Source organism: Pseudomonas sichuanensis, from assembly GCF_024749065.1.
Classification (GTDB): domain Bacteria; phylum Pseudomonadota; class Gammaproteobacteria; order Pseudomonadales; family Pseudomonadaceae; genus Aquipseudomonas; species Aquipseudomonas sichuanensis.
In genome coordinates, this window is sequence record NZ_CP087185.1 from 3,645,767 (window position 1) to 3,757,383 (window position 111,617).

General features: G+C 65.3%; 102 protein-coding genes, 2 tRNA genes and 3 pseudogenes (2 of these 107 running past the window's edge). 39 read left to right on the top strand and 68 right to left on the bottom strand.

What is annotated here, in order from left to right; translation table 11 throughout:
* From LOY51_RS16405 to LOY51_RS16525, 25 genes and pseudogenes are all read right to left on the bottom strand, one after another.
* Positions 1-419, bottom strand: the 5' portion of a protein-coding gene (locus LOY51_RS16405; protein WP_258642122.1) for a type II secretion system protein. It extends 103 nt beyond the left edge of the window; 419 of the gene's 522 nt are visible here — the first part of the coding sequence; the start codon lies at positions 417-419; the stop codon falls past the left edge of the window.
* Complete coding sequence (locus tag LOY51_RS16410) at positions 394-768, bottom strand: type II secretion system protein (RefSeq protein ID WP_258642125.1); 375 nt, start codon at positions 766-768, stop codon at positions 394-396. The genes LOY51_RS16405 and LOY51_RS16410 overlap by 26 nt, the downstream gene beginning before the upstream one ends.
* A 5-nt stretch (positions 769-773) precedes the next feature.
* Positions 774-1,247 carry a type II secretion system protein gene (locus LOY51_RS16415; protein WP_125464447.1) on the bottom strand — a complete coding sequence of 158 codons (474 nt, stop codon included), beginning with the start codon at positions 1,245-1,247 and terminating at the stop codon, positions 774-776.
* Complete coding sequence (locus LOY51_RS16420; RefSeq protein WP_125464448.1) at positions 1,244-3,106, bottom strand: secretin GspD/PilQ domain-containing protein; 1,863 nt, start codon at positions 3,104-3,106, stop codon at positions 1,244-1,246. The genes LOY51_RS16415 and LOY51_RS16420 overlap by 4 nt, the downstream gene beginning before the upstream one ends.
* Complete coding sequence (locus tag LOY51_RS16425; protein WP_125858990.1) at positions 3,103-3,609, bottom strand: hypothetical protein; 507 nt, start codon at positions 3,607-3,609, stop codon at positions 3,103-3,105. Before LOY51_RS16425 ends, LOY51_RS16420 begins: the two co-directional genes overlap by 4 nt.
* Entirely contained in the window at positions 3,609-4,160 is a 552-nt protein-coding gene (locus LOY51_RS16430; protein ID WP_125858991.1) for a GspMb/PilO family protein, read from the bottom strand. Before LOY51_RS16430 ends, LOY51_RS16425 begins: the two co-directional genes overlap by 1 nt.
* Complete coding sequence (locus LOY51_RS16435; RefSeq protein WP_125858992.1) at positions 4,147-4,689, bottom strand: PilN domain-containing protein; 543 nt, start codon at positions 4,687-4,689, stop codon at positions 4,147-4,149. The genes LOY51_RS16430 and LOY51_RS16435 overlap by 14 nt, the downstream gene beginning before the upstream one ends.
* Position 4,690: 1 nt before the next feature.
* The gene (locus LOY51_RS16440) at positions 4,691-5,473 is read right to left on the bottom strand and encodes a hypothetical protein (protein WP_125858993.1); all 783 of its coding nucleotides are present in this window, start codon (positions 5,471-5,473) and stop codon (positions 4,691-4,693) included.
* On the bottom strand, positions 5,454-7,130 hold the full coding sequence (locus LOY51_RS16445; protein ID WP_190305990.1) for a GspE/PulE family protein: 1,677 nt from the start codon (positions 7,128-7,130) through the stop codon (positions 5,454-5,456). The genes LOY51_RS16440 and LOY51_RS16445 overlap by 20 nt, the downstream gene beginning before the upstream one ends.
* 159 nt (positions 7,131-7,289) lie before the next feature.
* Positions 7,290-7,823: a response regulator gene (locus tag LOY51_RS16450; RefSeq protein WP_190305991.1), complete on the bottom strand. Its 534-nt coding sequence runs from the start codon at positions 7,821-7,823 to the stop codon at positions 7,290-7,292.
* 238 nt (positions 7,824-8,061) lie between these two features.
* A complete protein-coding gene (locus LOY51_RS16455; RefSeq protein WP_125858996.1) occupies positions 8,062-8,703 on the bottom strand; it encodes a SurA N-terminal domain-containing protein in 642 nt (213 codons plus the stop codon).
* 12 nt (positions 8,704-8,715) lie between these two features.
* Entirely contained in the window at positions 8,716-10,197 is a 1,482-nt protein-coding gene (locus LOY51_RS16460) for an ABC transporter substrate-binding protein (RefSeq protein ID WP_258646666.1), read from the bottom strand.
* A 170-nt stretch (positions 10,198-10,367) separates the two neighbouring features.
* Positions 10,368-11,030, bottom strand: a complete 663-nt coding sequence (locus tag LOY51_RS16465; RefSeq protein ID WP_125858997.1) for an SCO family protein — start codon at positions 11,028-11,030, stop codon at positions 10,368-10,370.
* Positions 11,027-11,680 (bottom strand): SCO family protein, encoded by a 654-nt coding sequence (locus LOY51_RS16470; protein ID WP_258642132.1) that lies wholly within the window; start codon positions 11,678-11,680, stop codon positions 11,027-11,029. Before LOY51_RS16470 ends, LOY51_RS16465 begins: the two co-directional genes overlap by 4 nt.
* Complete coding sequence (locus LOY51_RS16475) at positions 11,677-13,656, bottom strand: cytochrome D1 domain-containing protein (protein ID WP_258642134.1); 1,980 nt, start codon at positions 13,654-13,656, stop codon at positions 11,677-11,679. The genes LOY51_RS16470 and LOY51_RS16475 overlap by 4 nt, the downstream gene beginning before the upstream one ends.
* Positions 13,657-14,114: 458 nt before the next feature.
* The gene (mnxG, locus tag LOY51_RS16480; RefSeq protein WP_258642136.1) at positions 14,115-19,964 is read right to left on the bottom strand and encodes a manganese-oxidizing multicopper oxidase MnxG; all 5,850 of its coding nucleotides are present in this window, start codon (positions 19,962-19,964) and stop codon (positions 14,115-14,117) included.
* A gap of 146 nt (positions 19,965-20,110) precedes the next feature.
* Entirely contained in the window at positions 20,111-21,193 is a 1,083-nt protein-coding gene (locus tag LOY51_RS16485; RefSeq protein ID WP_258642138.1) for a DUF1615 domain-containing protein, read from the bottom strand.
* A 226-nt stretch (positions 21,194-21,419) separates the two neighbouring features.
* On the bottom strand, positions 21,420-21,911 hold the full coding sequence (locus LOY51_RS16490) for a DUF6714 family protein (RefSeq protein ID WP_258642141.1): 492 nt from the start codon (positions 21,909-21,911) through the stop codon (positions 21,420-21,422).
* 166 nt (positions 21,912-22,077) lie between these two features.
* Positions 22,078-22,401 (bottom strand): annotated as a pseudogene (locus tag LOY51_RS16495) (DUF6714 family protein); the annotation flags it as partial.
* Positions 22,402-22,756: 355 nt separating this feature from the next.
* Positions 22,757-23,272: a DUF6714 family protein gene (locus tag LOY51_RS16500; protein WP_125859004.1), complete on the bottom strand. Its 516-nt coding sequence runs from the start codon at positions 23,270-23,272 to the stop codon at positions 22,757-22,759.
* On the bottom strand, positions 23,251-28,011 hold the full coding sequence (locus tag LOY51_RS16505; protein WP_258642144.1) for an RHS repeat-associated core domain-containing protein: 4,761 nt from the start codon (positions 28,009-28,011) through the stop codon (positions 23,251-23,253). The genes LOY51_RS16500 and LOY51_RS16505 overlap by 22 nt, the downstream gene beginning before the upstream one ends.
* Positions 28,012-28,360: 349 nt before the next feature.
* Positions 28,361-28,912, bottom strand: a complete 552-nt coding sequence (locus tag LOY51_RS16510; RefSeq protein ID WP_125859006.1) for a hydrolase — start codon at positions 28,910-28,912, stop codon at positions 28,361-28,363.
* A 79-nt stretch (positions 28,913-28,991) separates the two neighbouring features.
* Positions 28,992-29,711, bottom strand: coding sequence for a thioesterase II family protein (locus tag LOY51_RS16515; protein WP_258642147.1), 720 nt, complete (start codon positions 29,709-29,711; stop codon positions 28,992-28,994).
* Entirely contained in the window at positions 29,708-29,929 is a 222-nt protein-coding gene (locus tag LOY51_RS16520) for an MbtH family protein (RefSeq protein WP_110994763.1), read from the bottom strand. Before LOY51_RS16520 ends, LOY51_RS16515 begins: the two co-directional genes overlap by 4 nt.
* Before the next feature lie 81 nt (positions 29,930-30,010).
* On the bottom strand, positions 30,011-30,259 hold the full coding sequence (locus LOY51_RS16525) for a helix-hairpin-helix domain-containing protein (protein ID WP_125464469.1): 249 nt from the start codon (positions 30,257-30,259) through the stop codon (positions 30,011-30,013).
* Between the two features lie 95 nt (positions 30,260-30,354).
* Between LOY51_RS16525 and LOY51_RS16530 the strand changes: the two genes are divergently transcribed.
* On the top strand, positions 30,355-30,972 hold the full coding sequence (locus LOY51_RS16530) for a LysE family transporter (protein ID WP_110994761.1): 618 nt from the start codon (positions 30,355-30,357) through the stop codon (positions 30,970-30,972).
* Here LOY51_RS16530 and LOY51_RS16535 read toward each other — a convergent pair.
* The 3 genes from LOY51_RS16535 to LOY51_RS16545 all read right to left on the bottom strand — a co-directional run bounded on the left by LOY51_RS16535 (position 30,969) and on the right by LOY51_RS16545 (position 32,443).
* Entirely contained in the window at positions 30,969-31,370 is a 402-nt protein-coding gene (locus LOY51_RS16535) for a hypothetical protein (protein WP_125859008.1), read from the bottom strand. The two genes, LOY51_RS16530 and LOY51_RS16535, sit on opposite strands and share 4 nt — an antisense overlap.
* A gap of 200 nt (positions 31,371-31,570) precedes the next feature.
* A complete protein-coding gene (locus LOY51_RS16540) occupies positions 31,571-32,017 on the bottom strand; it encodes a bleomycin resistance protein (protein ID WP_258642151.1) in 447 nt (148 codons plus the stop codon).
* A 36-nt stretch (positions 32,018-32,053) separates the two neighbouring features.
* Positions 32,054-32,443 (bottom strand): GFA family protein, encoded by a 390-nt coding sequence (locus LOY51_RS16545; RefSeq protein WP_258642153.1) that lies wholly within the window; start codon positions 32,441-32,443, stop codon positions 32,054-32,056.
* A 157-nt stretch (positions 32,444-32,600) separates the two neighbouring features.
* On the opposite strand from LOY51_RS16545, the gene LOY51_RS16550 reads away from it, so the two are divergent.
* Positions 32,601-32,756, top strand: a complete 156-nt coding sequence (locus LOY51_RS16550) for a hypothetical protein (protein WP_153788526.1) — start codon at positions 32,601-32,603, stop codon at positions 32,754-32,756.
* Positions 32,757-32,767: 11 nt separating this feature from the next.
* The gene (locus tag LOY51_RS16555; RefSeq protein ID WP_223811833.1) at positions 32,768-33,406 is read left to right on the top strand and encodes a cupin domain-containing protein; all 639 of its coding nucleotides are present in this window, start codon (positions 32,768-32,770) and stop codon (positions 33,404-33,406) included.
* On the opposite strand, the gene LOY51_RS16560 is transcribed toward LOY51_RS16555, so the two are convergent.
* Together LOY51_RS16560 and LOY51_RS16565 are read right to left on the bottom strand one after the other, a co-directional pair.
* Positions 33,403-34,605 (bottom strand): sugar transporter, encoded by a 1,203-nt coding sequence (locus LOY51_RS16560; protein WP_110994757.1) that lies wholly within the window; start codon positions 34,603-34,605, stop codon positions 33,403-33,405. The two genes, LOY51_RS16555 and LOY51_RS16560, sit on opposite strands and share 4 nt — an antisense overlap.
* Positions 34,606-35,092: 487 nt before the next feature.
* Positions 35,093-36,145, bottom strand: coding sequence for an NAD(P)-dependent alcohol dehydrogenase (locus LOY51_RS16565; RefSeq protein ID WP_125464475.1), 1,053 nt, complete (start codon positions 36,143-36,145; stop codon positions 35,093-35,095).
* A gap of 178 nt (positions 36,146-36,323) precedes the next feature.
* Between LOY51_RS16565 and LOY51_RS16570 the strand changes: the two genes are divergently transcribed.
* Complete coding sequence (locus tag LOY51_RS16570; RefSeq protein ID WP_125859011.1) at positions 36,324-37,229, top strand: AraC family transcriptional regulator; 906 nt, start codon at positions 36,324-36,326, stop codon at positions 37,227-37,229.
* 94 nt (positions 37,230-37,323) lie between these two features.
* On the opposite strand, the gene LOY51_RS16575 is transcribed toward LOY51_RS16570, so the two are convergent.
* A tRNA-Val gene (locus LOY51_RS16575) sits at positions 37,324-37,400 on the bottom strand.
* A 249-nt stretch (positions 37,401-37,649) separates the two neighbouring features.
* Between LOY51_RS16575 and LOY51_RS16580 the strand changes: the two genes are divergently transcribed.
* From LOY51_RS16580 to LOY51_RS16590, 3 genes are read left to right on the top strand one after another with little or no spacing between them, the layout of a single operon-like run.
* Complete coding sequence (locus LOY51_RS16580; RefSeq protein WP_125859012.1) at positions 37,650-38,189, top strand: winged helix-turn-helix transcriptional regulator; 540 nt, start codon at positions 37,650-37,652, stop codon at positions 38,187-38,189.
* Between the two features lie 5 nt (positions 38,190-38,194).
* A complete protein-coding gene (locus tag LOY51_RS16585; RefSeq protein WP_125859013.1) occupies positions 38,195-39,325 on the top strand; it encodes an HlyD family secretion protein in 1,131 nt (376 codons plus the stop codon).
* A 53-nt stretch (positions 39,326-39,378) separates the two neighbouring features.
* A complete protein-coding gene (locus LOY51_RS16590; protein WP_258646669.1) occupies positions 39,379-40,887 on the top strand; it encodes a DHA2 family efflux MFS transporter permease subunit in 1,509 nt (502 codons plus the stop codon).
* A gap of 37 nt (positions 40,888-40,924) precedes the next feature.
* Here the strand turns inward: LOY51_RS16590 and LOY51_RS16595 are convergent, their stop codons facing one another.
* Positions 40,925-41,344: an organic hydroperoxide resistance protein gene (locus tag LOY51_RS16595; protein ID WP_125464480.1), complete on the bottom strand. Its 420-nt coding sequence runs from the start codon at positions 41,342-41,344 to the stop codon at positions 40,925-40,927.
* 79 nt (positions 41,345-41,423) lie between these two features.
* Positions 41,424-41,876 (bottom strand): HvfA family oxazolone/thioamide-modified RiPP metallophore, encoded by a 453-nt coding sequence (locus LOY51_RS16600; protein ID WP_258642158.1) that lies wholly within the window; start codon positions 41,874-41,876, stop codon positions 41,424-41,426.
* Between the two features lie 350 nt (positions 41,877-42,226).
* Between LOY51_RS16600 and aotJ the strand changes: the two genes are divergently transcribed.
* From aotJ to LOY51_RS16630, 6 genes are all read left to right on the top strand, one after another.
* Positions 42,227-43,003, top strand: coding sequence for an L-arginine-binding protein AotJ (gene aotJ, locus LOY51_RS16605; protein ID WP_125464482.1), 777 nt, complete (start codon positions 42,227-42,229; stop codon positions 43,001-43,003).
* Positions 43,004-43,027: 24 nt separating this feature from the next.
* Positions 43,028-43,717: an ABC transporter permease gene (locus LOY51_RS16610; protein WP_125464483.1), complete on the top strand. Its 690-nt coding sequence runs from the start codon at positions 43,028-43,030 to the stop codon at positions 43,715-43,717.
* 13 nt (positions 43,718-43,730) lie between these two features.
* On the top strand, positions 43,731-44,429 hold the full coding sequence (locus tag LOY51_RS16615; RefSeq protein WP_110994742.1) for an ABC transporter permease: 699 nt from the start codon (positions 43,731-43,733) through the stop codon (positions 44,427-44,429).
* A gap of 9 nt (positions 44,430-44,438) precedes the next feature.
* Positions 44,439-45,551 carry a succinylglutamate desuccinylase/aspartoacylase family protein gene (locus LOY51_RS16620; protein WP_258642161.1) on the top strand — a complete coding sequence of 371 codons (1,113 nt, stop codon included), beginning with the start codon at positions 44,439-44,441 and terminating at the stop codon, positions 45,549-45,551.
* 19 nt (positions 45,552-45,570) lie between these two features.
* Positions 45,571-46,335, top strand: coding sequence for an ABC transporter ATP-binding protein (locus LOY51_RS16625; RefSeq protein WP_125464485.1), 765 nt, complete (start codon positions 45,571-45,573; stop codon positions 46,333-46,335).
* 82 nt (positions 46,336-46,417) lie between these two features.
* Positions 46,418-47,323: a MurR/RpiR family transcriptional regulator gene (locus tag LOY51_RS16630; protein WP_125859019.1), complete on the top strand. Its 906-nt coding sequence runs from the start codon at positions 46,418-46,420 to the stop codon at positions 47,321-47,323.
* A gap of 128 nt (positions 47,324-47,451) precedes the next feature.
* Here the strand turns inward: LOY51_RS16630 and LOY51_RS16635 are convergent, their stop codons facing one another.
* The 3 genes from LOY51_RS16635 to LOY51_RS16645 all read right to left on the bottom strand — a co-directional run bounded on the left by LOY51_RS16635 (position 47,452) and on the right by LOY51_RS16645 (position 49,242).
* On the bottom strand, positions 47,452-48,111 hold the full coding sequence (locus LOY51_RS16635; RefSeq protein WP_125859020.1) for an RES family NAD+ phosphorylase: 660 nt from the start codon (positions 48,109-48,111) through the stop codon (positions 47,452-47,454).
* A complete protein-coding gene (locus LOY51_RS16640; RefSeq protein ID WP_125859021.1) occupies positions 48,104-48,826 on the bottom strand; it encodes a hypothetical protein in 723 nt (240 codons plus the stop codon). Before LOY51_RS16640 ends, LOY51_RS16635 begins: the two co-directional genes overlap by 8 nt.
* A gap of 339 nt (positions 48,827-49,165) precedes the next feature.
* Positions 49,166-49,242 (bottom strand) — tRNA-Val (locus tag LOY51_RS16645).
* Positions 49,243-49,444: 202 nt separating this feature from the next.
* Between LOY51_RS16645 and LOY51_RS16650 the strand changes: the two genes are divergently transcribed.
* Positions 49,445-50,728 carry an NAD(P)/FAD-dependent oxidoreductase gene (locus tag LOY51_RS16650; protein WP_125464487.1) on the top strand — a complete coding sequence of 428 codons (1,284 nt, stop codon included), beginning with the start codon at positions 49,445-49,447 and terminating at the stop codon, positions 50,726-50,728.
* Between the two features lie 85 nt (positions 50,729-50,813).
* On the opposite strand, the pseudogene LOY51_RS16655 reads toward LOY51_RS16650, so the two are convergent.
* Positions 50,814-51,558, bottom strand: a pseudogene (locus LOY51_RS16655) (peptidase C39 family protein).
* Positions 51,559-51,712: 154 nt separating this feature from the next.
* Between LOY51_RS16655 and LOY51_RS16660 the strand changes: the two are divergent.
* Positions 51,713-51,892: a hypothetical protein gene (locus LOY51_RS16660; RefSeq protein ID WP_258642165.1), complete on the top strand. Its 180-nt coding sequence runs from the start codon at positions 51,713-51,715 to the stop codon at positions 51,890-51,892.
* Between the two features lie 3 nt (positions 51,893-51,895).
* On the opposite strand, the gene LOY51_RS16665 is transcribed toward LOY51_RS16660, so the two are convergent.
* The 3 genes from LOY51_RS16665 to LOY51_RS16675 all read right to left on the bottom strand — a co-directional run bounded on the left by LOY51_RS16665 (position 51,896) and on the right by LOY51_RS16675 (position 55,078).
* Positions 51,896-52,987 carry an extracellular solute-binding protein gene (locus tag LOY51_RS16665; RefSeq protein ID WP_374046856.1) on the bottom strand — a complete coding sequence of 364 codons (1,092 nt, stop codon included), beginning with the start codon at positions 52,985-52,987 and terminating at the stop codon, positions 51,896-51,898.
* Positions 52,987-54,096, bottom strand: coding sequence for an agmatine deiminase (gene aguA, locus LOY51_RS16670; RefSeq protein WP_125464491.1), 1,110 nt, complete (start codon positions 54,094-54,096; stop codon positions 52,987-52,989). The genes LOY51_RS16665 and aguA overlap by 1 nt, the downstream gene beginning before the upstream one ends.
* Before the next feature lie 94 nt (positions 54,097-54,190).
* Positions 54,191-55,078: a LysR substrate-binding domain-containing protein gene (locus LOY51_RS16675; protein WP_110994733.1), complete on the bottom strand. Its 888-nt coding sequence runs from the start codon at positions 55,076-55,078 to the stop codon at positions 54,191-54,193.
* Between the two features lie 210 nt (positions 55,079-55,288).
* Here LOY51_RS16675 and LOY51_RS16680 point away from each other — a divergent pair, with 210 nt between their 5' ends.
* The 4 genes from LOY51_RS16680 to LOY51_RS16695 all read left to right on the top strand — a co-directional run bounded on the left by LOY51_RS16680 (position 55,289) and on the right by LOY51_RS16695 (position 59,437).
* Positions 55,289-56,578, top strand: a complete 1,290-nt coding sequence (locus LOY51_RS16680; RefSeq protein ID WP_125859078.1) for an NAD(P)/FAD-dependent oxidoreductase — start codon at positions 55,289-55,291, stop codon at positions 56,576-56,578.
* The gene (locus LOY51_RS16685; RefSeq protein ID WP_125859079.1) at positions 56,571-57,131 is read left to right on the top strand and encodes a helix-turn-helix domain-containing protein; all 561 of its coding nucleotides are present in this window, start codon (positions 56,571-56,573) and stop codon (positions 57,129-57,131) included. The genes LOY51_RS16680 and LOY51_RS16685 overlap by 8 nt, the downstream gene beginning before the upstream one ends.
* Positions 57,132-57,141: 10 nt before the next feature.
* Positions 57,142-58,494 (top strand): glutamine synthetase family protein, encoded by a 1,353-nt coding sequence (locus tag LOY51_RS16690; protein WP_258642170.1) that lies wholly within the window; start codon positions 57,142-57,144, stop codon positions 58,492-58,494.
* A gap of 163 nt (positions 58,495-58,657) precedes the next feature.
* Positions 58,658-59,437 carry a TSUP family transporter gene (locus LOY51_RS16695; RefSeq protein ID WP_110994729.1) on the top strand — a complete coding sequence of 260 codons (780 nt, stop codon included), beginning with the start codon at positions 58,658-58,660 and terminating at the stop codon, positions 59,435-59,437.
* Here LOY51_RS16695 and nudC read toward each other — a convergent pair.
* Positions 59,405-60,235 carry an NAD(+) diphosphatase gene (nudC, locus tag LOY51_RS16700; protein WP_258642172.1) on the bottom strand — a complete coding sequence of 277 codons (831 nt, stop codon included), beginning with the start codon at positions 60,233-60,235 and terminating at the stop codon, positions 59,405-59,407. The two genes, LOY51_RS16695 and nudC, sit on opposite strands and share 33 nt — an antisense overlap.
* A 34-nt stretch (positions 60,236-60,269) precedes the next feature.
* Complete coding sequence (locus LOY51_RS16705; RefSeq protein ID WP_125859082.1) at positions 60,270-61,082, bottom strand: crotonase/enoyl-CoA hydratase family protein; 813 nt, start codon at positions 61,080-61,082, stop codon at positions 60,270-60,272.
* A 150-nt stretch (positions 61,083-61,232) separates the two neighbouring features.
* On the opposite strand from LOY51_RS16705, the gene nhaB reads away from it, so the two are divergent.
* Together nhaB and LOY51_RS16715 are read left to right on the top strand one after the other, a co-directional pair.
* The gene (gene nhaB / locus LOY51_RS16710; RefSeq protein WP_125464497.1) at positions 61,233-62,735 is read left to right on the top strand and encodes a sodium/proton antiporter NhaB; all 1,503 of its coding nucleotides are present in this window, start codon (positions 61,233-61,235) and stop codon (positions 62,733-62,735) included.
* A gap of 144 nt (positions 62,736-62,879) precedes the next feature.
* The gene (locus tag LOY51_RS16715; protein WP_125859083.1) at positions 62,880-63,494 is read left to right on the top strand and encodes a dihydrofolate reductase family protein; all 615 of its coding nucleotides are present in this window, start codon (positions 62,880-62,882) and stop codon (positions 63,492-63,494) included.
* Between the two features lie 9 nt (positions 63,495-63,503).
* On the opposite strand, the gene LOY51_RS16720 is transcribed toward LOY51_RS16715, so the two are convergent.
* Complete coding sequence (locus LOY51_RS16720) at positions 63,504-64,241, bottom strand: alpha/beta fold hydrolase (protein ID WP_258642178.1); 738 nt, start codon at positions 64,239-64,241, stop codon at positions 63,504-63,506.
* 186 nt (positions 64,242-64,427) lie between these two features.
* On the opposite strand from LOY51_RS16720, the gene LOY51_RS16725 reads away from it, so the two are divergent.
* The 5 genes from LOY51_RS16725 (at position 64,428) to LOY51_RS16745 (ending at position 69,324) form a co-directional block, all read left to right on the top strand.
* Positions 64,428-64,901: a GNAT family N-acetyltransferase gene (locus LOY51_RS16725; protein ID WP_258642181.1), complete on the top strand. Its 474-nt coding sequence runs from the start codon at positions 64,428-64,430 to the stop codon at positions 64,899-64,901.
* A gap of 32 nt (positions 64,902-64,933) precedes the next feature.
* On the top strand, positions 64,934-65,635 hold the full coding sequence (locus tag LOY51_RS16730; RefSeq protein ID WP_125859085.1) for a YoaK family protein: 702 nt from the start codon (positions 64,934-64,936) through the stop codon (positions 65,633-65,635).
* A gap of 603 nt (positions 65,636-66,238) precedes the next feature.
* On the top strand, positions 66,239-68,359 hold the full coding sequence (locus LOY51_RS16735) for a TonB-dependent receptor (protein WP_189654478.1): 2,121 nt from the start codon (positions 66,239-66,241) through the stop codon (positions 68,357-68,359).
* A gap of 107 nt (positions 68,360-68,466) precedes the next feature.
* Positions 68,467-68,706, top strand: a complete 240-nt coding sequence (locus LOY51_RS16740; protein ID WP_125464501.1) for a hypothetical protein — start codon at positions 68,467-68,469, stop codon at positions 68,704-68,706.
* 57 nt (positions 68,707-68,763) lie between these two features.
* On the top strand, positions 68,764-69,324 hold the full coding sequence (locus LOY51_RS16745; protein ID WP_258642185.1) for a nucleotidyltransferase family protein: 561 nt from the start codon (positions 68,764-68,766) through the stop codon (positions 69,322-69,324).
* Positions 69,325-69,327: 3 nt separating this feature from the next.
* Here LOY51_RS16745 and LOY51_RS16750 read toward each other — a convergent pair whose 3' ends face one another.
* The 7 genes from LOY51_RS16750 to LOY51_RS16780 all read right to left on the bottom strand — a co-directional run bounded on the left by LOY51_RS16750 (position 69,328) and on the right by LOY51_RS16780 (position 78,140).
* Entirely contained in the window at positions 69,328-70,335 is a 1,008-nt protein-coding gene (locus LOY51_RS16750) for a DUF2955 domain-containing protein (protein ID WP_258642187.1), read from the bottom strand.
* A complete protein-coding gene (locus LOY51_RS16755) occupies positions 70,325-71,410 on the bottom strand; it encodes an HlyD family secretion protein (RefSeq protein ID WP_125859089.1) in 1,086 nt (361 codons plus the stop codon). The genes LOY51_RS16750 and LOY51_RS16755 overlap by 11 nt, the downstream gene beginning before the upstream one ends.
* Positions 71,407-72,900, bottom strand: a complete 1,494-nt coding sequence (locus LOY51_RS16760) for an efflux transporter outer membrane subunit (RefSeq protein WP_125859090.1) — start codon at positions 72,898-72,900, stop codon at positions 71,407-71,409. Before LOY51_RS16760 ends, LOY51_RS16755 begins: the two co-directional genes overlap by 4 nt.
* Positions 72,901-72,913: 13 nt before the next feature.
* Positions 72,914-74,011, bottom strand: a complete 1,098-nt coding sequence (locus LOY51_RS16765) for an AI-2E family transporter (RefSeq protein ID WP_125464506.1) — start codon at positions 74,009-74,011, stop codon at positions 72,914-72,916.
* Positions 74,008-75,795, bottom strand: a complete 1,788-nt coding sequence (locus LOY51_RS16770) for a monovalent cation:proton antiporter-2 (CPA2) family protein (RefSeq protein WP_258642192.1) — start codon at positions 75,793-75,795, stop codon at positions 74,008-74,010. Before LOY51_RS16770 ends, LOY51_RS16765 begins: the two co-directional genes overlap by 4 nt.
* 75 nt (positions 75,796-75,870) lie before the next feature.
* Positions 75,871-76,761, bottom strand: a complete 891-nt coding sequence (locus tag LOY51_RS16775; RefSeq protein WP_258642194.1) for a DUF2950 domain-containing protein — start codon at positions 76,759-76,761, stop codon at positions 75,871-75,873.
* Entirely contained in the window at positions 76,758-78,140 is a 1,383-nt protein-coding gene (locus LOY51_RS16780) for a DUF3300 domain-containing protein (RefSeq protein ID WP_258642197.1), read from the bottom strand. The genes LOY51_RS16775 and LOY51_RS16780 overlap by 4 nt, the downstream gene beginning before the upstream one ends.
* A 381-nt stretch (positions 78,141-78,521) precedes the next feature.
* Between LOY51_RS16780 and LOY51_RS16785 the strand changes: the two genes are divergently transcribed.
* Positions 78,522-79,391, top strand: a complete 870-nt coding sequence (locus LOY51_RS16785) for an AraC family transcriptional regulator (protein ID WP_258642199.1) — start codon at positions 78,522-78,524, stop codon at positions 79,389-79,391.
* 3 nt (positions 79,392-79,394) lie between these two features.
* Here LOY51_RS16785 and LOY51_RS16790 read toward each other — a convergent pair whose 3' ends face one another.
* On the bottom strand, positions 79,395-80,015 hold the full coding sequence (locus LOY51_RS16790; RefSeq protein WP_125859096.1) for a LysE family translocator: 621 nt from the start codon (positions 80,013-80,015) through the stop codon (positions 79,395-79,397).
* 113 nt (positions 80,016-80,128) lie between these two features.
* Between LOY51_RS16790 and LOY51_RS16795 the strand changes: the two genes are divergently transcribed.
* On the top strand, positions 80,129-80,749 hold the full coding sequence (locus tag LOY51_RS16795; protein ID WP_125464514.1) for a TetR/AcrR family transcriptional regulator: 621 nt from the start codon (positions 80,129-80,131) through the stop codon (positions 80,747-80,749).
* A gap of 9 nt (positions 80,750-80,758) precedes the next feature.
* Here LOY51_RS16795 and LOY51_RS16800 read toward each other — a convergent pair whose 3' ends face one another.
* Entirely contained in the window at positions 80,759-81,643 is an 885-nt protein-coding gene (locus LOY51_RS16800) for an alpha/beta fold hydrolase (RefSeq protein WP_125859097.1), read from the bottom strand.
* Entirely contained in the window at positions 81,640-82,725 is a 1,086-nt protein-coding gene (locus tag LOY51_RS16805; RefSeq protein ID WP_258642203.1) for a sugar phosphate isomerase/epimerase family protein, read from the bottom strand. The genes LOY51_RS16800 and LOY51_RS16805 overlap by 4 nt, the downstream gene beginning before the upstream one ends.
* A gap of 109 nt (positions 82,726-82,834) precedes the next feature.
* Between LOY51_RS16805 and LOY51_RS16810 the strand changes: the two genes are divergently transcribed.
* A complete protein-coding gene (locus LOY51_RS16810) occupies positions 82,835-83,419 on the top strand; it encodes a TetR/AcrR family transcriptional regulator (RefSeq protein WP_258642205.1) in 585 nt (194 codons plus the stop codon).
* 444 nt (positions 83,420-83,863) lie between these two features.
* Here LOY51_RS16810 and preA read toward each other — a convergent pair whose 3' ends face one another.
* The 3 genes from preA to hydA form a co-directional block, all read right to left on the bottom strand.
* Entirely contained in the window at positions 83,864-85,138 is a 1,275-nt protein-coding gene (preA, locus tag LOY51_RS16815; protein WP_110994707.1) for an NAD-dependent dihydropyrimidine dehydrogenase subunit PreA, read from the bottom strand.
* On the bottom strand, positions 85,139-86,506 hold the full coding sequence (locus LOY51_RS16820; protein WP_258642208.1) for an NAD(P)-dependent oxidoreductase: 1,368 nt from the start codon (positions 86,504-86,506) through the stop codon (positions 85,139-85,141).
* A 202-nt stretch (positions 86,507-86,708) separates the two neighbouring features.
* Positions 86,709-88,148 carry a dihydropyrimidinase gene (gene hydA, locus LOY51_RS16825; protein ID WP_258642210.1) on the bottom strand — a complete coding sequence of 480 codons (1,440 nt, stop codon included), beginning with the start codon at positions 88,146-88,148 and terminating at the stop codon, positions 86,709-86,711.
* 604 nt (positions 88,149-88,752) lie between these two features.
* On the opposite strand from hydA, the gene LOY51_RS16830 reads away from it, so the two are divergent.
* The 3 genes from LOY51_RS16830 (at position 88,753) to LOY51_RS16840 (ending at position 93,064) form a co-directional block, all read left to right on the top strand.
* Positions 88,753-90,243, top strand: coding sequence for an NCS1 family nucleobase:cation symporter-1 (locus LOY51_RS16830; RefSeq protein ID WP_125859102.1), 1,491 nt, complete (start codon positions 88,753-88,755; stop codon positions 90,241-90,243).
* Between the two features lie 81 nt (positions 90,244-90,324).
* Positions 90,325-91,611 carry a Zn-dependent hydrolase gene (locus LOY51_RS16835; protein ID WP_258642212.1) on the top strand — a complete coding sequence of 429 codons (1,287 nt, stop codon included), beginning with the start codon at positions 90,325-90,327 and terminating at the stop codon, positions 91,609-91,611.
* A 1,078-nt stretch (positions 91,612-92,689) separates the two neighbouring features.
* The gene (locus LOY51_RS16840) at positions 92,690-93,064 is read left to right on the top strand and encodes a DUF2784 domain-containing protein (protein WP_258642214.1); all 375 of its coding nucleotides are present in this window, start codon (positions 92,690-92,692) and stop codon (positions 93,062-93,064) included.
* Here LOY51_RS16840 and tam read toward each other — a convergent pair.
* Positions 93,041-93,817, bottom strand: a complete 777-nt coding sequence (tam, locus tag LOY51_RS16845; protein WP_125464524.1) for a trans-aconitate 2-methyltransferase — start codon at positions 93,815-93,817, stop codon at positions 93,041-93,043. The two genes, LOY51_RS16840 and tam, sit on opposite strands and share 24 nt — an antisense overlap.
* 106 nt (positions 93,818-93,923) lie before the next feature.
* On the opposite strand from tam, the gene LOY51_RS16850 reads away from it, so the two are divergent.
* Positions 93,924-94,373, top strand: coding sequence for a FecR domain-containing protein (locus tag LOY51_RS16850; RefSeq protein WP_258642218.1), 450 nt, complete (start codon positions 93,924-93,926; stop codon positions 94,371-94,373).
* 55 nt (positions 94,374-94,428) lie between these two features.
* Here the strand turns inward: LOY51_RS16850 and LOY51_RS16855 are convergent, their stop codons facing one another.
* The gene (locus LOY51_RS16855) at positions 94,429-95,838 is read right to left on the bottom strand and encodes an amino acid permease (RefSeq protein ID WP_125464526.1); all 1,410 of its coding nucleotides are present in this window, start codon (positions 95,836-95,838) and stop codon (positions 94,429-94,431) included.
* A gap of 439 nt (positions 95,839-96,277) precedes the next feature.
* Between LOY51_RS16855 and LOY51_RS16860 the strand changes: the two genes are divergently transcribed.
* Complete coding sequence (locus LOY51_RS16860) at positions 96,278-97,702, top strand: aminotransferase-like domain-containing protein (protein WP_258642220.1); 1,425 nt, start codon at positions 96,278-96,280, stop codon at positions 97,700-97,702.
* Between the two features lie 226 nt (positions 97,703-97,928).
* Here LOY51_RS16860 and LOY51_RS16865 read toward each other — a convergent pair whose 3' ends face one another.
* Entirely contained in the window at positions 97,929-98,198 is a 270-nt protein-coding gene (locus tag LOY51_RS16865; protein ID WP_232885612.1) for a DUF3077 domain-containing protein, read from the bottom strand.
* A 64-nt stretch (positions 98,199-98,262) separates the two neighbouring features.
* Positions 98,263-98,505 (bottom strand): hypothetical protein, encoded by a 243-nt coding sequence (locus LOY51_RS16870; RefSeq protein ID WP_258642223.1) that lies wholly within the window; start codon positions 98,503-98,505, stop codon positions 98,263-98,265.
* Positions 98,506-99,463: 958 nt separating this feature from the next.
* Between LOY51_RS16870 and LOY51_RS16875 the strand changes: the two genes are divergently transcribed.
* Both LOY51_RS16875 and LOY51_RS16880 read left to right on the top strand, forming a co-directional pair.
* On the top strand, positions 99,464-101,209 hold the full coding sequence (locus LOY51_RS16875) for an S-type pyocin domain-containing protein (protein ID WP_258642224.1): 1,746 nt from the start codon (positions 99,464-99,466) through the stop codon (positions 101,207-101,209).
* Positions 101,206-101,472, top strand: coding sequence for a hypothetical protein (locus LOY51_RS16880; RefSeq protein ID WP_258642226.1), 267 nt, complete (start codon positions 101,206-101,208; stop codon positions 101,470-101,472). Before LOY51_RS16875 ends, LOY51_RS16880 begins: the two co-directional genes overlap by 4 nt.
* 98 nt (positions 101,473-101,570) lie before the next feature.
* Here the strand turns inward: LOY51_RS16880 and LOY51_RS16885 are convergent, their stop codons facing one another.
* From LOY51_RS16885 to LOY51_RS16895, 3 genes are read right to left on the bottom strand one after another with little or no spacing between them, the layout of a single operon-like run.
* Positions 101,571-102,593, bottom strand: coding sequence for a histone deacetylase family protein (locus LOY51_RS16885; protein WP_258642228.1), 1,023 nt, complete (start codon positions 102,591-102,593; stop codon positions 101,571-101,573).
* A complete protein-coding gene (locus LOY51_RS16890; protein ID WP_258642230.1) occupies positions 102,593-103,834 on the bottom strand; it encodes a Zn-dependent hydrolase in 1,242 nt (413 codons plus the stop codon). The genes LOY51_RS16885 and LOY51_RS16890 overlap by 1 nt, the downstream gene beginning before the upstream one ends.
* Positions 103,835-103,861: 27 nt before the next feature.
* Positions 103,862-105,166, bottom strand: coding sequence for an MFS transporter (locus tag LOY51_RS16895; protein ID WP_125464531.1), 1,305 nt, complete (start codon positions 105,164-105,166; stop codon positions 103,862-103,864).
* 285 nt (positions 105,167-105,451) lie between these two features.
* Between LOY51_RS16895 and LOY51_RS16900 the strand changes: the two genes are divergently transcribed.
* Positions 105,452-106,360 (top strand): LysR family transcriptional regulator, encoded by a 909-nt coding sequence (locus tag LOY51_RS16900; protein WP_258642233.1) that lies wholly within the window; start codon positions 105,452-105,454, stop codon positions 106,358-106,360.
* A 6-nt stretch (positions 106,361-106,366) separates the two neighbouring features.
* Here LOY51_RS16900 and LOY51_RS16905 read toward each other — a convergent pair whose 3' ends face one another.
* Positions 106,367-107,527 carry a GGDEF domain-containing protein gene (locus LOY51_RS16905; protein ID WP_125859112.1) on the bottom strand — a complete coding sequence of 387 codons (1,161 nt, stop codon included), beginning with the start codon at positions 107,525-107,527 and terminating at the stop codon, positions 106,367-106,369.
* 247 nt (positions 107,528-107,774) lie between these two features.
* On the opposite strand from LOY51_RS16905, the gene LOY51_RS16910 reads away from it, so the two are divergent.
* Entirely contained in the window at positions 107,775-108,731 is a 957-nt protein-coding gene (locus LOY51_RS16910) for a DMT family transporter (protein WP_258642235.1), read from the top strand.
* A 25-nt stretch (positions 108,732-108,756) separates the two neighbouring features.
* On the opposite strand, the gene LOY51_RS16915 is transcribed toward LOY51_RS16910, so the two are convergent.
* The 4 genes and pseudogenes from LOY51_RS16915 to LOY51_RS16930 form a co-directional block, all read right to left on the bottom strand.
* Positions 108,757-109,458, bottom strand: a complete 702-nt coding sequence (locus LOY51_RS16915) for an HvfC family RiPP maturation protein (RefSeq protein WP_258642238.1) — start codon at positions 109,456-109,458, stop codon at positions 108,757-108,759.
* Positions 109,451-110,284, bottom strand: a complete 834-nt coding sequence (locus LOY51_RS16920) for an HvfB family MNIO-type RiPP peptide maturase (RefSeq protein WP_125859115.1) — start codon at positions 110,282-110,284, stop codon at positions 109,451-109,453. The genes LOY51_RS16915 and LOY51_RS16920 overlap by 8 nt, the downstream gene beginning before the upstream one ends.
* A gap of 82 nt (positions 110,285-110,366) precedes the next feature.
* A pseudogene (locus LOY51_RS27200) lies at positions 110,367-110,621 on the bottom strand (HvfA family oxazolone/thioamide-modified RiPP metallophore); the annotation flags it as partial.
* A gap of 168 nt (positions 110,622-110,789) precedes the next feature.
* Positions 110,790-111,353, bottom strand: a complete 564-nt coding sequence (locus LOY51_RS16930) for a DUF4174 domain-containing protein (protein ID WP_125464537.1) — start codon at positions 111,351-111,353, stop codon at positions 110,790-110,792.
* A 242-nt stretch (positions 111,354-111,595) separates the two neighbouring features.
* Between LOY51_RS16930 and LOY51_RS16935 the strand changes: the two genes are divergently transcribed.
* On the top strand, positions 111,596-111,617 hold the 5' portion of the coding sequence (locus LOY51_RS16935) for a hypothetical protein (protein WP_125859116.1). Its footprint extends 197 nt past the window's final position; the window shows 22 of its 219 coding nt (coding positions 1-22); its start codon is at positions 111,596-111,598; the stop codon falls past the right edge of the window.

Genomic DNA, 111,617 nt, shown 5'->3' on the forward strand with positions numbered 1-111,617 from the left:
TCGAAGGCACTCCACAGCGCATCGAAACCGCTGCGTTTGAGGGGCATGGCCTGGGAGCGGCTGTACACCCCGGTGATGCGCCCGTCGACAGAGCGCATCAGGCCCCAGTCCTCGCCCCCACCGACCGGGTCGGGGTAGAGCCTGCGGATATGCCGCTGCGCTGACGGGAAGCGATTGTCTTCGAGCAGGTCGGCCAGTTCCTGCGGGTACTGGGCCAGCCCCGGCGAGGCACGGTAGTAGCTGCGCAGGGCCTGGGCGTACTGCCCGCCCACCCACAGCAACTGGCGCTCGCGTTCGCGTTGGGCACTGGTGGCCCACAGGGTGCCGGTGGCGGCCAGGGCGATGCTGCTGACGGCAATCAGCAACAGCACGCCCAGGTAGGTGAAGCCGGCTTCACCATTCGGCATAGAGGCTGCCATCGCGCGCCCTCCCTGTGGCCCCGCTCTTGATATCCGCCACCCCGCCAGCCACCCCTTCGGGCGGCGGCACCAGCTGCCAGCTGTCGCGGCGTTCGCTGATCGGGTCCAGCGGGGTGTTGCGCAGGTAACGCTGCTCCACCAGTTGGTCGAGCGAGTCGGGGTAGTGCCCGGTGTCGCCGTAGTAGTGGTCCAGGGCCTCGCGCAATACCGCCAGGCTCTGGCGCAGGGTGGCCTCGCGCGAGGCGTCGAGGCTGTTGAAATAGCGCGGCATGGCGATGGTCATCAGGGTGGCGATGATCGCCATCACCACCAGCAGTTCGATCAGGGTGAAGCCTTTGCTGGATTTCATCGGCGTCACCATTGCCCGTACGGGATGTTGTTGAGGCCTTTGCCGCGGGCCTTGGAGTACACATCGAAGACGTCCTGGCCTTCCCGGGGGTTGTCCGCGCTGCTGTCGTAGGCGCGAAGGCCCCAGGCGCCGCCGTCGTCGGCCTTGGCCGCCAGCAGCGGGTCGTGCGGGATGCGCCGCAGGAAGTAGAACTTGGCGCCCTTGGCACTGCGCACATCGCGCACGCCTTCCACCAGCACCTGCAGGTTCGGCGGGTAGCCGCTGCCATCCAGGCGCTTCTCGATGTAGCCGGCGTCGAAGGCACGCTTGTAGGCGTCGATGGCGTCGCGGATCTGGTACAGCGCCTCGCGCAGTTGCTGCTCCTTGCCACGGCGCACCATGGTTTCGGCCAATGGCGCGGCCATGCTGGCGAGCAGCCCGAGCAGCGCCAGGGTCAGCACCACCTCGATCAGGCTGAAGCCCTGCTGGCGGCGTTTCATGGCCGTGGCACCACGCGGGCCGGGACCACGGCCACCTGGCCCTGGGCGGCGGGTTCGGCGTCCGTATCGGTCGGCAGCGCCTCGCTCGGTACCGGCAGCGCCATCTGGCGCACCTGCAGGCTGGACTCGGTGCCAGTGCCGAACTCCATGTCCGACGGGCTCTGGTACGGCAGGTTGCGCACGATGCGCGGGGTGATCGCCAGCACCAGTTCGGACTTGCTCATGTCGTCCTTGTTGCTGCCGAACAGCCGGCCCAGGCCAGGGATGTCGCCAAGGCCGGGGATCTTGTTGCCGCTGGCGTTGTGGTCGTTGCGCACCAGGCCGGCCAGCACCTGGGTTTCGCCGTCGTGCAGGCGCAGGCTGGTCTGGGCGTTGCGGGTGTCGACCTGGACCGGGATGGTGCCCTGGCGGGTAGCCTCCAGTGGGGTCGCGTTGCTCACCTCCAGGGCCACCTTGATCGCCACCTCGTTGTTCAGGTGCACGGTGGGCTGCACTTCAAGCTTCAGGCCGACATCGAGGTAGGTGACGCTCTCGGTGATCACCGGGCCCTGGGTGGACGGCACCGAGGTGGCGCTGATGATCGGCACCCGCTGGCCGATGTGGATGCGCGCCTGCTCGCGGTTGCTGACCCGGATCACCGGGCTGGCCAGGGTGTTGATGTCCTTGTCCTGGGCATTGATCTTGGCCTGCGGCGCCGGCGAGATGCTGATGCGGCTGGAGTCGATGCCCTTGAGCTGGTCGAGCACGCTGACCGGCTTGCCGTCGTTGCTCAGCACGCCGAAGGTATTGGGCCATTGCAGGCCGAGGTCGAGGATGCGCGAGGTAGCCACTTCCATCACCTCCACTTCCAGCACCACCTCGGGGTTGGACTGATCCTGCGACTGCAGCAGTTTTTCGGCCATGCGTATGGCATCCGAGGTGTCGCGCATGGTCAGGGTGTTGAGGCGCTCATCGACGAACACGTCGCGGGTCTTGAGCATGGTCTTGACCATGTTCAGCGCGGTGTTGGCGTCGATGCTGGTGAGGTAGAAGGTGCGCATCACCAGTTCCTGGTAATCCTTGGTCTTCTGCGGCGAGTCGGGGTACAGCAGCAAGGTGTTGTCGTTGACGATCTTCTGGCGCAGCTGGTTCTGCTCCAGCAGCAGGGCCACGGCATCCTCGATGCGCACGTCGCGCACAAAGATGGTGGCCTTCATGCCAGGAGGCAGGTCCTTGTCGAAGATGAAGTTGATCCCGGCCACCTGGGCCAGCACCTCGAAGATGGTCTTCAGGTTGGCATCGCGAAATTCCAGGGTGACCGGGCGCTCCAGCTTGCTGCGCAGTTGCGGGTAAGGCGTGGCGGTGCGTGCCTGGACATTCTCGATGTCGCTGCGCAGGGTCATGCCCTTCTGGTTCTGCGGGTCCAGGCGCAGCACTTCGCGCATGTAGCGCTCGGCGCCGAACAGGTCGCCCTGGCGCAGCGCGGCCTGGCCCAGGGCCACGCGCTCGTCGAGGGTGCGGATCAGCTCCAGCTGGCGGATGCCTTCCTGGGCGCGGCGGTTGTTCGGCTCGATGGTCAGCACCCGGCCATAGCCCATGCGGGCGCTGGCGAAGTCATGACGGATGCGGTCGCTGTCGGCCTGGGTCAGCAGCGCCTCGACCGCCGCCTGGCGGCCATGGGCCAGGGCGATGTTCAGCTCGGTGTCGCGCGGGTCATCGCGCAGGGCCTCCTCCAGGCGGGCGATGCCGGCCTCGTACTGCCCCTCTTTCATCAGCTCGGCGCTGTCCTTGCGCACCGCACTGGAGCCACATCCAGCGATGGCCACGCACAGGGCCAGCAGCATGAACGGAGCAGGCTTGCACAACTTCGAAGGCTTCATGGTGCGCTCCCGACAGACAGGGTCTGTGGCTGGTGCAGTGGCAGGTAGACCAGGCTCAGCTCGGTGGCCGAGACCCGGTCGAGGCGGTAGGTGTCTTCGATCACGTCGCCCTGGCGCACGACGTAGAGCTTCTCGCCGTTCTGCAGGAACACCTGCAGGTCGTCGCGGTCACCCAGCCGGCCGACGAACTGGAACGGCAGCTCCGGGGCGCTGGGGGCGACCACCACGGGGGTGGCGACCACGGGTTGTTCGGTGACGGTGGCCAGGGTTTGCGGGGCGGTCCATTGCTGGGCCGGGAACAGATCTCTGGAAGCCTGTGCCGACGCCATCGCTGGCAAGCCAGCTCCCACGGGTTGTGTAGCCGCCGCGCCCTCTGTGGGAGCCGGCTTGCCGGCGATCGGGGCCACCTCGGCCTCCTGGCCGAACCAATGCCCCGGCGCCCACGCCAGCGCGGCGCTAAGCCCCAGAAACCCAGCCCACATCACCGCACGCTGAATGTTCATCACGACCTCGACAGGTAAAGGGTCATGCGGACCCGGCCGTTGAGCTCACGGTCGCCGATACGCTTGCGTTGCAGCTCCAGGTCTTCCAGCACCACGGTCGGCAACTGGGCCAGCAGCGCTTTGAGGAAGCCACGGATCTGCGGGTAGCTGCCGCGCACCGGCAGGACGATCTGGTAGCGCGCCAGCTGGGTTTTCGGGTCCACCCCCAGGGCGTACTCACCGCGTGCCAGGCTGATGCGTTCGGCGCTGGCCAGGTGATACAGGCGCTCGATCAGCTCACTGGCCTGGGGTTGGCCGGGCAGTTGCTGACGCAGGTCGTCGAGCACCTGTTGTTCGGGCTTGGCCTGCACTTTCAGCTCGCCGCGCTCCAGGCGTTTGACCTGGACGCTGGCGTCGGCCTCGCTGGCGCGCAGTTCGCGCACCATTTGCCACTGCGGCAGCACAATCGCCAGGGCCACAGCCAACGCCAGCACCGCCACCAGGACCGCCGCCATGCCGACCCGGCCCAGGCGCAGCACCGCTTCATGAAGGATCAGGCTAGGGACGCGCATGGCCGGTCTCCCAAGTGGCAGTGAGGTTGAAACGCACCGGGTGCTCGGCCTGCCCCGCCACCACTTCGTGGTTGAGCAACGACACGTCGCTCAGCTCGTCGCTGCGCTCCAGGCGCTGGTGGTACTGCAGCATGGCTTCGAGGTTGCGAGCCTCGGCGCTGATGCGCACCTGGCCCTTGCGGGCGTCGGGGGTGAGGCTGAGCAGCGCCACGTCTTCCTGGGGCATGGCCTCGAGCATGGCGAACAGCTGCTGCCAGGGCCGTTGCAGTTGCTGCGAAACGCTGCGCATCTGCGCCAGGCGCTCGGCCTGCTCGCGGATCACCGCGCTGCTCTGCACTGCGGCAGTGGCCGGGCGGCGGCCGAGCTTGAGCTCCAGCTGGTGCACGCGAGCCTCCAGTTCGGCCTGTTCGCCCACCAGTTGCTGCTGGGCCAGTACCAGTAGCGCCAGCACGGCGCCGGCCAGGGCCAGCAGCGACCAGGCCAGCGGGCCACTGTGGCGGGGTTGGAATTCCAGTTCGAGGCGGCGCATGTCAGGCCACCGCCCGCCACATGGCGCACAGCGGGTCGGCCTCGCCGGCCACCGTGCACAGCTGCACCGCGGCGAGGGTCGAGGCCACCTGGCGCCCCGGCGCATGCAGGTACACCTGGGGGGGTTGCGCGCCATACAGCTCGCAGGTGCGCTCGATCAGCGCCTGCAAGGCCTGGTCGGTGTCGGCGCAGCCTTGCGCCAGCACCTGCTGCCAGGCACCGTCGGCGGCCAGCAGCAGCACGCTGCGGCGCGGTTCGGCGAGGACGAACAGGAAGTCGCCCTGGGCCAGTTGCGCCGAGCAGCGGTTGTAGGCGGCCATCAGGTACGGCTGCACCGAGCGCAGGCTCAGGCGGTAGTCCCGGCCGAGGTCCTGCAGGCCTTGCAGCAGCGCCTCGGGCAGTGCCGTGGCAATGCGCGCGGCACCGGCAGGCTCGGGCGACAGCACGATGCGCCAGTCATCCAGCACCTGGCCGTAGAGGTTCTCGAAGCACGCCCGGGCGTAGGCGTCCAGCTCGCGCGGGCTGCCGATGGCTGCGCTCCAGGGCACCAGGCAGAAGCGGCTGAAGCGGGCCGACAGCAGCACCCGCAGCGGCGCACTGCGCACCTGGTGTTCGCCCAGCAGCTCGCCGAGCGCATGCAGCGCGGCGGCCCAGGCCGGCTGCGCGGCGTCGCAGCTGAAGGCGCGACTGCCCAGCCAAGGCTGTTGATTACCGTGCCAGCAACCCAGGCCGACACCTTCTGCGCCGAGCACGGCGCAATACCGATCAGCTGACGAATGTGACACGGTTGATCTCCTCGAGGGTGGTACGGCCAGTGCGGACCAGGTCCAGGGCCGAAGCGCGCAGCAAGCGCAGGCCGCGCTGGCAGGCCAGCTGCTTGATCTGCGAGAGCGGGCGGCGTTCGACGATCAGCTGGCGCAGGTCATCGTCCAGGTGCAGCAGTTCAGCGATGGCGCTGCGCCCGCGGTAGCCACTGCCGCGGCACTGGCCGCAGCCCTGGGCGCGAACGAACTGCCAGCCGGCCACGCCTTCACGGCTCAGCCCGGAGGCGGCGAGCAATTCGTCGTCGGCCTCGCAAGGCACCGCGCAGTGGGTGCAGGCCAGGCGCACCAGGCGCTGGGCCAGCACTGCGTTGAGCGCCGAGACGAAGCTGTAGGGGTCGACCTGCATCTGGCTGAAGCGGCCGATCACGTCGAACACGTTGTTGGCGTGGATGGTGGTGAACACCAGGTGGCCGGTGAGCGCCGACTGCACGGCGATCTGCGCGGTGTCCGGGTCGCGGATCTCGCCCACCAGGATCTTGTCCGGGTCGTGGCGCAGGATCGAGCGCAGGCCGCGGGCGAAGGTCAGGCCTTTCTTCTCGTTGACCGGGATCTGCAGCACCCCTGGCAGCTGGTACTCGACCGGGTCCTCGATGGTGATGATCTTGTCCACGCCATGGTTGATCTCGCTGAGCATGGCGTACAGCGTGGTGGTCTTGCCGCTGCCGGTGGGGCCGGTGACCAGGATCATCCCGTAGGGCTCGGCGGCCAGCCGGCGCAGGGCGCGCAGGGTGTGCTCCTCGAAGCCCAGGGCCTGCAGTTGCACGCCACTGACCTTGTCGGACAGGTCCTGCTTGTCGAGCACCCGCAGCACCGCGTCCTCACCGAAGATGCTCGGCATGATCGACACCCGGAAGTCGATCTGGCGCTCGCCGATGGCCACCTTGAAGCGGCCGTCCTGGGGCACGCGCTTCTCGCCGATGTCCAGCTCGGCCATCACCTTGATGCGCGAAATCACCTGCTCGGCGAAGGCATTGCCACTGGCCTTGCCGGCGCCGTTGAGCACGCCGTCGATGCGGTACTTGATGGTCAGGCCCTGGCCGGTCATGCCCAGGTGAATGTCGCTGGCATGCTGCTTGAGGGCATCGTAGAGGGTCGAGTTGACCAGCTTGACCACCCGGCTCTGGTCCTCGCTGATGCTGGTCAGCGACAGCCGTTGCAGGGTGTCGGCCTCGCCGCCGACCTCGACCTCGTGCTCGAGCGAGTCGACGGCGTGGAAGCTCTCTTCGTGGCGGGCGAGGAATGCGGCCAAGTCGGCGGCGTGCACCAGGTACAGCGGCGCGCCCTGCAGGCAGTCATCGATCCAGGCCAGGCGGGCACTGTCGAAGGGGTCGGCGAAGACACCGATCAACTCACCCTGGTGTTCGACCAGGGCGAATTCGCGTTTCAGGCACTGGGCCAGGCTGACCCGCTGGAAGGCCGGGGTGCAGGCGAACAGCGCCTGGGTGCCCAGCAGCGGGTAATGCAGGGTGGTGGCCAGGCGTTGAGTGAAGGTGGCGGGGGTATCGCCGGCCAGGCGTTCCAGGCAGGCCAGCAGGCGCTCTTCGCCGGACTGGGTGCGGGCCTGGGCCAGCAGGTCGCGGGGGTATGGGGTGGTGTGCGTTGCCTGTTCCGGCCTCATCGCTGGCAAGCCAGCTCCCACAGAGGCCATGTCCGCCACGCTCCCTGTGGGAGCCGGCTTGCCGGCGATGGGGCCGGTACTGCATACATCGAATGCCTGGGACATGGCCTGCAACTCCGCTCAGGGGCGGCGCCGCAGGCGGGTGGGCCTTGGGCGCCGCTATTCCCCGGTCAGCAGTTGCTCGTCGTCAGATTCAGGGGGCCTTGCGCCATTACGTCGGCGGTCGGCCAGCACCCAGCTGCCATCGTACAACTGCAGGGGGAACGCATCGTTCCTGTTCTGGCGTCGTTCGACGAACCCCTCGGCGGGAGAATCCGTGGCCCTGCGCTGGCGCTCGATGCCCATCAGGTCGAAGATCACGCGGGCCAGTTCCATCAGCGGGAACGGCTTGAACAGCACATGGCTCACACCCAGTTCGGCGGCCCGCTCACGTACCTCGACGGTAGGGTGGGCGGTAATCAGCACAAAGTGGCATTGCCTGTGGCTGCGCACGGTCTCCAGAACCTGAAACCCCTCCATGTCGGGCAAGCGGTAATCCAGCACAATCACATCCGGCGCCAGCTTCTCGGCCTGTTCGATACCACTGGTACCGTCATGGGCGAGATGGACCTCCAGGCCTTGCGCCTGCAAATACGCCTGCAGGTTCTGCGCAAGGGTCTGTTCGTCATCGACTACCAATACTCTGTTCACCAAGGTCCACTCCCATGAACTGCCCGGTTTCCCGGTCTGCGAAGTGCGGCCTTGTAGAGGCTTGAGCAGGCTTCGTGCCAGGCATGAAGGGCTGTTGCGCGAATCTAATAAAGCATTGATTTTGCTGAATATCTTTTACGTAGTTGGGGCGTGCGTGCAGGCGCTTCCCCACAACCGGGGACGCTGATGGCACTTTGCCTTGCGGGGTTCCCCCACTAGTGGGGAATTGCCCGTCACGGCCTCAGTCGGGGCGCTCCACTGTAGCGGATTCGCGCAAACGTTGGCGCACCGATTGCCGCGCCTGGGCCTGCAATTGCGCGACGAGCGCGTCCCTGGCCAGGCGTTGGTCTTGTTCGGGTAAGACAGACGTATTATCACTTTGGTTCTGCATTCCTTGCAGCAAGTGCCGATTGGCCTGGTGGAAGGCCGCGACTTCGGCAGCTGTGGGTTCCTCGACCGCGGTCAGCTGGGCGAACGCCAGCTGGGCGGCCAGTTCATGTCGAGTGTAGTCAGCGAAGCCTGGGCGATCGAAGCCGGCCTCCTGCAGGCGCCGCTCGAACAGCGCCGGGCTGCCGAATGCCGCCTGCAGCCCGGCAATGTGCGCGTCTACCTGCTGGTCGTCGATGACGATACCCAGGCGCCCCGCTTCCTGCCACAGCAGTTCTTTGTCGATCAGCTCGTCCAGCGCCTGCTCGCGCAGGCGCTGGTACAGGTTGGGGTTGCGGATGCTGGCCACCGCCCGGCCGTGGGCGACCAGGTACTCGCTGAAGTAACGCTCCAGGCGCAACACACCGATCTCCACGCCATTGACCCGCGCCGCCGGCGCATCGGCCTGGCTGGTCGAGGCCAGCAGCAACAGCAGCCACATCATCAGCACGCGCATGGCAACCTCCGTTCAAGGGGTGTCGGGTACGGCGCGGTACGCCGCCACTTCTTTGAAGCCTGGGCCCGGCAGGCTTACCGCCACCACATGGGCACCGGCCAGGCCCTGGCGCCGCCCCGGGCCGAAACCCAATGCCGGGGTCAGGCCGGTATTCACGCCATGCAGTTGTTCCAGGGCGTTGACCAGTTGCTCGCGACTAGCATCGCGGCCCACCTGCCTGAGCGCTTCGACCAGCAGCCGCCAGGCGCACAACGTGTTGACCTGCAACGCGGCCTGACGCGCATCCAGGCCCTGGCGTTGCTGCACACCCGTCAAGGCCGCGCGGCCCTCGGCGGTCCAGTCGCCGGGGACGAAGGGATAGGCCAACAACAGCCGTTGCGACCATTGCGCCGGCAGGCCCGGCAGGCTGCCGGCCACCTGGGCCGAGGCGGCCAGCAGATAGGGCTGGCGGCCTTGGGCCAGCAGCGCGGCGGCCAATTCACTGAAGCCCTGGGCGCGGCCGAGGTAGAGGATGCCCTCGCCCGTCACCGCCTGGCCATCGAAGGCCTGTACTGGCGGTGGCTGCATGCCCAGCTGGCTCAGGCGTTGCTGCAGGGCCGTGGCGGCAGCGGCTTGATCGTCGCCGGCATACACCACCTGCAGCGCATCGGGCGCCAGGCCCAGGGCCTCGCGGGCATGCAACGCCACACTGAGCAACTGCTCGGGCAGGCCCGGCAATGGGTCGAATACCTGGGCGCTGCCGCCATCGCGTGGCGTGGCGCCGATCAGCGGCACGCCGGCCTGCGCCAGCGCGCGGCTGTCGAGCCAGGGCGCCAGCGGCGCGATCAGGGCGAACACCCGCTCTTGTACCAGCAGTGTATCCAGCGCCCGGGCAGTGCCGGGTGCGTCAAAGCCGGGGTCGGCCGTTATCAATTGCAGGCGCCGGCCGTGCAGGCCGCCCTGCTGGTTGAGCTGCGCGATGCCATCCTCCAGCACCGCCCGCACCACCCGCCCGGCCTCGGCCAGGGGCCCGCTTTCCGGCAGCAGGGTGCCCAGACGCAGTACGCCCTCCTCCACGCCCGGGTCGCGTTCATCGGCCAGGCGCTTGAGGTACGCGGTGAGGTTGCGCTGGTCGGCCAGGCTCAGCTCGAAGCGCGGCATGGCCGGGTCCAGGCGATTGCCGGCCGGGTCGATACCGGTGCGGATCACCCGCGCCAGGCTGGCGTCGCTGTAGGCCGGGTAACGCCGGCTATTGGTTTCGCGCTCACCCTGCGCCAGGGCCAGGCGCTGCCAGTCCAGGCTGGGCGGGCGCACGCCGCCCTCGGCGCGGCCACGGCCATCGTTGCCGTGGCAACTGGCGCAGGGCAGCACGCTGGCCGGCACGCTGATGTCGCTGGCGCCGACTCGGGCCTGCAGCTGGGCGTCGCTGCTGGAGACGCCTTCGCGGTACAGGCGTTTGCCGGCTTGTTCGTGTTCGCTGAGGTCCAGGGCCAGGGCTGGGGTGCACAGGGCCATCCACAGTGCCAGCCCCATGATTCGCGCAGAGATTTGCTTCACCTGTTCCGGCCCCATCGCTGGCAAGCCAGCTCCCACAGGAGGTGCCTTATATCTGTGGGAGCTGGCTTGCCAGCGATAGGGCCAGCAAAGCCAGTGCAAGTAGAGCGCCCCTGCGCCGAACATGGCGTTCACCGCCCCGCCAACGGTTGGGCCAGCAGCTGCATGCGCTGGGCGATGGCGGCGGGCGGTGCGTCGGGGCGGATCTTGCTCCAGCGCTTGCCGGCCACGTCACCGGCGATCAGCTGCGTGGAGTGCTGCTCGGGGCTGGGCAAAAACTGCCCCAGGCGCCCCAGCACCAGGTCGACGCTGGCCTTGTCACCGGTGAGAAACAGCCAGTTCGGCCCGTCCACTCCCTGCTTCTCGGCAAAGGCCTTGAGCACTTGCGGGGTGTCGTTGAGCGGGTCGCTGCTGACCGAAACGAAGGTCACCTGCCCCGCCAACTCGGGCCCCATGGCCTCGCGCACTTCGCGCAGCTTGCGGGTGATCAGCGGGCAGGCGTCGTTGCAGTGGGTGAAGATCACGTTGAGCATCACCACCTTGTCCTTCAGCACATCGCTGTAGAAGCGCAGCTCGCGGCCGTTCTGGTCCTTGAGCACGGTGTCGGTGAACCAGGTCTGCGCATCACGGGTGCCGCCACCGCTCGCCATGGCCTGCGGTGCCGGCTGCGGCGCCGGCGCTGGCGCATGGCCCTCGTGGGCGAACGCCACCGAAGCGAGGATCCACAGGCAGGCCCCCAGCACCACCCAGTCGAAGCCGCGCATGCTGGCGCGGCGTGTGCTCAAGCTGCTCATGGCTGCACCTCTTTGCCGGCGATTGCCGTGCTCTTGGCATGTACCCGCCGCGCGCTCAGGCGGTTGACCTCGGTGATCAGCACGTTGGGGTCGGTGAAACCGTAGAAGCGCGTCCAGTGCCCGCTGCGCCCGTCACCCACCAGGATCAGTGGCGGGTGCTCGCTGAGGTTGGCGCTGAAACTGCCCAGCCCTTTGAGCGTCTCGGTGATGGCGTAGGGTGACCCGGTCAGCCAGCTCCAGCCCGGGCCGCGCTGGAACGCCTTGGCGTAGTCGGCCAGGCGTTTGGCGTCGTCGCGCTGGGGGTCGACGCTGATCGACACCAGGCGGATTTCCTCGCCCACCCGCCCGCCCAGCTGCTGCTGGACCTTGCCCATGATCGACGAGACCACCGGGCACACCGTGGTGCAGCTGGTGTAGATGAAGCCCATCACCACCAGGTGGTCGCCCACCAGGTCTTTTTCCAGGCGCACCGGCATGCCGTTCTGGTCCAGCAGCGCGACATCGGCAAAGCGCACGCTGGCTTTTTCCTGGTGGACGGCGGGCGGTGCCTGGGGCGCGCCGCCGTGATCATGGCCGGCGTGGGCCAGGGCCAGGTCGCTGGCCAGCAGCAGGCTCAGGGCAAACAGTTTTCCGGCATCGACAGGGTTCATCGCAGACTCCTGGGTTCCCCTTGGGAAGCAGTAGGCGCCGTGGCGGCCGGCAGCACGCGCAGGCTGGTGTAGTTGTCTTCGGCAAACTTGCGCCCCAGGCTGGGCGACTGCACATGCAGGTACCAGGCGCCGGCTTCGGCCAGCTCCAGCGAGGCCTGGTAGACGCCCTCGCCCACTTCGGTCAGCGGCAGGCTGCGCGGCAGCGACGACGGCGCGAGGAAGTAGCGCAGGCTCAGGTCGCGCAGGCCCGGGCGTGGCTTGCCGTCCTCGCCGAGGATGCGCACCTGGGCCACGAACGGGCTGTGCTGCAGCAAGGGCTGTTCGGTGCCGAGGAACTCGGCGTGCACCACCTTGCGCAAGCCGGCGTCCGGCAAGGCCGCCACGTCGGTGCTGAAGCAGTGGATGATCTGCGGCTGGTTGAGCAGGAAGGCCACATCGAAGGTGCCGGCCGCCGGCAGCTTGACCGTGGAGCCGTACACCCCCGGCGCCACCTCGCGCAGGCTGCGGTCGATGACGATGGCCGCGCGGGCCTGGTGGCCGCGGTTGTTGTAGCCCGACATCGGCGCGTTCATGCCTTCGGCATAGAAGTAGGTGGTGTTGTCCACCGGGTTGACCACGAACACCGAATTGTCGTCGCGCGACACGCTCACCCCCTGGGCCAGCGGCAGGTCGCCAGCCTGTCGCGGCGCCGCGGGGCCGGCCTCGAAACCCTGGACGATCGGCGTGCGGCCCTGGCCGAGGCTGGCCAGGTTGATCATGCTGACTTTCGGCGAGGCCAGGCCGCGCACGTAGGCATAGCCCTTGGTGAAGGTCAGTTGGTAGGGCTCGGCGGCCACCGGGATGCGGTGGATCAGTTGGTCGTTGCTGGCGTCGATCACCAGCGCCTGGTTCTCCAGGGTGTTGAGCACCACGCCAAAACGCCCGTCAGTGCTGAAACGCATCGGCCCCAGCCCCGGTTCGGCCTGGACCGTGTGGCGCACATGGTGGCTGCGGGCGTCGATCACCCGCACCGTGCCCTCCTGGCCATCGACCACGTACACCGCCTGGGACAGCGCCGAGTAGGCCACCGACAGCGGGTGCGGGCCCACCTTGAGGGTTTGCACCAGGCGCATGGCGGCGGTATCGATCACGCTCAGGGTGCCGCCGTCACGGTTGCTGACGAAGGCGTAGCGCGAGTCGGCGCTGAAGGCGATCTCGTGGTGGCCGGAGCCGGTGATGAAGGTCTTGAGCATGGTGCGGCTGGGCACGTCGATCACCGTCACCCCGCCCTTGCCCGGATCGCTGCTGTTGTTGCCCACCCACAGCAGGCGCTGGTCCGGCTGCAGGGCCACGCGCAGGGGCTGTTCCCCGGCATCGAGGGTGGCCACGCGGCGGAAGGTTTCGGTGTCGATCAAGGCCACCTGGTTGCGTTCGGGCATGGACACGAACACATGGCGGTCGTCGCGGGTGGCGACCCAGTCCATGGGCCGGCCCGGCAGGTCGATGCGCGCCAGGGTACTGGTCACCCCGCCCACCGACACCGTCGGGTCGATCACCGTGAGGCTGGCGTCCTTGTTCAGCACCAGCAGGAAGTAGCTGTTCAGGTCCAGCAATGGCCGGGCGCCGATGCTGCTCTTGAGGAACAGCGCCACCCGCGCCTTGCAGCTGCTGTCACGGTCGCCCACCGGCGCCGACTGCGCCGGGTCCAACCAGGCCCCCGGGGCCATCCCCGACAGCGGTTGGCCGCTGGCCTGGTCGCTGACCTTGAAGCGGATATTGGCGAAGTCGCCTTCGCGCAACTGGGCGCCGGCCAATGGCCGCGCCTCGAACTCCACTGTCACCCCGTCGCGGCTGAGGCGGTGCAAGGCTTGCGGGTCGGCGGGCTCCTGCAGCAGCTCGCGCGGGTCGCACCAGAGTTTTTCGTAGGCGACGCCCAGGCCGATCAGCGCCCAGCCCAGCACAAGCCCCATGTAGGCGGGGCGCAGTTTGCGGTTCATGGGCAGGTACCCTTGTCGACCAAGAGGCAGGCGTGCACGCACGGGGCTATGACAAAAAGCGGGATAACCATGCTGCACCTCCAGGGAAGACAAGGGTCTGCGGAGGCTGTAGCAAGCGCTATGCCAGGAATAATATTGTTATTTATCAGTTAGTTGGGATGACAACCCGAGAGGATTGGGGAGGTTCCCCCAAGGCGATTCCCCGAAGCCGGGGCCGGCGGTGTGACGCCCAAGGGCCTGTCTTGAAATCGCATGAGGGCTACCAAGTGCATGGCGACAGATCTGCAGCGCTCTCAAGATCGAGCGCCGCCCGCGCGGCGCTCGATCTCATAGGCGCTGCAAAAACACCGGCAGCCACCTGGTGGCCCTCACCCAATCTCCCGCCATGCCCCCAGCCCCCCCAAAAAACAAAAGGCAACCGCGATCCCCCGCGGCGGCCCTCCAACACCTCTCCCCCTTTACTGCGCCGGTGCCGTCGCCGGCGGTGGCTCATTGGTCACCCGCAAGATCCCCCACAAGCCCGACATGTTCCCGTACGCCGCATAGTCGCGGAACAAGTAATCCCCCGGCACCGCATTCCCGCCCCCGGCGCTGGACAGCATGAAGCTGAAGTGCGCCGCCGGCAGCACGCTCTCCTGCGCGCCGATATACATCGCCATGGGGTTGTAGCCAAAGCGCACCGAACCAATGCCCGGCAAGCCCATGGGGTAACCGTCGATATCGCTCTTCTCGGCCTGGTAGTTGTGCAGCGGCCACAGGTGCCCGTCGAGCTGGTAGGTAATACCGCGGCTGCCACCGCTGGGCATCAGCACGTGCTTGCGCAGCGGCTGCCCAGGCTTGGCGTACAGCACCGGGGTCTGTGGGTCGCCGCCAACCAGGGCATTGCTGTAGGCCATGTGCGCGTTGGGCACGTCGGCGAAGCCCAGGCCGTCGGCATGACCGAACGGCGCGTCCGGCGCCAGGCCGAAGCGCAACCACAGCGGCTCGGTCTTGTAGTTCATGGCCATGTTGCCGTTGTCCTTCGGATCCCCCGGCACGCCGTTGCCTTCGGTGGCGATGCCCTCCACCGGGCGGCCATCGGCCCAGCGCATGTTCAGCGAGCGCTGCCACACCGTGACGAAGTCGCGGTAGTCCGGCTGGCCGCTGACCTTGACCGTGGCCTGGGCGCGGCTGGCCGCGTCTTCGGTCCAGGTGGCGGTCTGCGGCAGGACGCTCATTGCACCGACCAGGCCCTTCTGCGGCTGCTTGATGAAGTCCGCCGGGGCCAGGTTGAGGCCGCCGAACTCGATGGCGGTGGTGTTGATGTTGTCCACCGTGCGCCCCAGCTGCAGGGTGGGTTTGCCTTCGCGCTCCAGGTGCCCGGCGTAGTACTGGTACACCCGGCTTGGGTAGGCACCACTGTTGCCGGGCCGGGGCGGTACGGTCTGCACCGGGTTGGCGCCGACGTTGGCGCCGTCGGACTTGGTGATGTCGTAGGCCAGCAGCTGGGCGTGCAGGCCCACGTGGCTGGAGGGGCGCATCAGGTTGTTGTTGAAGGCGGTGGAGCCTTCACCGTCGAAGCGGTCGCGCTTGACCACGTTCTGCATCACGGCGGTGCTCGGCAAGTCGGGCATCACCAGCGGCAGGCGGTTCTCCAGGGTGATGCTGATGCAGTCGCCGGCGTTGGCCCGCAGCACCAGCGGCTCCACCGGCACCCCGGCCTTGAGCTTGCCGGTGCCCGGGTCGAGGTCGGCCTTGCGCACGTACAGCACCGCGGTCGGGTCGTGCAGCGGCGCGCTGTGGCCGCCGATGGTGAAGGGCTCGCCATCCTCAGGGTCGACCCCACTGACCAGCGGGATGCTGGTACGGCGGCTGTTGAACACCAGGGTGCCTCCGTTGGCCTTGAGCGCGCCGCCGACATGCTGGCCGATGCCGGCCGGGTCGTTGATGCTCACGCCGTGACGGTTCTCGAGGATGTCGTTGGCCAGGGCCGCAACGATCTCGTAGCTGCGCTTGACCGTCGGCCGGGTACCCACGCCATTGGCGTTGGCCGTGGTTTTCGGGCAGATGCCGTCGAAGTTGACGGTATTGCGCATGGCCACCGGCTGCGGGTTGTTGGGCAGCGCGAACAGGTCGGCGCGCTGGGCGGTGTAGTTGCGCATCACGCCCCAGATACCGTTCCAGTAGCCTTCCAGGGCGGCATCCATGGAGTACAGGTAATCGCCGTTGGTGGCGGCGGAGCTGGAGATCATCGACACCGGCGCCATGAAGCCCATCTGCTCGGAGATACCGATCATCTGCGACGACTTCCACCCGGAGTTGGAACTGTTGCCGAAGCCTGAGCCGTTCTGCAGCCACTTCACGCCGTGCAGGGTGACGTTGTGCTCCTCTTCATGGCCGCCGGCATGCAGGCGCAGGCGCACGTTGTCGCCGCTGTAGGTGCGCAGCATCGGCGTGAACGGGTCGCCCGGCTCGCTGCCGGCCTTGTTGATGTGCGGCGGGAACTGCGTGGTGCCGCCGGTGGGGCCGACCGCCTGGGTGATCGCCGAGGGCGCCAGGTTCATCGCCGGGATGGCGCGGTCGGTGCGTGACTGCAGGGCGTAGGCCAGGTCGCCGCCGAGGCCGTCGGCCTGCATGCCGCGCTTGCCGTCCGGGCCGACCTTGTTCGGGTCGAACACGCGCAGGGCCAGGGGCTCGTTGCGGTAGTTGACGACGAACATGCCGGGGTCATCCACCGAGATCGCCTGCGGGCATGGCCGGCTCGGGCAACCGGGGTTCAGCCCGCCACGGGACTCGACCACCGACTCCAGCAGGTTGGAGGCGGCCTGGCGCACCGGTGGGTTGATGGCGTAGCGGAAGCTGTCGGCGGTGGCCGGGTAGCTCTGCCCGTCGGGGATGCCGTTGGGGCCGGCGCCCACGTACACACCGGCTTCATAGGCGTGCTGGAAGTCGCTGTATTCGAGGAAGAACTCGCGGTAGCTGTCGTTCTTGCCGTCGCCGTCGTGGTCGCCGGTCTGGATCACCGCCTGCCACGAGGTCGGCCCGCCGTCCTGGCGAGTCGCCGGGTTGTACAGCTGCTCGCCGGTTTCGGCGTGGTACCAGGTAGACCCGGCAGGCTCCGCCAGCACGGTGGCGTACAGCCCAAGCTGCTGGTGGGTCGATGGGCCAAGGTGGTCGTGGGTGAAGATGGTGCCCAGGCCACGGTCGACGTTATGCACGTTGACCAGGGGGTCGGCGAACCAGCGTTGCATGGCGGTGCGCGCACCCAACCAGTCGGCCCGGCCGAAGCGGCCGAAGAACGGGTGCTGCTTGGCTTTCGGGCAGGCGGCGGTGCCTTCGCGGGCATCGCCCTCGGTGCAGTTGTTGAAGCTGCGGATGGCCTGCACGCGCTCGACCACGCTGCCGGGCGAGAGGATGCCGTCCTCGTAGTTCCAGCCGTTGGCCGAGCCGTCGGCGGCGGTCAGGTCCCACTTGGGCAGGTGGATGTGCTGGCCGATCACGTCCGTGGGAGTGCGCACCTGGTAGTCGTCCATTTCATAGAACGACGGGATCAGGTTGGTGTGCACGTACTGGGTGCAGTCGAAGGTGTTCATGCGCATCACCAGCGGCTCCGGCGGGCGTTGCTTGGTGATCACCGGCCAGGCGTCCTCCCACAGGGCGAGGATGCGCGCCTGCGGGAAGTGGTAGCCGACCTTGTTGTATACCGCGTCGAACTGGATGTTGGCGGCCTTGTAGATGCGTGGGCGGTCGGCGGTGAAGGCGGACGAGCCGCGGAAGCTCATGCCGGTCAGGGTCTCGCCACTGTTGAACTCGCCCACCCCGGACGACTGGGTCAGGCGCTTGCCACGGTCATCCATGCAGGGCTCGTAGAACGGCGCGCCGGCGGTGGGCAAGGCGCCGTTGGTGCGGAACGCCTTGGCCACCGGCGTGCCGCCGGGGACCAGGGCGAAGCTTGGGTGTTCGGCCTTGGCATGGAACTGCATGGCCGCCTGTTCGACCTCGGTGCCCTCTTCGGGCAGGTAGATCGGCTTGGCCTTGTGCAGCACCTTGGAGAAGTCCAGCCGGGTGGTGGTGGTGACCGCCTCGCCACCGGCGGACACGCCGTCCAGGGCGTGGCGACCGAGGCCACCGTCCCAGCCATCGACCTGGTTGGCGTCGAGGTTGGCCCACAGTGCCTTGCCGCTGTCCTTGAGCTGGCGCGCCAGGGCCGGGTCGAGCATGTCCAGCGGCGGAGTTGGCGGGCGCTGGCCGACGCTGCTTTCCATGCCGCCGATCCAGAACGGATAGCCGGGGTTTTTCAGGCTGCCGTCGGCGTTGCGGTTGCTTTCGCTGCGATCGACCAGGGCCAGGGAGCCCACGGCGCGGGGGGTGGCTGGCTGATTCGAATGATCGTCGTCGCCCTGCTCCTGGTCATCGTCGTCATGCTGGGCTACCTGCGTCTCGCCGAGCTTGGGCACCACGGTGACCTTGCCCGGCATCGGCGCCATGGCCTTGCCCGGCAGCGGCACGATGGCCGGGATCGGCGTGCCGGCGATGATCTCGCCGTCGGGCAAGGCCCGCGCGCCATTGGCCGGCTTGCCGCTGCGCAGGGCGAACGGCGTGCTGTGGAAGCCGTTCTCGCCCTCGCCGCTGACCTCGAGCCGGGTGCCTGGCTCGAACACATCGTGCACCCGCCACATGGCCCACATGCCCTGGGCGAAGTGCGGGTAGAAGTGGCAGTGGTAGATGGCATCGCCCGCGACCCGGTTGCGGTTGCCCGAACCGCCGTTGGCGATTTCGTAGGTGTAGCCCACGCCCGGGCCGATGCCCTGGGCGTCGATGTAGTCGGAGTTGTCGTCGTTGGGGTTGAACAGCCACTGGTGCCCGTGCAGGTGGAAGATGTGCTGCTCGTGGCCATTGTGGGTGTTGCGGAACTTGGTGAAGTCACCGATGTAGCTGTGGTGCACGTTGGCCGGCTCCGCCGGGTACAGGGCCATGGTGGCCTTGACCCCGGTGGCGCTGGCCGGCGGTACTTCGCCCGGGCGGATGCGTTCCAGGCCGACGTTGGCCGGGATGTCCACCAGGGTGCCGATATCGCCGACCGTATGGGCACTGAGGAAGAACTCCTCGTAGGCGCACGACAGGCAGTCATGCATCGGCCCTACGCCAAGCCGGTTGGCCACCACCTCGGCGCCCATGCCGCCGGAGCCGTAGTTGATCATGAACGAGTCGCGGGTCGGCTCCAGCACATGGCCCATCACCGGGTCTGCCCAGTAGCCGGGGAAGGCCTGGGTGCCGGCCACTTCGTCGGCGAACTGCGCGGCGAAGTCGCGGAACGCTTCCAGCCGGTTGGGCAGCGCCGGGTTGCGCTTGCCGACGCTTTCCAGCGGGTAGGTGTTCTTGGGGAAGCTGCCGTCGGGGTTGGGGCCCATGACGATGGCGTCGGTCTCGCTGTTGAGGATCTCGTTGCCGTCGACCATGGCGATGATCGGTTTGCCGGCCTTGCCTTCGGCGATCCAGGGTTCCAGCTGCGGGTAGCGTGCTTCGTAGTTGATCACCGGCTGGCCGGTGGCGGTGCGGCCGGTGGTAGCCAGGCGCATTTCTTCTTCGGTGAGGGTGTTGCGGTAGGTGCGCCCACCTTTGGGCACTACCGCCACTTGGCCAAACAGACCGTTGGCGACGTTGCCGGCACCGCCCTGGCCGCCGAAGGTGGCGCCCTGGCTGGTGACGGCGAAGGCGCCTTCGCGCTCGGCGTACAGGGTGTAGCTGCGGGTGCCACCGGGGGCGACCAGGAAGTTGCCGTTGCGCCCGGTGTTGGCGGCGATGTCGGCGATGCTGGTGACCGCCTGCATGCCGTTGACCTGGAAGCCGACGTGACGGTCGCTGACCTGCTCGTCGGCGATGAAGTGCTCGCCGCCTTCAGCGTCCGGCAACTCGACTTCTTCACCCTCCTCGCCTTCGGGCTCCTCGGGTTCGATGCCGTGCTTGTTGGGGTTGGCCTGGTAGGCCAGCAGGTTGGTCAGGTTGACCGTCAGGCAGTCACCGGCGGCCACCCGCAGCACGATCGGCCGCGGGCGTTTGTCCGGGCGCAGGGTGACCTTGCCGGGGACGGCCGCGCCGCCTTTGCTCAGCGGCACCAGATGCTCGTCCACCACATCCTGGCGCAGGGCGAACAGCATGCCGTTGGCATTCTGCGCGCCGAGGCGGTTGTACATCAGCGGCTGGTCGAGGGCCACCACGTTGGCGGTCAGGGTGCGCTGGCATTGCACGGCCGCTTCGCCGCTTTCCTGCCAGCCCAGCAGGGCCAGCACCAAGGTGGTCAGGGCGGGGCCTTTGCGAGGGGTCGTCATGGGTCACCTCCGTGGGGCGCAAGGACTCTGCGAGGAGGTGAGCAAGGCTCATGCCACTAAAATTCTCTTTTTATTTCAATAACTTGAGATTGTCAGTGGTTAGCAATCGGGGAAGATCACCCAATTGAGGCCCTTAATCGGGGGCATTAGCGCTGCATGCAACGCTGGTAGCGCTCGTCCACCCGGCCAGCGAACCAGGCCGTGGTCAGCTTGCGGGTGATCTTCGGGCTTTTCAGCTCGATCCCCGGCAGCACCGCGCGCGGCAACGGCTTGCCTGCCTTGGCTTCGGCCAGCCGGAACACGCCCTGGTACAGCTCGGTTTCTTCAAGCTCCAGGCCCCCCTCCTGCTCCAGCTGCGCACGGATCTGCGGGTTGCGCAGCCCGAGTTTCGGCCCCAGCTTGCGCGCCGCCTGCTCGGTCTTGCCGGGCAGGATTGCACCGGGGGCGATCAGGTCACCGTCCAGTGCCAGGGTGGTCACGCTGGCGCGGCCCAACGCCGCCTGGAACGCCGCGTTGCGGCTGGCGTACCAGCCGGCGTTGAAGTCGGCGAAGCGGTACAGCGGGCGCTCGTAGTGGGTGGGGTAACCCAGCAGGTGGGCGATGCCGAAGTACATGCCGCCGCGTCTGCTGAACACTTCCTGGCGAATCGTGCCTTGATAGGCGTAGGGGTAGCCCTTGGCATGCTGCTCGGCAAAGTCGATGCTGACCTGCATCGGCCCACCGGTATGCACCGGGTTGAGGCCGTCGAGCAGGGTCCGGCCGAGGGGCAGGCGGCCGATCACTTCGTCATACAGGGCGCTGAGTTGTTTTTCGCTGCGCACGGCGAGCAGCCGCTGCTGGTAGGTCTTGCCGTTGCTGGAGGTTGTTTGCAGCGCGCCGTCGACCAGCAGCTTGGGGATATGCAGGCGCGCGGCGCGGCGGTCGATTTCCTCACGGGCGATACGGCCCAGGTTGGGCACCTGCGGGTCGGCGTTGAAGGTCGACTCCTGCTCGGTCACCGCCAGCACGGCGCACAGGTTGCCCTTGCTCGGCGCGATACCCTGGGCCTGGAACGCCACCTGGATGTCCTCGGCCCAGCCCTGGCGGTCCTTGAGCTGCGCCGGCAGCAGGCGCAGCAGCTGGGCACGGACCTTGGCCGGGTCGCTTTCAGCGGCCTGCTCCGGGCGACCGGCGCAGCCCTGAAGCAGTACCAGGAAGGATGCGCTCATCAGTAGCAACCGTTTTGTCATCGGTCATGCTCTCCGGTTCTGTGGCTGGCAAGCATAGGCTCATTGCAAACCCCAAAAGAAGGGAGGTAGAAAAATACTGAGCTCAGGTGTTGCACTCAGCTTTCGCCCTTGGCCTCACGACCCGCACCATCAAAAGAAAAATCAACACCTAACCTGCCTCAGCGCTGCATCTGCATGAACTTGTTGCCTTGGGGGCGCACGACTTCTCGTTGCAGATGGTCATTATTTAGTTCTCAAGAAATTTCCCCAAAAAAATCTCAATCGCTTCTGCCGCGCCTTCATCTTCGTACTCATCCCACAAAAACTGCAAGACGCTTGCTATCGCTTTTTGCTTCTCAACACTCAAAAGGCTTAGCCTATATGTAGCATCCTTGCTGATATATAAGCTTAATCTATAAGCCAGGGACTGCGTCAAAACATCACCTTCCTCGTATCGCTCGGTCGCCATTAGCAAATACGCCGGAAGATAGTAATCAATGCCAAGAGGCGTCATAAACGTAAGACACGCCGACGAGCCCCCTACGTAGTCATCATGGAAGCCCTTTAAAGTAAGAACCCACCAACTCCTTCCCGAAAAATACTCTCGGATCTGTAACGGCTCGGGGCACACGGAATCCACTATACTACTTGCATTAGGCGCATCTTCCCTTCCAAAGGCAGCTTCAATCATATTCCTAATCGCTTTCTTTCTTGAGCTCAGCGAATCTTCTTCTCGCATATTGACCCCTTCTCAGGCTTCTGGGTCTGTCTCAGCTGATTACCCCTGGTGGGGGACGATTTTGCGGTGCAGGTTATCGCGTTCGTAGGCCAGCATTTCGTGATGATCAAGCATGATGCCCAGCAGGTAACTGGCCTATAGATATTCACTTCAGTGCATAGACCTTTTACAAATAATCCGCCCACATATAATTCAAGGCCTCTTGCGCATCTTCATCATCAAATTCAGACGCCAGAAATCGCAGCACTTTTGCAACCGCTCTCTTCTCATCGTCACTCAAGGTGGAGATTTTATAGTAATGATCATCCTTAGCATACATAAGCAACCTTGAAGCAAACTCCAAGGTCACAACATCACCCTCATAATAACGCTCTACAGCAAGCAACAAATACAGCGGGATATAATAGTTTCTGCCTTTTGGTGACATAAACGAAAGACATGCTGAGCTGTCCCCAGAATAGTCAGAGCACAGGATTTCGAGTGTAATATCCCACCAAGCCCTACCATTAAAAAATCCCTGATTCTTATAGGCTCAATAAATTCAGTATTGATTATCTCGTCAGACCTTGGTGGGTTTTTCTTACCGAAAGCATGCTCCACGTCAAAGCGGACCTCTAATTGCGCATCACTTAGTGAATTATGCTCTCGCATCTAGCTGCCGCCTCCCACGCCTTAATTGATTCATTACGATATCCCAAGTCACCGCGCTGCAATTGTTTCGGCGTACGCTCGGCGTCCCACCGGGGCTGGCGCCAGGGCATCCCAATGTTCATCTTGTTTCTTACGCTAGTGTGGTGCTTCAGAAATACCGCTGAAAATCTGAGCTAGGCTTTGTAGGAGCTTACTTATTCTTGCCCACCCGAGTTTATATATTCATCCCCCCAGCGCACAGCAATCGCCCTCATCGCTTCCAACGCCTCCTCGTCACCGTACTCCTTCCAAAGAAAAACCAAAACCTCAACAATTGCTTTCTTTTTTTCAGTGCCATAAAGGCTCATACGATATAAGTCATCTCTCATTATCGACCTCTTTAACCCATAAGCAAAGTCTTCCGTAACAATGCCTCCATCATAATAATGCTCAGCTGCCATCAGCAGGTAGGCTGGCAGGTAGTATTCAACACCAGCTGAAGTCATAAATGTCAGGCAAGCAGACGAATCACCTATATAATCATCAAAAAGCCCTTGCAAAGTAATATCCCACCATCTTTTGCCGGCAAAGTAATCCTTGACTTGCAAAGGTTCCAAATGTAATGAGGATATAATTTCACTTGCGTCAGGTGGATTCTCTTTCTTGAAAGCTGCCTCAACCATTTTTCGGATACTTCCCTGTCTAGCATTTAACGTATCTTGGACTCGCATAATGCTACTCCCTCCCATGCCCTGATAGCTTGCTCTCTATGTGTCGCATCACCACCGGCGAAACAACGATTATTGACAGCCTCACGGGCCATCGCGCACTGCAAATTGACCTCTCGCAACTCTGACGCCAGAACAGGATCAGTAACCGACCTGCAACTCCGCTTGCCTCCTTTGCACGAAGCGTTTACCTCATCTTGCAGTTTTCTATGCTCTCCAGGCTGACAGTTTCCTGGTGGTGGCATATCAATACTCAACGGGCTGATTTTGCGCCCAATCAGGTCACGGTCTGCATCCTCTGACTTGGCGGTGTCTCCAGAAGTGCTAAGAACTGCCCCGACCGCAACAGCACCTGCAAGCGTTCCTATCAATGCTCCTGCACCACACCCAAGTGGTCCGGCCCAAGAACCTGCTGCACATCCGACCACTGGATTCAATCCCAAGGGGTCGACATAACGCAACGGATTCAAGGAAGCGTAGCTATAAGTATTAAGCCCCCCCTTCAGTCCGGAAGGATCCCTCGACACAAATCGACCGGTCTTCGGGTCCTGGTATCTAAACCGGTTGTAGCTCAGTCCGTTCTCATAGTCATGGTACTGCCCCTGGAAGCGAATCGGGTTGCCTAGGCCGTGCTGCTTGGCCCACGCCGAGCGCTCTTCGCGCACCTCACCCCAGGCCTTGTACTGTCCGGCCCAAGCGACATTGCCTTGCTCATCGGTCAGTTCCATCGGTGTGCCGAGGTGATCGCAGTGGTACCAGGTCATGGCATCGAACGGCACGGGCTTCACGTCTGTGTGCCACAGCGGATCCTGATCGAAGTCGTACTCGCGCTGGCTCCAGTCCGGCACCTTGTGCAGCCGGATCGGGCTCTTGCGCAGGGCCTGAGCCACCGGCACGAAGCTGTCCGGTTCATACAGGTAATGCACCGTACGCCCGGAATCGCCTTCATCGAGAGGCGGTGAGCTTTCCCAGGCCAGCGTGTCGCCATCCCAACCGAACAAGGTAAAGCCGCAGCCCAACTCGCGCTGGCGTTTGGCCCGTTGCAGCTGGTTCCAGCCGGTGCCCGCCTCGGGGCGATCCCAGAAGTGCGCCACCGAATGCTTGTGCAGGCGACGACCCAGGGCGTCGTAGCTGTAATCGACCTTGAGCTTGTCGTCGTTGTAACCGGCCAGCCGGTCGAACAGGTCCCAGGTGAAGTGGGCATGGGACCCGTTGTGCAACCGGTGGATCAGGTTGCCGCGTTCGTCGTACTTGTAGTGGGTCCCGGCGTACTCGCGCAGCAGGTTGTCCATCAGTTTGTTATGGCGTGCATCGGCTTCCAGCGGGCGATTCAGCTCCTGAGTCTTCTGGTCCAGCAGGTTACCGGCCGGGTCGAAGGCAAAGGTTTCCACGCCCAGGCGGCTGGTGGCCTTAAGCAGGCGGCCCACCGGGTCGTACTGGTACTCCAACGGACCACGACGGCTGTCGTGGATGTTGGTCAGCTGGCCGGCGACGTCGTAGCGGTACTGACGCTTGAGCAACGTGGATTGGCCGTCATGGCTGCCCAGCAGCTGTTCCTGCAAACGCCCTGCAGGGTCCCAGGCCTGGGTCTGCATCAACTTATTGCCCTGATGCCGCACGACTTCGCGGTGCAGGTCATCGCGCTCGTAGGCCAGCATTTCGTGCTGGTCGAGGGTCATGCCGAGCAGGTGGCCGCTGCCGTAAGTCAGCCAGCTGACCTTGTGGCCGTCCGGGCGAATCGTCGCGGTGCGCTGGTTGAGCGCGTCGTACTGGTGCTGCCACACCGCAACCATCGGCGTGCCGGTGGCCTGGTAGTACTGATGCTCGCGGCTCAGGTTGCCGGCGTCATCAAAGAACCATTGCAGCTTGCTGGCGGCGTTCACGGCCTGGATCAACTGGCCGTTACCGTCGTAGGCGAAGGTTTCGCACTGGCTCTGGTTGCCCAGGCGGGCCGTACGCTCACTCAATCGGCCCATGGGGTCGAAGGTCAAGTCGATACGGCGCTGGCCAACCTGGGTCGAGGCGAGGCGACCGTTGTGCGGGTCGTACTGGTAACGGGTGACCAGGCCATCGAAGCCAGTCTCCTGCAGCAGCCGGCCCATCGGGTCGTAGAGGAAAGTGGCCTTGCTCGCGTTCTCGTTTTCCAGGCCGATCAAACGGCCAAGCTTGTCCCAGCGATAACGCAGGGTATGTTCATTGGCGTCGACGCGTTCGCTCAGCAGGCCTGCGGCACTGTAGGCCCAGGTGGTGCAGCGGTCGAGGGCATCGACATGCGCCAGCAGACGCCCTTCGGCGTCGTAGTTGAAGCGTTCCTCGGTGTTGTCGCGATGGGTGACCTTCGCCAGTTGTCCGGCCTGGTATTCGTAGGCGGTGGTGTGGCCGGCCGCATCGGTGAAGTCGCTCAGCTGGCCGAAGGCGTTGTATGTCCACTGGCTGCGCTTACCCGAGCAGTCGGTGTACTCAAGCAACTGCCCGGCGGCGTTGTAGGCGAGTGTCTTTTCGTTGCCCAGCGCATCCTTGATCGCCTTGACCAGCCCGGCCGGGGTGTAGGCGAACTCGGTCTTGTTGCCCAGCGGGTCGACCGTTTCGACCAGGTTGCCGGCATCGTCGTAGCCGCGCAGCCACAGGCCGTCTTCGGCATCGCTGATCTTGATCAGCTGGTCCTTGTCGTCGTAGGCGTAGTGCACCACGCTGTGGTCGGCACGGATGTGCTGCAGGCGGTTGCTGCGTTCATCGTAGGTGTAGCGATCCTGGCTGCCGTCGGCGTGCAGGTGGCGGATCACGTTCTTGCGGGCGTCGCGGAACAGCCACTCCGAGCGCTCGTCGGCGTGCTGGATGCGGTAGGTGTAGCCCTCGGCGTCGTAGTAGTGGCGGGTCTGGCCGCCGTGGGCGTCGGTCACGGTGGTCAGGCGGATGTGCTCATCCCACGCCAGGCGGGTTTCGAAGCTGCCATCGTCGGCCCATTCGCGGATCGCCCGGGCGTGGGGGCCGCTGCCGTCCCATTCCAGGTTGAGGCCGCGCTCGGTGCGGTCGGTGTAGCGGGTGATCAGATGGTGCTGGTACTGGTAGCGCCAGGCGGCGCCGTGTTCGTCCTGGGCGGCGATCAGGTCGCCCTGGTCGTCGTAGTGGTAGGCGCACAATTGGCGCAGCGGCTTGCCGTCGACCACCTGCCACAGGCCCTGGATATGGCCGTGCTCATCGAGCAGCGTGCCCAGTTGCAGGTGCACCTTGGTCGGGTCGTTGTCGGCGTAGGTGTTGATGTCCGACAGCACCGGGCGGCCGTTGTGGCTGTGCTCGTAGTGCAGCATCGCGCCGACGCCGTTGCGCATGACGATATGCACCAGGTGGAAGCGCTCGCCGACGCGCTCGTAGGTCTCGTGGCGCTCCTGCCCGCGCGACAGGATGAGCTGGGTGTCGGTGGTGCGGGTCAGGCCACGGTACTCCACCGCGTCGTAATGGGTTTTGCCGACCTTGGGCAGTGGGTAGGCGTGGCTGCGGCCATCGATATCGTGCAGCAGCAGGCCATCGTCCTGCACATCGATGCAGGTGGTGAAGGCGGTGATCCAGCGGGCGCCGAGGCTGCCGCTGTCGAGGGCGGCCAGGCGCGAGTGGTAGGTGCGGGTCCAGGTGATGGGGAACGGGCCGGGCAGGCTGAAATCGGTGTGCTGCAGGGTCTCGCTGCCCAGGGCGAAGTTGATGCTGTTGCAGGTGTTGGCCGGGGCGCCGTTCTTGCACGGGTTGGCGGCCTGGGACGCGGGCGCCTGCTCTTTCTGGGTTTCCAGCTTGCCTTCGGCCAGCTGGTGGCGAGCCTTGCTGGTGCCGCCTGGCTTGATGTTGGCCACCACCACCTGGGGGTTGCGTTGGCGCCACTGTTTGACGCTGCTGGCCAGGGTCTGACTCAGGGCCTCGATGGAGCCGGGGCTGCTGGCATCGCCCAGCTTGAGGATCATGCCGCGCACCAGAGGCGCCAAGGTGCGCAGGTGCGCGCTGTGGGCCAGCAGTTCGGCCTTGGTCGTAGGGCTGAAGGTGGGGCTGACGTTGGCGCTGGTCATACCCTTGCCAGCGTGCTTGTAGGCGCTGAAGGCGCCGGCCAGGTAGTTGTCGAGCGTGGCCAGCGGGTTGTGCATCAGCGCGCTGCTTGGGGTGGATGCCGGGCGGGCGTGTCTTGGGCCGGCGCCTTCGGCCAGGGTGGCCAGGCCACTGGCAATGTCGAGGATGATCTGCTCGCCGAGGGTGGCGGCCTCGGCGAGGATGCCCTTGAGTTTGCCGGTGGCCTGGCTGACGAAATTATCGAGGCTGCCGACGATATCGGCGTTGAGGTGGCCGGCCAGCAGTTCGACCGAGGCATCGTCGAGCACCTGCTTACCCTCCTGGCGCACGAACAGCAGCATCGGCCGCAAGCTCATGCGCGCTGGTGCCTCACCGGCGGGCGAGGTGACCAAGGCGATCAGATTGAGGGCAAAGGTGGCGCAGTCGAGTGGGTCGGGTACCTGGCTGCGGGCCAGGGTAACGATAGCGCTCAGTGCTTCGATCAGGGCGATGCTGTTTCCCGCCACTGGCACATTGCCGGCGACGGTCTTGAGGCGCTCGAGGGTGGCATGGCCGGCACTGACTTCCCGCAGCCAGGTGTCGAACACTGCGGCGCCACGGCCGACGTCCTCGGCCTGGATTTCGGCGAGTGGTGTGATCGCCACCTGCAAGGCGCAGGGCTTCACATGGGTGTCGCAAGACCTTCCGGGCATGGAATCGCTGCTCCTGGTACCTGATCATCAAGGGCATCCAGGCAGATCGATTGCGCAGCACAGACAAGTTGCATACCAGGCCGCAGCCATGGTGCCCGGCGCGCCGGGCACGCAACGGTTTACTCAGTTGAGCCAGCCATCAGTCAGCCTGAATCGAGGCGAGAGACGATACTCAGGCGCTGGCACTTGAAGGAGTCAGGAACCACCCCGGCGGAATGAGGGCGCTTTCCCATTTGGCTGTAGTGGAGTTCTTACAAACATCATCAGCAGACAAACAGCCGCCACCGACAACGCCTGCAACGAGGGCTATGCCGGCGGGCTCTTGGCCGCGTCGTACCGAGGGCAACCGTCAGGGCTGTTCACCCACCAGGTAGGTCTTGCTGATATGGCGGAACAGCGGGTGGCTGGCGCTGCCCATCAGTTCGAACAGCACCATCTCGCGGGTGACGATCTGTGCCCCGGCGGCGCGCATGCGTGCCAGGCCTGCGGCCTTGCTGGCGGCGGTACGGCTGTCGCAGGCGTCCTCTACCACGAACACCTGTTTGCCCAGGGCGAGCAGGCCGAGCACGGTCTGCAGCACGCAGACGTGGGTTTCCATGCCGCACACGATCACCTGCTCACGGCCCAGCAGGCTGGCCGGCAGGCAGTCGGCGGCGACGCAGGAAAAGTGGGTCTTCTCGACGATGACGGCGCTTGGCGCAACGGCCTTGAGGGATTCGAGGGTGTGGCCAAGGCCTTTTGGGTACTGCTCGGAAATCACCGTAGGCAGCTCCAGGTCGGCGGTGGCTGCCAGCAACCAGCGCGCCCGGGCCTCTGTGCCTGCGGGGTCGCTCATGGCGCCGATGAGTTTTTCCTGGATGTCGACCACCAGCAGCGTGGCGCGTGTTGAATCGATCAGCATTGTCAGCCCCTTGCCTGGAAAACCGTGGCCGTGACGCCACGCAGGCGACAAGCCTCGCCCAGTCAAGGGGTAACGTCAATCAGGCGGTGAGCCGCAACGGTTCGAGTGCGCCGGTGAGCGCACCCAGCACACGGTCTTCATGTTCGTGGATGAAGAAGTGCCCGCCGGGGAACATCTCGAGGCTGAACTCGCCCTGAGATTCGCGGCGCCAGGCCTGCAGCTGTTCGGCGTTGGCGCGGTCGGTGTCGCCGCCGAGCACATGCAGCGGGCAGTGCAACGGCGCCCGCTGACGGTAGGCATAGCGGCCGCACAGCAGGAAGTCGGCGCGCACCACCGGCAGCGTCAGGCTCATCAGCTCTTCGTTGGCCAGCACTTCCTCGGGCGTGCCGCCCAGCTTGCGCAGCTCGGCCAGCAGCGCTTCGTCGCTCTTCGGCTCGCGCCAGTTCGCGCCGTCGTAGTCCTCGCGCCGGGTCGGGGCCGCCGTGCCGCAGGCGAACAGCGCCAAGGGTGGCGGGCAGCCCAGTGCCTGCAGCTCGTGGGCCAGCTCGAAGGCCACCAGCGCCCCCAGGCTGTGCCCGAGCAAGGCGTAGGGAGTGTTGGCCGCCAGGCGTTGCTCGCTGGCCAGTTGCCGGGCCAGGGCCTGCATGTCGGTGTGCAGCGCCTCGCCCAGCCGCGCGCCGCGGCCCGGCAGCTCCACCGGGCGCACCTGCAGCCAGGCCGGCAGCTTGCGCCGCCAGCGGCTGTAGACCATGGCGCTGGCCCCGGAGTACGGCAGGCACAGCAGGTTCACGGTGCTCACTGCGCGGCGGCTGCGGCCATCTGCTGGCGCAGGCTCAGCGGGCGCATGTCGGTCCAGACTTCGTCGATCCAGGCCAGGCAGTCCTGCTTCAGGCCGCTTTTGCCGGCCGCGCGCCAGCCATTGGGGATGGCCTTGTAGTCGGGCCAGATGGAATATTGCTCTTCGTGGTTGATCACTACCTGGAACACGATGTCGTCGCGGTCGAAAACGGAAGTCATTGCCTGTCTCCTTGAATGATGAGGGCCGAATGCGCGGGGCGCAGCGTGGCTCTCAAGGAAACGAAAAGCGCCTGGGGAAAATTAGCCGGGTACGCCGGTCGATGACCTGGCCTGGGCAATGGCGGCCTGGATCGCGCTGCGGGCCTGGGGGCTGTTCTTCCAGCAACTGGAGCCGACCAGGCTGGCGGCGGCTTCGACAATCTGCCGGGCGTCGGCCTGGGCCAGCTGTGCCAGCGAGCTGTAGCCGAGCTGTTCCAGGCGCTGCAGCACGGTCGGGCCAACGCCCTTGACCGCCAGCAGTTGCTCACGTTCATCGGTTGAAAACGCCATCCTCACCTCCTTGTGATGTTGCGGCTTTGCAAGCGCCGCGGATGATGGCATATATCGTCTTCTGCCCGCCAACCCCGCACCTGGAGAACTCCCCCATGCTCGGCGTGACCGACTACGGCGCTTTCGTGATTGCGTTCCTGATCCTGCTGGCGATCCCCGGCCCCGGCAACTTCGCCCTGATCACCGCCACCGGCAAGGGCGGCATCAAGGGCGGGCTGGCCGCCACCTTCGGGGTGATCCTTGGTGACCAGGTGCTGATGTGGCTGGCGGTGGCCGGCGTGGCCACCCTGCTGGCCGCGTACCCGGCAGCCTTCCACGTGGTGCAGTGGGCCGGCGCCGCCTACCTGGCCTGGCTCGGTTTGCGCATGGTACTGAGCAAGCCCGGCGCGGCGCCGCGCGACAGCGGCATGGCCGGCGGCCGCTACCTGCGCCAGACCATGATGATCACCCTGCTCAACCCCAAGGCGATCATGTTCTACATGGCGTTCTTCCCACTGTTCATCGACCCGGTAAAACACCAGGGCATGTTGACCTTCGGCTTCATGGCAGTGACCGTGGCAGCGCTGACCCTGCTCTACGGGCTGGTGGCCGTGCTGCTCACCCACCACCTGGCCGAGCGCATGCGTGCCAGCCCACGGGTCAGCAACCTGCTGGAGCGGTTGGCGGGTGCCTGCCTGGTAGGGTTCGGGATCAAGCTGGCGGCGATGCGCTAGGCACCGCCCAGCAAGTCGTGAGCATCCAGCAGGCGATACGCCACCTGCGGATTGCGCTCCAGGCCACGGCGGATGGCGGCGGGGATCGCCTGACGGGTCTTGCGGCAAAGGCCGGGCAGCGCCTCCAGCTCGATGACGATGCCGCGCATGGTGCGTACCTCGTTGTAGCCGGGGGCGATGTGCACGCGGATGCCGAGGTTCTGGTACAGACGCCCTTGCAGATGGTGGAGGTCGTCGAGGTCCTTGAGGTTTTCCAAGCGCTCGACCAGGCGCTTTTCTTCCTCGCGGGTAAGCAGCAGGATGCGCCGCCCTTCGGCCGGGCCGTCGAGCAGCTGCTCGCGGCCGCAGTCACAGGCGCCCGGGGGGCATGGGTGGCGTAGTGGAGGTTGGTTGGTCATGGGGCAAGGATAGCGCCTTTCATGAGGTTGGCCGCAGGCCTCATAACCTCGGCAAGCCAGGCACTGGCATCGCGTCAACTGGGGCTGCGTTGCAGCCCTTCGCGGGCAAGCCCGCTCCCACAGGTACAGCGCGTGACTCAAGCAATGCGCACATCCTGTGGGAGCGGGCTTGCCCGCGAAGGGCCGCAAGGCGGCCCCAGTCACTCATGGGAACAGCACGACGTCACTTGAACGGGCCTTTCACCCAGCCACTGTGCCAGCCTGATCAGGTAGCCGTCGGGGTCCTGCACCAGGAACTGGAGCAGCCCCACTTCAGCCTCTGCCACCCGGTACCACACCTCCTCGCAGGGCCTGAACAGCGGCCAGCGTTGCTGCTCAAGACGTTCGATCAGTGGCTCGACCGCCACCACGTCGATCTGCAGGTGCATGCCCCGCCCCAGGGGTTTTTCCATCGGGCCGGTAAGCCAGTTGTCATCGGGATCGAGCTGTTCGAGCATGACCTGCGAGCCGTTCAGGTCCAGGTAGGCGAAACGCTGTTCCGGGCGCTGATAGGCGATGTCGAAACCCAGCAGTGAAACCCAGAAACCGAGGCTGGCCTCGAGGTCGCTGACGATCAGTTCGGGGACCAGGCTGTTGCGCTTGAGCATTGCGATCTTCCATGACGTGTTGGTTGGGCTAACCGCTCACAGGGTGTCAGTGCGGGCGCCGGGCGTCCACCAACGCGGTCGCGAGGTGCTGAACGAATGCGCGGTCGGCCGAAAGGCATCGGCCCCTTTCGCGTCAAAACACCCCAGCAGCAAGGCCACCGTGGGCGCATCGTCGATGGCGCCGAGGGAGCTGCCGCAGTTCGGGCAGAAGGCGCGGCTGGAGCCTTCGGATGAGCGATACAGGCTCGGCGCCCCGCCCTCCCCGGTCCACGACACGTCGGCTTTGTCGAACTCCACCCAGCACAGGGTAAGGCTGCCGGAGTGGCGCTGGCACATATGGCAGGAGCAGGTGTGGGGAAACCGCGGCGTCCCGCGAGCGCTGAAGCGGATACGGCCGCACAGGCAGCCGCCGTTGTGAGTAGGCATGGTGGCGCGTCCTTGGCTGATGAAACTGGCAGGACAGTAGCTGGGCACGCTCAACTGTAAAGCGTGAAAATGTTACGGCGATATGCAACGGCGCTATGCTGGCCTGCCAACTGGTAAAGTGCGCGCCCTCCTTTGCACCAATGATGGAAAGCAACCGATGCACAAGATGATCGAGTTCCTCGCGGTGGTGGTGGTGTGCACCGTCATCGGCGTGGCCTGCGAACAGTACGACGTTAACCGCTACCTCAAATGGTTGCTGATGGCCCTGCCGGCGATCGTCTGGGTGCGTCTGCGCAACCCCTTCCTGCGCTGACGGGAGCCAGCATGCACGACCTGCAACTGAACGCCGACCTGTCCCGCCCCGTGACCGTGCACGGCGCCGCATTGCCGTGGCTGCCCAGCCCACTGCCGGGCGTCGAGCGGCGCATGCTGTACCGGGTCGGCGGCGAGCAGGCGCGGGCCACCTCGCTGGTGCGCTATGCGCCGGGCAGCCGTTTCAGTGCCCATGTGCACGGTGCCGGCGAGGAGTTCGTGGTGCTGGAAGGGGTGTTCGAGGATGAGCACGGCCGTTACCCGGTCGGCAGCTACGTGCGCAACCCACCGGGCAGCGCCCATGCCCCGGGCGCAAGCGAGGGTTGTGTGATCTTCGTGCGCCTGCGCCAGTTCCATCCGCAGGATCGCCAGGCGCTGGTGATGCAGTTACCCGCGCAGGGCGGGATGCTGTTCGAAAACGACCATGAACGGGTCTGGCTGCAGGTGCTGCAGCCCGCTGATACATGCCGCTGGGACAGTGGCCGTGGGCTGGAGCTGCTGGTACTGGCCGGCCAGTTGCACGGCTCGGCGGGCAGCCTGCCGACCTGGAGCTGGATGCGTCTGCCGGCGGGGCAGGCCGTCGAACTCAAGGCCGGCAGCGAGGGCGCGCGGGTCTGGCTGAAAGAGGCCGCGCTGAACCTGGGGGGCTAAGCCCCGCCCAGCGCCTCACGGAAGCGCCGGGTGCTGGCCGCAGCCAGCAGCAGCCCGACCACCGCCACGCCCCCGCCAACCATGCCGATATTCGCCACACCCGTTTGGCTGCTGACGATACTGCCCAGCAGCGCACCACCGCCGATGCCGATGTTGTAGATGCCCGAGAACAGCGCCATGGCCACATCGGTGGCGTCCGAGGCGAGCTTGAGGGTCTTGGATTGCAGCGACAGGCTGAAACTGAGGATCGCGATGCCCCAGACCATGCTCAGGCCAGCGAACAGGTAGAAGTTGCCCGACAGCGGCAACAGCAACAGCAGGCACGCCGCCAGCGCACCGATCGAACCGACCAGGAAGCCATGGGGGAAGCGATCGCTGTAGCGACTGAACAGCAGCGAACCGAACACGCCCGCGCCACCGAACAGCAACAGCAGCAGCGTGGTGCGCTCGCCGCCGATCTGCGCCACGTGCAGGGCGAAGGGTTCGATGTAGCTATAGGCCGTGAACTGCGCGGTGATCACCAGCGTCACCAGCACATAGGTGATCACCAGCGCCGGGCGCTTGAACAGGATCGGCAGGCTGCGCAGCGAGCCCGAGTTCTGGCTGGGCAGCAGCGGCAGCGATTTCATCAGGCAGAGCATGGTCGCCAGCGCCACCCCGGCGATGCCCAGGAAGGTCACCCGCCAGCCCAGCGCCTCACCCACCACCCGCCCCAGCGGAATGCCCATGACCATGGCCAGGGTGGTGCCGGTGGCCAGCAGCCCGAGCGCCTTGGCCTGTTGCCCCGGCGGCGCCACCCGCACCGCCAGCGACGCGGTGATTGCCCAGAACACCGCGTGGGCCAGGGCGATGCCGATGCGGCTGACCAGCAGCATGGCGAAGCTTTGCGCCTGCCACGACAGCACATGGCTGACGATGAACACCAGGAACACCAGCAACAGCAGGCGGCGGCGCTCGATGTTGCGGGTCATCAGCATCATCGGCAGCGAGGCCAGCGCCACCACCCAGGCGTAGATGGTCAGCATCAGACCGACCTGCGCGGTGGTCATGTCAAAGCTGCGGCCGATGTCGCTGAGCAGCGCCACCGGGACGAACTCGGTGGTGTTGAAGATGAACGCCGCCAGCGCCAGGGCGATGACGCTCAGCCAGCTGCCGGTGCCGGCGGTGGGCGGCATTGTGGTAGGTACGGGGCCATTCATGTGAAGGGGTGATTCTCCGCGGGCAAGGCAACAGGGCGCGCGCCGGCGGCCGGGGATCAGGGCCGTTGACGCACGTGTTGTTATTGGAAGGATGCCAGGCATGGTACGCATCGAGGCCGGGTGTCACAACCGAACAGATGTTCGCCGGTGTTTTTGCAGCGCCTGTGAGATCGAGCGCCGCCCGCGCGGCGCATCGCTGGCAAGCCAGCTCCCACATTTGTTTCGGGCCAATTATGCCTGTGAGGGTACCGCTGCCCGCCTTGGTGCATGTCTCAAGCCAGCCGCTGGGCCTTCAGCGCCCACGTCGAAATCGAGTCGGGCCAACAAGGCGTACAGCGATGCAGTCACAGGAGTGACTGGCCCGAAACAAATGTGGGAGCTGGCTTGCCAGCGATGCGCCGCGCGGGCGGCGCTCGATCTTGAGGGCGCTGCACCTCTATCGCCCTGCACCTGGTCGCCCTCATGCACCCTCAAAGCAGGCAAACCTTCAGCCCTGCAACGTCGCCATGTCGATCACGAACCGATACTTCACATCCCCGACGATCATCCGCTCATACGCCTGGTTGATGTTGCGGATATCGAGCATCTCGATATCACAGCTGATCCCGTGCTCGGCACAGAACTCAAGCACCTCCTGGGTTTCAGCAATTCCGCCGATCAACGAACCGGCCAGCACCCGGCGCTTCATCACCAGGTTGGCGGCATGCACCGGCGGATCGACCGGTTCGATCAGCCCGACCAGAATATGCACGCCACCGAACGCCAGGGTTTCCAGGTAAGGGTTGAGGTCATGCTGCACCGGAATAGTGTCGAGCAGGAAATCGAAACGCCCGGCAGCGGCGCGCATCTGCTCGGCATCGGTGGACACGATCACATGGTCCGCGCCCTGGCGGCGGGCTTCTTCGGCCTTGCTCGCCGAGCGGGTGAACAGGGTCACTTCGGCGCCCAGCGCCTTGGCGAACTTGATGCCCATGTGGCCCAGGCCGCCCATGCCCAGCACCCCGACCTTGTGGCCAGGGCCGACGCCATGGTGCTTGAGTGGCGAGTAGGTGGTGATGCCGGCGCACAGAATCGGCGCTGCGCTGGCCAGGTCCAGGCCCTGGGGAATGCGCAGCACGAAGTGTTCGCTGACCACGATGCTGTTGGAGTAGCCGCCCATGGTGTTGCTGCCGTCCACACGATCAGGGGTGGCATAAGTCATGGTCGGGCCTTGCAGGCAGTACTGCTCGACGTCCTGACGGCAGGCCTCGCAGTGCCGGCAGGAGTCGACCATGCAGCCCACGCCGACCAGGTCACCGACCTGATAGCGGCTGACTTTTTCGCCCACCGCCGTGACCCGGCCAACGATCTCGTGGCCCGGCATCAGCGGGTACACGGCAATGCCCCACTCGTTGCGCGCCTGGTGAATGTCGGAGTGGCACACGCCGCAGTAGAGGATTTCGATGGCAACGTCATCGGCGCGCGGGCTGCGGCGCTGGAAGGTCATGGGAGCCAGGGGGCTGCTAGGGGTCTGGGCGGCGTAGCCGATGGCGTTGTACATGGGGAACCTCGCAGGAGTGAAACGATTCAGGCGGCGCATTTTGGGCGCCCAAACCGCCCTCGCCCATCGCCGATTCTCCGGCATGCATGCCTGATTCTCCGGAATCGCCAGGCCACCTCTGGCGCTGAACTGCGATTCTGCGAAGATGCCACTGTCCGATTCTCTGCCCAGGTTGACCATGCACCTCACCCGCCATGTGGATGCCAACGCCACGCTTTGCTCATTGATCCGCGGCCTCGCCACGCGCCCAGGCTTCGTCCCAACCATGCTGTCTCAGGTAAAGGTGCTGACCTGGGACCACTACGTGGCCAGCAGCCCGCAGATCTACGAGCCCAGCCTGATCATCCTGGCCCAGGGCAGCAAACTGGCGCGCCTGGGCCCGCGCACCCTGGAGTACGGAGCCGGGCATTACCTGATCCAGGCGCTGTCGGTCCCCTTCATGTGCGAAACCTTCGCCACCCCGGACGCGCCGCTACTGGGTGTAGCGGTGGACATCGACCGGGCGCAGCTGGGTGAGCTGGTGCAAAGCATGAACCTGGCACCGGATCCGGCGGTGCAGGTGCAAACCCCGCAGTCGATGAGCTCGGCGGCGTTGGACGCGGCCATGCGCGACAGCGTCGAACGCCTGCTGCAGTGCCTGCAGGACCCACTGGACGCCAAGGTGCTGGGCCCGGCACGGGTGCGCGAGGTGCTCTATTGCGCCTTGCGCGGGCCACAGGCCGGGGTGCTGCGGGCGCTGGTCGAACAGCAGGGGCACTTCGCCCGCATCGGCGCCGCCCTGGCCTTCCTGCGCGAGCATTACGCCCAAGCCCTGAGCGTGGAAGAGCTGGCCAGCCGGGCCAACATGAGCGTGTCGACCTTCCACGAGCACTTCAAGCGCAGCACCGACCTGGCGCCGATGCAGTACCTCAAGCGCCTGCGCCTGCTCAAGGCCCAGCAGATGCTGATCGGCGAAGGCCTGGGTGTGGCCCAGGCGGCGCACCGGGTCGGCTACCAGAGCACCTCGCAGTTCAGCCGCGAGTACAAGCGCGAGTTCGCCCGCAGCCCAGGGGAAGAGCAGCCGTACCAGAGCTTGCCGGTGTAATGCTGGCAGACCGCCCGGGCACCAGACGCGCAAAAGCAAGAAGGGCGACCCTTTCGGATCGCCCTTCTTGATGCCCGTAAACCGGGACTTTGTTTGGTAGGCACAATTGGACTCGAACCAACGACCCCCACCATGTCAAGGTGGTGCTCTAACCAACTGAGCTATGTGCCTGTCGTGTGGTGCGCATATTAGTGATCGAAGCCCTACCTGTAAAGCGTTTTTTTCAAAAAAATCAAAAACTTTGCGAAACAAGCCAGATTGGCCGGCAAATGGCCAACCTGTGGTTGCTGCAGACCAGCGACATGCTGTCGGTGGCGTCCGGTCGGGTGGAAGGTACAACGGTCGACACAGTAACTTGCATAATGAAAGTTACTAGAGGATAGTCACTCCATCCAAGGCATGACATCCAAGGTCAAGACCATGAAGAAAGCCAGCTTCCAACCCATGCCCTGCCCGGTGGCCCGCGCCCTCGAACACATCGGCGACGGCTGGAGCCTGCTGATCCTGCGCGACGCCTTCTACGGCCTGCGCCGCTTCGATGAGTTCCAGCACAGCCTGGGCATCGCCAGCAACACCCTCACCCGCCGGCTCAACGACCTGACCGCATCAAACCTGCTCGTGCGCCAGCCCTACCAGCACAACCCACCCCGGTTCGAATACCACCTCACCGAGGCCGGCCGAGACCTGCGCCCGGTGATCCTGACCCTGATGGCCTGGGGAGCGAAGCATGCCGAGGGCTCGAAGAAGGTCTACCTCGCCGACGAGCACACCGGCGAGCCGGTTGCCCTGGCGCTGGTGGATACCAACACCGGCCGCCCCATCACTGCGGACGACCACCGGCTGCGCATTTCGCCCGATGCCGACCCGCTGACCCATTGGCGCGCCGAAACCGGGCGGGCCCACCGCCAGGGCGATGCCCTGGCCAGCCCCCTCCCCAGCCAAGCCTCTGCAGAGGACTGAACGCCATGAACGCTCACGTTGCCCCCACCCCCGAGCAGTCCGCCCCGCCCACGACTAACAAGCCGGGCAGGAAAAAAGCGGCCTTGCGCCTGGCCGCGCTGGCACTCGCGGTGGTCGGCGCCGTGGGCTATGCCGGCCACTGGTGGTCGAGCGCGCGTTTCATCGAAGACACCGACGATGCCTACGTGGGCGCCGACGTCACCGTGATCAGCGCCAAAGTGCCGGGGTATATCAGCGAAGTCGCGGTGCTGGACAACCAGTTCGTCAAAGCCGGTGACCTGCTGGCGCGCATCGATGTGCGCGACTACCAGGCGGCACTGGCCAAAGCCGACGGCGCCGTGGCCGCGCAACGGGCTCGCCTGGCCAACCTGGATGCAGTCGAGCTGCTGCAGCAGGCCATCATCAGCCAGGCCAAGGCCCAGATCGACGCGCGCAGCGCTGAGGCGCAAAGGGCCCAGCACGACCGCGCCCGTTACCAGACCCTGGTGAACAGCCAGGCGGTTTCGGTGCAAAGTGCCCAGCAGGTCGAAGCCACCTGGAAAACCGCGCTGGCCGACCGCGCCCACGCCGATGCAGGGTTACTGGCGGCGCGCCAGCAACTGGCGGTGATCGGCACCCAGCGTGAGCAGGCCCTTGCGGCCCTGGCCCAAACCGAAGCGGACCGCCAGCAGGCGCAACTGAACATCGGCTACACCGAACTGCGCGCTCCGGTGGACGGTTATGTGGGCAACCGCCGGGCCAAGGTGGGGGCTTATGCCGCCGCCGGTAGCCAGTTGATTTCGGTGGTACCCGCCCACGGCCTGTGGGTGGACGCCAATTTCAAGGAGGATCAGCTCTCCCGCATGCAGGTGGGCCAGGCCGTCAAGGTTACCGCCGACATCCTGCCGGGCCGCACCTTCCAGGGCCACGTCGAGAGCATCGCGCCGGCTACGGGCGCACAGTTCAGCGTGCTGCCCGCCGAGAACGCCACGGGCAACTTCACCAAGATCGTGCAACGGGTGCCGGTACGCGTTCGCCTGCAAGGCAGCGATGCCGAATTCGGCGCGCTGCGCCCGGGCCTGTCGGTGGTTGCCGAAGTCGATACCAGGCCCCAGCCCCTGCCGCAGCCTGAGGTTGCGTCGGCAGGCCGGCCGTGATCAGCGAACTGCCCGCCCTCAGCCCCGCGCAAAAGGTCACGGCCTTTGCCTGCATGTGCGTCGGGATGTTCATTGCCCTGATCGATATCCAGATTGTCTCGGCGTCACTGAAGGACATCGGAGGCGGGCTCTCTGCCGGCGCCGACGACACCGCCTGGGTGCAGACGGCCTACTTGATCGCGGAGATCATCGTCATCCCATTGTCGGGCTGGCTGTCGCGGGTGATGAGCACACGCTGGCTGTTCGCCGCCTCGGCCGCCGGCTTCACCCTGACCAGCCTGCTGTGCGCATTGGCCTGGAACATCCAGAGCATGATCGCCTTTCGCGCACTGCAAGGGTTTCTCGGCGGGTCGATGATCCCGCTGGTATTCACCACAGCGTTCATCTACTTCAGTGGCAAGCAACGGGTGATCGCCGCCTCGGTGATCGGCGCCATCGCTTCGCTTGCCCCCACCCTGGGCCCGGCGGTGGGTGGTTTGATCACCGATATCTCGTCCTGGCACTGGCTGTTCTACATCAACCTGGTGCCCGGCCTGTTCGTCACCGTCGCCGTGCCGCTTCTGGTCAAGGTCGACCGCCCCAACCTGGCCTTGCTCAAGGGCGCCGACTACCTGGGCATGGGCTTGATGGCGCTGTTTCTGGGCTGCCTGGAATACACCCTGGAAGAAGGCCCGCGCTGGAACTGGTTCAGTGACAGCATCATCGCCACCACGGCCTGGGTGGCCGCCATCTGCGGTGTGTTGTTCGTCTGGCGCAGCCTGAAGATCGACGACCCCATTGTTGATCTGCGCGCCCTGCGCGAGCGCAACTTTGCCCTGGGCTGCCTGTTTTCCTTCATTACCGGGATCGGGATTTTCGCCACGATCTACCTCACACCACTGTTCCTCGGCCGGGTTCGCGGCTACGGCGCACTGGATATCGGCCTGGCGGTGTTCTCCACCGGGGTGTTCCAGTTGCTGGCCATCCCGGTCTACGCCTTTCTGGCCAACCGCGTGGACCTGCGCTGGATCCTGATGCTGGGGTTGGCGCTGTTCGGCATTTCGATGTGGGACTTCTCGTCGATCACCCATGACTGGGGCGCCAAGGAACTGCTGCTGCCCCAGGCCATACGCGGGTTCGCCCAGCAGATGGCGGTGCCGCCGACCGTCACCCTGACCCTGGGCGCACTGTCGCCGGCGCGCCTGAAACTGGCCTCGGGACTGTTCAACCTGATGCGAAACCTCGGTGGCGCGATCGGCATCGCGGCCTGTGCGACCGTGCTCAACGATCGCACCAACCTGCACTTCCTGCGCCTGGCCGAACACCTGAACGCCAGTAACGAGGGCATGAACCGCTGGCTCGAGCAATGGCGCGACAACGCCCAGGCACTGGGCCAGAACAGCCTCGACGCCGGCCAGGCGGCGTTGCACCAGCTGTGGGGCCTGACCTGGCGCGAAGCGCAGACGCTGACCTTTGCCGATGCGTTCCTGGTGATCATGCTGTGCTTTGCCGTCGCCACCCTGCTGGTGCCCCTGATGCGCAAGGTCCAGCCGCCGCCACAGCCATCAGCCGACGCGCATTGATACCCCGCGCCCGGACAAGGTGCACAGGGCGTGCCCTTCAAGGAATGACGAAGTTCACCTCGATGTTCCCACGCGTCGCCTTGGAGTACGGGCAGATCTGATGGGCTTCGTCCACCAGGCTCTTCTTGTCCACTTGCGCCAGGCCTGGCAGGTGCACGGTCAGTTGGGCGGCCAGGATGAAACCGCCGTCGGCGCTGTTGCCCAGGGAGACTTCGGCATCCACCGCCACACCTTCCGGTAGGCGTAATTCGAGCTTCTGCCCCGCCCGGCGCAAGGCGCCGATGAAGCAGGCCGACCAGCCAATGGCCAGCAGCTGTTCAGGGTTGGTACCAGGGCGGCCGGAGCCGGGCGGGCTCAATGCCAGGTCAAGCTCGCCGTCGATGGCCTGGCCGCGTCCGTCGCGGCCACCGCTGGTGTGGGTGCGGGCGGTGTAGAGGATGGTGGTCTGCTGGGTCATGCTGCTGCTCCTTCACAAAGGTAAGGGAAGGCTTGGCCGGGCCCATGGCCCGGCGCCGTGCCTTGGGTATTGCCGAGGTTCAGTTCTTGGCCTGGCTCAGCCTGCTGTACAGGTCGGCCGGGAATGGCTTGCCATTGGCGTCGAACTGGCCCTTGCGGAACTGGTACACCTCGCCTTCCGACAGGTAGCCGTCGTGGTTGGCGTCGATGGCGTCGAACTCGGCATTGGCCTTGGGCGCCACCGCCAGCAGTTCGGCGCGCGAGACACGACCATCGTGGTCGGTGTCGGTGCGGGCGAAGGAGGCATCGCCGCACTTGCCTTCACCGCACTTGCCTTCCGTCTGGGCGCCCTTGGCCTGGGCTGCGCCCGCGCCGCATTTACCCTCGCCACACTTGCCTTCCGCGGCCTTGCCGGCAGCGGCTACCTGGTAGCCCTGGGGCAACGCCTCCACGGCGAAGGCCGAGGCGCTGAGATTGATACCGCCCACCAGGGCGATGGTGAGCAGGCCGATACGAGTCTTGGTGTTGGACATGTGTTGCTCCGATAGCGGTTGGGTTGTGCCATGAGGGCCCGGAACATCGCCGGCAGGCTTTTCGTTCGGGCTGACGCATTTGGCCCCAGGCGTGTATCCGGGGCGTATCCATCGGCAGCGGTATTTGTAAGCGAGGTTGCAAAGGCCGGGGGCGGATACAAAGCGATACATCCTCGGGTCGAGGTGGGTACCGGTGCCCGCTCGACCGCCAGGGTGAACCGGGCATCGCCTTTTTGACATGTTTATTTTCACTGCATTGATTTATGAAATTAATTGTGTCAATTTCAGTTCCGCCGCCCCCTCGCCCATGCAGCGCCGGGCGGCATTGCCCACCCACCGGAGTCGATAAAATGAACAAGACCGGACTTCTTGGCGCACTGGCCTTCTGTGCCTGCAGCGCCCTCGCCCACGCCGATGAAGCAAGCCTGCGGATCGGCATCGAGGCGGCCTACCCGCCCTTCTCCTACCGCACGCCCGAAGGCGAGCTTGCCGGCTTCGACTACGACATCGGCAATGCCCTGTGCGCGCAGATGCAGGTCAAGTGCCAGTGGGTGATCCAGGAGTTCGACGGGATGATTCCGTCGCTGAAGGTGCGCAAGATCGACGCCGTGCTGTCGTCCATGTCGATCACCGAAGACCGCCTCAAGTCGGTCGATTTCACCGACCGCTACTACCACACGCCGGGCAAGTTCGCGATGAAGGCCGGCAGCCAGCTCAACGTACCTGCCGTGGACCTGAAGGGCCGCAAGGTGGGTGTGCAGCGCGCCTCCACCTATGACCGTTTCGCCACCGAGCAACTGGAGCCTGCGGGCGTCGAGGTGGTGCGCTACGCCTCGCAGAACGAAGCCTTCCTCGACCTGGTGTCCGGGCGCCTGGATGCCACCCTCGCCGACATCGTCAACACCGAGGAGAGCTTCATCAAGACCCCCGCCGGCCAAGGCTTTGCCCTGGTCGGTCCGGACATCAGCGACCCTCAGTACTTCGGCCGTGGCGCCGGTATCGCCGTGCGCAAAGGCGACACCGCCAACCTGGCGCGGCTCAACGCCGCCATCGCCGCGATCCGCGCCAACGGCACCTACCAGCAGGTGCAGAGCAAGTACTTCCCGTTCGATATCTACGGCCAGTAACGCTGGCTCGCGAGGGTTTTCATCATGCTTCACGGCTATGGATCGAGCATTCTCGAGGGTGCCTGGCTGAGCATCGAACTGGCCCTGCTGGCCATGGCAGTGGCCATCGGCCTGGGCCTGTTCGGCGCCGCCTGCCGGCTGTCCCCCCTCAAGTGGCTGGCGGCGCTGGGCGAGGTCTACACCACGGTGGTGCGCGGCATCCCTGACCTGGTGCTGATCCTGCTGGTGTTCTACGGCGGCCAGGACCTGGTCAACCGCCTGGCGCTGGCCCTGGGTTACTCACAGTACATCGACATCAACCCCTTCATCGCCGGGGTCTGCACCATGGGCTTCATTTTCGGCGCGTACCTGTCGGAAACCTTCCGCGGCGCCTTCCTGGGCATCCCCAAGGGCCAGGCCGAGGCTGGCGCGGCCTATGGCATGAGCGGCCTGCAGGTGTTCTGGCGGATCAGCCTGCCGCAGATGGTGCGCCTGGCGCTGCCGGGGTTCACCAACAACTGGCTGGTGCTGACCAAGTCCACCGCGCTGATCTCGGTGATCGGCCTGCAGGACATGATGTTCAAGGCCAAGAACGCGGCCGACGCCACTCACCAGCCATTCACCTTTTTCCTCGCCGTGGCGGCGCTGTACCTGCTGCTGACCAGTGTGTCGCTGGTGCTGCTGCGCGGCGTGGGACAACGTTACTCGGTCGGCTACAAAGCCGCCGAGCTGTAAGGGAGCCGCTGCGATGATGCTCGACTACCAGCTGATCTGGCAGAACCTGCCGCTGTACCTGAACGGCATTGCCCTGACCCTCAAGGTGCTGCTGATTTCATTGGCCTGCGGCCTGGCGCTGGCAATCCCCCTGGGGCTGATGCGGGTTTCGCGCAGGTGCCTGCTGCGCTACCCCGCCTGGCTTTACACCTACGTGATCCGCGGCACGCCGATGCTGGTGCAGCTGTTCCTGATCTACTACGGCCTGGCCCAGTTCGAAGCCGTGCGCCAAAGCCCGCTGTGGCCGTACCTGTCCAGCGCAACCTTCTGCACCTGCCTGGCATTCGCCCTCAACACCAGTGCCTACAGCGCCGAGCTGCTGGCCGGCAGCCTGCGGGCAACCCCACGCGGCGAGCTGGAAGCGGCCCGCGCCATGGGCATGTCACCCCTGACCCTGTACCGGCGCATCCTGCTGCCCTCGGCCTTGCGCCGGGCCCTGCCGCAGTACAGCAACGAGGTGCTGATGATGCTGCAGACCACCAGCCTGGCCTCGATCGTCACCCTGGTGGACATCACCGGCGCTGCAAAAACCTTCAACGCGCGCTACTACCTGCCCTTCGAGGCGTTCATCACCGCCGGGCTGATCTACCTGGCCCTGACCTTCCTGCTGGTGCGCCTGTTCAAACTGGCCGAGCGCCACTGGCTGGCCTACCTGGCCCCACGCAAGCACTAAGGAGCCTGCATGCAGCACATTGACCATACCTTGCCCTGGAGCGCCTGCGGCACCCAGCGGAGCCTGCGCGTGTTGCGTTTTGGCAGCGGGCCGCGCAAGGCCTACATCCAGGCTGCGCTGCACGCCGACGAACTGCCGGGCATGCGCGTTGCCGTCGAGCTCAAGCGGCGCCTGCTCGAGCTCGAGGCCCAAGGCCGGCTCAGCGGGACCATCGAACTGGTGCCCCTGGCCAATCCGATCGGCATCGGCCAGATGTTCCAGGCCACCCATCAGGGCCGTTTCGAATTCAACAGCGGCAAGAATTTCAACCGCGACTTCCCGGCACTGACCCAGGCGCTGGCCACGCGCCTGGAGGGTCGCCTGGGCGACGACGAGGCCGGCAACGTGGCAACGATTCGCCAGGCCATGGTCGAGCTCATCGACGCCCTGCCGCCGCCGCAGTCGGAGCTGGACGGCCTGCGCCGGCTGCTCTTGCGCCATGCCTGCGACGCCGACCTGGTGCTGGACCTGCACTGTGATTTCGAATCGGTGATGCTGCTCTACGCCATGCCACAGCACTGGCCGCAGCTGCGCTCGCTGGCCGCGCGCCTGGGCGCCGAAGCGGTGCTGCTGGCCGAAGGTGCCGGCGGCGACGCGTTCGATGAAGCCTGTGCGGCGCCGTGGTTGCAACTGCGCGCACACTTCCCCCAGGCCCAGATCCCCCTGGCCTGCGTGGCCACCACCATCGAGCTGCGCGGCATGGCCGACACCGGCCGCGAGCAGTGCCAGGCCAGCGCCGAGCAGATCCTCGGCTACCTGGCCGAGCAAGGCCTGATCAGCGGCCACTGGCCGAGCGCACCGGCGCTTGGCTGCCAGGCCACGCCATTCGCTGGCGCCCAGTACGCCTACGCCGAGCACCCCGGCGTGGTCAGCTACCTGCAACCCCTGGGGGCGCAGGTGCGGGTCGGCGACCCGCTGTTCGAAGTGATCGACCCGCTCAGTGACCGCCACAGCGTGGTCCGGGCCAGCACCGACGGCATTCTCTACGCCCGCGAACGCCTGCGCTTTGCCCAACCGGGCCTGTGGCTGGCCAAGATCGCCGGCAATACCCCCATCCGCCAGGGTCGCTTGCTCAGCGACTGATACCTACGAGTACCGACCGATGAACAAACTGCACATCCAGGACCTGCATAAAAGCTACGGCAGCCACCAGGTGCTCAAGGGCGTGTCGCTTGCGGCCAACGCTGGCGACGTGATCAGCATCATTGGCTCCAGCGGCTCGGGCAAGAGCACCTTCCTGCGCTGCATCAACCTGCTCGAACAACCCAATGCCGGGCAGATCGTGGTCAACGGCGAGCAACTCAAGTTGCGCGAATGCCCGCGTGGCGGTTTGCGGGCGGCCGATCCGCGGCAATTGCAGCGCCTGCGTTCACGGCTGAGCATGGTCTTCCAGCACTTCAACCTGTGGTCGCACATGAGCGCACTGGACAACGTGATGGAGGCGCCGGTGCAGGTGCTGGGCATCAACCGCAAGGAGGCACGCGAAAAGGCCGAGCACTACCTGAACAAGGTGGGCGTCAGCCACCGGCGCGACGCTTACCCTGCGCACATGTCCGGTGGCGAACAGCAACGGGTGGCTATCGCCCGGGCACTGGCCATGGAGCCCGAGGTGATGCTGTTCGACGAGCCCACATCGGCGCTCGATCCGGAGCTGGTCGGCGAAGTGCTCAAGGTGATGCAGGACCTGGCCCAGGAGGGCCGCACCATGGTCGTGGTCACCCACGAGATGGGCTTTGCCCGCGAGGTGTCGAACCAGCTGCTGTTCCTCCACCAGGGCCTTGCCGAAGAACGCGGCGCCCCGCGCGAAGTGCTGGCACGGCCGCAGTCCGAGCGGCTGCGCCAGTTCCTTGCCGGCAGCCTCAAGTAAGCCCCCCGGCGCTCTGCGGCCATCCGCCGCGGGGCGCCTTGGGATACACTACGGCCCAACTTTTCAGGGAGCTTCGCGCCGGATGCCGAGCCATTCGAAGAACACCACCGTGTATGCCTCGCCGGTCATGCGCAAACTGTCGGAAAGCCTGCCCGAGCTGCCGCCTTCGCTGCGCAAGGTCGCCGACTACATTCTGCGCCACCCCTTGAAGGCCGCGACCCTGACCATTGAAGAGATGGCCCAGGCCACCGCGACCTCGCCGGCGGCGGTCAATCGCCTGGCCAAAGCCCTGGACCTGGGCGGCTACAGCGGCATGAAAGCAGAGCTGGTGACCACCCTGCAGCAGATGGTCTCGCCGGTGGACAAGCTGCGCAACGAGCTGGCCCAGCGCCCCGATGGCGATTTTGGCCTGCACGAGCAGATCCAGAGCGCCAGCAGCAACCTGGCGACCACCGCCAGCAACAACCAGGCCGACACCTTCGAAACCTTCGTCAAGCGCCTGCTCGCGGCACGCAAGGTCTATGTGCTGGGGTTTGGCAACAGCGCCTACCTGGCCAGCCTGGCAGCCTCGACGCTGGTGCCGTTCTGCAACGACGCCCTGGCCATCAGCATGGAAGGTGGCAACGAGAACGCCGCTTATAGACTGGCGGTGATCGACGAGCAGGACGTACTGCTGGCGATTGCCCTGCCGCGCTACTCCCAGGACACGCTGCAACTGTCGCGCTATGCCCGCGAGCGCAACGCCACGGTGCTGGCGATCACCGACTCGCCGGCCTCGCCGCTGACCGCCATTGCCCACCATGTGCTGTTCGCGCCCGCCGACCATCCGGTGCTGACCAGCTCCAACATCGCCGTGCTGGCGTTGATCGAAGGGTTGGTGGCCGGGGTGATGGCACGTAACAAGGAGGCGGTGAAACTGGCGACCGAACTGACCGAGAGCGTGATGGCCTATCTGCATGTGCCTGGCGGTAAAGGCAGCAGGGGTTAGCGGCGGGGCTGGCGCCCCGTACTGAAGTGACCAGCCAAGGATCTTGCGCAAAACAAGAAGGACGACTCTTCCCGAGTTCGGCGCTATGAAGCCCGGCGGGAAGGCCGGGTTACAGGTTTGCAGCCCGGTCAGGGCTCCTCCTCTGGGAGTATCAGGACGCCAATCATGTCCGCCAGCGCCAGCAGCTGGCCGAAGGTGTCCGGGTCGTGTTGCAGGTCCCGCCCCACATCGTGCTCTACGAGCGCCCCCTCACCAAGACGATCGCCAAACAGGACATAAGCCTCGGCTTGGTCATCCTGGCGAGAAATCCAGCGCAATCCTTGCGCCTCGAGCATGAACTGATGAAGCGCCTTCGCCCAGGACCTCGTGTAGCCATACTCCGATGCAGGCGTATCTATCAGGTGCTGGCGCTCGATGCCCAGCCGGCGGAGTGCCTTGGTCGAAAGGTCGACGAGTGTCAGGTCCCGGGCGGTACAAATGACAGAGTGCTTCAGACCATTGAGTCGCTTCTGCTGAAAAGTCTTCAGGCCAGCCGAGTAGCTCACGTCATGGAATGTCGTCTCCATCACCGCGCAATGGAACGTGCTGCCGGCGTAGAGGGTCGGGACTATCGCTCCTGCGGCAGTGGAGATCGGGCTGAATCGAGCATTGCCGCCCCCAGTGGCGTTGTGTTCAGTCGCACCGAAGCGTCCTTGGTGTACCCGGTGCAGCAAGGTGCCAGCGGGAAGGATGAAACGGGATACGTGGAGTGTGGTCGGTGGCTTATCAGGTTTGCACTGATCAGCCATGCGAAATCTCCGACACTTCCTCCCGGGCGGCTTCGAGCACACGGTCCGGGTCAGTGCGCAGCAGATCCTGCGGGCGCTTGGAGGCCAGCCAGCTGTTTTCGGACATGAACCAGTAGGCCATCTGCCAAGCGTCCTTGGCTGACTCAAGCACCATGATCACATCCTTCAGCTGAGACAGGGGCCTGTAGCTACGCGCCTCATCCAGCCCGTACAGGGGGAAATAATCCGCGCCATTGTGGGTGATGGCAAAAATGCGCTTCTCCCGCTTCCATTTACTTGGCTGCGAGGATGGATTGCTGGCGCTGAGCTTGGCCAGGCCCGCAATCTCGGACGCCGTGACCCAATCACCGCTTTCCAGAACAGCGGTCTTGGCCTTCATCAGCATCTGGGCTTGGTGGAGCTTTGTCGAGGAGATCGGCTCCAGGGGAACCATGACCTCCACGAGGCGTTGTATGGACTCACAGCTCACCGAACGCGCACGCCGCTGGAACTGCTGGTTCACCATGTCCAGGGTATATAGATACGCCTGCGCCGATGTCTTCGAGTTGCTGTTTACGGCTATGACGATATGGAAGGATTGCGTCTCCCCTTCCAGCTCTTCTATGTGATGGACTTCAGCGCCCCCTTCCAACGCCTCGAGGCCGTGATACTGATCCAGTTCATCGAACAGCACGACGGAGCGGCTGATCTTGATGACCTCTGCAGGCTCTGCCATGGCGAACTCCCTGATGATAGATATTACCGCTTTCGGCAATAACCAATCTAATCCTAGGAAGGATGGAGAGCAAGCCAAGGCCGATGGCTGGTGCTAGCTCGGAACGCGGTAATGAATTGGCCGTTGCCGCACCAATAAAGGATGTAGGTACACCGCCGCTCAGATATGGGCAGGCACGATCAGCGCCTCGGGGTGTGCGCGCAGATTTCGCGATCCAATGGCTAACAATGCCGACTTGAGCTGCCCGTTAGTGGCAGGGCTGCAAAAAATCCTGAAAATGCAAAAAGGGCGACCCTCTCGGATCGCCCTTTTCGATGCCCGGTTACCCGGGACTTTGTTTGGTAGGCACAATTGGACTCGAACCAACGACCCCCACCATGTCAAGGTGGTGCTCTAACCAACTGAGCTATGTGCCTGTCGTGTGGGGCGCATTCTACGCGTTACAAAATCGCTGTCAACGCTTTTTTTCACGCTAAGCTACTGAATCTTAAAAATATTTGAAAAAGGATACCGGCAGGGTCGGCGTAAAGGATTTTCACCGGACGACTAGCGGGTGTTTATTATTATTGATAGCATCGGTACATTCGTTAAAAATATAAAACACGAGGTTCCTCGAGCATGGCCACTACCCCCTACCCCCAGTCCTACTACGCCGCCTCGGCTAACCCGGTGCCGCCACGTCCGGCGCTGCAGGGTGAGGTGGAAACCGATGTGTGCATCATCGGTGCCGGCTACACCGGCCTGTCCAGCGCCCTGTTCCTGCTGGAGAACGGCTTCAAGGTGAGCATCGTCGAGGCCGCCAAGGTCGGTTTCGGCGCTTCGGGCCGCAACGGCGGCCAGATCGTCAACAGCTACAGCCGCGACATCGACGTGATCGAACGCACCGTCGGCCCTAAAGAAGCACAACTGCTGGGCAAGATGGCCTTCGAGGGCGGGCGCATCATCCGTGAGCGCGTGGCCAAGTACAACATCCAGTGCGACCTGAAGGACGGCGGCGTGTTCGCCGCGTTGACCAGCAAGCAGATGGGCCACCTGGAATCGCAAAAACGCCTGTGGGAACGCTTCGGCCACACCCAGCTGGAGTTGATGGACCAGAAGCGCATCCGTGAAGTGGTGGCCTGCGACAGCTATGTCGGCGGCATGCTCGACATGAGCGGCGGCCATATCCACCCGCTCAACCTGGCCCTGGGCGAAGCCGCGGCGGTCGAGTCGCTGGGCGGCATCATCTATGAGCAGACCCCGGCCGTTCGCATCGAGCGTGGCGCCAACCCGGTGGTGCACACCCCGCAGGGCAAGGTCCGCGCCAAGTTCATCATCGTCGCCGGCAACGCCTACCTGGGCAACCTGGTGCCGGAACTGGCCGCCAAGTCCATGCCGTGCGGCACCCAGGTGATCACCACCGAGCCGCTGGGCGAGGAACTGGCCCGCACCCTGCTGCCGCAGGACTACTGCGTCGAGGACTGCAACTACCTGCTCGACTACTATCGCCTGACCGGCGACAAGCGCCTGATTTTCGGCGGCGGCGTGGTCTACGGCGCGCGTGACCCGGCCAACATCGAGGCGATCATCCGCCCGAAAATGCTCAAGGCCTTCCCGCAGCTCAAGGACGTGAAGATCGACTTCGCCTGGACCGGCAACTTCCTGCTGACCCTGTCGCGTCTGCCGCAGGTAGGTCGCATTGGCGACAACATCTACTACTCGCAAGGCTGCTCGGGCCACGGCGTGACCTACACCCACCTGGCGGGCAAGGTGCTGGCCGAGGCCCTGCGCGGCCAGGCCGAGCGCTTCGACGCGTTCGCCGGCCTGCCGCACTACCCGTTCCCGGGTGGCCAGATGCTGCGCGTGCCGTTCAGCGCCCTCGGCGCCTGGTACTACAGCCTGCGTGACCGTCTGGGCTTCTGACAGACCAAAAGTACCAAACTATCGCGGGGCAAGCCCGCTCCCACGTCATCAACGTGGGAGCGGGCTTGCCCCGCGATTTTCCCCCTCAATGCCCCAGGCTATTCACCGCCTGCTTCGCCGCAATCTCCTGCCCCGAGCGCGCCAGCTCATCCGCCGCCTGCAACCAGCGCTGGCGATCCACCTGGGCCGGCAACTGCCGAGGCGACTGCACCAGCACCGCCCAACTGCCCTCCTTGGCCCACGCCGACTCGAAACTGTCGAAGCTCATCAACTGTCGCCGGTGCATGCCTGCGCGCAGCAGTACCCGCTGCTTGTAGCGGTCATAACCGATCAGCACGGCGTAGCGTGGCTCGCTCCACCAGGCCGAACCTTCCTGAAAACGCAGCAGCACCGGGTAACCGGCGGCCACTTGCGCCAGCAAGGCGTCAAGCCGCTTGTCCAGCGGGTACACGAGCATGCCGTATTCACGCGCTACCTTGGGGATCGTGCTGTCCAGCGACTCGGCGGCCCCCGGCAGGCCCAGCGGCTTGTCCAGCAAGCCCGGGGTGATCGGCGCGCCTTTGGCCGACAGCACCGCCGCCAAGGCCATCGATCCGCTGTGGTTGGCATTGCCACGGTAGAACGGCACGCTGCTGATCTCGACCCGCTGCGGCAGGCTCTTGAGCGCCGCCGGGGGTGTGCTGGAGCAGCCGGCCAAGGCAGCGGCCACCAGGCAGGCGGCAAGCAGACGACGGGGGCTCGAACCCCGGGACTTGGGAAGGTCTTGCAACATGGGGCACTCGCTTGTTCCGACGCCAGGCGGATGCCGCCCGGCCATGGCCACCGATCATAGGCCGCCACCGCGCCCGGGTATAGCCCGGGCCGTACTTGGAACCAAACGGCCCAAGCACTAGACCTTCGGTCAATGGAACGTCACAAGCGCCGGGCTAGACTATCAACTGTGTCCGGGATGACGCGCTGCCCGTCATCAAGAAGGAGGCATTCATGACCCTGTCCATGGCAATCCTCATGTTGGTCGGCATGTGGCTCAGCGTTGCGGCGGCCATGCTCTGGGGCGTGCTGCGCATCGTGCGGCGGCACTCCCATCCCCACCACCTGCCCACGCCGCCCCTGGCCAAACCCCAGCAAACACGCCGTGCACGGCGGCATGCGGGGGCGCACTGAGGTTCAGGTGCCGCTCTTCAAACGGCTGAACGCCCGGGTCAGCTCCCGGTTGAACGCCTTGTCGTTGTCGTTCTTGCTGTACAGCCGCGCCCGAACCGCAGCCGGCGGGTAGGTACCCGGGGCATTGCGGATCTGCGCATCCACCAGGTTGTCGGCCGCCGTGATGGCGTTGGCGTAGTGGATGGTATCGGTGATCGGCGCAATCACCTCCGGGCGCATCAGGTAGTCCATCAAGGCCCAGGCCGCTTGCGGATGCGGTGCGTCCTTGGGCACCACCAAGGCATCAAGCCAGATCAACGTGCCCTCGCGGGGGATGCTGTAGTCCAGGCCGAACGGCTTGCCGGCCTGCTGCGCCTGGGCCTGGGCAATGGCCACGTTGCCGTTCCACGACATCGCCACGCAGGTCTCGCCATTGGCCAGGTCGTTGATGTTGCGGTCGTTGTCGAAATAGCGGATGTACGGGCGCACCTTGCGCAGTTGCGCCTCGGCGGCCCTGAGGTCCTCCAGCCGCTGCTGGTTGATGTCCAGGCCCATGTAGCGCATCACCGCGGCGAACACTTCGTTGGGGTCGTTGAGCAGGCTGACCCCGCAATCGGCGAATTTCGCCACCACCTGCGGGTCGAACAGCATCGCCCAGCTGTCCTTGGGCACGTCGGCCAGCCGCGCGGCCACTGCCTGCTGCTGGAAGCCCACGCCGGTGGTGCCCCAGGCGTAGGTGCCGGCGTAGCGGTTACCTGGGTCGAACACCGCCATGTGCTCAAGAAACGCCTCCCCTACCCCTTGCAGGTGCGGCAAGCGCGACTTGTCCAGCGGCTGCAGCGCGCCGCTGGCGATGGCCCGGCTCAGGTGCTGGCCGGCGCTGAGCACCAGGTCGTAGCCGCTGCCGCCGGTGAGCAGCTTGGTCTCGGCGGTTTCCAGCGAATCGAAATGGTCGGCCACCACGCGGATGCCGGTTTCCTTCTCGAAGTTGGCCAAGGTATCCGGGGCCAGGTACTCGCCCCAGATGTACAAGTTGACCGTGGGCTTGTCGGCATCGGCGGCCGTGGCCGCCGACACCATGCAGCCCAAGGCGAGTGCGAGGGCCAGGCGGCTCATCAGCGGCGGCCCCCGGCGTATTGCGGCATGGTGATGCAGGCGACGTTGCCGCCACCGAGCAGGATCTCGCGGCTGTTGTCGATGCCGATGATGCGGTGGCCTGGGAACAGCTCGGCCAGGGTGGCCTGGGCGATGCTGTCGTTGCGGTCGCCGAACAGCGGCACGACGATCGCCGAGTTGCCGGCGTAGTAGTTGATGTAGGAAGCGCAGATCTGCGTGCCCGCCTGGCGCACATGGGTACCCTCCACATGGTCCAGGCCCGCCGCCTCTTCAGCCGTCCAGCGCAGCACTTCGGGCTGCGGCAGCTTGTGCACCTTGAGCGCGCGGCCACGGCTGTCGCGGGTGCTGCGCAGGATGTCATAGGCCTCCTGGTAGATCTCCCACTGCGGGTCGTCGCGGTTGTCGGTCCATTGCAGCACCACTTCGCCGGGGCGCACGAAGCAGGCCAGGTCGTCGACATGGCCGTCGGTTTCGTCGAACTTGCACCCGCGCGGCAGCCAGATCACCTGCTCGGCGCCGAGGTAGTCCTGCAGCCGTCGGGTCACCTCGTCCTTGCCCAGGTGGGCGTTGCGGTTGCGGTTGAGCAGGCACTGCTCGGTGGTCAGCAGGCTGCCTTCACCATCGCTCTGGATACCGCCCAGCTCGGCGATCAAAGGCGCGCGGTAGCGGTCGAGGTTTTCGATCTCGAGGATCTTGCGGGCGATCTGGTCATCCTTGTCCCAAGGGTAATAAAGGCCGCCGTCGAGGCCGCCGTAGGCATTGAACTCGAAGTCCACGCCGCGCACCTCGCCGCTTTGATCGTTGACCACGAAACACGGCCCACTGTCGCGGAACCAGGTGTCGTTGCACGTCATCTCCACCACCCGCACATGGGCCGGCAGCAGGTTGCGGGCGTTGGCGTACTGGGCGGCGGAGGCACAGACCGTCACCGGCTCGCTGCTGGCGATGGCGGTGACGATCTCGACCCAGACCTTCTGCGCCGGTTTGCCGCCATTGCGCCACACATCCGGGCGCTCCGGCCAACCGAGCCAGCAGCCGGCCTTGGCTTCGAATTCGCCGGGCAAGCGGAAACCATCGGCCTTGGGGGTGGTGGTGAGCGAACGTGCCATGGGTCAACCTCGGTGTCGGTGAGTGATGACTGCACGCTACGCCGCGGCGCTTTTGCCTTCCAACGATGAAAACTCAGCGATAGCTGAATTTAATTCAGCTATCGCCCAACTGTTCGATGAACCATTCGATGAATTGCGCCACTGCGCCGCGTTCCAGGCGCAGGCGCTCGCACACCAGCGCGTACTGCCCCTGGGCGGTGACGCTGGCGCTGAACGGGCGCACCAGGCGGCCACTTTGCAGGTCGGCCTGGCAGGTCAGGTTATCGCCCATGGCCACGCCCTGCCCCAGCAACGCCGCCTCCAGCGCCAGGGCGGCGTGGGGGAAATACAGCTGCCGGGTGGGCAAGGCGTCTTCGGCGTGGGTGGCCAGCCAGGTGGTCCAGGTGCGGCCATCCTGATCGTCGTGCAACAGGCAATGGCGCACCAGGTCGCGCGGGCGCTTGAGCCCGCCCTGGTTGAACAGGCCCGGGCTGCACACCGGGAAGAACTGCAGCAGCGGCAAGGGCCTCACGAAGTGGGTGCTGGCATCCAGGGTGCTGGTGCCGTAGGTGATGGCCAGGTCGACGTCCAGCGCCGGGGCACCGGCGTCGATCGGCTGATCGTGCAGGTGCAGGGTGATGTGCGGGTAGCGGCTGCTGAAGTCGGCCAGCCGCGCCACCAGCCATTTCTGCGCCAGCTCCGCCGTTACCGCCACCCGCAGCACGGCCTGGGAGGCCGGGTCGCGCAGCTCGTCGCAGGCCTTGCCGATCAATTCGAAGGCCTGCTGCAGGTGGTGCAGCAGGCGCTCGGCCTCGGCGCTCGGGCGCACCTGACGGCCGACCCGCTCGAACAGGGCGACGCCGAGTTGTTCTTCCAGTTGGCGGATCTGGTGGCTGACGGCGCTGTCGGTGACGCACAGCTCGGCGGCGGCGCGGCCGAAGTGGCCATGGCGGGCGGCGCATTCGAAGGTGCGCAGGGCGGTGAGGGATGGCAGGCGGCGCATGGGCGTAAGCCTTGTATTTGTCATTGGGGCTGCTGCGCAGCCCTTTCGCGGCACAAGGCCGCTCCTACAGGAATACGCATTCCTCTGTACCACGAAAGGACCGCAACGCGGTCCCCGGATCATATCGTCAACACCGCCCCGCTGGCGCAATGAAATTTATCTGCTATTTTTTCATGAAAATAATCAAAACAAATTTCACGAGGCACCGGCATGTTCAAGCAATCCGCCCAGCACGTCGCCAGCTACTACGCCCAGACCTACCCCAGCGCCATCCCCCTGCGCCCTACCCTGCAAGGCCAGCACGACACCGATATCCTCATCATCGGCGCCGGTTTCAGCGGCCTGCACACCGCCCTGCGCCTGGCCCTGGCCGGTAAACGCGTAACCCTGCTCGAAGCCAGCCGCGTCGCCTGGGCCGCCTCCGGGCGCAATGGCGGCCAGGCCCTGCCGGGCTGGTCCTGCGACATGCCACCGCTGGAAAAGGCCCTGGGCCTGGAGCGCAGCCGGCGCCTGTGGGACAGCATGTGCTGGGCCGCCCGCGAGATGAGCGAGTTGCCGGCGCGCCACGGCTTCGACATCGACTATCGCCTGGGCAGCCTGTGGACTGCAGTGCTGCCGAGGCGGGTAAAGCTGCTGGAGGAAGCGCAACGCGACGCGGCACAGAAATTCGGCTACGACTGCCTGCGCCTGATCGGCCGCGACGAGCTGCCCGAGTGGATCGACAGCCCACGCTACCAGGCCGCCCTGCTGGACCCCAACGGCGCCCACCTCAACCCGCTGAAACTGGCCCAGGGCCTGGCCGCCACGATTGAACAGGCCGGCGGGCGCATCTTCGAACAGAGCCAGGTGCTCGATTATCAGGAAACGGCCGAAGGCTTCGTCGCCCGCACCGACAAGGGCGAAGTGCGCAGCAGTGTGCTGGTGCTGGCCTGCAACGCCTACATCGACCGCCTCGACCGCAATCTGGCGCGGCGCCTGCTGCCGGTGGGCTCCTACCAGGTGGCCACCGCGCCGCTGGACGCCGACTTCGCCGCCTCGCTGCTGCCGCGCAACAGCTGCGTGATCGACAACCAGTTCGTCCCCGACTACTTCCGCCTCACCCCCGACCACCGCCTGCTGTTCGGCGGTGGCTGCACCTACCTGGGCGGCATCCCCAAGGATGTCGCCGCCGCCACCCGCCCCTACCTGGAACGGGTGTTCCCGCAACTGCGCGGGGTGGCCATCGAACATGCCTGGGGCGGCCACATCGACTGCAGCATCCAGCGCACCCCGGACATCGGCCGCCAAGGCCAGCGCTACTGGCTGCAAGGCTTCTCCGGGCACGGCGTGCTGCCGACCCTGGCCGGGGCGCGGGCGGTCAGCGACGCGATCCTCGGCGACGACGATCTGCTGGCGCTGTACCAGGGCATCGACAACGGCCGCTTCCCCGGCGGCGACCTCCTGGCTGCGCCACTGGAGGCTGCGGCCAAGGCCTGGTACAGGATGCGCGACCATGTCTGAGTTGACCGACGACAGCCAAGCCCTGGCGCGGCTGGTGCGCGACCTGCGCAAGCACCGTGGCCTGACGCTGGACGAGCTGGCCGGGCGGGTCAACCGCTCGCTGGGCTTCCTCTCGCAAGTGGAGCGCGGCCTGTCGCGCCCGACCGTGGCCGACCTCACCGCCATCAGCGAAGCCCTGCAGGTACCGACCACCTACTTCTACCAAGCCGTGCCGCCACGGGAGATCGACTGGGTCACCCGCCCCGGCGAGCGGCGCACCCTGTATTACGCCGCCGGCGTCACCGACGTGCTGGTCTCGCCCACCCTCAATGGCCGCTTCGCCATGCTCGAAAGCCACCTGGCGCCCGGCGCCAGCAGTGGCGATGGGCACCTGGACGACAGCTCGGAACAGGGCGGCTTCGTCCTCGAAGGCGAGCTGACGCTGTGGCTCGAAGGCGTTGCCGAGGCCGTCACCCTGTACCCCAACGACAGCTTCCAGCTGCCGCCGCACAGCCAATTCCGCTACGCCAACCTCACCACCGAGCCGACCCGGGTCCTCTGGGTCTTCCGTTAAGAGCATGACCATGACAACTACAAAAACAATGCCCGACCTGCTCAGCGAAGTCCGCGCCTTCCGCGCCCAACACCCGCAGGTGCGCTACGTCGACCTGATCAGCCTGGACATCCCCGGGCACTTCTACGGCAAGCGCTACCCCATCGACATGCTGGAAAAGGTTGCCGCCGGCAGCCCGCTGAAGCTGCCGCAGAACTGCGTACTGCTGGGCGTGCAAGGCGGGCTGTTCCCGATTGGCGACTACTGCTTCAACGACGGCGACCCCGACGCCGCACGGCGCCTGGTGCCCGGCACCCTCAAGCCGGTGAGCTGGGAGCGCGAGCCGCTGGGGCAGATGCTGATCACCTCCGACGGCACCGCCGCCCCCATCGAATTCGAACCGCGCGAAGTGCTCGCCCGCGTGCTGCAGCGCCTGGAGCGTCGCGGCATCCGCCCGGTGGTGGCGTTCGAGCTGGAGTTCTACCTGTTCGACCGGGCGCTCAAGGAAGGCCTGCCGCAGTTCCCCCACGACCCGTTCAGCGCAGACGCCGACGACCAGCCGAATATGCATATCGAGCGCCTCTCGCGTTTCTCCGACGTGCTGCGCGACATGGTCGAGACCGCCAACGCACAAGGGGTGGACGCCAACGTCATCACCGCCGAGCTGGGCCCGGGCCAGTTCGAGATCAACTTCGGCCACTGCGACGACGGCCTGCGCGCCGCCGACTGGGCGGCGTTGTTCTGCCGCAGCACCCGCGGCGTGGCCCTCAAGCACGGGCTGCGCGCCTCGTTCATGAGCAAGCCGTACCTGCAGGCGCCGGGCAGCGGCATGCATGTGCACGTCAGCCTGTACGACCCGCAAGGCAACAACCTGCTCGCGGCCAACGACCAACGCCCCTTGCGCCATGCCGTGGCCGGCTGCCTGGAGCTGCTGCCGCACTGCATGCCGATCTTTGCCGCCAACCACAACGCGTTCCGCCGCTACGGCGCCATGGTCAATGCCGCCAGCCGCGCCAGCTGGGGCTTCGAAGACCGCGACGCGTGCATCCGCATCCCCGAGTCGGACCCGCGCAACCTGCGTATCGAGCATCGCCTGGCGGGGGCGGATGCCAACCCCTACCTGGTGCTGGCGGCAATCCTGTGCGGTATGGAGCACGGGCTCGATGCCGGGCAGGAGCCGATTGCGCCGCTGAACGACGACCGCAGCAGCGGCATCGATTTCCCCAAGGACATGCTCGGCGCGGTGGCAGCCATGCGCGGGCATCCGGCGGTGAATGAGGGGTTGGGGGCGGAGTTCGTGATGGTGTATTGCGAGAACAAGCGCCAGGACCATCTGGCGTTCATGCAAGAGGTGAGTGCCCGGGAGTATCGCTGGTTCCTGTAAAAACAATCGCGGGGCAAGCCCGCTCCCACAGGCCCCGCACCTGTGGGAGCGGGCTTGCCCCGCGATGGCGTAAGTGCTGACAACACATACTTGGCGGCTTACCATGTCACCCCTCTAGCGCGGCAGTTTGCCGCACCCCCTGCCTTCCAGCCTGCCGACCCCCATGCCCTTCGAACTCACCGTAGAACCGCTCACCCTACTGATCCTCGCCCTGGTCGCCTTCGTCGCCGGTTTCATCGATGCCATCGCCGGTGGCGGCGGCCTGCTGACCACCCCCGCGCTGCTCACCGCCGGCATGCCACCGCACCTGGTGCTGGGCACCAACAAGCTCAGTTCCACCTTCGGCGCGGCCACGGCCAGCATCACCTACTACCGGCGCAAGCTGTTCCACCCGGCGCAGTGGCGCCAGGCGATAGCGGGTACCCTGGCGGGCGCGCTGCTGGGTGCGGTGGTGGCCCATTACATGCCGGCCGAATGGCTGAACAAGATGCTGCCGGTGATCGTCTTCGCCTGCGGCGTCTACCTGCTGTTCGGCGGCACGCCCAAGGCGCCGCTGGACGCCGATGCGCCGATCAAGAAGAAATGGCAGTTCCCCCAGGGCTTCACCCTGGGCTTCTACGACGGCGTCGCCGGCCCCGGCACCGGCGCGTTCTGGACCGTCAGCACGCTGCTGCTCTACCCCATCGACCTGGTCCGTGCCAGCGGCGTGGCGCGCAGCATGAACTTCGTCAGCAACATCGCGGCGCTGACGGTGTTCATCATTTCCGGGCAGGTGGACTACATCGTCGGCCTGTGCATGGGCCTGTCGGTGATGGTCGGCGCGTTCTTCGGCGCACGCACGGCGATCAGCGGCGGCAGCAAGTTCATCCGCCCGGTGTTCATCGCCGTGGTGCTGGCGTTGACCGTACGCCTAGCGTGGCAGCACTGGTTCGGCCAGGCCTAAGCGCCGCGCCACATACAAGTCGATCAGGTAGCGGGCGATGGAACGCCCCGCCGGCAGCGGCGGCAAGTCATGCACGCTGAACCACTGGGCATCCTCGATCTCGTCCGGCTGCATGACGATCTCGCCACCGGCGTACTCGGCATGGAAACCCAGCATCATCGAATGCGGGAACGGCCAGCACTGGCTGCCGACGTACTGGATGTTCTTCACTTCCACCGCCACCTCTTCGCGCACCTCACGCACCAGGCAGTCCTCGGCCGACTCGCCTGGCTCGGCAAAACCGGCCAGGGTGCTGTAAACGCCCGTCACAAAACGCGGCGAACGCGCCAGCAGCACCTCGTCGCCACGGGTGACCAGCACGATCATGCTCGGTGAAATGCGCGGGTAGCTGCGCAGGTCGCAGGGCTGGCAGTACATCGCCCGCTCCCAGTGGATCTGCGTCATCGCCTGGCCGCAACTGCCGCAGAAACGGTGTTCGCGGGCCCAGGTGCCGATCTGCGCGGCATAACCCAGCACCTTGTAGGTGTCGAAGTCGCCTTCGAGCATGAACCGGCGCAGGCCCTGCCAGGTGCAGCCCGGCACCTCGCCGGCGCCGCGCAGTTCGAGCAGGAACACCGGCTGGCCGTCGAAGTGGCCGATGCCGTGCTCGCACAGCACGTCCAGTGCCTGACGCTTGAGCCACTCACGGGGGAACAGCGCGCCGTTGGCGTCCACCAGGAACCCTTCCGGGCTGCGGGCGACGGCCAGCCCCCCGGTGATCTGCGGGTCGAGTACTGCGGTTGTCCAGCGTGCTGACATCGTTGCGGTCCCTTGAAGGCGCCCGCCAACGGGGTCAGTCGGCGAACGTCGGTTGCTGTTTGCTCATGTGGGCGGCCACCGCCACGCGCAGGTCTTCGGACTGCAGCATGGCGGCGTTCCAGGTGGCAATGTACTCCAGGCCATCGTCGACGCGATGGTCACGCATGTAGCTGATCAGCTCCTTGGTGCCGGCCACCGCGATCGGCGATTTTGCGGCAATCTCGCGGGCAATGGCAAAGACTCCGTCGAGCAATGCCGCCTGGTCGGCATAAACCCGGTTGACCAGGCCGATGCGCAGCGCCTCCTCGGCATCGACCATCCGCCCGGTAAAGGCCAGCTCGCGCATGATGCCGTCGCCGATGATACGCGGCAAACGTTGCAGGGTGCCGACATCGGCGGCCATGCCCATGTCGATTTCCTTGATCGAGAACTGCGCGTCGCTGGCGCAATAGCGCATGTCGCAGGCCGAGACCAGGTCGATGGCGCCACCGATGCAGTAACCCTGGATCGCCGCCAGCACCGGCTTGCGGCAGTTGTCCACGGCATTGAACGAGCTTTGCAGGCGCAGGATGGTGCGGCGCAGCAGGCGGGCGTTGCGGCCGACATCCTTGCCCAGCTGGCCGGCCAGCGAGGCCAGCATCATCAGGTCGATGCCCGAGGAGAAATGCTTGCCGGCGCCGCTGATCACCACGGCGCGCACCGCGTCGGTGTCGTCGATCCACTGGAAGATGTCGACGATCTCCTCCCAGAAGGCGGCATTCATCGCGTTGATCTTGTCCGGGCGGTTGATCTGCACATGGGCGATGTTGTCGGTCAGTTCAACCTTGAATGCGGTGTATTCGGTCACGGACGGCACTCCTGTGGGGAAAGGGTTCACGCGCAGGATCTTAGCGCACCCATAAGGCCGCACATGTGCCAAAAGCGGGACTGCACGCCTTGCACCCCGGGGCCCAATCCGGCACCGTGCGCCACTGCTGAATCAAAAGGATACAAATTCATGTCGCAATCCCTGCCCAGCGCCCTCGCCCACAGTTTCCTGGGCCAGTCGCCGCGCTGGTACAAGGCGGTCATCTGCCTGTTCCTGCTGCTCAACCCGCTGCTGCTGGCAACCCTCGGCCCGGTGGTCACGGGGTGGGCGCTGGTGCTGCAGTTCATTTTCACCCTGGGCATGGCGCTCAAGTGCTACCCGCTGATGCCCGGCGGCCTGTTGCTGGTCGAAGCGCTGCTGCTGCGCATGGCCACGCCCGAAGCGCTGTATGAAGAGCTGCAGCACAACTTTCCGGTGATCCTGCTGCTGATGTTCATGGTCGCCGGCATCCACTTCATGAAAGAGCTGCTGCTGTACCTGTTCTCCAGGATCCTGCTGGGGGTGCGTAGCAAGGCCGTGCTGGCCCTGCTGTTCTGCGTGCTGTCGGCGTTCCTTTCGGCGTTCCTCGACGCGCTGACCGTGACCGCGGTGATCATCAGCGCCGCCGTGGGTTTCTACGCGGTCTACCACCGTGTCGCCTCCGGCACCAACCCCCGCGAAGAGTCGGCACTGGACAGCGACCACCAGGTCGAACAGCTGCACCGCGACGACCTCAACCAGTTCCGCGCCTTCCTGCGCAGCCTGCTGATGCATGGCGCGGTGGGCACCGCGCTGGGCGGCGTGTGCACCCTGGTGGGCGAGCCGCAGAACCTGCTGATCGGCCATGAGATGGGCTGGCACTTCGCCGACTTCTTCTTCAAGGTCGCGCCGGTGTCGATGCCGGTACTGGCCGCAGGGCTGGTCACCTGCGTGCTGCTGGAGAAGCTGCGCCTGTTCGGCTACGGCACCCTGATGCCCGAGCGCGTGCGCCAGGTACTGGCCGCCTACGCCGCCGAAGACGACGCCGCACGCACCCCGGCGCAACGCATCGCCCTGGTGGTGCAGGGGCTGGCGGCGCTGATCCTGATCGTCTGCCTGGGCCTGCACATCGCCGAGGTGGGGTTGATCGGCCTGCTGGTGATCGTGCTGATCACTGCGTTCACCGGCATCACCGACGAGCACCGCCTGGGCCGCGCGTTCCAGGACGCCATGCCGTTCACCGCGCTGCTGGTGGTGTTCTTCGCGGTGGTGGCGGTGATTCACCAGCAGCAGCTGTTCAGCCCGCTGATCGCCTGGGTGCTGGCGCTGCCGACCGAGCAGCAGCCGGGCATGCTGTACCTGGCCAACGGCTTGCTCTCGGCCATCAGCGACAACGTGTTCGTTGCCACCATCTACATCACCGAGGTCAAGCAGGCGTTCGTCAGCGGCGCCATGAGCCGCGAGCACTTCGAGACCCTGGCAGTGGCGATCAACACCGGCACCAACCTGCCCAGCGTGGCGACACCCAACGGGCAGGCGGCGTTCCTGTTCCTGCTGACTTCAGCGATCGCGCCGCTGATTCGCCTGTCGTACGGGCGCATGGTGTGGATGGCGCTACCCTACACCGTGGTCATGGGTGGGCTGGGCTGGTGGGCGGTGACGTACTGGCTGTAGACCAGGCCCGCCCACACCAGCGCAATCGCCGGCTTGCCGGCGATTGAACCTGCCAACGCGTCGCCCATGTTGTTTCGTTCCTGTCGATTTCAGCCAGCCCCGTTCGACTACCCCTCGAACAGCAACCTGAAGAGGAACACCCCCATGCGCAAGCTTATCGTCGCCGCCTTCATCACCCTCGACGGCGTCATGCAGGCCCCCGGCGGCCCGCAGGAAGACACCAGCGGCGGCTTCACCCACGGCGGCTGGATCCCGCCGCTGGCCGACGAAGCCTTCGGCCAGGCCATGCAGACACTGTTCAGCCAGCCGTTCGAGCTGCTATTGGGACGGCGCACCTACGACATCTTCGCCGGGTACTGGCCGCACGTTGAGCATCAAGCGGACGATCGCTCGCTGGCCGACCTGTTCAATCGCGTGCCCAAGCACGTTGCCACCCACCATCCCGGCTCACTCCACTGGCACAACAGCCATGGCCTGGGCGCGGATGTGATCGGCGCGGTTCGCGCGCTCAAGCAACAGGACGGCGACGTGCTCCTGACCCAGGGCAGCGGCGAACTGGTGCGCCAGCTACTGGCCGCAGGCCTGGTGGATGAGCTGAGGCTGCTGATCCACCCACTGCTGCTCGGCCGTGGCAAAAGGCTGTTCGGTGATGACGCGCAAGCGGCTGCCTTCGAGCTGGTGGAATCAGCCACCACTCCCAAGGGCGTGCTGCTCGCCCATTACGTACGCAGTGGCGAAGTCCACACCGGCTCGTTCTGAGGGTGGTGGTCAGCCGAGCAGGCGGGCGATGGCACTGGCAAAGCCTTGCGGGTCTTCGAGCATCATCAGGTGGCCCACACCCGCAAGCTCGGTAAAGCTTGCCGCCGCCCGCTCGGCCCAGTGGGGCACGTCCCAGCCGGCCCGTGAGTGCTCGCCGGCCACCAGGTGCACCGGCGTTGCGCCAAACACCGCCTGCAACTGCTGCGGGTAGCGGGCCGCGCCTGTGACCGCGACCACCGAAGCGGCCATGGCCTGCAACGTGGCTGCCGGCTGGTGGGCCAGCCAGCGCTGTGCCAGGGCCAGCCGGCGCGCATCGGGCCCGACCCCGGCCCGCGCCAGCCAAGTGCCGGGATCAGCCCGATAGCCTGCCAGCAGCTCTTCCACCGCTTCGCGGTCCATGCGCGCCACCGATGCCGACCAGAACGCATCGTTCAGGGTGAAGTTGCCTTCGACACTGGTCACGCTGGCCACTTGCAGCGGGTAGCGGTGGGCGAACATCAACGCCACCACCCCGCCCACCGAATGCCCGACCAGGTGTGCCCGCGCCACGTTGCGCGCCTGCAATTGGCGGTGCAGGTGCTCGACCTGGGCGGCAATATCGATCAGTTTCGGCGCGGTGTCCTGCAAGGTGCCATAGCCAAGCAGGTCGGGGGCGATCACCTGGTTAGGCAGGGTGTCGTGAAGTGCGGGATGATCCAGGCAGCCAATCAGGCCGTTGATCAGGACTACCGGCGTTTCCTTTTGCATCGCATGCCTCGCGGCCAGCCGTGGGGAAGCCGCAGCATGGCCTTGCCGCCCGGGGATCGCCAGCAGCGGCAGAATGCACAGGCACACTGCACGGTTTGCCTTGGCGCCATTGCAATCGCCGCGTACCGTCTACATCCGTGCCTGCCTCCAGGCGCGGCTGGTCACCATGTTCCAGGGAGGAACCCGATGCTCAAGATCCGACGCGCCACCCATGACGATGCGCAGCTGGCCTATGCCATCCGCCGCCTGGCGATTCTCGACCAATGCACCGAGCACTACGGTGCAGCAGCGGCCCAGGCCTGGGCCAATGTCCCGTATACAAACGGCTATGCCGAACTGGTAGCGGAGCGATTCCACCTGGCCTGCCTGGACGACACGATCGTCGCCACCGGCATGCTGGATGTACACAGCGGCGAACTCGGCGCCCTGTTCGTCCACCCCGATCATCTGCAACAGGGCATCGCCCGGGCGATGGTCGCGCACCTGGAACAACTCACCGTTAGCGCAGGCCTCGGTGAAGTGCATCTCGATGCCACCCTCAACGCCGCCGCGTTCTACCGCCGCTGCGGCTACGTGGGTGACAGCCTGGCGGTGTATCACTCGCCGTTCGGCCTGGAACTCCCCTGCGTGCCCATGCGCAAGGCCTTGGCGCCGGTATAAGATCGGGGCCCCACTGCCGGAGACATACCCTCATGCTGCCCACCGCCTCTTCCCTGCACAGTGCCCGCCGCGCCAGGCTCCAGGTGCTGCGCGGCCGCGTCGGCCTGGGGCTGGTGGCCGGGCTGTCGGTGCTGGCGGGCATGACCGACGCCATCGGCCTGCTGGCGCTGGGTGATTTCGTCTCGTTCATGAGCGGCAATACCACGCGCCTGGCGGTGGCCATCAGCCAGGCCGACCTGGCGTTGGTGCTGCGCCTGGCCCTGGCGGTCTTCAGTTTCGTGCTGGGCAATGCGCTGGGGGTGCTGCTGGCCCGGCACTTTCGCCGGCGAGCCTCACCCTTGTTGCTGGTGGTCGCCGGCCTGCTTGCCTTTGCCGCCGCCTGGCCGCTGGCAACGAGCTTCCCGGCGCTGGTCGCGGCGATCCTGGCCATGGGCATGCTCAATGCCGTGGTCGAACAGGTGAATGGCCTGCCGATCGGCCTGACCTATGTCACCGGCGCGCTTTCGCGGTTTGGCCGCGGGCTGGGGCGCTGGTTGCTGGGCGAGCGGCGGCATGGCTGGCGGGTGCAGTTGGTGCCCTGGAGCGGGATGCTGCTGGGGGCAGCCATTGGCGCCTGGCTGGAGCAAAGGCTGGGGTTGCTGGCGTTGTTTGCAAGCTGTGGTCTGGCCTGCGTGCTGGCCTTGGTGAGCCGGTTTATTCCGCGTGCGTGGCAGTTGGGGTATATGCCGCGTTGAGGGGGTAGCAGGGGGCGGCGTGCCTTGGGATCGTAGGTGGGGCACCAGGTGCATGGCGATAGATCTGCAGCGCTCTCAAGATCGAGCGCCGCCCGCGCGGCGCTTCGCGGGTAAACCCGCTCCCACAGTCTGTTTCGGGCCAGTCTCTCCTGTGCCATTACCTGGTCCGCCTTGTTGGTACGACGCGGTTTCAGTGTGGGCGTTACAGCCGCCCCACATGACTCAAGGCATGCATCAAGGCAGGCGCCGGTACTTTCACAGGCATAATTGGCCCGAAACAAACTGTGGGAGCGGCGGTTCGCCGCTGCGATTTACCCGCGAAGCGCCGCGCGGGCGGCGCTCGATCTCATAGGCGCTGCAAAAACACCGGCAGGCACCTGGTGGCCCTCACTCAAAATCCCGCCAGGCACCTGGTGGCCATTACCCAATCCTGATTACCCAAATCCGATGAGGGCCCGGAACCCCCATCGCGACACAGAAAAACACCCGAACGGATAGCTACCCACAAGGTAAATATTTTTCCGAATATTTCATCTTTACACTTGCTTTACATTTGCGAACCATTACCATTCGCCACCTCAAACAACAACGAGTCGTATTACCATGGCGAAAAAGTCTGTTGCTCCAGTATCCCTGTCGATGCTGGGCCTGCTGGTCACCCCTGCTGTCCACGCGCAGACCCAGGACCCGCTGGCCCTGCCGGCCACCTCGGTGACCAGCGCCTACGAGCAGCAGAGCTACAAGGCCAGCGAGAGCAAGAGCGCGCTGAAAATCGATGCACCGCTGCGCGATATCCCGCAGACCGTCAACGTGGTGCCCGAAAGCGTGATCAAGGACCAGGGCGCCCAGTCCATGGAAGACGTGCTCAAGAACGTGCCCGGCGTTGGCCTGTCGAACGGCGACGGTCAACGCGACCAGGTGACCATTCGCGGCTTCAGCGCCATCGGCGACATGTACGTCGACGGCATTCGCGACGATGCCCTGTACTTTCGCGACCTCTCCAACGTCGAGCGCGTCGAAGTGATCAAGGGCCCTGCCGCCGTGCTCTACGGCCGTGGCTCGTCCGGAGGCCTGATCAACAGCATCAGCAAAAAGCCGGGCCTGGCGCCGAAGCAGGAAGTGGGCATGACCCTCGACACCGAGGGCAAGCGCCGCACCCAGTTCGACAGCGGCTGGGCCGCCCCCGAGGGCAACCAGGCCTACCGCGTCACCGGTGCCTTCGAAGACAGCGACACCTTCCGCGACGACGGCTACACCGACCGCAAGGCCATCGCCCCGTCGGCCTGGTTCAAACTGTCCGACGACCTGGAACTGAACCTCGGCGCCACCTACCTGTACGACAAGCGCCTGATCGACTTCGGCATCCCGGCCGTGGGCAACCGCCCGGCCAACGTCGACCGCGACAAGCGCTTCGGCTCGGGCAACGCCTCGCAGGACTATGCCCGCAGCGAGGTGTTCTCGTTCACCGCCAGCCTCGACTACCGCATCAACGACGACTTCACCCTGACCAACACCAGCCGTTACTACCGCTACGACCTGGACCGCAACAACACCCTGGCCGACAGCAGCCCGACCCGCTTCGTCACTGCGCCCAACGGCGAACTGCTGGTCAAGCTCAACCGCGGCAACGTCGCGCGCGATGAAAGCGGTGTGTTCAACCAGACCGAGCTCAAGCAGCAGGCGCAACTGGCCGGCATGCAGCACAACCTGCTGTACGGCGTGGAAGTCGGCTTCCAGGACAAGTACCAGCGCGTCTACAGCCAGAACAACGTGGCCCGCGTGCCGGTGTACCGCGACGCTCTGGTGGGCGTGCCGGACCACGCCGCCAACCTGACGTCCAACGGCACCAACTACCAGCAGACCAGCGGTTTCTACGTGCAGGACCTGATCGAGCTGACCTCGCAATGGAAGGCCCTGCTAGGCGTGCGCTACGACATCTTCGGCCAGGAGTACAACGACGCCCGGGTACAGAACGTCGACCTCGACCGCACCGACAAGACCTGGAGCCCACGTGCAGGCCTGGTGTTCCAGCCTGACCAGATCCAGTCCTACTACGTGTCGGTCAGCCGCAGCTACCAGCCCTCAGGCGAAGTGTTCGCGGTCTCGCCGACCAACGCGGGCCTGGAGCCGGAAGAGACCACCAACTATGAAGTGGGCGCCAAGTGGGACCTGCTCGACAGCCGCCTGTCGCTGACCGCGGCGGTGTTTCGCCTCGAGCGCACCAACATGAAGACCGCCGACCCGGCCAACCCCAACCTGACCATCCTCGCCGGCGAACAGCGCACCGACGGCTTCGAGGCGACCCTCAGCGGCCAGCTCAGCGACAAATGGCAGGTGTATGCCGGCTACGCCTACCTGGACGCCGAGATCACCAAGTCCAACAGCAAGACCAACGGCGTGGCCAACGAAGGCCAGGTGCCCACCCTGACGCCACGCAACAGCGCCAACGTCTGGCTGGTGCGTACCCTCACCCCCGAGTGGCGCGTGGCCGCCGGCGCCAACTACGTCGACGACCGCTACACCGCACTGGACAACAAGGTGGTGATGCCGGCCTACACCACCTTCGACGCCGCCTTGCTGTACAGCGTGCAGCACTGGGATGCGGCCTTGCGCCTGAAGAACGCCTTCGACCGCGACTACTATGCCTCGGCCCACGGTTCGGTCGACCTGGCCACCCCGGGCGCACCGCGTACCCTCGAAGCCAGCGTGAACTACAAGTTCTGACCGCCTGTTGCCGCGCTCGATAGTCACTATCGAGCGCGGCAATTTCTCCTCATCGGGCGTGCGCCCTATGCTCGCTCCATCGATCCACCGATCATGGAATGCGCCCGATGAACACCCCCCGCCTGTTGCTCGCCGCCTTGGCCATCGCCGTATTGAGCGGTTGCGCCAACCACCCCGAACTACGCCCCTTCACTGCCAGCGAAGCGCGCCAGCTACAGCTCGAAGCGCTGCAACGCCAAGGGCTCAGCCAGGAGCAATACGAACAACGCAGGCTTGCCGTGCTGCGTGCGGACCAGCAGCAAGTGGTGACCGAAACGGCCACCCGCTCCACCTCGGCACGCGGTTAACACCGCCAACCGAACCGGTTATTCTCGCAGCCCCCTGCCATTGCCAAGGACTGGACGATGCCGCCACTCACCCACGAGCGCGTGATCGCGCTGGCGCTGGAAAACCCGATCAACCGTATTCTGCTCGAGCGCCTGCCAGCACTCGACCTGCCCGAAGCGATGCTCACCGCCGGCTGCCTGTTCCAGGCCCTGTGGAACCACCGCGCAGGTCGCGAACCGGGCTGGGGCGTCAAGGACTACGACATCATCTACTTCGACCAGGATCTCTCCTGGGAGGCCGAGGACCGAGTGATCCAAGCCGTCCAGGCGCTGGGCGCCGACCTCGGCGTCACCCTGGAGGCGCGCAACCAGGCTCGGGTGCACCTGTGGTACGCCACGCGCTTCGGCGTGCCCTACCCGCGCCTTGCCAAAGTCACCGACGGCATCGACCGCTACCTGGTCAGCTCGACCTGCCTGGGCCTGGGCATCGCCAGTGGCGAGCTGTACAGCACCCATGGCCTCGATGACCTGCAGCACGACCTGCTGCGCAGCAATCCGCTCAACCACCAGCCGGAAATGTTCCGCGCCAAGGCCGAAAGCTACCGGGCGCGCTGGCCGTGGCTCGCCATCGTCGAGTAGCGCCTACAGCGCGGCCCGGCGCCGGTCGATCCACACCAGCATGGCGCTGGCATACAGCGATACCAGCAGGAACAGCGCCAGACGCACGGCAAACGCCCGGTACACGTCCTGCCCGGCGACACTGTCCTGCACCGACTGACCAAGCAGGATCAGCATGGTGGTCAGGCAGCTGACCCAGAACGCCGGAGCATGCCGGCTCGCCACCAGCCGTTGCAGGCGCCGCGCCTGCCACAGCGCGGCCAGCAGCACCCAGAGAAAGAACATCCACAGGTGCACGAACAGGCTCAACGCGCCCCACACCAGTATCGCCAGCACCCCGGCCAGCAAGGTCGAGCCCACCAGCTCGCGGGCCGCCTGGCGTGCGTCGGTCTCGCCGGCCTGCTGGCCCAGGCTCACCGACTTCATGATCAGTGGCATGAAACGGTCCGGGGCGATCAGTGCGAGCAGGAACGCCGGCATCACGATCAGCATGGCACGCAGGGCGATCCAGCCGGCCTCGCGCGAGTCGAGGCGTGGCCTGACGGGTGCGGCGGGCGCATCGGCCGGCTCCGGGAACAGCCAGTGGGCCACCAGGGTGCACAGCACCGCCAGCAACATGCCCTTGGCCATTGCCTCGACCACCGACAGCGCCAGGGTGAAATCGCTGGTACCGGCGGCGGCGATCATGGTCAGGCCGATCACCAGCAAGTTAGCCAGCAAACCATTGCCCCCGCGCAGCGCCCAGCGGAACACCAGCAGCAGGCCGACCGCCACCAGCAGCACGCCGCTCAGCGGCGCGTGGCGCAGCAGCGGGATCAGCAGCAGGCCGCTGCCGCAGCTGAGCAGCACCAGCAGCGCCAGCACCGGGGCCATGCGCAGCGGTAGCGCGGTGTTGCGCATCGCCAGCAGCAGCACGCACAGCACGGGTGCCAGTACCGGCACCGGCAAGCCGATGCCGAAACTCGCCGCCAGGCTCATGGCCGCGCCCCAGGCCAGGCGCAGCGCGCGGCGGCGGCGCAGTTCAATAGGCATACGACAGCCAACTCATGCACCACATGAACAGCCGCCCGAGCAGGTTCAGCGGGTTGCCCTCCCCGGGCAGCGCCATCACCTCGGCTTGGCCGCCGACGCGCAGTTGCATGGGGTCCACCTGCTGGTCCGGGTCGAGCCCGACGATCACCGGGAAGCGTTGCGCCGAGCGCAGCCACTCGCGGCTGTTCTGCACCGTCGGCAGTTGCCCCGGCGGCGGCGCCTGGCCGCTGCTGACCCCCTGGCCGATGCTGCGGATGCGTCCGTGCAGCACCTCGCCCGGCAGGCTGTCGAGCACCACTAGCACGGGTGTGCCGCTGCGCAGGCGGCCAAGGTTGTTCTCGGTCATGTCGGCGCTGATCCACAGGTCGTGGGTGGCGATCAGGGTCATCAGTGGGCTGCCGGCCCCCACGTAGTGCCCCACGTCCACCTTGAGGTCGGTGATACGCCCGTCGGAGTCGGCGCGCACCTGGGTGCGCGCCAGGTCGAGCCGGGCCTTTTCCAGGTTGGCGGCGGCACTGCGCAACTGGGCGTTATCGTCGTCGCTGCCGCCTTCCTGTTCCCTGGCCCGCTCGACTTCGGCACGGGCCGCGGCCACCTGGCTGCGCGCCTGCTCGTAGGTGGCCTGGGCGCCTTCGAGGCGGCGCACCGACACCGTGCCCTGGTCTTCCTCGTACAGGCGCCGCAGGCGCTCGGCGTCCTGGCGCGCCTTGCGCTCGTTGGCCTGGGCCGCGGCCAGCGAGGCCTGGGCCGAATCGATGCCGGCGGTGTGGGCGCCGACCTGGCGCCGCGCCGCATCATAGTCGGCCTGGGCCCGGCTCAGGGCGATGCGGTACTGCTCCGGGTCCAGCTCGAACAGCAGCTCGCCGCGGCGCACCTCCTGGTTGTTGCCCACAGCCACCCGCCGCACCTGCCCGGCCACCTCGGCGCTCACCGGCACCACGTAGGCTTGCAGGCGAGCCTGCTGGGTGTAGGGGGTGAAGCGGTCGGCGAGCAGGTACCAGGCCAGGCTCATGACGATCAGCAGCAGGACCCAGCGCAGGCTGCGGTCGGGGGCTGGCGTGGTGGTGTCAGTCATTGCGCGTCACCTTGTTCATCGAGCAGGTCGCCCCAATCGGTGCGTTGTTCCATCTGCCGCCGGGTCGGCGCGTCGATGGTCGGCACGCGGCGCTCCCAGCCACCGCCGAGCGCCTTGTACAGCGCCACCAGGCTGCCCACCGCATTGCCACGGCTGACCAGGTAGCCATCCTGTTGCTGCAACAGCAGTTGCTGGGCGTCGAGCACCCGCTGAAAGTCGGCGAAACCCTCGCGATACTGCGCGCTGGCCAGGTCCAGCGAGCGGCTCGCCGCCGCCGAGGCGCGGTCGCGGATGGCCGCGCTCTGCAACGCCCGCACCAGGGCGCTGGCAGCGTCGTCCGCCTCGCGCGCCGCCTCGCGCACCTGCTGGTGGTAAAGGGTGATCAGCTGTTGCAGGCGGGCGTCCTCGACACGCACGGCATTCTTGCGCCGCCCATAGTCGAACGGGTTCCAGATCAGCCCGGGGCCGGCGGCGATGTCGAAACTGTCAGGCACATGGCTGGCCGAAGCCAGGCTCCAGCCGATGCTGCCGAGCAGGCTCAACTGTGGGTACAGGTCGGCCTCGGCCACCCCCACCAGCGCCGACTGCGCCGCCACGGCCTGCTCGGCGGCGCGGATGTCCGGGCGCCGGCGCAGCAGCTCGGCCGGCACGGCCTGCAACACGGCGCGGTCCGGCAGCGGCAGCTGAGCGTGCCTGGCGTCCAGCTCCGGCAGCAGGCCCGGGGGGCGGCCCAGCAGCGAGCAGAGCACGTTGCGCAAGGCATTGAGCTGGTTCTCGAACTCCGGAATGGTGGCCTCGGTGGCCAGCAGCTGGGTACGTGCCTGCTGCCAGTCGAGTTCGTCGTTCTCGCCATGGCGGAACAGCCGCTCGGTGATTTCGAGGCTGCGTGCCTGGCGCCGCGCGTTGTCCCGGGCGATGTCCAGCCGCGCCTCGGTGGTGCGCAGGGCGAAGTAGCTGTCGGCCACCTGCGCGCGCAGCAGCACCAGGGCGTCCGTGTAGTTGGCCTGGGAGGCGAAGTACACCGCGTCGGCCGACTCGACGGCGCGGCTGAAGCGCCCCCAGAAGTCGATCTCCCAGGCGATGTCGAAACCCAGGCTCGACTGCCAGAACACCGAGTCGCGCGCGGTCGAGGTGCCGGACTGATCCTGCTTGAGGTACAGGCTCTGCGCGCGCAGTTGCTGCAACTGCGGGTAGCGCCCGGTCTGCACGATGGCCAGCTGGGCCCGGGCCTCGGCGATACGCAGGCCGGCCACCTGCAGGTTGGTGTTGTGCGCCTCGGCTTCGGCGATCAATGCGTCGAGGGTGGGGTCGGCGAACAGTTGCCACCACTGGCGCAGGTCGCCCCCAGGGGCGGTGACCTGGCTCAGCAAGGGTGTGCTCCAGCGGTCCAGCCAGGGATCCTGCGGCGGGCTGAAGTCCGGCCCGACCTGGGTACAGCCCGCCAGCAGCACCAGCAGGCTCAAGGCGCAACGACGTGGTGACCCGGGCATGGCTGGCCCCCGCTCACACCGCAGGCTCGTCGGGCCGGGCGGGGACCTGCTGGTCCACCCACTGCCAGAACAGGTTGTAGGTCACCGCCAGGATCACCGGGCCGAGGAACAGGCCGATGATGCCCTGCACCACCATCCCGCCCAGGGCGCCGATCAGCACCACCGGCATCGGCACGTCTACCCCACGGCCCAGCAGCAGCGGCTTGAGCACGTTGTCGGCCAGGCCGGCGACGAAGGTGTACACGGCGAACACGATGGTCACCAGGCTGAAGCCCTCGCTGTAGAGCACGTAGCCGATCACCGGCAGGGTGACCAGCGTCGCCGGGGCCTGGGCGATGCCCAGTATGAGGATGACGATCGCCAGCATGCCGGCGGCCGGCACCCCCTTGACCACGAAACCGACGCCGATCAGCAGCATCTGAATGAAGGCGATGCCGATCACCCCCTGGGCCACCGCGCGGATGGTCGACGTGCACAACCTGGCGATGGGCTTGCCGCGCTCCTCGCCGGACACGCGCATGGCGATGCGTAGCGCGGCGCGCTGGCCGTTCTCGCCGAACGCCATGATCACCCCGCCGATGATGATCGCGCCGATGAACATCAGCAAAGCCCCACCCGCGCTGGCGGCGGCGCCCAGCACCGCGAGGGCGGCGCTCTTGAGGTTGGACGTCTGGTTGGCGAGCACGCTGCTCAGGCTCTGCGACGCCGCCAGCCAGACGTCGTGCAGCCGTGGCCCGATCAGCGGCCAGCCGGCCACCGAGTCCGGGGGTGGGGGTACTTGCCAGGCGCCGCTCTTGACCAGGTTCGTCAGGCTGTCTATCGACTCGATGATCGACGCCACCACCAGATAGATCGGCACCAGCAGCACCAGCAGCAGCAACACCACCACCAGGGTCGCGGCATAGCCCTCGCGCATCCCGGTCAGGCGTTTGATCCGGCCATGCAGCGGGTACAGGGTGACCGCCAGGATCACCGCCCAGAGCATCAGGTCGAGGAACGGCTGGAACACCCGGTAGGCGAACAGCACCAGCGCCGCCACCAGCCCGGCCTTGATCAACACATCGAGCATCCCGCGCGACAGTTCGCTGTCCAGCTTGAAACTCGGCATCATCCTTCATCTCCTGGTCGAATCACGGTGGCGGCCGGGGGTTCGGCTCGGTCGGTGGCGGGTGGTCCATCCTCATCCAGCGCCGTGCCCTGGCGATGCTGCTCGAGCAGCCAGTGCGCCTCCTGCTGCTGATAACGCTGCACCCAGGCGGCCGCCTGCGCCTCGCTGCGGCCCAGCGCAATGAAGGCGCGACGGGCCATCTCGAGGCTGGAATGGAACGTCTCGCGCACCGGGTTGACCCCCAGGTCGAGCAGGCGCAGCACATCGCGGTGATTGCGTGCGGCGGCGATCACCTGGGCCTTGGGGTACAGGTGCACGAGCACGTCGACGGTCTTCTGGTTGCTCTGCGCGTCATCTGCGGCGACGATCACCAGCGCGGCCTGGTCGACCTTCGCCGCGCGCAGGATTTCCGAGCGCGACGGGTCGCCGTAGAACACCGTGGGGCCATCGCCGCGTGGCCGGGCCTTGCGCGCAAGGGCTTCAGCCGTGGCGTCCAGGGCTACCACGCGAATGCCTTCGGCATGCAGCATGCGCCCAATGGCACGCCCCAGGCGGCCAAAGCCGGCGATCACCACCTGCGGGGCGTCTTCCAGTTGCGGCGGTTCCTGCGTCAGGTCGGCCTGATCGGCCGGGCGCAACTGCCGGGCCAGGGCCATCATCACCAGCGGCACCAGGGCCATCGACAGGGTGATGGCCAGCACCAACAGATCGTGCACCCGCTGCTCCAGCACCTGGTGCTGCAAGCCGAGCTTGAACACCACGAAGGCGAACTCGCCCCCGGACGCCAGCACCACCGCCAGGCACAGCGCCTGGGGTCGGTCGAGGCCGCCGAAAAGGCGACCGATGCCCCACAGCAGCGGCAGCTTGAGGGCCACCAGCAGCACGGTCAACCCCAGCACCTGCAGCGGCATGCCGGCCAGCAGGCGCAGGTCGGCGGTCATGCCCACACCCACGAAGAACAACCCCAGCAACAGGCCCTTGAGCGGCTCGATCTGCGACTCCAGCTCGTGGCGGAACTCCGACTCGGCCACCAGCACCCCGGCGAGGAACGCGCCCAACGCCATCGACACGCCGACATGCTCCATCAGCCAGGCCGTCCCCAGCACCAGCAGCAGCGCGGTGGCGGTCGACAGCTCATGCAGGCCACTGCCCACCGTCCAGCGGAACACCGGGCGCAGCAGGTAGCGCCCGGCGATCACCACCACCCCGATACCCAACAGTACCGCCAGCAGCGGCCAGCTGCCTTCGTCGGCGGTCCCGACGCCACCACCGAGCAATGGCACCACGGCGATCAGGGGGATGGCCGCGATGTCCTGGAACAGCAGAATGGCCACCGCGAGGCGGCCATGGGGCTTGCCCAGCTCTTTACGCTCGGCCAGCACTTGCAGGCCAAAGGCGGTGGACGACAGCGCCAAGCCCAGGCCCAGCACCACGGCGGTGGCCGGGGCCTGGCCGAACAGCAGCCAGGCCAGCAGCCCGAGCACCAGCGCGGTCAGCCCCACCTGCAACGAACCGATGCCGAACAGCGCCCGACGCATGGTCCACAAGCGCCGTGGCGAGAGTTCCAGGCCGATGACGAACAACAGCATGACCACGCCCATCTCCGACAGCCGTGCGACGTTGTGCGGGTTGTCGATCAGCCCCATCACCGACGGGCCGATGAGAATGCCGGCCAGCAGGTAGCCCGGCACCGCCCCCAGTTTCAGGCGCTGGGCCAGTGGTACCAGAAGCACCACCGCCAGCAGGAAAACCACCGTCGCCTGCAACAGGCTGCCGTCATTTGGCATGTGTGCCCTCCCCTGAACCCCAAAACCCGGTTTGCCGGCGATGCGGGCTGGATGATCACCCTTACCGGGAGCCCACTACTTGCCCTGCACCGCCACCGCCGTCCAACTGCTGTCCGGGTCGAACTCTTTCATCGCCCGGGCCACTTTTTCGCCGTCGGGCCCCAAGTCCTTTTCGAACACCTCGCCGTCGTGGCTGATCATGAAGCTCATCACCCCGCTGTCGTCGTAACGGGCTGGCCAGGCGACCAGGGCAAAGCCGCGGATCATGCGGTCGCCGATCAAGTAGTCGTAGGCGCCACCGGGTGCCGATGGCCCTTGGGCGTCGAGGATGCGGAAGTGGTAGCCATGCCAGTCATCGCCGGCTTCCTCCTGGCCAAACAACGGGCCCAGCGGGCTGATCTGGCCATCGCTTTCGTCGGCCCAGTACAGGCCATCGTGCTCGCCGGGCGTGCTGAAGATCTTGCGGGCGTACTCCAGCGCGCCGTTGCCGTTGCGGTCCTGGCTGGCGTACTCCATCTGCGCGTCGTGGTAGGCCAGCATCGATTGCAACGCCGCCAGTTCGTTGCGGCCGATGCGCCGGGCACGGATCTCGGCGCTACCTGCCTTGAGGTCGAAGCGCCAACCTTCGGCGCCCTTGGCCAGGGGGATCGGCAGGGTCCAGCCGTCGCGCCCCACCGCCAGCACCGCGCCACGCTCGCCGGTGTGTTCGATGCGGTGTTCGGCGCGGTACTGCTCGAGGAAGGTCTCGACGTCGCGGTGCTGCACCCCGCCACGCGGTATGTAGGTGCGCCAGTCCTCGCCGAGCAGCTTGCCGAAACGTGCTTCGTCAGGTGGCTGGGTACCCAGCGCGGCAACGAAGGCGTCGACGGCCGCCTGCGGGGTGGCGAACACTTCCTGGGCCGTCGTCAGGCTGGGCCAGGCCAGGCTGGCGGCCAGCCAGCAGGCACTCAAGATGCGCACGTTCATCGGCGGCCTCCTCCCCGTTGACGCCCGCCGGAAAAGCTCGGGCGGGAAACCTGCTGCCCGCTGGCGCGCGGCGCGCTGCCGCGCTGGGCGAAGGCCTGGCTGGTGCGCCCGCGGCTGGCCTGGGCGCTGCTGCTCGACGGCGAGCGCACGCCATCGAAGGCATTGTTGCGGGCACGACCGGTGTTCTGGCGTTGCGCCATCTGCTGACGGGCCTGGCCTTCGTTCTGGCGGCGCTGGTTGAGCTGCCCGCCCTGGTTGGCGCGTGGCGCGTCCTGGCGGCGTTCGGCCAGGCGCGGATTGTTGTTGCGTTCGGCCTGTGCCTCGCGCATGCGCTCGCGGGCCTGCACATTGTTGCTGGCGGGCCGCTCGATGCCGTGGCGGTCCATCGAACTGAGCGCGTTCTGCCGCGCCCTTGCACGCTGCGCATCGTCGCCACGGTAGGCGGCGCGGTCGCGCGCGCCGTCCAGCTGGCGGCCGTATTGCTCGCGGTTGCGGGCATCGCGGTACGGCACGCCGTCGCGGTGCACGGGGTTGTGCTGCCACTTGTTGTTGCTGATGTTGTTGATCTGGTTATTGCGGTTGATGCTGTTGTAGCGATTCACGTCGATGTCTACGTCATGGTTGTTCCAGTCGCAGTCGCCCCACAGCGAGGCGACGATCGCCACCCCGGTGCCGAAGGCCAGCCCGGCAACCAGCGCCTGGCCCGGGTAGTAGGCCGGCGGCGGCGGATAGTAGGCTGGCGGCGAGGCCGGGTAGGCCCAGGTGCCGTAGGTGGTCGTGGGGTTGTAGGTGGGCACGTAGACCGTCTGCGGGTCGGCGGGCTGGATGATGATGGTCTGGTTGCTGGCCGGGGCGCTCTGACTGGCCGGCGCGGCCTGCACGGTGACGTTCTGGTACTGGTTGCTCTGCAGGTTGCCGGCGGCCTTGGCCTGCTGGCGCAGGCGCTGTACGCCGTTCATCAGGTCGTCCGGCTGGGCCAGAAACGCATCGCCCAGGCGCTGCACCCAGACCGGGTCCTGGCCCAGCGTGGCGAGCACCTGGGGGAAGGCCACCAGCGCCTGCACGCTGGGGTCCCAGGGCTGGCTGGCCACCTGCTTGACCGCATCATCGCCCTTGGCGTCCGGGTGAGCCTTCGACCAGGTGACCGCTTCGGCCACCTCGCCCGGATAGGTGCTGGCCATCAGCACCTGCGCCAGCAGCGGGTCGGGGTACAGGGCGATAGGCGCGAGCATCTGGTCCAGTTGCTCCTGGGTGAACACCGCCTGCTTGGTGGCGGCGGGCTCGGGCGCCGCCGGGCCGGGGGCCGCCGTCTCGGCGAGCGAAGGGACACCATGCAACGCCAGCATTACGGCCAGGACGCAGGAAAATCGAGTACGCATTCACACCTCCCAGGTGGGTCATACCGCTCGAAATAGGTAAGTCGAAGCCCGGGAGGTGAACGCTTGAACCGCAAGCGACTGATTTCAGCTTCGGTGCTGAGTGGCAAGGGTAGCAGAGGGATTCGATGTTATAAGGCGGGCTGTTTGGCCTCCTCGCAAACATGCCGGTCACAGCCTGGACGCCTGGTGCGGGCGTCGACACACAGGCCAATCGCGCATTGCTCGCCCTGCTCAAAAGTCCGGGCCCGCCGTTACCGGCGGGATCCTAGGCTCACCCATACTTGTGGCGCGTAGCAGCGCCAGCTGAGCAAACCCGGCTAGGCGTACCCCGCGCCACCTATCGCATCCTGTGCCTGCCCGTGACCCCAGGAGCCTTCACCGATGTCCCGCCCCCCGCCCAGCCGCCCCTACGACCAACGCTTCGCCGCCGTGCTCGCGCATATCGAGGGCAACCTCGACGGCGACCTGTCGCTGGAGCGCCTTAGCCAGGTGGCGAACTTCTCGGTGCACCACTTTCACCGCCAGTTCAGTGCCTATATCGGTGTGCCGGTGGCGCGCTACGTGCAACTGATGCGCCTGCGCCGTGCCGGCCACGCGCTGGCCGCCGACCCGGCGCTGGCGGTGCTGCAGGTAGCGCTGGATGCCGGTTTCGACAGCCCGGAGGCATTCGCCCGTGCCTTTCGGCGTGACTTCGCACTGTCGCCGAGCGCCTTTCGCCGGGCGCCGGACTGGCGCGCCTGGAACACGGCATTTCACATTCCCCACTTTGCCAGGAGCATCAGCATGCAAGTCCGTATCGTCGATTTCACGCAAACCCAGGTGGCCGCCCTGGAACACCTTGGCCCACCCGCGCAACTGCCGGCCACCGTGGGCCGCTTCATCCAATGGCGCACCCATGGCAATGAGTCGCCGGTGGCCACCCAGCGCACCTTCGGCATTCCCTACAACAATCCCGATACCACCGCACCAGAGGACTTTCGCTTCGCCATCTGCGGCGAGGTCGATGCCGAAGTGGCCGCCAATTCATTCGGTGTGCGAACGCTGGTCATCCCCGGCGGGCGCTGCGCCGTGGTGCGGCATGTGGGCTCACCGGACCATATCGGCGAGACCATCTACCCACTCTACCGTGACTGGCTGCCGGCCAGCGGCGAAGAGCTGCGCGACCACCCGCTGTTCTTCCACTACCTGAGCGTGTATCCGCAGACCCCGCAAGCGCAGTGGCAGACCGACATCTACCTGCCGCTGGTCTAGGACCTAGCGCCGGCTCAACGCCAGCCGCGCCGCGAACAGCACGAACACCAGGCCGGTGCAGCGGTCCATCCAGCGAATCACCCGCTCGCGGCGCAGCACCTCGGCCAGTGGCCGGGTGGCGGCGATCAGGCCGGTCGCCCACAGCAGCCCCAGCAGCACATGGATACCCACCAAGCCGAACGTCCAGGCCACCAGCGGCTGGCCTTGGGGGATGAACTGGGGCAGGAAGGACACATAAAAAATGCCGACCTTGGGGTTGAGCAGGTTGCCCAGCATGCCCTTGACGAACCAGTTGCCGGTGGGGGGCGCCTGCTCGCCAGCCGGTGCCATCGACTGGCGCGGGCGCAGCAGCATGTTCACCCCCAGCCAGGCCAGGTAGGCGGCGCCGCAGTACTTGAGCAGGTTGTAGGCCAGCTCCGACACCGCAATCAGCGCGCCCAGGCCGAAGGCCACCGCCGCGCCCCACAGCAGGCAGCCGGCATTGATGCCCAGCGCGGCGCGCAGTGCCTGCTGGCGGCTTTCCACGGCGGCGGTGCGCAGGATCAGCGCGGTGTCCAGGCCGGGTGTCAGGGTCAGCAAGGTGGCGGCCAGGGTGAAGGCAATCAGGTTGTCGGCGAAGGGCATGGCGCGGGACTCGGCGGGGCAATGCGCGCACGTTAGCAGATGGCCGCGAAGCCTTCACCACACGCCCTGCAAAGCTGTTAGCCTTGCCCTGTTCAGGTCACCACGGACAGCCCATGGCCAACCACAAGATCGAGATCCGTCGGCGCAACATCGACAAGATCCTCCAGGCCGCCGAGCAGGTGTTCGCCGCCAAAGGCTACGGCGCCACCTCGATGGGCGACATCGCCGAGCAGGCGCAGCTGCCGCGCTCCAACCTGCACTACTACTTCAGTACCAAGGACGAGCTGTACCGCGCGGTACTGCAGGACTTGCTGGATGTGTGGAAGCAGGACGCGCTGTGTTTCGAGCGTTTCGACGACCCACGCGTGGTACTGACCAGCTACATCCGCGCCAAGATGGGCCATTCGCGCTCTCGGCCACTGGGCTCGAAGCTCTGGGCGGAAGAGATCCTGCACGGCGCGCCGGTGCTCGGCCCGACCCTGGACGAGACCTTGGTGCCCTGGGCGCAACTCAAGCAAGCCAAGATCCGTGGCTGGGTGGAAGATCGACGGATCCTGCCGGTGGAGCCCTCGGCGCTGCTGTACATGATCTGGGCAGCGACCCAGCACTATGCGGATTTCGGTTACCAGGTGACGCTGCTCAACCGCGGCGAACCGCTGTCCGACCTGGCTTTCGAAAGCGCGGTACAGACCGTGACCAGCGTCATCCTGCGCGGTATCGGGCTGGAACCCTGAGCACAGCGCTCAGCGACTGGCCGCCGGGCCCTGCAGGAATGCCAGCAGGTGTTCGTTGAACAAGTCTGGCGCCTCCTCCATCACGAAATGCCCACAGCCTGGCAGGATCACGCCATGCACCGTCTGCGCATGCCCCTGCAGGGTCTGCAACGGCGCATCGCCGGTGGCGTGCTCGGCACCGATCGCCAACACCGGCATGCGCAACGGGCGGGCAGCACGCTCGCGGTTCTGCCGGATGGTTTCAGGAATCGCCCGGTAGTAGGCAAACCCACCTCGCATCCCGCCGGGTGACGAATAGGCGCGAATATAGACATCGGATGCCACGGCATGGCGCTGGATCGCCCAGCGATCGAACATGAAATTCAAGTAACCCTCCTCACGCCCGGCAATCAGGAACTCCGGCAGGTCGCGGACCTGGTTGAACAGGAAGTGCCAGAGGAAGATGTTCTCCTGCGGATCGACGAAGATCGGCGGCGCCGCCGCCAAACCTGGTATCACCGCCTCGGCCACCGCCAGCGAGCGCACCGCTTGCGGCTGATCGCTGGCCAAGGCGTAGGCCACCCACATGCCCACATCATGACCGACCAGGTGATAGCGCTCATGCCCCAGCTGCGCCATGAGCGCATGCAACAGGCGGGCGACGTTGCCTGTGTCGTAGCCCTGTTCGGGCCGGTCCGAGTCACCCAGGCCGGGCGGGTCGACGGCAATGGCCTTGAAGCCTCGCGCGGCCAGCGCAGGCAGCACATGGCGCCAGGCATACCAGGTCTGCGGCCAGCCGGGCACCAGCAGCACGGGCTCGCCCTCCCCCGCCACGGCGCAGTGGATGCGCAGCCCGTCCACCTGCACATAGACATGGGCGAACGCGTCGTCCCGGGTTGCGCTGACTGCATTCATGCCCGTGCTCCCACTGCGTTGCCAGCCGCCGCAAGCCCCAGCATGCGCTGGATCTGCCCAGGGTCGAGCGGTGCACCGGCAAAGTCGTCGAAGACCTGCCCGGTGACCTGGATGATGTGTCGGTCGATGAACTCGACGCCCTCCCGGGCCCCGACCTCCTGGTCCTTGAGGCAGCACTCCCACTCAAGGGTGGCCCAGCCATCGAAGTCGTACTGCGCCAGCTTGGAAAAGATCGCCTTGAAGTCGACCTGCCCATCGCCCAATGAGCGGAAGCGCCCGGCGCGCTCGGCCCAGTCGCTGTAGCCGCCATACACACCCTGCCGGCCGCTCGGATTGAACTCGGCATCCTTGACGTGAAACATGCGGATCAACGGGTGGTACAGGTCCAGATAGGCCAGGTAGTCGAGTTGCTGGAGCACGAAATGGCTGGGGTCGAACAGGATACGGCAGCGCTCGTGCTCACCCACCAGGGCATGGAAGCGCTCGAAGCTGGTGCCGTCGTGCAGGTCCTCGGCCGGGTGGATCTCGAAGCACAGGTTCACGCCCTGCTCGTCGCAGACATCGAGAATCGGCCGCCAGCGCCGCGCCAGCTCTTCGAAGGCAGCCTCCACCAGGCCTTGCGGGCGCTGCGGGAAGGGGAACAGATAAGGCCAGGCCAAGGCCCCGGAAAACGTACCCATGTCGGCCAGGCCCAGATTGCGGCTGGCGCGCGCTGCCAGCTTCATCCGTTCGATGGCCCAGTCGGTGCGGGCCGCCGGCCGCCCCGCCAGCGAAGCAGGCGCGAACGCATCGCACAGGGGGTCATAGGCCGGGTGTACCGCGACCAGTTGGCCGAACATATGCGTGGTCAGTTCGCTGATCTGCAGGCCGTGCCCTGCCAACTGCCCCTTGATCTCGTCGCAGTACCCCTTGCTCTGCGCGGCCAGGGCCACATCGAACAGGCGAGCATCCCAGGCCGGGACCTGCAGGGCCTTGAAACCCAACTGCGCGGCCCAACCGGCGATGCTGTCCAACGAGTCGAACGGCGGGTTGTCACTGCTGAATTGCGCCAGGTGCAGGCTTGGGCCTTTGAGCGTCTTCATGGAATCCATCCTATTGTTTGTCGATCGACAAACAATAGGCGTGATCGACGCTGCCCGTCAATCGCGAATTGGCTAGAATGGCCGTTTGGCGCATTCGGGCAGACAGGCAATGGCAGGACGACCTCGGGAATTCGACAAGCAACAGGCACTGCGCAAGGCGCTGCGGCTGTTCTGGGAACACGGTTACGAAGGCACTTCGATGGCAGCGCTGGTCGCCGAGCTGGGGATCGCCTCGGCGCGGATCTACGCAGCCTTCGGCAGCAAGCAGCAACTGTTCGAAGAGGCCGTGGCACTGTACGAATCGGCCGAAGGCGGTTTTGCCGACCGTGCCCTGGCCCTGCCGGATATCCACCAGGCGCTGGAGCAGATGCTCGAGGACGCCGTCGCTACCTATACCCGTGCCGACGAGCCCAAGGGATGCCTGGTGGTAAGCGCGGCCAGCGGCGTTGCACCGGACAACGTCGCGGTGCAGCAGTGGTTGGCGGATCACCGTCGCCAGCGCGGCGAATCGATCATTGCCCGGCTAAGCCGTGCCCGCGAGCAGGGCCAGTTGCCGGCCGATGCCGATGTGCAGGCCCTGGGGCATTTCTACGCCACCTTTCTCCATGGCATCTCGGTGCAGGCACGCGATGGCGTACCCGCGGCGGCCCTGCGCAGTGCCTGCCACTGCGCCCTGGCATTGCTGCCGCGATAGGCCTGCTTCGAGCAGTGGCACCCGGCGCCTGCCTTGGGATCGTATGTGGGCCAACAGGTGCAGGGCGATAGAGGTGCAGCGCTCTCAAGATCGAGCGCCGCCCGCGCGGCGCATCGCGGGGCAAGTCGCATAGGCGCTGCAAAAACACCGGCAGTCACCTGGTGGACTTCACCCAATATCCCGCCATGCACTTGGTGGCCATTACCCAATCCTGATCACCCAGAGCCAGCGGTGTGACGCCCAAGGGCCTGTCTTGGAATCGCATGTGGGCTACCAGGTGCATGGCGATAGAGGTGCAGCGCTCTCAAGATCGAGCGCCGCCCGCGCGGCGCTTCGCGGGTAAATCGCAGCGGCGAACCGCCGCTCCCACAGTTTGTTTCGGGCCAATTATTCCTCTGAGGCCATGGTTGCCAGCCTTGGCGAAACCCATGTGAGAGTCCCTGTTCAACCCACCTCACGATAGGGATTGCGCGGATCCTGGGTCCAGTTCATGTACGGCTTGCCGGTGTCCTGCGCCTGCATGTCGATGCAGCTTTCCACCGGGCAGGTGATCTGGCACAGGTTGCAGCCCACGCACTCTTCCTCGATCACGCTGTAGGCATGGGTGCCGTCGGCCTTGAGCGTGCTGGCGATGGCCTGGTGCGAGGTGTCTTCGCAGGCGATGTGGCAGCGCCCGCAGCCGATGCAGGCGGCCTGGTCGATATGCGCCACCGACTTGTAGTTGATGTCCAGGTACTTCCAGTCGGTGGTATGCCCCACCGCCTGACCACGGAAAGCGTCCAGGTTGCGGTGGCCATGCTGGTCCATCCAGCGCGCCAGGCCGTCCTGCATGTCCTCGACGATGCGAAAACCATGCAGCATCGCCGCCGTACACACCTGTACCGCGCCACTGCCCAGGGCCATGAATTCGGCGGCATCGCGCCAGTTGCCGATGCCGCCGATACCGCATATCGGCAGGCCCCGAGTCTCGGGGTCGCGGGCGATCTCGGCGACCATGTTCAGGGCGATCGGTTTGACCGCCGAACCGCAATAGCCACCGTGAGTACTCTGATCGCCAACGATCGGGTGGGCCACCATGCGGTCGAGGTCGACGCTGGTGATCGAGTTGATGGTGTTGATCAGCGACACCGCGTCCGCACCGCCACGATGGGCCGCCCGCGCTGCCTGGCGAATGTCGGTGATGTTGGGGGTGAGCTTGACGATCACCGGCAACGAGCAATGGATCTTGCACCAACGGGTGACCTGCTCCACGTACTCAGGCACCTGGCCGACCGCAGCGCCCATGCCGCGTTCGGGCATGCCGTGGGGGCAGCCGAAGTTGAGTTCGATACCGTCGGCACCGGTAGCCTCCACCAACGGCAGGATGAACTTCCAGGACTCCTCGACGCACGGCACCATCAGCGACACCACCAGCGCCCGGTCGGGCCAGTCCTTCTTCACCTGAGTGATTTCACGCAGGTTGATCTCCAGCGAACGGTCGGTGATCAGCTCGATGTTGTTGATGCCCTGCACCACGCGGTTGGCGCCGTAGTGCGCCGAGTAGCGCGACGACACGTTGACCGCTGCCGGGTCCTCGCCCAAGGTCTTCCACACCACCCCGCCCCAGCCCGCCTCGAAGGCGCGGACCACGTTGTAGGCCTTGTCGGTGGGTGGCGCCGAGGCCAGCCAGAAGGGGTTGGGCGCCTTGATGCCGGCGAACACGATGGACAAGTCGGCCATTTACGCAGCCTCCACATTGAGCATGAGTTGGGCATGGATGGCTTCGGCGGCCAGCTTGCCGTGCTGCACGGCCTGGACGGTGAGGTCCTGGCCCAGGGCGGTGCAGTCGCCGCCGGCATAGATGCCCGGCAGGCTGGTCTGCAGGTGTCCATCGACGCGTATGCGCTCGCCATCGCGGGCCAGTTGCGCGGCCAGCGGGTCGCTGATGCTGGCGTCGTCGAAGCGTTGGCCGATGGCCTTGAAGATTGCGTCGGCGGCCAACTCGAAGGTCTCGCCGGTGTCGTCGAGGCGCCCATCGACCAGTTGGGTGCGCACGAAGCGCATGCCGCGCACCCGGCCTGAGTCATCGAGCAACACGGCATCCGGCCGTGCCCAGGTGTGCAGGCGCACCTGATTGTGCTTGGCGATCTCCTGTTCATGGCCGGTGGCGCTCATGTCGGCCTCGCCCCGGCGATACACCAGGTTGACGTCGCGCGCGCCCAGGCGGCTCATCTGCACCGCCATGTCGATGGCGGTGTTGCCGGCGCCGATCACCAGGCAGCGGTCGGCCAATGGCAGTTGGCTGAGGTCGTCGGCCTGGCGCAGTTCGCGGATGTATTCGGTGGCGGCCAGCAGGCCGGGGGCTTCTTCATCCGCCAGGCCCAGCTGACGCACGGCATCCAGCCCCAGGCCGAGGAACACGGCATGGAACTGGCCGTGCAGCTCGGTCAACGACAGGTTGCTGCCCAGCCGTTGGCCGTGGCGGATCTCGATGCCACCGATGCCCAGCAGGAACTCCACTTCGCGCTGGGCGTAGTCGTCCACCAGCTTGTAGCGGGCGATGCCGTATTCGTTGAGGCCGCCGGCTTTCTCTCGCGCTTCGAAGATCACCACGTCGTGGCCGTGCATGGCCAGGCGATGGGCGCAGGACAGCCCGGCAGGGCCGGCCCCCACCACGGCGATGCGCTTGCCGGTGGCCGGCGCGCGCTGGAACGGGTGAGCGGTGAAGTGCGCGTTGTCCAGGGCGTAGCGCTGTAACTGGCCGATCAGCACCGGCGCACATTCCTGGGCGTTGTTGCGCACACAGGCCTGCTGGCAGAGGATCTCGGTGGGGCACACCCGGGCGCAACTGCCGCCGAGGATGTTGGCCGAAAGGATACGCTCGGCAGCGCCTTGCAGGTTCTCGTCACTGATGCGGTGGATGAACGAGGGGATGTCGATTTCGCTGGGGCAGGCGTTGACGCATGGCGCGTCGTAGCAGTACAGGCAGCGTGCGCTTTCGACGGCGGCCTGGCGGGCGGTGAGCGGGGGCGCAAGGTCGCTGAAGGCCTCGGCCAGCTGGTCGGCGCCGGCCCGGGGGCGCGGCAAGTGGTTCAGGGCGTCGATCACGGTTGTAGCCTCTCTCGTTTTTATTGGAGGCGGCGGTGGTCAGGTACCGCTTCCGTTTTGGGGATGGCAGTCAACAGGGGTATCTGGGTTGCGGGGGTTGCCTTGCGCCCCTATCGCCGGCAAGCCGGCTCCCACAGGGTCTGCGGTACGTCTGTGGGAGCCGGCTTGCCGGCGATAGGGCTGCGCAGCAGCCCCAACTACTTCAGCGCTGAACCGGCGTTGGCTTCTGCCGCTCGGCCCGGCGCTCCAGCACCTCGTACACCGACGGGTACGCCGGGCGTTCCACATAGCGCCCTGCCCCCGGCTCGGCGCGCAGGTCGCCGTCGGCCCACAGCACATTGCCCTGGCTGATGGTGTGGCTGGGGATGCCGCGCACGGTGCGGCCTTCGAAGATGTTGAAGTCGACGCGCTGGTGGTGGGTCTGGGCGCTGATGGTACGTGTGCCCTGTGGGTCCCACAGCACCAGGTCGGCGTCGGCGCCGACGCGGATGGCGCCCTTGCGCGGGAACAGGTTGAAGATCTTCGCGGTGTTGGTAGAGGTCAGCGCAACGAACTCGTGCATCGACAGGCGCCCGCTGTTGACCCCGGCGTCCCACAGCACCGCCATACGGTCCTCGATGCCTGCCGTGCCATTGGGGATGCGACTGAAGTCGTCGCGGCCCATGGCCTTCTGCTCGGCACAGAAGCAGCAGTGGTCCGTGGCGGTGGTGTGCAGGTTGCCCGACTGCAGGCCCCCCCACAGTGCGTCCTGGTGCTCGCGTGGGCGGAACGGCGGGCTCATCACGTAGCCGGCGGCGGTGGCCCAGTCTGGGTCGCGGTAAACGCTGTCGTCCAGCAGCAGGTGGCCGGGCAGCACCTCGCCGTACACCGGCTGGCCCTTGGCCCGGGCATAGGTGATCTCGTCGAGCGCCTCGCGGCTGGACACGTGCACCAGGTACAGCGGCGTGCCGAGGGTTTCGGCAATGCGGATGGCGCGGCTGGCGGCCTCCCCTTCAACCTGCGAGGGGCGCGACAGCGGGTGCGCCTCGGGCCCGGTCAGCCCTTGTGCCAGCAGCTTGCGCTGCAGGTGATACACCAGCTCGCCGTTTTCGGCATGCACGGTGGGCACCGCGCCCAGTTGCAGGCAGCGCTCGAAGCTGGCCACCAGGGTGTCGTCGGCGGCCATGATCGCGTTCTTGTAGGCCATGAAGTGCTTGAAGCTGTTGACCCCATGCTGCGTCACCAGCTCACCCATTTCTTCGGCGACCTGCTCGCTCCACCAGGTGATGGCGACGTGGAAGCCGTAGTCGGAGGCACTCTTCTGCGCCCAGCCACGCCAGGTGTGGAAGGCTTCGAGCAGCGACTGCTGCGGGTTGGGGATGACGAAATCGATGATCGAGGTGGTGCCGCCGGCCAGGCCCGCGGCGGTGCCGCTGAAAAAGTCCTCGCTGGCCACGGTGCCCATGAACGGCAATTGCATATGGGTGTGCGGGTCGATGCCACCGGGCATCAGGTACTGGCCGCTGCCGTCGAGCACCTGGCAATCGGTGGGCGCTTCGAGGTTTTCACCGATGGCGCGGATCACGCCGTCGGCACACAACACATCGGCGCGGTAGCTTTCTTCATGGGTAACCACGGTGGCGCCACGGATCAACAGGGACATGCCGTCTTCCTCGCAGGCTGACCGGTCTTGCTGGCCGGTTCTTGGAATTTTCATGGGCCAGTGCCTGCGGGTTTCGGTCAATCCTGTCAGGCCTGACAAGAATCGAGGCTAGTTGCGGTTATGACATTCATCAAGAAAAAATATATGCAAATACTCAAAATTTTATCTTCTTGATTTATATGAATTAATTGTACGAATCACCAAAACGGAACAGCCCTTCACCATTTTGACGCACTTGACAGGATGCGAATTTGGTCAAGATTTTCTACGCAAATTCAGCTGTTTAAAAACGGCTGGGCAGGCGCAGGCAGCGCAGCGGATACGCCGGGCCGCACCGCTTTGAATCACGGTGTGTTGGCCTATATCGGCGTTGTAGTTATTTGCACGTTCCAGGCGCAATCAGGAATGCTTTTGCAAGTCAGTAAGTTACCTGCGGTCAGCAGCGATCACCGGCAACGGCCAAGGCCAACCCGGCACGGTTGTTGTAACCCCGGCCACAACCGCCATGGCCGGACCGCAGGTGCAGTACTGGTGGTGTGTGTACTCCGGCCATCGCATTAGCCCGATGAGCAAACAACAAGAAAAAACCCCTGGAGAAGGCCCCATGCAACAAAGCAGATCACAAGTGGTCGAGCAGCATGGCCTGTTCGAACTCGACGCCGGCAGCGACGTGCTCGACAGCCCCCGTTACAACCACGACATCGCCCCCACCAAAGTGCACCAACGCACCTGGAACAAGTGGCACATCACCGCGCTGTGGGTCGGCATGTCCATCTGCGTGCCCACCTACACCCTCGGCGGCGTGCTCACCGCCTACTTCGGCCTGAGCGTGGGCGAGGCGCTGCTGGCGATCCTGCTGGCCAACCTGATCGTGCTGATCCCGCTCACCCTCAACGCCTTCCCCGGCACCAAGTACGGCATCCCCTTCCCGGTGCTGCTGCGCTCGTCGTTCGGCATCTTCGGCTCCAACGTGCCCTGCCTGATCCGCGCCGTGGTGGCCTGTGGCTGGTTCGGTATCCAGACGATGTTCGGCGGGCTGGCCATCCACCTGTTCCTCGGCTCGCTGTTCCCCGAGTGGAAGGCGCTGGGCGGCACCGGCGAAGTGATCGGCTTCATGCTGTTCTGGGCGCTGAACCTGTGGGTGGTGTTGCGTGGCGCCGAGTCGATCAAGTGGTTGGAGACCTTGTCGGCGCCGCTGCTGGTGGCGGTGGGTATCGGCCTGCTGTTCTGGGCGATGCCGCACATGTCCATGACCGAGTTGCTGGCACAACCGCCCAAGCGCCCCGAAGGTGCCAGCGTGGTCAGCTATTTTTGCGCCGGGCTCACCGCCATGGTCGGCTTCTGGGCCACCCTGTCGCTGAACATCCCCGACTTCAGCCGCTACGCGAAAAGCCAGAAGGACCAGATCCTCGGGCAGATTTTCGGCCTGCCGCTGACCATGTTCCTGTTCGCCTCCCTGGGGGTGATCATGACCGCGGCCTCGGCCTCGCTGGTGGGCCAGACGGTGTCCGACCCGGTCAGCCTGATCGGCCATATCCAGAGCCCGGGTTGGGTGGCGCTGGCCATGGCGCTGATCATCATCGCCACGCTGTCGACCAACACGGCGGCCAACATCGTCTCGCCCACCAACGACTTCCAGAACATCGCCCCACGCCTGATCGGGCGCAGCCGCGCGGTCTGGCTGACCGGCTTCATCGGCCTGGCGCTGATGGGCCACGAGCTGCTCAAGAAGCTCGGCTGGATCGTCTCCGACCTGAGCCTTGAGAGCGTGTATTCCAACTGGCTGCTGGGCTACTCCAGCCTGCTCGGGCCGATCGCCGGGATCATGGTGGTGGATTACTTCCTGGTGCGGCGCCAGCAGCTGGACCTGGCCGGACTGTACCGCGACGACGTGTACCCGGCGTGGAACTGGGCCGGTTTCGCCGCCTTCGGCGTGCCGGTGGCGCTGACCGTGATGGCCATCGGCAACAGCAGTTTCAGCTGGTTCTACGACTACGGCTGGTTCACCGGTTCGTTGCTGGGTGGCGGGCTCTACTACGCCCTGGGCGGCGTGGCGGTGCGCGGGCCGGCGCGGCTGGCCAAGCCGTTGCCCTGAACGTACCGCTCCCTGCGTGGGAGCGGGCTTGCCCCGCGATGGGGCCGCAACCGCCCGACAAAAGAACCTGAGGAGGCACCCATGACTACCCTCGCCAAGGAAGTCCTGCAATCAAGCAAGCACCACATCGACAGCGCACGCCTGTGGCAATCGCTGATGGACCTCGCGCGTCTCGGCGCCACCCAGAAAGGCGGTGTGTGCCGCCTGGCGCTGACCGACCTCGACCGCCAGGCCCGCGACCTGTTCGTGCAATGGTGCGAAGCCGCCGGCTGCACGGTGACGGTCGACGGGGTCGGCAATATCTTCGCCCGCCGCCCGGGGCGCAACCCCAAACTGCCACCGGTGATGACCGGCAGCCATATCGACACCCAACCCACCGGCGGCAAGTTCGACGGCTGCTTCGGGGTGATGGCTGGGCTTGAGGTGATCCGCACCCTCAACGACCTGGGCGTGGAAACCGAAGCGCCGCTGGAGGTGGTGGTGTGGACCAACGAGGAAGGCTCACGCTTCGCCCCGTGCATGATGGGCTCGGGGGTGTTCGCCGGTAAGTTCACCCTGGAAGAGACCCTGGCCAAGCGCGATGCCCAGGGCGTCAGCGTTGGCGAGGCGCTGAACGCCATCGGCTATGCCGGCCCGCGCGCGGTGCTCGGGCATCCGGTGGGGGCTTACTTCGAAGCGCATATCGAGCAGGGGCCGATCCTCGAGGACCAGGCCAAGACCATCGGCGTGGTGCTCGGCGCGCTCGGGCAGAAGTGGTTCGACCTGACCTTGCGCGGCGTCGAGGCCCATGCCGGCCCGACGCCGATGCACCTGCGCAAGGACGCCCTGGTCGGCGCCGTCGCGGTGGTCGAGGCGGTCAACCGCACCGCCCTCGCCCACCAGCCCCATGCCTGTGGCACGGTCGGCTGCCTGCAGGCCTACCCGGGGTCGCGTAACGTGATCCCTGGTGAAGTGCGCATGACCCTGGACTTCCGTCACCTGGAGGGCGAGCAGCTGGACGCGATGATCGCCGAGGTGCGCGGGGTGATCGAGGCGACCACGGCGAAGCATGGGCTGAGCTATGAGCTGACGCCGACTGCCGACTTCCCGGCCCTGTATTTCGACCCTGTCTGTGTTGATGCCGTGCGTCATTCGGCGGCGGGGCTGGGGTTGGCGCACATGGATATTGTCAGTGGTGCCGGGCATGACGCGATTTTCCTGGCGGAGCTGGGACCGGCGGGGATGATTTTCGTGCCGTGTGAGGGGGGGATCAGCCATAACGAGATCGAGAATGCTACGCCTGGGGATTTGGCGGCGGGGTGTGCGGTGTTGTTGCGGGCGATGCTGGCGGCTTCGGAGGCGATTGCGGGGGGGCGGTTGGCGGCTTGAGGGTTTCGGGTTCGGCTTTCAAAGTGTTGGTTTTGATAGATGTATGCTCATTCAGCGGCGATAGCGACTTTTAGTCACCTTTCCGCCCTTACGGCGGCCTACTTTGGTCTTACCTCGCCGGCCGCGGCCAAAGTAGGCAAAGCCGCCTGCTCCCATCATACGGCCCCTGCGCTGCGCTCCGGGGTCCCCTCGCTCCGGTGCCTTCCGGGCCCGCGCGACCTACGACTTGCTGCGCAAGTCTACATCTCGCGCCTTCGGCTTACGCCGAAGGGTGCTGCGCACCAGGGCCCTCCAGTCACCTCCACTCGGCCTCCTGAAGTCGCAATTTGTGTTGCCTGGACTATTGCGCGCTTAGAGGCAAAAGCAAAAACAGATCAAGAGCAGATCAAGAGCAGATCAAGAGCAGATCAAGAGCAGTAATGCGGTTATCTAGGTTTGACTGTTGTTTATGTGTTGTTTGTTCGGGCCCTATCGCCGGCAAGCCGGCTCCCACAGGTACAGCGCAAGTCTGAAAATTCGCACTAACCTGTGGGAGCTGGCTTGCCAGCGATTGCAATCCTGAGTTCCCACCCAATCCAACTAGCGACAGCTAACGCCAGCCCAGGCGCCGCCCCTAACTTCGCGACTTCAGGAGGCTGAGCGTAGGCGTCTGGAGGGCCCTGGTGCGCAGCCCCCTTCGGCGTTAGCCGAAGGCGCGAGATGTAGACTTGCGCAGCAAGTCGGAGGCCGCGCGGGCCCGGAAGACGCCGGAGCGAAGGGACCCGGAGCGCAGCGGAGGGCCGTATGAATGGAGCGAGCGGTTTTTGGTTACTTTTTTCCAAGAAAAAAAGTAACCCGCCGTAAGGGCGGAAAGGTGACTAAGCGTCGACATCACAAATGAATGCACATACAACTATCAAAACCAACACAACAGAATATCCAGCCAAAAACCAAGAAACCAAGAAACTAAGAAACTAAGAAACTAAGAAACTAAGAAACTAAGAAACTAAGAAACTTAAACCGCACCCATCTTAAAAACAGCACCCTCCCAGACACACATCTGATTTATGCTAAGCCCCCTCCCCCCCGAGCCCACCCCATGTTCTACCGCCTGGCCGCCGACACCCTAGTCCTGATCCATTTGACCTTCATCCTCCTGGTCCTGCTCGGCGGCCTGCTGGTGCTCTGGCGCCGCAAAGCCCTGATCCTCCACCTCCCCGCCCTCGCCTGGGGCCTGGCCGTGGAGGGCCTGCACCTGCAGTGCCCATTGACCGACTGGGAAAACCATTTGCGCACCGCCGCCGGCAGCGCCGGCTACCAGGGCGGTTTCGTCGAACATTACATCTGGCCCCTGATCTACCCCGCCGGGCTCACCCCACAGATCCAGCTTTGGCTAGGCGCCGTCGTGTTGCTGCTCAACCTCGGCGTATACGGCTACGTGCTCTGGCGCCTAACGCGTCGCCACCACGAATAACCGCGGGAACGGCAGCAGCACCTTGCCGTCAGTGGCCGGCGGGTAATCGCGCTGCATCGCCTGCAGGTACAGCTGCAGGAAATCCGCCTGCTCCCCTTCGTCCAACCGCGCCAGATAAGGCCGTAGCGCCGAGCCCTTGAACCACTCCACCACCGCCTCGGCGCCACCGGGCAGCGGGTGATGATAGGTGGTGCGCCACACATCCACCCGCGCGCACAGCGGGCTGAGCAGGTCGTAATAAAACGCCGCGCTGTGCCGTGGCGGCAAGCTGAAGTCGGCGAACTTGTCGGCCCATGGCCCCTGGCTGGCAATGTCGCGCAACTGCCGGTGCGCGGGTTCGTCGAGGTTGTCCGGGGTCTGCACCGCCAGGCTGCCGCCCTCGCTGAGCTGGCGTACCAGGTGCGGGTACAGGCTGGCGTGGTCGGGCACCCACTGCAGCGAGGCGTTGGCGAGGATCAGGTCCTGGGGTTCGGGGGCCGCCCAGCCGCCGATGTCGGCGATCTCGCAGCGCACCCGCGGGATGCTCAGGCGCGGCCGCTGCCTGGCCTTGTCGACCATGTCGGGGTCACTGTCCAGCGCGGTCACCTGCGCATCGGGGTGGCGCTGCAACAGCACTTCGGTGGAGTTGCCCGGGCCGCAGCCCAGGTCGGTGGCATGGCGCACCGGGCGTGGCGGCACGGCAGCGAGCAGGTCGCGCACGGCGCGGGTGCGTTCGGTTTCAAACAGCGAGTACTGGGTGGCGGACCAGGCCATTGTGTGGCTCCTTGCGTGGCGGATGTGTGCAGCATAAGCCATTCGCCCAGTGGAGCGCCGGAACCGAGTGACTATGCTGCAAGTCTGTCCCTGCATGCGCACATCGATGAAAACCACCCTGCCCCTGATCTTGCTCGCACTGGTCGCCGCCTCCGCCCTGCTTGGCTCGCCGTGGATGAGCCAAGGCTTCGACCTGGCCGACCTGCGCACCACCGCCAGCCAGCAACTGACCCGCCACCTGGAGGACGGCAGCCTGCTGGTGCTGCAGCCCGACAGCGCGGTGGACGTGGAATACGACACCCAGCAACGGCGCCTGACGCTGCTGCAAGGCGGGCTCTACGTCGAGGTGGCCGATGACGACCCGCGGCCCTTTCTGCTGGTCACCGAACACGGCACCCTGGCCACCCGGGACGGGCAATTGGCGCTGGTGCGCAAGGGCGGGCAATCCGACGTCGAACTACAAGCCGGCAGCGCCGAGCTCGACAGCGGCGGGCAGCATGTGCGCCTTGGCCCCAACCAGGCGCTGCGCTTCGACCAGGCAGGCCCAGTGCGCTGAACGAAAACGGCCGGACCCCGCAAAGGGCCCGGCCGTCTTGTGCAACGCTCGGCGCTTACGCGCGCTTGGCGCTACGGATCTGGTGCACCACGCCCATGGCCACCACCACGGCGGCAGCGATGCCGGTGGAGATCACCAGGATCTGGTAGTCAGGCATGAAGGCCATGGTCACCAGGGCGGCAATGATGAAGGCGATGACCAGGTAGGTCAGCCAAGGGAACAGCCACATCTTCAGGCGCACTTCCTTGCCTTCGGCAATCAGCTTGCGGCGCATGCGCAGCTGCGAGAAGGCGATCACCAGGTACACCAGCAAGGCGATCATGCCGGTGGTGTTCATCAGGGTTTCCAGCACGTCTTTCGGGCGCAGGGTGTCGCTGAAGTTGATCAGTGCGCAGAACACCGCCACCAGGCACGAACCGATGATCGCGTTCACCGGTACACCGGTGCCGGTGCGGGTGAACTTGAACAGACGCGGCGCGTCGCCACGCTGGGCCAGGGAGAACAACATGCGCGAAGCGGTGTAGTGGCCGGAGATCAGGCAGCTGCTCACCGAGGTCAGCACCACGAAGTTCATCAGCAGTTCAGCGTACGGCACACCCAGCAGCTCCAGGGTACGGCGGTAAGCGCCATAGCCGGAGACGCCAAGCTGCGGATCGTTCCACGGCACCAGGCAGACGATCAGGAAGATCGAGCCGACGTAGAACAGGCACACGCGCCACACCACCGAGTTGGTGGCCTTGACGATCTGGGTGGCCGGATCCTTCGCTTCGGAGGCGGCGATGGTGACGATCTCGGCGCCCAGGAAGGCGAACATCACCCCCAGCAACGCCCCGATCACCGTGGTGATGCCGTTGGGCATGAAGCCTTCGGCGGTCAGGTGGCTGATGCCACGCACCTCACCGAACTGCCAGACGTTCATCACCGCCGCAGTGCACACCACCAGGAAGCAGACGATCGCCACCACCTTGATCAGCGCGAACCAGAACTCGAACTCGCCGTAGTGCTTGACGTTGAAGAAGTTGACGGTGATCAGCAGCAAGGTCGTGGCCAGCACGAACACGTTGACGCTCACGTCGGGGAAGAAGCCGTGCAGGATCTTGCCCGCCACGTAGGCTTCCCAGGCCATCAGGATCACCCAGTACCACCAGTACAGCCAGCCGATGGTGAAGCCGGCCCAGCGGCCGATGGCGCGGTCGGCATAGGTGGAGAACGAGCCGGTGTCAGGCGAGGAAGTCGCCATTTCACCGAGCATGCGCATGATCAGCACCACCAGGATGCCGCCAGCCAGGTAGGCCAGGACGGCTGCCGGGCCGGCGCTGTGGATGACACTGCCGGAACCGACGAACAGTGCGCCGCCGATCACCCCGGCAATGGACATCATCGTCAGGTGGCGCGACTTGAGCGAGGCACTGAGCTTGCTCTCGTGCCCGTCGTTCGCGGTGGTGGATGTGGATGTTGCGTCCATCAGTTATTTACCCCGTGCTTCTTTTTATCCAAGGAAAAACTGTGAAACCCCGATGGTTATCGGTCTCACCTGTACATCAGTGCAAATGCGGGCAGGGAGGTGTGCGCGAGCACACGCAGGCCATCCGTGGCGGCCTGCTTACGCGGCCAGAGGTTGCCCTCTGAACGAACTGAACCATGCTGGGTCCGAACCAAAGGCGGCCGGCCGGGCAGAAAGAAGGTGCGAGGCGAACCCCGACGGTAAAGCAGCGAATTTGTGATTATTCATGACGCTGGTTCGTGCTGTGTTGGCGATTTCTGACACGTAATGTAAAAATGTCGAACACTTTGAGCCATGCACAGCGGTGCGAAATCTGTACTGCACTGTACAGGCCGCCGATGCAATACACCCCGAATTCCCGGCCGGCGCTTGGCGTTACGCACCCCCGAAGGCACCCCGAATGCTCCAGCTACACCCGGACTCCTCCACCCCGCTGGTCAATCAGATCATCGACGGGCTGCGCGCGCTGATCGACAGCCAGGCGCTCAAGCCGGGGGCGAAGGTGCCGTCCATCCGTGCCTTTGCCGCCACCTACTCGGTGAGTACCTTCACCGTGGTCGAGGCCTACGACCGCCTGGTGGCCCAGGGCCTGTTGGTGAGCAAGGGCAATGCGGGCTTCTTCGTCAATCGTGCGGCGAACGAGCTGATGGATAAAGCTAACGTCGAGACGGACAGCACCCGCCCGACGTTCAATTCCGAGTGGTACCTGCAGCAGATCTTCGAGACCCGCCAACTGCCCTTCAAGCCCGGCTGCGGCTGGCTGCCCAATGACTGGATGTACGAGGAAGGCCTGCGCCGCGGCATGCGCCAGGTGGCCGGCAGCCCGCTGGAACTGTCCGGCTACGGCGACCCGATGGGCCTGCCGGAGCTGCGCGCCCTGACCGCGCAGAACCTGCAGCAGGAACTGTCGATCGTCGCCAACCCGGCGCAACTGATGCTCACCCACGGCGCCAGCCAGGCCCTGGACCTTGCCGTGCGCACCCTGGTGCGCCCTGGCGATGTGGTGCTGGTGGACGACCCCGGCTACCCCAACCTGATGAGCATCCTGCGCACCCAGGGCGCAACGCTGGTGGGCGTGCCCCGCACCCCGGCCGGCTACGACCTCGACCATCTGGAGCGGCTGTTAGCGCACCACCAGCCCACCGCCTTCTTTACCCAGCCGCACCTGCACAGCCCGACCTGCTCGCGCACCCCGCTGGCCCAGTTGCACCGCCTGCTGCAACTGGCCAGCCGCCACGGCTTCCGCCTGGTGGAAAACAACCTGTATGCCGACATGATCACCGACCCGCTGCCCTGCCTGGCCAGCCTCGACCACCTGCAGCAGGTGGTGTACGTCGGTAGCTATTCGAAGAGCATCTCGCCCAACGTGCGGGTCGGCTACCTGCTGGCCAACCCCGAACTGATGCAGCAGTTGCTGCACTTGAAGATGCGTTCGGGGCTGACCACCTCGCAGGTGATGGAGCGCGTGGTGTACGCCGCGATCATCGACGGCCGCTGGCGCAAGCACCTCAAGCGCCTGCGCCAGCGCCTGGCCGAGGCCCACCAGGAGGTGGGCCGGCACCTGCATCGGCTGGGGTTCGAGCTGTTCATCGAGTCGGATGAAGGGATGTACATCTGGACCCGCCATCCGGCGATTCCGGACAGCGCGGCGCTGCTGGATGATGCCCTGGAGAAAGGCATCATGCTCGGCCCTGGGCAGCTGTTCATGGTCGATGCCAAGGCCACCGGCTGGATGCGCTTCAATGTGGCGTTCAGCACCGACCCGGCGATGTGGGAGTTGCTGGAGAAGGTGTTGGTGAAGCATGTGCGCCGAGGCGGGGTTTGAACCCGCCTCGCTTTCATCGCCGGCAGCGCTTCTGCCGCCCCGCCTGACTCACGCCATGCGCCAAGGCTGGCAACCATGGCCTCACAGGTTCGGCACGTTGCAACAGATGTGGGAGCGGGTTTACCCGCGAAGCGCCGCGCGGGCGGCGCTCGATCTTATAGGCGCTGCAAAGATTCCGGCGAACACCTTGCCGGCGATTGGCCACTCAGCGGCCCCTATTACCGACTCAATGCGCCAAGCCCAGCTCGGCGTCATCGAGCAACGCCTTGGCCATGGCGCTCAGGTAATACGCCGCCCAGACCATGCGCGGGTCTTCCTCCATGACCCCGAGCAGGGTCAGGTGGCGCACGCAGTCCAGCAGTTCAGAAGCCTGTTCGCGGGCGTGATTGCAGGGTATGCCCGGTTCGATGCGAAACAGCGGCTGGGGACTGTCTTGCCCCTGGCAGAAGCGGGTCTTGCCGGCAGTGGTGGGAGGTGTTGGGTTGTCCGTGGTCATGCCGTAATCCTCGAAGTCATTGCGTTGGGTGTGGCGGCCCGTTCGCTGGCGAACGGGCTCGGCCTCAATGCAAGGGCTGCGGCATCGCCGCCCGTTGCACCTGCGCCAGTGCCGATTCCAGCAGCGAGCACAGCGTTTCCATCTCGTGCACGGCGGCCAGCATCAGCATCGAGCCGGGGGACTTGGTGCAGAGCAGGACGGATTGATGGGCGACGGCCAGGGCGCAGTGCAGGTGTTCGCTGATCTGGACCAGGGTGTCTTCGAGGAAGGCGTGGGAATGGGGTGGGTCGGGGACAATTTTAAGCATTGATCTACTCCTTGGGTCGGGCTACCACCAACCTGCTGTCAAACAGGTGGTGACAGCTGTACGTAGGTTGACAGACCGGCGGAGTTGATCAGTAACCGGCGCACGCGAGCGTGCCCTACGCACAGCCGCCGTTGAAGGACTAGCCATGCGATCACCCCGTAGCGGCCTGTCAAAGCCATGTCGCTGATGTGCAGCGACCCGGCGAGACTAGTAGGCGGAAATTGCCACCGCAACGAAAAAAGTGCGCGGGCATTATCTTTGGGAAATGGACTACAGGGAAGGTGTGAAATCTGATTGATAGGCTGGGGCTGGCAAGGGCCTGGCTGCAGATTGCATGTGGGCGGCAAGGTGCCAGGCGACAGATTTGCAGCGCCCTTGAGATCGAGCGCCGCCCGCGCGGCGCTTCGCGGGTAAACCCGCTCCCACAGTTTGTTTCGGGCCAATTACTCCTGTGAAAGTACCGGCGCCTGCCTTGGTGCATGCCTTGAGTCATGTGGTGCGGCGGCAACGCCCACACTGAAACCGCGTCGTACCAACAAGGCGGACCAGGTAAAGGCCCAGGAGAGACTGGCCCGAAACAAACTGTGGGAGCGGGTTTACCCGCGAAGCGCCGCGCGGGCGGCGCTCGATCTCAAGAGCGCTGCAAGACTGTCGCCTGGCACCTGGTGGCCCACATGCGATTTCAAGACCGGCCCTTGAACGCCACACCTCCGACCACACTTAATCCTGCCCCTTAAAGAACCAAGTCCTAACACCCGCCTCCGCGCCAGAATTAAAACTTCTACAGCGAAATGTTTTAACACCCCGCTAAAGTTCAGCCACTTCCGACACACCTCTACTTGCAGCATGACCAAAACAGTTTCAACCAGAACAAGTAAACCAGGGAATTATTTCCACATTCACCCTTATCAATAAAACCACCATCGTTCTCTCCAAAACCACCCAAAAGGAGAGAGCAGTGCCCTCACGCACATTACTGACACAGTCAGAGCTTCAAGAAATATACTCGACAGATCCGTTCTCGTATGATTTCGAACATATCATTTCATGGGACATTCCATTCACATACCCAATACCATTACCAGACATATCAGGACTTTCAATCGACGGACTAAGAGCCAACGCTATAAGCATTACCCAGGACATCATCAGCAAAGTCGAAGCCACACGCCCAGCAGGAACACCAGGGTACGAGGAATATGTAATTCGACAAAAAATAAAAATCAATGAAACCTACTCCAACACTATAAGCAGGCTTTACGCAAAAAGGGAATTTCTAATAGACCTTCGCGCCAAAATAACTGGCCGAATGGGCCGACACGCCAAACAGTTCACCGGAAAACATATCTACGCCCAAAGCGACCGCAGCCCAGGCCAATGGTTTTTAATTCTCGTAGACATATATGATACCGAGGACGATTTTTTTGAACTCCAGACCTGGACACACAAGCTATTAGAGAGCATTACTTCAGCGCAAATAGAAATCGTACTAGAACGCTGCCTACCCAAACTCAACAAAGACCTTGAGAGAACCAACCTTCAACTTATTGCCGCATCAAAAGAGCGAGAACAGCAAGTACAACACAGCAACGCCATCAGTTTCAGCCTCACCCCTGCCCTGCAGTTAAGCACAACTCAAGGCTCTATTGCGACATACGAAACCCCCAGGAGCACAGCAACTAAGCTACTGGAAGCAGGCCGCCTATTGACAGCTCTAGGCGAAGCTGCAGCGACTCGTTTTTTTAAGCTTTTTGCAGGCGGTATTCTTTACGCCCCTGAACTGGGGAATTCAGATCTCTACCACGACTCCGCACTGAGCATTCCCGCCGAACTGCTGCTCCCTCGCATCCCGCAGGACATCAATGACATTGCTGCGAACTATGGAGAACTGGAGCTACCGATCAGAGTCCACCCGGACTCCGGCACCTACAGCCTTATAAAACCGCCAACTTCTGCCGGTTCGACAAACAAGATCCCAGTACGACCTCTCGTTCTAGACCGGGTACGTAACAGCTACGTGTCTCTCCCCTCCAGTGAGTTCCCCACAAAGCTTATATTCCCCATACATCCTCATGACACCTCATCTACAACCTCCCCTTTAGAACCGATTCCTGCCAACCCCTACACTGGGGTAAAACTTCTACCCGAGATCATAACAACAACACCGTTCCCCGCCTCTGCAAGGTCGAAATCCAAAGACTGTATTTACTGTTTCCCTGCAGATTCAGGACTACCACCGCTATACGTCGTCTTCAGCTCGCCTTATCCAGGCGCCACAACACGAGGCCAATATAGCGGACGCCTTTACAACCCAGATGAGTCTGGAGGCCCTATCGAAATACTTGACTGGCGGGAAGCAATTATCACTCAGGCAGGCATTGACCTCGCAAGGCTACACACGAGCCGGCTCGATCCTTCCGACGCAAACGAAATAATGCTCGATAGGCTTACAAAAATCCTACAGGGCTCGATAGAAGCAACTGACACTGACAAACGCTTTTACACGCACGAAATCAGGGAGCTGGAACGGTATCGCCGCCTTGGCATCGCTGATAACATGAGCCCCGGCATTGAAACTGGAACATGGAACAACACACACACCGCCACGCTTGAAGATTATGGGCTCAGTTCTGATTTCGAGCTACTTTACACTCCCGAAGCTGTTGAAGCAGACACTCTACAATCCGCCCGAGAAAACAAATGAACACGATCAATGACATCATAGTAAATGAAAAGCCCGTCGATGTTATTTTATTCCTAACCAAAAATAACGGGATCGACCACCCTAGGCTTGACAGGCTTTACAGCCTGAACAACTGGCCCCACATAAATAACAACATGAGGCTCATTGAACTTGTTAATAATATGATAGCCGAAGGCCTTATAGAATCGAAAGGTGGCAAACACACCAAAGGCCCAAACTGGAAAGCTCCACAATTTATGCTGGACAACAAATACACGCTTTAAAAGCCGCCAATTTTTTATAAATAACCTCTCACAGACCTCACGCGCCTCGTTCACTATAGAGGTCTGTGAATTTAACAATCTATCGAACAGTCTATTAATTAACCCCAATCCCTCCTATTCGCAAAAAACGCCCGCGCATTCGCCTCCAGACTCTCCAGGTGATACCCGCCCTCCTGCACGATCAGACACGGCAAACGCAACCCACGAATCTGCTCACCCAACCGGGCAAAACCTTCAGTGGTCACCGCCACCTTGCTCTGCGGGTCCAACTCGTAGATATCGAACCCCAGCGACAACACCAGCACTTCGGCACCAAAGTCCTTCACCGCATCCAGCGCCACCTCCAATTGGCCCATGAAGTCGGCCTCACTGGCACCGTGGGCCATGGGTAGGTTGAGGTTGTACCCCTCCCCAGCACCACTGCCGCGCTCGTCCTCGAAACCGGCGACGCCCGGGTAGAAATTGGTCGGGTCGCCATGCACCGAGACATACAGCACATCACTGCGGTCGTAGAAGATCTCCTGGATGCCCTGGCCGTGGTGCATGTCGGTGTCGAGGATCGCTACCCGGCTGTAACGGCTGCGCAGGGCCTGGGCGGCGACAGCGGCGTTGTTGAGGTAGCAGAAGCCGCCCGCAGCATCGAAGCGCGCATGGTGCCCTGGCGGGCGACACAAGGCGTAGGCAGCGGGCTCGCCGTCGAGTATCGCCCTGGCCCCGGCAACGGCACTCTGCGCCGACCAATAGGCCGAGCGCCAGGTGTACTCGCCCACCGGGCAACTGCCGTCGGCCAGGTAGCGCCCGGCCTGGGCGAGGATGCCGCGCAGGGCGTTGGGCTCGCGGACGAAGATGTTGGACATGACTTCGTCGCCCCAATCCTCAGGCACTTCCTTCCAGCGTGCATGGGCTTCTTCGAGAAAGCGCAGGTACGCCTCGCCGTGCACGGCCTTCAGTGGCGCAAGACCTGCGTCGTCAGGCTGGCGAATGTCAAAGCCCAGGCCCTTGGCGGCCTGCAGCAGGCGCTGAGCGCGCTCGGGGACTTCCTGCGGGGTGCGCATGGCACCGCGGGAGTAGTAACTGCGCGGGTGGTGCAGCAGCTGTTCAGGGTGGAAATAGCAGCGCATCAGGCGTCTCCTTCGGCAACCTGGCCGGCACGGGCCAGCACGGCATTGAGCAGTACGTCGGCGCCCTGGCGGGCGTCTTCGGGCAACACGTCCTCGGCCTCGTTGTGGCTCAGGCCGCCGACGCAAGGGATGAACACCATTGCCGTCGGGCAGTAGCGCGCCAGCAGGATGGCGTCGTGGCCGGCGCCGCTGACGATGGCTTGCTGGCTGTAGCCCAGCCCGTCCACGGCGTGCTGCACCGCCGCCACGCAATCGGCGTCGAACGGCGTGGCCGGGCTGACCCAATGGCGTTCGACCGTGACCTTGAGGCCGCGCTGACGGGCAATGGCCTGCAACTGCAAGCCGATATTACGCTCCATGGCCTCGATGGCCTCGTCGCGGTGGTGACGCAGGTCGAGGGTGAAACGCACCAGGCCGGGGATGGTATTGCGCGAGGATTTGGCGATGTCCAGCTCGCCCACGGTGGTCAGGCCCTCGGGGGCAAAGGCGCCGGCCAGTTGCTCGACAGCCTGGATCATCCGCGCCACGCCGTACAGGGCGTCCTTGCGCAGCGCCATCGGCGTGGTGCCGGCATGGGAGGCCATGCCTTCGACGGTCACGTCGAGCCAGCGTATGGCCTGGCCGCCGCTGACCACGCCGATCGCCTTGGCGTTGTCCTCGAGGATCGGGCCCTGCTCGATATGGGCCTCGAAATAGGCGTCCACCTTGCCACCCAGCGGGCGCTGGCCGGCGTAACCGGTGCGCGCCAGTTCATCGGCCACGCTGACGCCGTCGGCATCGCGGATCGCCAGGGCCTGCTGCAGGTCGAGGCTGCCGGTGAACACCGCCGAGCCGAACATGGCCGGGGTGAAACGGGCGCCCTCCTCGTTGGTCCACACCGCGATCTCCAGCGGCTTGCGGGTGCGGATGCCGAGGTCGTTGAGGCGCCGCACCACTTCCAGCCCGGCCAGCACGCCATACACACCGTCGAAGCGACCGCCCTCGGGCTGGGTGTCGAGGTGGCTGCCCATCATCACCGGCGCAGCATCCGTTTCGACGCCCTCGCGGCGGGCGAACAGGTTGCCGATGGCGTCCACGCTCAGGCTCAGCCCGGCCTCGCGGCACCAGTGGCCGAACAGTTCGCGACCGGCCTTGTCCTCGTCGCTCAAAGCCAGGCGGCAGCTACCGCCACGGGCGGTGGCGCCGACTTCGGCCATGGCCATCAGGCTCGCCCACAGGCGTTCGCCGTTGCTTTTCAACATTGCAGGTACTCCAGACAAATCAGGGAATCAGGCCAGTTCAAGCTGCTGGCTGCGGCTGTACTGGCGTGCCAGGGCCAGTACACAGACCAGGGAAATACAGGCGATCAGGCTGTAGAACAGCGCCATCGGCCACCACTGGCCGGTGAAACTGTGGGCCAGCCAGGCGCCGATCAGCGGGGTCAGGCCTCCAGCGATGGCGCCGCACACCTGATAGGCCAGGGAGATCGCGGTGTAACGCACGCGGGTTTCGAACATGCCACTGACGTAGCCGGCGATCACCGCGTAGAACGAGGCCATGCACGCCGCCGCCAGGGCGATGCCGAGCACGATCAGCGAGGCCTGGCCGCTGCCGACCAGCACGAACATCGGGTACGGCGAGGCCATCGCCAGCAGCGCCACCAGGGCCAGGAAGCGCGTGGCGCCGAGCTTCTCTGACAACCAGGCGGCCAGCGGCTGCACGCAGAACTGGATGACCGCCACAAAGAACAGGCATTCGAGGATCAGCGAGCGCTCCAGGTGCAGTTGCTGGGTGGTGTAGCTGATCATGAAGGTGTTGGTGAAATAGACCCCGGCGATGCCCAGGGTATTGGCGCCAATGCACAGCAGCAGCGGGCGCCAGGCAGTGCGCAGCACCTCCAGCACCGGTGCCTGCTCCTTGCGCTGCGCCTTGTGCGCCTGCTCGCGACTGGCGAGGAACTCGGGCGACTCATTGACCCCCAGGCGAATCGCCAGGCCCACCAGCAACAGGGCCGCGCTGGCCAGGAACGGCACGCGCCAGCCCCAGCTCATCAGATCCTCTTCCGGCAGGCGGGTGACCACGCCGAAGGCCAGCAGCGAGAGGATCAGGCCGGCCGGGCTGCCCAGCTGGGCGAACGAGGCGAAGAAATTGCGCCGGCCCTTGGGCGCATGCTCGCCGGCCATCAGCACCGCCCCGCCCCACTCGCCACCCACGGCGATGCCCTGGACCACCCGCAGCACGATCAGCAGCACCGGCGCGGTGGCGCCAATCTGCGCGTAGGTCGGCAGCAGGCCGATGCACACGGTGACCACGCCCATCATCACCAGGGTGATCACCAGGGATTTCTTGCGGCCGATGCGGTCGCCCACATGGCCGAAGACGATGCCGCCCAAAGGCCGGGCAAAAAAGCCCACGGCGAAGGTGCCGAAGGCGGCCATGGTGCTGAACAGGCTGTTGTCGGAGGGGAAGAACAAGGCCCCGAACACCAAGGCGGCGGCGGTGGCATAGATGTAGAAGTCGTACCACTCGATCATGGTGCCGATGAACGCGGCGGCGGCGGCGCGGCGGGGTTGGGGCGAAGCGGCGGGCTTCATGGGGTGGCTCCTTTGTTTGTTGTTCTGGCAGGAGTTGGGGACACGGTTTGCGCTCTTGTGGCGCTTCGCAGTGCGGACCTGAAGGGTCGAGTTGCCTGCTTCGCGGGTAAACCCGCTCCCACAGGTCTTGCGCCTACCCTGTGGGAGCGGGTTCACCCGCGAAGCAAGCGACACCGAACTGGCAGGCCTGCGCTTCAATGACTGCGATTTTTCGGCCCGCCCCTATGATTAGTCAATTTTCTATTTATTATTCGAAGTATTAACCCTGCTTATAAAGAGCCCACCATGCCCGACCGCCTGCTCAACGACCGACTCGACTGGAACCTGCTGCGTACCTTCCGAGTAATCGGCCAGGAGCTGTCGATCAGCCGCGCCGCCGCCCGCCTGCACCTGACGCAACCGGCAGTAAGCCAGGCGCTCAAGCGCCTGGAAGAGCAACTCGGGCGCCAGCTCATCGCCCGCCGTGGGCCGCGCTTTGTGCTCACCGAGGTGGGCGAGCAATTGTTCGAACTGGCCGGCGAGGTGTACGGGCAGATGTCGCAGATCGGTGGGCTGCTGGAGCAACCGGCGGACGAACTGGTGGGCAAGGTGCGCCTGCTGATGATCAGCCGTGTCGTCAGCGAACGCCTCGACGACTGCCTGGCAGACTTCCACCGCCAGCACCCGCGGGTGGAGCTGGAAATCGACGTGATGCGCAGCTCGGACATCGTCGCGGCGCTGCAGGAAAAGACCGCCACCGCCGGGCTCAGCCTCAACCGCCGGCCACAGCCGCGCCTGGAGCAACGCCTGTTCCTGCGCCAGCGCTACGCGTTCTTCTGCGGCAAGCACCATGCCCTGTTCGGCCAACAGCAGAGCGACCTGCAGCGGGAGAATTTCGTCAGCTTCACCAGTGACCAGATCGGCGGGATGCTCTCGCCGCTGACCATCTTCCGTGACCAGCAAGGCTTTGCCGGGCGCATCGTCGCCTCATCGCCGAGCCTGGAGGAAGTGCGGCGCCTGGTGATCGCTGGTTTTGGCATCGGCTGCCTGCCCGAGCATGTGGTGGCGGCGGATGTGGCGGCGGGGCTTTTGTGGAAGCTGCCGCCGCTGGAAGGGATCGCCGATGTGGATATTCACCTGCTGTGGAACCGCGAACAGCGGCTGAGCCGCGCGGAAAGCGCCTTCATCGAGGCACTGCAAAATGGCCTGATCTGAGCCTGGTCAGACAGTGCTGCGCGATCCATCCATCAACTGCAAGCTGTTGCGCCCGGCTCGCTTGGACGCATACAGCAACCGGTCGCCCTGCTCGATCAGTGCCGCCAGGCTGGCCGGCGGGCGGTCGAACAGGTGGGCACCGATGCTCAGGGTCACCGCTTCGGGGGTAGCGCAGGCGTGCGCGGCCGTGTGCTGGAACTGCTGGCGCAAGGCCTCGGCCAATGCCTCGATACGTCCCCGTGACGCATCGGCCAGCAGGATCACGAACTCGTCGCCACCCAACCGCGCAGCAATCGCCCGCTCCGGCAGCAAGCTTCGGATCATCTCGCTCAGGGCGATCAACAGGCGATCGCCGGCGCCATGCCCGTGCAAGTCGTTTACCAGTTTGAAGTGGTCGATGTCGATCAGCAGCAAGGCGCCGGGGCGCTCTGGCGCGACGTCCTTGAACAGGGCCGGCGCCCGCACTTCCAGGGCACGGCGGTTGTACAGCGCGGTCAGTGGGTCGCGCGCGGCCAGGCGCTCGATGCGCTCTTCGCGGCGGTAGCGCACGGTGCCGGTCATCGACAGGGCGATCAGCATGATCGCCATCGCGCCTTCCACCAGGGAGACCTGGATGATCTGGCCACGGAAGGCACTGAGGTCGATCAGCGTGCCCGGCAGCAGTGCCGGCAGGGTCTTGGCCAGGTAGAACAGGCCGTGGAACAGCAGGATGTAACGCAGCTGCACCGCGCCGACGCTGAACGATTTGCCATGGGGACGCAGCAGCCAGCTGGCCTGCAGGGTGAGCAGCGCGATCATGCTTGACTGGACCACCAGCAAGGTCTTCGACCACTGCGGCCAGTCCGGCAACAGCAACATGGCGAGCCAGGCCGGGATGATCAGGTACCAGGCCCGCGACAGGCGCGTTTCGGTGAAACGCGACACACCCAGCAGGAACAGCCAGTGGGCGCTGATCAACATGCCGTTGGCAAACCACACGCCAATGAACAGGTAGCCACTGCTGCGCAGCAGTGCCAGGGAAGAACCGACGCTGATGATGGCGAAGCTGGCGCTCCAGCACAGCAGCGAAGACTCGCGCACGCTGCTCCACTCCACCGCCAGGTACAGGGCGGCGGCAGCCGCAAGGGCGATGGTGAGCGTGAGGATGGTGGAAGCGTCGAACGCCATGAACGGGGTAGCCTGTGTCTTACGTTTTTAAAGGAAGGATTGTATGCGTTCGTAGGGGTTTTCGCAGGAGGATTGCCATTCAAATGATGGCACTCATCCGATTCATGCATGCGAACGCAGGTCGCAGCAGACTGGCTCGCTGTGCTAAGTGCGGCGCTGGGTGATTTGTGGAGTGCGACAGGTTATGGTCGAAACGCTTGTCGGCCGGCACATCGTTGGCCAGTACTCATTTCGCTACGGACCCGCCATGCCCCGCCTGCCCGCCCCGCTCCACCGCGCCCTTGCCAATGGCAGCCTCTACGCCGCGCTCGCGGCGCTGGGTTTCAGCTTCAAGGCAATCTTCGTCAAGCTCGCCTACGCCGCGGGGCCTGTGGATGCGATCAGCCTGCTGGCGCTGCGCATGGCCATGTCCTTGCCGTTGTTCGCTTGGCTTGTGTGGTTCAGTCGCAAGCAAGGCGGTAGCGCGCTCACGCCTGGGGACGGGCTGCGCGTGGCGCTGCTCGGGCTGTTCGGTTATTACCTGGCGAGCCTGTTCGACTTCTACGGCTTGCAGTACATCAGCGCCGGGCTGGAGCGGCTGATCCTGTTCACCTACCCAACCCTGGTGCTGCTGATCCAGGCCGTTGCCCAGCGCGAGCGCCCCACCCTGCGCACCCTGGCGGCCATGGGCCTGTGCTACCTGGGGCTGGGTATCGCATTTGTCCACGACATCAGCGTCACTGGGATGGGCAGCCAGGTGGTGCTTGGCGCGTTGTGGGTGTTTGCCAGCGCGGTGACCTATGCGCTGTATTACGCCGGCACCGGGGTGATGCTCAAACGCATGGGCTCGATGCGCCTGGCCGGGTTGTGCGGCACGGCCTCGTCGCTGATGGTGCTGGCCCATTACCTGTCGGTGGCCGAGGTGGCGCCACTGTTCGAGCTGCCTGGGGCGGTATGGGGGAATGCGGCAATGATGGCGCTGTTTTCCACGGTGCTGCCAATCTACTGGGTGGCCTTGGCGATCCAGCGCCTGGGGCCTACCCACACTGCGGCAGTGGGCAACCTGGGGCCGGTACTGACGGTGCTGGCGTCATGGGCGATCCTGGGCGAGGCGGTTTCGCTGTACCAGGTGATCGGGCTGGCTGTGGTGTTGTTCGCGGTGTCGCGCTTGAAGCCTGCGAAAAAAGCCGAAGCCGTGGCGCCGGGCAAGCAGGCCGAGGTGTAGACGCGCCCCAGCGCCGGCAGCCGCCTCAAAGCCTGGTCCCGACGATGACACCCTGCCCGCGCAACTGCTCCAGCAGCGCCAGGCCGTCCGCTTCGTCCTTGCCCAGTGCACGCAGGCGTTGCCTTCCAGTGCCCGGCAAACCAACCAGCAATTGCCAGGCCAATGGCGCCAGGCGAGCGAAGCGAACCTGCAGGTCGATATCGCGGTACACCAGCAGCAGGGTCGGTGTCTCGGGCGCTTCGCTCGGCTGAAAGTCCGGGCCGATGCGCTCCACCGGCCAACGATAGGCCAACACGCGGGCCACACAGGACAGCAAGGGTTCGCCGGCCAGCAGGTCGCCGTCGGGGTGATGGGGCGGGTCTTGCGCATCGCTCAGGTACAGTTGCGCCTCGACCCATTCGTAATGCGCCAGTTCCAGTTGCCAGGGCGTATCGAGGTCGATGCCTTGCAGGTAATCGATGAACGCCTCGGCGATTTCGGTGAACAGCGGTGTCTGGCTGCGGTAGTTGGCGTAGAAGTCGTGTACCCGGGCATGCCAGCGCTTCTCGCCGAGGGTTTGCCGCAACACCGGGAAACTGCCGGTCAGCAGGCTTTCGATAGCGCCGTAGAACAGCTCGCGATAGACCTTCAGGCGCCGCGCCTCGATACCCGGCGGTGGCGGGTTGGCGGCCGGGTCGCGCAGGTGCCGGGCCAGGGTGAACTGTTGCTCGCGCAGGGTTTCAGGCATGGCAAGGTGCTCCGTGGCGCTGTTGCAGGGCGCGGATCTGCGCCGTCTCGGCCAGCAGCTCGGCCAGCGGCGGGTAGTTGAAGTCGCGCTCGAGCACCGTAGGGTGGGCGCCGAAACGCTGGCAGGCGCTGGCGAACAAGGCCCACACATCCGCCTTGACCGGGGCGCCATGGGTATCGACCTTGAGGTCCGGTGCTTCGTCGTAATGCCCCGCCACATGCATGCCCACCACCCGCTCGCGGGGGATGCCGGCGAGGAACGCCTGGGCGTCATAGCGGTGGTTGCAGGCATTGACGAAGACGTTGTTGACGTCCAGCAGCAGGTCGCAATCGGCCTCGTCGAGCACCGCGCGGATGAACTGCAGTTCGCTCATGGCCTGGTAGGGGGCGGCGTAATAGCTGATGTTCTCGACCGCAATGCGCCGGCCCAGCAGGTCCTGGGCCTGGCGGATACGTGCCGCCACGTGTCGCACGGCCTCGTCGGTGAACGGGATCGGCATCAGGTCGTAGAGATGGCCGTCGTCACTGCAGTAGCTCAGGTGCTCGCTGTACAGGCGCACCTGGTAACGGTCGAGAAACTGCCGGGTGCGGGCGAGAAAGGCGACGTCCAGCGGCGCGGTGCCGCCCAACGACAATGACAGGCCGTGGCAGGCAATGGCGAAGCGCTCGGCCAGCTGCGCCAGGCCCTGACCGTAAACACCGCCGACCCCGATCCAGTTCTCCGGGGCGCATTCCAGAAAATCGACCGCGCCGGCCGGCATCGCCAGTAACTCAGGGAGCAGGCCGCGACGTAGGCCGAGGCCTGTGTGCAAAGGTTGCGAATTCATGGGTCAGCCTCCAGAAAAGCGCGCGGCGCCCCAAGGCGCCACGCTACAGCAAGGGGGGTCAGGCTTTACCTTTGCCTTCGGCGCCGCACTTGCCTTCGCCGCACTTGCCCTCTGCCTTGTCGGCCTTCGCGTCAGCGCCACACTTGCCTTCGGCCTGGCTGGCCTTGCCGCTGCCGCCGCATTTGCCCTCGCCGCATTTGCCTTCACCGGCGGCCTTGGCCGCTGCCAGCTGGTAGCCCTGGCTCAAGGGTTCAACGGCAAACGCACTGTTGCCCAGAACCAGGCCACCGAGCAGGGTGGCGCCGAGCAGGCTGAGGGTCTTGGGGGTCGATTTCATGGTGTCGCTCCACTTGTGGTTGGAAAGTGGAGCCATTGAAACGGCGCGGTGTGTCGTGGGTGTATCGCGATGAGCGGCGTTTTGTAAGCCAGTCGGTCGTGATGAGGCGCAGATACACAGTGATACAGGAAAGGCCCCCTGCTGGCGTAGAGGGCCGTGGCAGAGCGGTCAGTCGTCCAGAGGCTTGGGCGGTTCGGCAGGCTTGGCCGGTTTGGCGGGCTTGCCTGGCTTGCTGTCCTTGGCCTTGGGTTCGGCCGGTGCCACCGCCACCGGCTCCGGCGCAGTGACCGCCTTTTCACTGGCCGGCAGTTCGTCGACGGCCTTGAAAATCACCTGCGGGTCGATTTTTTCACCGCTTTCATCATCCTTGAGGACGTGGCGTTCGCCATCCTTGCCCACCAGGATCACCTTGGTGCCCTTGCTGGCGCCCAGCTGCAGCTCGCGAATCAGGGCCATGGTGGTCTGCTGTTCGAGGTTCTTGTCCTCACGTTTACCCATCATCTGGGCGACGCTGTACAGCACCAGCCCACGCTCCTTGAAACCGGCCTGCACGGCCGGGTCTTTCAAGGCCTCGTTGAGGCCGCGCAAGGTCGGGTCGGCGCTGCTGGGCGCAATCACCACCAGCGGCCGCGCTTTGCCCTGCTCCTTGGCCAGGGGGGCATCGCTGTCGGCGGCCAATGCGGGGACGGCGAAGGCGAACAGGGTGGCGAGGGTCAGTGACCTGACGAGCATGGGCATCTCCTTGTTAATTCTCATGACTACAGATCCTGGCGAAAGATCCGACATGCGAGCCTAAACCACCGAACCCGGCGGACAACGCGGGCAAAAGTAACTTGCGATGTCTGAGTGGTAACGGGGTGCGACACCCTGAGCATAGTCCAACCGCCCGCGGGCCAATGGCTGGAGGCATTGTGATAGCATGCGCGCGCCTCGGGAGAGGCATCGCTTGTTCACATTCAGTAAGGAATACGCCCGTGAAAGACTTCGTCATCAGCG

Bases quoted from the DNA above. Each gene is read 5' to 3' on its own strand.
- LOY51_RS16435 (WP_125858992.1), bottom strand. From the start codon at position 4,689: ATGCGCCGCCTCGAACTGGAATTCCAACCCCGCCACAGTGGCCCGCTG.
- hydA (WP_258642210.1), bottom strand. From the start codon at position 88,148: ATGTCCCTGTTGATCCGTGGCGCCACCGTGGTTACCCATGAAGAAAGC.
- LOY51_RS16800 (WP_125859097.1), bottom strand. From the start codon at position 81,643: ATGAATGCAGTCAGCGCAACCCGGGACGACGCGTTCGCCCATGTCTAT.
- LOY51_RS16505 (WP_258642144.1), bottom strand. From the start codon at position 28,011: ATGCCCGGAAGGTCTTGCGACACCCATGTGAAGCCCTGCGCCTTGCAG.
- LOY51_RS16415 (WP_125464447.1), bottom strand. From the start codon at position 1,247: ATGAAACGCCGCCAGCAGGGCTTCAGCCTGATCGAGGTGGTGCTGACC.
- LOY51_RS16625 (WP_125464485.1), top strand. From the start codon at position 45,571: ATGAACAAACTGCACATCCAGGACCTGCATAAAAGCTACGGCAGCCAC.
- LOY51_RS16475 (WP_258642134.1), bottom strand. From the start codon at position 13,656: ATGAACCGCAAACTGCGCCCCGCCTACATGGGGCTTGTGCTGGGCTGG.
- LOY51_RS16905 (WP_125859112.1), bottom strand. From the start codon at position 107,527: ATGGCGTTCGACGCTTCCACCATCCTCACGCTCACCATCGCCCTTGCG.
- tam (WP_125464524.1), bottom strand. From the start codon at position 93,817: ATGGCCTGGTCCGCCACCCAGTACTCGCTGTTTGAAACCGAACGCACC.
- nhaB (WP_125464497.1), top strand. From the start codon at position 61,233: ATGTCGCAATCCCTGCCCAGCGCCCTCGCCCACAGTTTCCTGGGCCAG.
- aguA (WP_125464491.1), bottom strand. From the start codon at position 54,096: ATGGCACGTTCGCTCACCACCACCCCCAAGGCCGATGGTTTCCGCTTG.
- LOY51_RS16685 (WP_125859079.1), top strand. From the start codon at position 56,571: ATGTCTGAGTTGACCGACGACAGCCAAGCCCTGGCGCGGCTGGTGCGC.
- LOY51_RS16805 (WP_258642203.1), bottom strand. From the start codon at position 82,725: ATGAAGACGCTCAAAGGCCCAAGCCTGCACCTGGCGCAATTCAGCAGT.
- LOY51_RS16490 (WP_258642141.1), bottom strand. From the start codon at position 21,911: ATGCGAGAAGAAGATTCGCTGAGCTCAAGAAAGAAAGCGATTAGGAAT.
- LOY51_RS16860 (WP_258642220.1), top strand. From the start codon at position 96,278: ATGCTCCAGCTACACCCGGACTCCTCCACCCCGCTGGTCAATCAGATC.
- LOY51_RS16640 (WP_125859021.1), bottom strand. From the start codon at position 48,826: ATGGCAGAGCCTGCAGAGGTCATCAAGATCAGCCGCTCCGTCGTGCTG.
- LOY51_RS16425 (WP_125858990.1), bottom strand. From the start codon at position 3,609: ATGAACATTCAGCGTGCGGTGATGTGGGCTGGGTTTCTGGGGCTTAGC.
- LOY51_RS16785 (WP_258642199.1), top strand. From the start codon at position 78,522: ATGTCCCGCCCCCCGCCCAGCCGCCCCTACGACCAACGCTTCGCCGCC.
- LOY51_RS16570 (WP_125859011.1), top strand. From the start codon at position 36,324: ATGCACCTCACCCGCCATGTGGATGCCAACGCCACGCTTTGCTCATTG.
- LOY51_RS16775 (WP_258642194.1), bottom strand. From the start codon at position 76,761: ATGAACGTGCGCATCTTGAGTGCCTGCTGGCTGGCCGCCAGCCTGGCC.
- LOY51_RS16485 (WP_258642138.1), bottom strand. From the start codon at position 21,193: ATGACAAAACGGTTGCTACTGATGAGCGCATCCTTCCTGGTACTGCTT.
- preA (WP_110994707.1), bottom strand. From the start codon at position 85,138: ATGGCCGACTTGTCCATCGTGTTCGCCGGCATCAAGGCGCCCAACCCC.
- LOY51_RS16830 (WP_125859102.1), top strand. From the start codon at position 88,753: ATGCAACAAAGCAGATCACAAGTGGTCGAGCAGCATGGCCTGTTCGAA.
- LOY51_RS16580 (WP_125859012.1), top strand. From the start codon at position 37,650: ATGAAGAAAGCCAGCTTCCAACCCATGCCCTGCCCGGTGGCCCGCGCC.
- LOY51_RS16740 (WP_125464501.1), top strand. From the start codon at position 68,467: ATGAACACCCCCCGCCTGTTGCTCGCCGCCTTGGCCATCGCCGTATTG.
- LOY51_RS16735 (WP_189654478.1), top strand. From the start codon at position 66,239: ATGGCGAAAAAGTCTGTTGCTCCAGTATCCCTGTCGATGCTGGGCCTG.
- LOY51_RS16720 (WP_258642178.1), bottom strand. From the start codon at position 64,241: ATGCAAAAGGAAACGCCGGTAGTCCTGATCAACGGCCTGATTGGCTGC.
- LOY51_RS16920 (WP_125859115.1), bottom strand. From the start codon at position 110,284: ATGAATTCGCAACCTTTGCACACAGGCCTCGGCCTACGTCGCGGCCTG.
- LOY51_RS16880 (WP_258642226.1), top strand. From the start codon at position 101,206: ATGAACACGATCAATGACATCATAGTAAATGAAAAGCCCGTCGATGTT.
- LOY51_RS16870 (WP_258642223.1), bottom strand. From the start codon at position 98,505: ATGCTTAAAATTGTCCCCGACCCACCCCATTCCCACGCCTTCCTCGAA.
- LOY51_RS16590 (WP_258646669.1), top strand. From the start codon at position 39,379: ATGTGCGTCGGGATGTTCATTGCCCTGATCGATATCCAGATTGTCTCG.
- LOY51_RS16595 (WP_125464480.1), bottom strand. From the start codon at position 41,344: ATGACCCAGCAGACCACCATCCTCTACACCGCCCGCACCCACACCAGC.
- LOY51_RS16420 (WP_125464448.1), bottom strand. From the start codon at position 3,106: ATGAAGCCTTCGAAGTTGTGCAAGCCTGCTCCGTTCATGCTGCTGGCC.
- LOY51_RS16520 (WP_110994763.1), bottom strand. From the start codon at position 29,929: ATGACTTCCGTTTTCGACCGCGACGACATCGTGTTCCAGGTAGTGATC.
- LOY51_RS16835 (WP_258642212.1), top strand. From the start codon at position 90,325: ATGACTACCCTCGCCAAGGAAGTCCTGCAATCAAGCAAGCACCACATC.
- LOY51_RS16535 (WP_125859008.1), bottom strand. From the start codon at position 31,370: ATGACCAACCAACCTCCACTACGCCACCCATGCCCCCCGGGCGCCTGT.
- LOY51_RS16530 (WP_110994761.1), top strand. From the start codon at position 30,355: ATGCTCGGCGTGACCGACTACGGCGCTTTCGTGATTGCGTTCCTGATC.
- LOY51_RS16810 (WP_258642205.1), top strand. From the start codon at position 82,835: ATGGCAGGACGACCTCGGGAATTCGACAAGCAACAGGCACTGCGCAAG.
- LOY51_RS16675 (WP_110994733.1), bottom strand. From the start codon at position 55,078: ATGCGCCGCCTGCCATCCCTCACCGCCCTGCGCACCTTCGAATGCGCC.
- mnxG (WP_258642136.1), bottom strand. From the start codon at position 19,964: ATGACGACCCCTCGCAAAGGCCCCGCCCTGACCACCTTGGTGCTGGCC.
- LOY51_RS16510 (WP_125859006.1), bottom strand. From the start codon at position 28,912: ATGCTGATCGATTCAACACGCGCCACGCTGCTGGTGGTCGACATCCAG.
- LOY51_RS16900 (WP_258642233.1), top strand. From the start codon at position 105,452: ATGCCCGACCGCCTGCTCAACGACCGACTCGACTGGAACCTGCTGCGT.
- LOY51_RS16760 (WP_125859090.1), bottom strand. From the start codon at position 72,900: ATGCCCGGGTCACCACGTCGTTGCGCCTTGAGCCTGCTGGTGCTGCTG.
- LOY51_RS16460 (WP_258646666.1), bottom strand. From the start codon at position 10,197: ATGGCCCTGTGCACCCCAGCCCTGGCCCTGGACCTCAGCGAACACGAA.
- LOY51_RS16750 (WP_258642187.1), bottom strand. From the start codon at position 70,335: ATGCCTATTGAACTGCGCCGCCGCCGCGCGCTGCGCCTGGCCTGGGGC.
- LOY51_RS16660 (WP_258642165.1), top strand. From the start codon at position 51,713: ATGACCCTGTCCATGGCAATCCTCATGTTGGTCGGCATGTGGCTCAGC.
- LOY51_RS16550 (WP_153788526.1), top strand. From the start codon at position 32,601: ATGCACAAGATGATCGAGTTCCTCGCGGTGGTGGTGGTGTGCACCGTC.
- LOY51_RS16725 (WP_258642181.1), top strand. From the start codon at position 64,428: ATGCTCAAGATCCGACGCGCCACCCATGACGATGCGCAGCTGGCCTAT.
- LOY51_RS16445 (WP_190305990.1), bottom strand. From the start codon at position 7,130: ATGAGGCCGGAACAGGCAACGCACACCACCCCATACCCCCGCGACCTG.
- LOY51_RS16585 (WP_125859013.1), top strand. From the start codon at position 38,195: ATGAACGCTCACGTTGCCCCCACCCCCGAGCAGTCCGCCCCGCCCACG.
- LOY51_RS16765 (WP_125464506.1), bottom strand. From the start codon at position 74,011: ATGATGCCGAGTTTCAAGCTGGACAGCGAACTGTCGCGCGGGATGCTC.
- LOY51_RS16885 (WP_258642228.1), bottom strand. From the start codon at position 102,593: ATGCGCTGCTATTTCCACCCTGAACAGCTGCTGCACCACCCGCGCAGT.
- LOY51_RS16790 (WP_125859096.1), bottom strand. From the start codon at position 80,015: ATGCCCTTCGCCGACAACCTGATTGCCTTCACCCTGGCCGCCACCTTG.
- LOY51_RS16865 (WP_232885612.1), bottom strand. From the start codon at position 98,198: ATGACCACGGACAACCCAACACCTCCCACCACTGCCGGCAAGACCCGC.
- LOY51_RS16695 (WP_110994729.1), top strand. From the start codon at position 58,658: ATGCCCTTCGAACTCACCGTAGAACCGCTCACCCTACTGATCCTCGCC.
- LOY51_RS16915 (WP_258642238.1), bottom strand. From the start codon at position 109,458: ATGCCTGAAACCCTGCGCGAGCAACAGTTCACCCTGGCCCGGCACCTG.
- LOY51_RS16850 (WP_258642218.1), top strand. From the start codon at position 93,924: ATGAAAACCACCCTGCCCCTGATCTTGCTCGCACTGGTCGCCGCCTCC.
- LOY51_RS16770 (WP_258642192.1), bottom strand. From the start codon at position 75,795: ATGCCAAATGACGGCAGCCTGTTGCAGGCGACGGTGGTTTTCCTGCTG.
- LOY51_RS16780 (WP_258642197.1), bottom strand. From the start codon at position 78,140: ATGCGTACTCGATTTTCCTGCGTCCTGGCCGTAATGCTGGCGTTGCAT.
- LOY51_RS16500 (WP_125859004.1), bottom strand. From the start codon at position 23,272: ATGCGAGTCCAAGATACGTTAAATGCTAGACAGGGAAGTATCCGAAAA.
- LOY51_RS16895 (WP_125464531.1), bottom strand. From the start codon at position 105,166: ATGAAGCCCGCCGCTTCGCCCCAACCCCGCCGCGCCGCCGCCGCCGCG.
- LOY51_RS16630 (WP_125859019.1), top strand. From the start codon at position 46,418: ATGCCGAGCCATTCGAAGAACACCACCGTGTATGCCTCGCCGGTCATG.
- LOY51_RS16565 (WP_125464475.1), bottom strand. From the start codon at position 36,145: ATGTACAACGCCATCGGCTACGCCGCCCAGACCCCTAGCAGCCCCCTG.
- LOY51_RS16410 (WP_258642125.1), bottom strand. From the start codon at position 768: ATGAAATCCAGCAAAGGCTTCACCCTGATCGAACTGCTGGTGGTGATG.
- LOY51_RS16855 (WP_125464526.1), bottom strand. From the start codon at position 95,838: ATGGACGCAACATCCACATCCACCACCGCGAACGACGGGCACGAGAGC.
- LOY51_RS16680 (WP_125859078.1), top strand. From the start codon at position 55,289: ATGTTCAAGCAATCCGCCCAGCACGTCGCCAGCTACTACGCCCAGACC.
- LOY51_RS16910 (WP_258642235.1), top strand. From the start codon at position 107,775: ATGCCCCGCCTGCCCGCCCCGCTCCACCGCGCCCTTGCCAATGGCAGC.
- LOY51_RS16600 (WP_258642158.1), bottom strand. From the start codon at position 41,876: ATGTCCAACACCAAGACTCGTATCGGCCTGCTCACCATCGCCCTGGTG.
- LOY51_RS16615 (WP_110994742.1), top strand. From the start codon at position 43,731: ATGATGCTCGACTACCAGCTGATCTGGCAGAACCTGCCGCTGTACCTG.
- LOY51_RS16930 (WP_125464537.1), bottom strand. From the start codon at position 111,353: ATGCTCGTCAGGTCACTGACCCTCGCCACCCTGTTCGCCTTCGCCGTC.
- LOY51_RS16430 (WP_125858991.1), bottom strand. From the start codon at position 4,160: ATGCGCGTCCCTAGCCTGATCCTTCATGAAGCGGTGCTGCGCCTGGGC.
- LOY51_RS16690 (WP_258642170.1), top strand. From the start codon at position 57,142: ATGACAACTACAAAAACAATGCCCGACCTGCTCAGCGAAGTCCGCGCC.
- LOY51_RS16755 (WP_125859089.1), bottom strand. From the start codon at position 71,410: ATGACTGACACCACCACGCCAGCCCCCGACCGCAGCCTGCGCTGGGTC.
- LOY51_RS16650 (WP_125464487.1), top strand. From the start codon at position 49,445: ATGGCCACTACCCCCTACCCCCAGTCCTACTACGCCGCCTCGGCTAAC.
- LOY51_RS16620 (WP_258642161.1), top strand. From the start codon at position 44,439: ATGCAGCACATTGACCATACCTTGCCCTGGAGCGCCTGCGGCACCCAG.
- LOY51_RS16730 (WP_125859085.1), top strand. From the start codon at position 64,934: ATGCTGCCCACCGCCTCTTCCCTGCACAGTGCCCGCCGCGCCAGGCTC.
- LOY51_RS16470 (WP_258642132.1), bottom strand. From the start codon at position 11,680: ATGAACCCTGTCGATGCCGGAAAACTGTTTGCCCTGAGCCTGCTGCTG.
- LOY51_RS16715 (WP_125859083.1), top strand. From the start codon at position 62,880: ATGCGCAAGCTTATCGTCGCCGCCTTCATCACCCTCGACGGCGTCATG.
- LOY51_RS16665 (WP_374046856.1), bottom strand. From the start codon at position 52,987: ATGAGCCGCCTGGCCCTCGCACTCGCCTTGGGCTGCATGGTGTCGGCG.
- LOY51_RS16795 (WP_125464514.1), top strand. From the start codon at position 80,129: ATGGCCAACCACAAGATCGAGATCCGTCGGCGCAACATCGACAAGATC.
- LOY51_RS16455 (WP_125858996.1), bottom strand. From the start codon at position 8,703: ATGCGCGTGCTGATGATGTGGCTGCTGTTGCTGCTGGCCTCGACCAGC.
- LOY51_RS16635 (WP_125859020.1), bottom strand. From the start codon at position 48,111: ATGGCTGATCAGTGCAAACCTGATAAGCCACCGACCACACTCCACGTA.
- LOY51_RS16465 (WP_125858997.1), bottom strand. From the start codon at position 11,030: ATGAGCAGCTTGAGCACACGCCGCGCCAGCATGCGCGGCTTCGACTGG.
- LOY51_RS16840 (WP_258642214.1), top strand. From the start codon at position 92,690: ATGTTCTACCGCCTGGCCGCCGACACCCTAGTCCTGATCCATTTGACC.
- nudC (WP_258642172.1), bottom strand. From the start codon at position 60,235: ATGTCAGCACGCTGGACAACCGCAGTACTCGACCCGCAGATCACCGGG.
- LOY51_RS16610 (WP_125464483.1), top strand. From the start codon at position 43,028: ATGCTTCACGGCTATGGATCGAGCATTCTCGAGGGTGCCTGGCTGAGC.
- LOY51_RS16545 (WP_258642153.1), bottom strand. From the start codon at position 32,443: ATGCCTACTCACAACGGCGGCTGCCTGTGCGGCCGTATCCGCTTCAGC.
- aotJ (WP_125464482.1), top strand. From the start codon at position 42,227: ATGAACAAGACCGGACTTCTTGGCGCACTGGCCTTCTGTGCCTGCAGC.
- LOY51_RS16560 (WP_110994757.1), bottom strand. From the start codon at position 34,605: ATGAATGGCCCCGTACCTACCACAATGCCGCCCACCGCCGGCACCGGC.
- LOY51_RS16555 (WP_223811833.1), top strand. From the start codon at position 32,768: ATGCACGACCTGCAACTGAACGCCGACCTGTCCCGCCCCGTGACCGTG.
- LOY51_RS16540 (WP_258642151.1), bottom strand. From the start codon at position 32,017: ATGCTCAAGCGCAACAGCCTGGTCCCCGAACTGATCGTCAGCGACCTC.
- LOY51_RS16745 (WP_258642185.1), top strand. From the start codon at position 68,764: ATGCCGCCACTCACCCACGAGCGCGTGATCGCGCTGGCGCTGGAAAAC.
- LOY51_RS16525 (WP_125464469.1), bottom strand. From the start codon at position 30,259: ATGGCGTTTTCAACCGATGAACGTGAGCAACTGCTGGCGGTCAAGGGC.
- LOY51_RS16890 (WP_258642230.1), bottom strand. From the start codon at position 103,834: ATGTTGAAAAGCAACGGCGAACGCCTGTGGGCGAGCCTGATGGCCATG.